This window comes from Arthrobacter sp. ES3-54, assembly GCF_029504395.1.
Taxonomy (GTDB): domain Bacteria; phylum Actinomycetota; class Actinomycetes; order Actinomycetales; family Micrococcaceae; genus Arthrobacter.
In genome coordinates this window covers 227,158-339,902 of sequence record NZ_JAQFIF010000004.1, presented here as the reverse complement: position 1 = coordinate 339,902, position 112,745 = coordinate 227,158, and the positions used below count along the sequence as shown (strand labels likewise).

The 112,745-nt window shown below is 66.1% G+C and carries 109 protein-coding genes and 1 riboswitch (2 of these 110 only partly in view); of the genes, 63 read left to right on the top strand and 46 right to left on the bottom strand.

What is annotated here, in order from left to right; all coding sequences use genetic code 11:
• The 3 genes from arr to M2428_RS10140 form a co-directional block, all read right to left on the bottom strand.
• A protein-coding gene (arr, locus tag M2428_RS10150) for an NAD(+)--rifampin ADP-ribosyltransferase (protein ID WP_277525830.1) crosses the window boundary here: on the bottom strand, positions 1-369 show its 5' portion. It extends 60 nt beyond the left edge of the window; 369 of the gene's 429 nt are visible here — the first part of the coding sequence; it begins with the start codon at positions 367-369; its stop codon lies off the left edge, out of view.
• Between the two features lie 83 nt (positions 370-452).
• The gene (locus M2428_RS10145; protein WP_277525946.1) at positions 453-1,289 is read right to left on the bottom strand and encodes an alpha/beta fold hydrolase; all 837 of its coding nucleotides are present in this window, start codon (positions 1,287-1,289) and stop codon (positions 453-455) included.
• 12 nt (positions 1,290-1,301) lie between these two features.
• Complete coding sequence (locus M2428_RS10140) at positions 1,302-2,153, bottom strand: alpha/beta fold hydrolase (protein WP_277525829.1); 852 nt, start codon at positions 2,151-2,153, stop codon at positions 1,302-1,304.
• A gap of 205 nt (positions 2,154-2,358) precedes the next feature.
• Between M2428_RS10140 and M2428_RS10135 the strand changes: the two genes are divergently transcribed.
• A complete protein-coding gene (locus tag M2428_RS10135) occupies positions 2,359-4,371 on the top strand; it encodes a M3 family metallopeptidase (protein WP_277525828.1) in 2,013 nt (670 codons plus the stop codon).
• 230 nt (positions 4,372-4,601) lie between these two features.
• Here the strand turns inward: M2428_RS10135 and pdxS are convergent, their stop codons facing one another.
• The 6 genes from pdxS to M2428_RS10105 all read right to left on the bottom strand — a co-directional run bounded on the left by pdxS (position 4,602) and on the right by M2428_RS10105 (position 13,045).
• Positions 4,602-5,528, bottom strand: a complete 927-nt coding sequence (gene pdxS / locus M2428_RS10130) for a pyridoxal 5'-phosphate synthase lyase subunit PdxS (RefSeq protein ID WP_277525827.1) — start codon at positions 5,526-5,528, stop codon at positions 4,602-4,604.
• Between the two features lie 207 nt (positions 5,529-5,735).
• Positions 5,736-6,374 carry a phosphatidylinositol phosphate synthase gene (gene pgsA, locus M2428_RS10125; RefSeq protein ID WP_277525826.1) on the bottom strand — a complete coding sequence of 213 codons (639 nt, stop codon included), beginning with the start codon at positions 6,372-6,374 and terminating at the stop codon, positions 5,736-5,738.
• Positions 6,367-7,005, bottom strand: coding sequence for an HIT domain-containing protein (locus M2428_RS10120; protein WP_277525825.1), 639 nt, complete (start codon positions 7,003-7,005; stop codon positions 6,367-6,369). The genes pgsA and M2428_RS10120 overlap by 8 nt, the downstream gene beginning before the upstream one ends.
• A gap of 19 nt (positions 7,006-7,024) precedes the next feature.
• The gene (gene thrS, locus M2428_RS10115; protein ID WP_277525824.1) at positions 7,025-9,034 is read right to left on the bottom strand and encodes a threonine--tRNA ligase; all 2,010 of its coding nucleotides are present in this window, start codon (positions 9,032-9,034) and stop codon (positions 7,025-7,027) included.
• Positions 9,035-9,212: 178 nt separating this feature from the next.
• The gene (dnaE, locus tag M2428_RS10110) at positions 9,213-12,713 is read right to left on the bottom strand and encodes a DNA polymerase III subunit alpha (protein ID WP_277525823.1); all 3,501 of its coding nucleotides are present in this window, start codon (positions 12,711-12,713) and stop codon (positions 9,213-9,215) included.
• A complete protein-coding gene (locus tag M2428_RS10105) occupies positions 12,710-13,045 on the bottom strand; it encodes a DUF6504 family protein (protein WP_277525822.1) in 336 nt (111 codons plus the stop codon). The genes dnaE and M2428_RS10105 overlap by 4 nt, the downstream gene beginning before the upstream one ends.
• Positions 13,046-13,225: 180 nt before the next feature.
• Between M2428_RS10105 and M2428_RS10100 the strand changes: the two genes are divergently transcribed.
• The gene (locus M2428_RS10100; RefSeq protein WP_277525821.1) at positions 13,226-13,612 is read left to right on the top strand and encodes a hypothetical protein; all 387 of its coding nucleotides are present in this window, start codon (positions 13,226-13,228) and stop codon (positions 13,610-13,612) included.
• Between the two features lie 7 nt (positions 13,613-13,619).
• On the opposite strand, the gene M2428_RS10095 is transcribed toward M2428_RS10100, so the two are convergent.
• Positions 13,620-13,946: a chorismate mutase gene (locus M2428_RS10095; RefSeq protein ID WP_277525945.1), complete on the bottom strand. Its 327-nt coding sequence runs from the start codon at positions 13,944-13,946 to the stop codon at positions 13,620-13,622.
• Positions 13,947-13,960: 14 nt separating this feature from the next.
• On the opposite strand from M2428_RS10095, the gene M2428_RS10090 reads away from it, so the two are divergent.
• The gene (locus M2428_RS10090; protein WP_277525820.1) at positions 13,961-14,383 is read left to right on the top strand and encodes a VOC family protein; all 423 of its coding nucleotides are present in this window, start codon (positions 13,961-13,963) and stop codon (positions 14,381-14,383) included.
• Positions 14,384-14,435: 52 nt separating this feature from the next.
• On the opposite strand, the gene M2428_RS10085 is transcribed toward M2428_RS10090, so the two are convergent.
• The gene (locus M2428_RS10085; protein WP_277525819.1) at positions 14,436-15,182 is read right to left on the bottom strand and encodes an SOS response-associated peptidase; all 747 of its coding nucleotides are present in this window, start codon (positions 15,180-15,182) and stop codon (positions 14,436-14,438) included.
• Between the two features lie 263 nt (positions 15,183-15,445).
• Here M2428_RS10085 and M2428_RS10080 point away from each other — a divergent pair, with 263 nt between their 5' ends.
• The 4 genes from M2428_RS10080 to M2428_RS10065 all read left to right on the top strand — a co-directional run bounded on the left by M2428_RS10080 (position 15,446) and on the right by M2428_RS10065 (position 18,171).
• Positions 15,446-15,703 carry a mycoredoxin gene (locus M2428_RS10080; protein ID WP_277525944.1) on the top strand — a complete coding sequence of 86 codons (258 nt, stop codon included), beginning with the start codon at positions 15,446-15,448 and terminating at the stop codon, positions 15,701-15,703.
• 123 nt (positions 15,704-15,826) lie between these two features.
• Positions 15,827-16,912, top strand: coding sequence for an S-(hydroxymethyl)mycothiol dehydrogenase (locus tag M2428_RS10075; RefSeq protein ID WP_277525818.1), 1,086 nt, complete (start codon positions 15,827-15,829; stop codon positions 16,910-16,912).
• On the top strand, positions 16,909-17,571 hold the full coding sequence (locus tag M2428_RS10070; RefSeq protein WP_277525817.1) for an MBL fold metallo-hydrolase: 663 nt from the start codon (positions 16,909-16,911) through the stop codon (positions 17,569-17,571). The genes M2428_RS10075 and M2428_RS10070 overlap by 4 nt, the downstream gene beginning before the upstream one ends.
• Before the next feature lie 99 nt (positions 17,572-17,670).
• Positions 17,671-18,171: a DinB family protein gene (locus tag M2428_RS10065; RefSeq protein ID WP_277525816.1), complete on the top strand. Its 501-nt coding sequence runs from the start codon at positions 17,671-17,673 to the stop codon at positions 18,169-18,171.
• An 18-nt stretch (positions 18,172-18,189) separates the two neighbouring features.
• Here M2428_RS10065 and M2428_RS10060 read toward each other — a convergent pair whose 3' ends face one another.
• Both M2428_RS10060 and M2428_RS10055 read right to left on the bottom strand, forming a co-directional pair.
• Complete coding sequence (locus M2428_RS10060; RefSeq protein ID WP_277525815.1) at positions 18,190-18,933, bottom strand: GAF and ANTAR domain-containing protein; 744 nt, start codon at positions 18,931-18,933, stop codon at positions 18,190-18,192.
• Between the two features lie 995 nt (positions 18,934-19,928).
• Entirely contained in the window at positions 19,929-20,408 is a 480-nt protein-coding gene (locus M2428_RS10055; protein WP_277525814.1) for a hypothetical protein, read from the bottom strand.
• Between the two features lie 99 nt (positions 20,409-20,507).
• Between M2428_RS10055 and M2428_RS10050 the strand changes: the two genes are divergently transcribed.
• Positions 20,508-21,266, top strand: a complete 759-nt coding sequence (locus M2428_RS10050) for a VOC family protein (RefSeq protein ID WP_277525813.1) — start codon at positions 20,508-20,510, stop codon at positions 21,264-21,266.
• Between the two features lie 64 nt (positions 21,267-21,330).
• Positions 21,331-22,773 (top strand): ATP-binding protein, encoded by a 1,443-nt coding sequence (locus tag M2428_RS10045; RefSeq protein ID WP_277525812.1) that lies wholly within the window; start codon positions 21,331-21,333, stop codon positions 22,771-22,773.
• On the opposite strand, the gene M2428_RS10040 is transcribed toward M2428_RS10045, so the two are convergent.
• Complete coding sequence (locus M2428_RS10040) at positions 22,770-23,123, bottom strand: ClpX C4-type zinc finger protein (protein ID WP_277525811.1); 354 nt, start codon at positions 23,121-23,123, stop codon at positions 22,770-22,772. The two genes, M2428_RS10045 and M2428_RS10040, sit on opposite strands and share 4 nt — an antisense overlap.
• Positions 23,124-23,203: 80 nt before the next feature.
• On the opposite strand from M2428_RS10040, the gene M2428_RS10035 reads away from it, so the two are divergent.
• On the top strand, positions 23,204-24,310 hold the full coding sequence (locus M2428_RS10035) for an MFS transporter (protein ID WP_277525810.1): 1,107 nt from the start codon (positions 23,204-23,206) through the stop codon (positions 24,308-24,310).
• On the opposite strand, the gene M2428_RS10030 is transcribed toward M2428_RS10035, so the two are convergent.
• Together M2428_RS10030 and M2428_RS10025 are read right to left on the bottom strand one after the other, a co-directional pair.
• Positions 24,213-25,001 carry a GNAT family N-acetyltransferase gene (locus tag M2428_RS10030; protein ID WP_277525809.1) on the bottom strand — a complete coding sequence of 263 codons (789 nt, stop codon included), beginning with the start codon at positions 24,999-25,001 and terminating at the stop codon, positions 24,213-24,215. The two genes, M2428_RS10035 and M2428_RS10030, sit on opposite strands and share 98 nt — an antisense overlap.
• Before the next feature lie 65 nt (positions 25,002-25,066).
• Complete coding sequence (locus tag M2428_RS10025; protein WP_277525807.1) at positions 25,067-25,555, bottom strand: hypothetical protein; 489 nt, start codon at positions 25,553-25,555, stop codon at positions 25,067-25,069.
• Between the two features lie 148 nt (positions 25,556-25,703).
• Between M2428_RS10025 and M2428_RS10020 the strand changes: the two genes are divergently transcribed.
• Positions 25,704-26,552, top strand: a complete 849-nt coding sequence (locus M2428_RS10020; protein ID WP_277525806.1) for an alpha/beta hydrolase-fold protein — start codon at positions 25,704-25,706, stop codon at positions 26,550-26,552.
• On the opposite strand, the gene M2428_RS10015 is transcribed toward M2428_RS10020, so the two are convergent.
• Entirely contained in the window at positions 26,524-28,962 is a 2,439-nt protein-coding gene (locus M2428_RS10015; RefSeq protein WP_346780740.1) for an AMP-binding protein, read from the bottom strand. The two genes, M2428_RS10020 and M2428_RS10015, sit on opposite strands and share 29 nt — an antisense overlap.
• 341 nt (positions 28,963-29,303) lie before the next feature.
• Between M2428_RS10015 and efeO the strand changes: the two genes are divergently transcribed.
• Genes efeO through M2428_RS09995 form a run of 3 tightly spaced genes read left to right on the top strand, consistent with a single transcriptional unit; the run spans position 29,304 to position 32,268 of the window.
• Positions 29,304-30,227, top strand: a complete 924-nt coding sequence (gene efeO, locus M2428_RS10005; protein WP_277525803.1) for an iron uptake system protein EfeO — start codon at positions 29,304-29,306, stop codon at positions 30,225-30,227.
• Entirely contained in the window at positions 30,224-31,615 is a 1,392-nt protein-coding gene (gene efeB / locus M2428_RS10000) for an iron uptake transporter deferrochelatase/peroxidase subunit (protein ID WP_277525802.1), read from the top strand. Before efeO ends, efeB begins: the two co-directional genes overlap by 4 nt.
• The gene (locus M2428_RS09995) at positions 31,612-32,268 is read left to right on the top strand and encodes a hypothetical protein (protein WP_277525801.1); all 657 of its coding nucleotides are present in this window, start codon (positions 31,612-31,614) and stop codon (positions 32,266-32,268) included. The genes efeB and M2428_RS09995 overlap by 4 nt, the downstream gene beginning before the upstream one ends.
• An 18-nt stretch (positions 32,269-32,286) precedes the next feature.
• On the opposite strand, the gene M2428_RS09990 is transcribed toward M2428_RS09995, so the two are convergent.
• The 3 genes from M2428_RS09990 to M2428_RS09980 form a co-directional block, all read right to left on the bottom strand.
• Entirely contained in the window at positions 32,287-32,820 is a 534-nt protein-coding gene (locus tag M2428_RS09990; RefSeq protein ID WP_277525800.1) for a GNAT family N-acetyltransferase, read from the bottom strand.
• Positions 32,821-32,843: 23 nt separating this feature from the next.
• Positions 32,844-33,104, bottom strand: a complete 261-nt coding sequence (locus tag M2428_RS09985) for a hypothetical protein (protein ID WP_277525799.1) — start codon at positions 33,102-33,104, stop codon at positions 32,844-32,846.
• A 207-nt stretch (positions 33,105-33,311) separates the two neighbouring features.
• Entirely contained in the window at positions 33,312-33,473 is a 162-nt protein-coding gene (locus M2428_RS09980; RefSeq protein ID WP_277525798.1) for a hypothetical protein, read from the bottom strand.
• Positions 33,474-33,659: 186 nt separating this feature from the next.
• Here M2428_RS09980 and M2428_RS09975 point away from each other — a divergent pair, with 186 nt between their 5' ends.
• Positions 33,660-33,830 carry a hypothetical protein gene (locus M2428_RS09975; protein WP_277525797.1) on the top strand — a complete coding sequence of 57 codons (171 nt, stop codon included), beginning with the start codon at positions 33,660-33,662 and terminating at the stop codon, positions 33,828-33,830.
• Positions 33,831-34,167: 337 nt separating this feature from the next.
• On the top strand, positions 34,168-34,341 hold the full coding sequence (locus M2428_RS09970) for a hypothetical protein (RefSeq protein ID WP_277525796.1): 174 nt from the start codon (positions 34,168-34,170) through the stop codon (positions 34,339-34,341).
• On the opposite strand, the gene M2428_RS09965 is transcribed toward M2428_RS09970, so the two are convergent.
• A complete protein-coding gene (locus tag M2428_RS09965; protein WP_277525795.1) occupies positions 34,338-35,663 on the bottom strand; it encodes a carboxylesterase family protein in 1,326 nt (441 codons plus the stop codon). The genes M2428_RS09970 and M2428_RS09965 overlap by 4 nt on opposite strands.
• Positions 35,664-35,669: 6 nt before the next feature.
• Positions 35,670-36,377, bottom strand: a complete 708-nt coding sequence (locus M2428_RS09960) for a FadR/GntR family transcriptional regulator (protein WP_277525794.1) — start codon at positions 36,375-36,377, stop codon at positions 35,670-35,672.
• A gap of 124 nt (positions 36,378-36,501) precedes the next feature.
• Between M2428_RS09960 and M2428_RS09955 the strand changes: the two genes are divergently transcribed.
• From M2428_RS09955 to M2428_RS09945, 3 genes are all read left to right on the top strand, one after another.
• Positions 36,502-37,914, top strand: a complete 1,413-nt coding sequence (locus tag M2428_RS09955; protein ID WP_277525793.1) for an SLC13 family permease — start codon at positions 36,502-36,504, stop codon at positions 37,912-37,914.
• A 106-nt stretch (positions 37,915-38,020) separates the two neighbouring features.
• Complete coding sequence (locus tag M2428_RS09950; RefSeq protein WP_277525792.1) at positions 38,021-39,292, top strand: CoA transferase; 1,272 nt, start codon at positions 38,021-38,023, stop codon at positions 39,290-39,292.
• Positions 39,286-40,854 carry a carboxyl transferase domain-containing protein gene (locus tag M2428_RS09945; RefSeq protein ID WP_277525791.1) on the top strand — a complete coding sequence of 523 codons (1,569 nt, stop codon included), beginning with the start codon at positions 39,286-39,288 and terminating at the stop codon, positions 40,852-40,854. The genes M2428_RS09950 and M2428_RS09945 overlap by 7 nt, the downstream gene beginning before the upstream one ends.
• Positions 40,855-40,869: 15 nt before the next feature.
• Here M2428_RS09945 and M2428_RS09940 read toward each other — a convergent pair whose 3' ends face one another.
• On the bottom strand, positions 40,870-41,616 hold the full coding sequence (locus M2428_RS09940) for a lipoate--protein ligase family protein (RefSeq protein WP_277525790.1): 747 nt from the start codon (positions 41,614-41,616) through the stop codon (positions 40,870-40,872).
• Positions 41,617-41,632: 16 nt separating this feature from the next.
• Here M2428_RS09940 and M2428_RS09935 point away from each other — a divergent pair, with 16 nt between their 5' ends.
• A complete protein-coding gene (locus M2428_RS09935) occupies positions 41,633-42,022 on the top strand; it encodes a DUF2177 family protein (RefSeq protein ID WP_277525789.1) in 390 nt (129 codons plus the stop codon).
• A gap of 32 nt (positions 42,023-42,054) precedes the next feature.
• Here M2428_RS09935 and M2428_RS09930 read toward each other — a convergent pair whose 3' ends face one another.
• Positions 42,055-42,858, bottom strand: a complete 804-nt coding sequence (locus M2428_RS09930) for a thioesterase family protein (RefSeq protein WP_277525788.1) — start codon at positions 42,856-42,858, stop codon at positions 42,055-42,057.
• A 202-nt stretch (positions 42,859-43,060) separates the two neighbouring features.
• Here M2428_RS09930 and M2428_RS09925 point away from each other — a divergent pair, with 202 nt between their 5' ends.
• The gene (locus M2428_RS09925) at positions 43,061-43,780 is read left to right on the top strand and encodes an endonuclease/exonuclease/phosphatase family protein (RefSeq protein WP_277525787.1); all 720 of its coding nucleotides are present in this window, start codon (positions 43,061-43,063) and stop codon (positions 43,778-43,780) included.
• 82 nt (positions 43,781-43,862) lie between these two features.
• On the opposite strand, the gene M2428_RS09920 is transcribed toward M2428_RS09925, so the two are convergent.
• Positions 43,863-44,999: an alkaline phosphatase family protein gene (locus M2428_RS09920; protein ID WP_277525786.1), complete on the bottom strand. Its 1,137-nt coding sequence runs from the start codon at positions 44,997-44,999 to the stop codon at positions 43,863-43,865.
• Between the two features lie 138 nt (positions 45,000-45,137).
• Between M2428_RS09920 and M2428_RS09915 the strand changes: the two genes are divergently transcribed.
• Positions 45,138-46,178, top strand: coding sequence for a 2-oxoglutarate and iron-dependent oxygenase domain-containing protein (locus M2428_RS09915; protein WP_277525785.1), 1,041 nt, complete (start codon positions 45,138-45,140; stop codon positions 46,176-46,178).
• A gap of 67 nt (positions 46,179-46,245) precedes the next feature.
• On the opposite strand, the gene M2428_RS09910 is transcribed toward M2428_RS09915, so the two are convergent.
• A complete protein-coding gene (locus M2428_RS09910) occupies positions 46,246-46,713 on the bottom strand; it encodes an SRPBCC family protein (protein ID WP_277525784.1) in 468 nt (155 codons plus the stop codon).
• A gap of 50 nt (positions 46,714-46,763) precedes the next feature.
• Entirely contained in the window at positions 46,764-47,006 is a 243-nt protein-coding gene (locus tag M2428_RS09905) for a DUF1508 domain-containing protein (protein WP_277525783.1), read from the bottom strand.
• 12 nt (positions 47,007-47,018) lie between these two features.
• Here M2428_RS09905 and M2428_RS09900 point away from each other — a divergent pair, with 12 nt between their 5' ends.
• Positions 47,019-48,473, top strand: coding sequence for a DUF5129 domain-containing protein (locus M2428_RS09900; RefSeq protein WP_277525782.1), 1,455 nt, complete (start codon positions 47,019-47,021; stop codon positions 48,471-48,473).
• 24 nt (positions 48,474-48,497) lie between these two features.
• Here M2428_RS09900 and M2428_RS09895 read toward each other — a convergent pair whose 3' ends face one another.
• Positions 48,498-48,692, bottom strand: a complete 195-nt coding sequence (locus M2428_RS09895) for a DUF1918 domain-containing protein (protein WP_277525781.1) — start codon at positions 48,690-48,692, stop codon at positions 48,498-48,500.
• 299 nt (positions 48,693-48,991) lie between these two features.
• On the opposite strand from M2428_RS09895, the gene M2428_RS09890 reads away from it, so the two are divergent.
• Genes M2428_RS09890 through M2428_RS09880 form a run of 3 tightly spaced genes read left to right on the top strand, consistent with a single transcriptional unit; the run spans position 48,992 to position 55,825 of the window.
• Positions 48,992-52,204: an efflux RND transporter permease subunit gene (locus M2428_RS09890; protein ID WP_277525780.1), complete on the top strand. Its 3,213-nt coding sequence runs from the start codon at positions 48,992-48,994 to the stop codon at positions 52,202-52,204.
• Positions 52,201-52,668, top strand: coding sequence for a hypothetical protein (locus M2428_RS09885; RefSeq protein WP_277525779.1), 468 nt, complete (start codon positions 52,201-52,203; stop codon positions 52,666-52,668). Before M2428_RS09890 ends, M2428_RS09885 begins: the two co-directional genes overlap by 4 nt.
• A 1-nt stretch (position 52,669) precedes the next feature.
• The gene (locus M2428_RS09880) at positions 52,670-55,825 is read left to right on the top strand and encodes an efflux RND transporter permease subunit (RefSeq protein ID WP_277525778.1); all 3,156 of its coding nucleotides are present in this window, start codon (positions 52,670-52,672) and stop codon (positions 55,823-55,825) included.
• A 23-nt stretch (positions 55,826-55,848) separates the two neighbouring features.
• Here M2428_RS09880 and M2428_RS09875 read toward each other — a convergent pair whose 3' ends face one another.
• Entirely contained in the window at positions 55,849-56,871 is a 1,023-nt protein-coding gene (locus tag M2428_RS09875; protein WP_277525777.1) for a serine hydrolase, read from the bottom strand.
• Between the two features lie 196 nt (positions 56,872-57,067).
• On the opposite strand from M2428_RS09875, the gene M2428_RS09870 reads away from it, so the two are divergent.
• The 5 genes from M2428_RS09870 (at position 57,068) to M2428_RS09850 (ending at position 60,992) form a co-directional block, all read left to right on the top strand.
• Entirely contained in the window at positions 57,068-57,625 is a 558-nt protein-coding gene (locus M2428_RS09870; protein ID WP_277525776.1) for a dihydrofolate reductase family protein, read from the top strand.
• Between the two features lie 332 nt (positions 57,626-57,957).
• On the top strand, positions 57,958-58,590 hold the full coding sequence (locus M2428_RS09865; RefSeq protein WP_277525775.1) for a phosphatase PAP2 family protein: 633 nt from the start codon (positions 57,958-57,960) through the stop codon (positions 58,588-58,590).
• A 2-nt stretch (positions 58,591-58,592) separates the two neighbouring features.
• Positions 58,593-59,312, top strand: a complete 720-nt coding sequence (locus M2428_RS09860; protein ID WP_277525774.1) for a VTT domain-containing protein — start codon at positions 58,593-58,595, stop codon at positions 59,310-59,312.
• Between the two features lie 5 nt (positions 59,313-59,317).
• Positions 59,318-59,995, top strand: a complete 678-nt coding sequence (locus tag M2428_RS09855; protein WP_277525773.1) for a response regulator transcription factor — start codon at positions 59,318-59,320, stop codon at positions 59,993-59,995.
• On the top strand, positions 59,988-60,992 hold the full coding sequence (locus M2428_RS09850) for a HAMP domain-containing sensor histidine kinase (protein ID WP_277525772.1): 1,005 nt from the start codon (positions 59,988-59,990) through the stop codon (positions 60,990-60,992). The genes M2428_RS09855 and M2428_RS09850 overlap by 8 nt, the downstream gene beginning before the upstream one ends.
• Positions 60,993-61,089: 97 nt before the next feature.
• Here M2428_RS09850 and M2428_RS09845 read toward each other — a convergent pair whose 3' ends face one another.
• Entirely contained in the window at positions 61,090-61,776 is a 687-nt protein-coding gene (locus tag M2428_RS09845; RefSeq protein ID WP_277525771.1) for a hypothetical protein, read from the bottom strand.
• A 4-nt stretch (positions 61,777-61,780) separates the two neighbouring features.
• Positions 61,781-61,951: riboswitch (cyclic di-AMP (ydaO/yuaA leader) on the bottom strand.
• A gap of 204 nt (positions 61,952-62,155) precedes the next feature.
• Here M2428_RS09845 and M2428_RS09840 point away from each other — a divergent pair.
• The gene (locus tag M2428_RS09840; protein WP_277525770.1) at positions 62,156-62,434 is read left to right on the top strand and encodes a hypothetical protein; all 279 of its coding nucleotides are present in this window, start codon (positions 62,156-62,158) and stop codon (positions 62,432-62,434) included.
• On the top strand, positions 62,431-63,636 hold the full coding sequence (locus M2428_RS09835) for a cation:proton antiporter (protein ID WP_277525769.1): 1,206 nt from the start codon (positions 62,431-62,433) through the stop codon (positions 63,634-63,636). Before M2428_RS09840 ends, M2428_RS09835 begins: the two co-directional genes overlap by 4 nt.
• 57 nt (positions 63,637-63,693) lie before the next feature.
• Here the strand turns inward: M2428_RS09835 and M2428_RS09830 are convergent, their stop codons facing one another.
• Entirely contained in the window at positions 63,694-64,389 is a 696-nt protein-coding gene (locus M2428_RS09830; protein ID WP_277525768.1) for a DNA alkylation repair protein, read from the bottom strand.
• Between the two features lie 357 nt (positions 64,390-64,746).
• Between M2428_RS09830 and M2428_RS09825 the strand changes: the two genes are divergently transcribed.
• A complete protein-coding gene (locus tag M2428_RS09825; protein ID WP_277525767.1) occupies positions 64,747-65,778 on the top strand; it encodes a glycoside hydrolase family 16 protein in 1,032 nt (343 codons plus the stop codon).
• Between the two features lie 91 nt (positions 65,779-65,869).
• On the opposite strand, the gene M2428_RS09820 is transcribed toward M2428_RS09825, so the two are convergent.
• Positions 65,870-66,523: an aspartate/glutamate racemase family protein gene (locus M2428_RS09820; RefSeq protein ID WP_277525766.1), complete on the bottom strand. Its 654-nt coding sequence runs from the start codon at positions 66,521-66,523 to the stop codon at positions 65,870-65,872.
• 323 nt (positions 66,524-66,846) lie between these two features.
• Here M2428_RS09820 and M2428_RS09815 point away from each other — a divergent pair, with 323 nt between their 5' ends.
• A complete protein-coding gene (locus tag M2428_RS09815) occupies positions 66,847-67,167 on the top strand; it encodes a hypothetical protein (RefSeq protein ID WP_277525765.1) in 321 nt (106 codons plus the stop codon).
• A 44-nt stretch (positions 67,168-67,211) separates the two neighbouring features.
• Here M2428_RS09815 and M2428_RS09810 read toward each other — a convergent pair whose 3' ends face one another.
• Positions 67,212-68,210 carry a dienelactone hydrolase family protein gene (locus M2428_RS09810; RefSeq protein ID WP_277525764.1) on the bottom strand — a complete coding sequence of 333 codons (999 nt, stop codon included), beginning with the start codon at positions 68,208-68,210 and terminating at the stop codon, positions 67,212-67,214.
• Between the two features lie 324 nt (positions 68,211-68,534).
• On the opposite strand from M2428_RS09810, the gene M2428_RS09805 reads away from it, so the two are divergent.
• Complete coding sequence (locus M2428_RS09805; protein ID WP_277525763.1) at positions 68,535-70,004, top strand: HNH endonuclease signature motif containing protein; 1,470 nt, start codon at positions 68,535-68,537, stop codon at positions 70,002-70,004.
• A 1-nt stretch (position 70,005) separates the two neighbouring features.
• On the opposite strand, the gene M2428_RS09800 is transcribed toward M2428_RS09805, so the two are convergent.
• The 3 genes from M2428_RS09800 to M2428_RS09790 form a co-directional block, all read right to left on the bottom strand.
• Positions 70,006-70,434, bottom strand: coding sequence for a nuclear transport factor 2 family protein (locus M2428_RS09800; protein WP_277525762.1), 429 nt, complete (start codon positions 70,432-70,434; stop codon positions 70,006-70,008).
• Between the two features lie 204 nt (positions 70,435-70,638).
• Entirely contained in the window at positions 70,639-74,112 is a 3,474-nt protein-coding gene (locus M2428_RS09795; RefSeq protein WP_277525761.1) for a choice-of-anchor D domain-containing protein, read from the bottom strand.
• 487 nt (positions 74,113-74,599) lie between these two features.
• On the bottom strand, positions 74,600-75,421 hold the full coding sequence (locus tag M2428_RS09790) for a nuclease-related domain-containing protein (protein WP_277525760.1): 822 nt from the start codon (positions 75,419-75,421) through the stop codon (positions 74,600-74,602).
• A gap of 114 nt (positions 75,422-75,535) precedes the next feature.
• On the opposite strand from M2428_RS09790, the gene M2428_RS09785 reads away from it, so the two are divergent.
• Entirely contained in the window at positions 75,536-76,231 is a 696-nt protein-coding gene (locus M2428_RS09785; protein WP_277525759.1) for a maleylpyruvate isomerase family mycothiol-dependent enzyme, read from the top strand.
• Between the two features lie 104 nt (positions 76,232-76,335).
• A complete protein-coding gene (locus tag M2428_RS09780; protein ID WP_277525758.1) occupies positions 76,336-77,361 on the top strand; it encodes a Gfo/Idh/MocA family oxidoreductase in 1,026 nt (341 codons plus the stop codon).
• Between the two features lie 51 nt (positions 77,362-77,412).
• Here the strand turns inward: M2428_RS09780 and M2428_RS09775 are convergent, their stop codons facing one another.
• Positions 77,413-78,531 (bottom strand): aminotransferase class V-fold PLP-dependent enzyme, encoded by a 1,119-nt coding sequence (locus M2428_RS09775; protein WP_277525757.1) that lies wholly within the window; start codon positions 78,529-78,531, stop codon positions 77,413-77,415.
• Positions 78,532-78,544: 13 nt separating this feature from the next.
• Entirely contained in the window at positions 78,545-79,060 is a 516-nt protein-coding gene (locus M2428_RS09770; RefSeq protein ID WP_277525756.1) for a DUF664 domain-containing protein, read from the bottom strand.
• A 214-nt stretch (positions 79,061-79,274) separates the two neighbouring features.
• Here M2428_RS09770 and M2428_RS09765 point away from each other — a divergent pair, with 214 nt between their 5' ends.
• The 8 genes from M2428_RS09765 to M2428_RS09730 all read left to right on the top strand — a co-directional run bounded on the left by M2428_RS09765 (position 79,275) and on the right by M2428_RS09730 (position 87,301).
• Positions 79,275-80,384, top strand: a complete 1,110-nt coding sequence (locus M2428_RS09765; RefSeq protein WP_277525755.1) for a HoxN/HupN/NixA family nickel/cobalt transporter — start codon at positions 79,275-79,277, stop codon at positions 80,382-80,384.
• Positions 80,385-80,677: 293 nt separating this feature from the next.
• Positions 80,678-81,658 carry an ATP-binding cassette domain-containing protein gene (locus M2428_RS09760; RefSeq protein WP_277525754.1) on the top strand — a complete coding sequence of 327 codons (981 nt, stop codon included), beginning with the start codon at positions 80,678-80,680 and terminating at the stop codon, positions 81,656-81,658.
• Positions 81,655-82,356: a methionine ABC transporter permease gene (locus M2428_RS09755; RefSeq protein WP_277525753.1), complete on the top strand. Its 702-nt coding sequence runs from the start codon at positions 81,655-81,657 to the stop codon at positions 82,354-82,356. Before M2428_RS09760 ends, M2428_RS09755 begins: the two co-directional genes overlap by 4 nt.
• 81 nt (positions 82,357-82,437) lie before the next feature.
• Positions 82,438-83,247: a MetQ/NlpA family ABC transporter substrate-binding protein gene (locus tag M2428_RS09750; RefSeq protein WP_277525752.1), complete on the top strand. Its 810-nt coding sequence runs from the start codon at positions 82,438-82,440 to the stop codon at positions 83,245-83,247.
• A gap of 85 nt (positions 83,248-83,332) precedes the next feature.
• Complete coding sequence (locus M2428_RS09745) at positions 83,333-83,839, top strand: LURP-one-related family protein (protein WP_277525751.1); 507 nt, start codon at positions 83,333-83,335, stop codon at positions 83,837-83,839.
• Between the two features lie 14 nt (positions 83,840-83,853).
• Positions 83,854-86,055, top strand: coding sequence for a transglycosylase domain-containing protein (locus tag M2428_RS09740; protein WP_277525750.1), 2,202 nt, complete (start codon positions 83,854-83,856; stop codon positions 86,053-86,055).
• A 143-nt stretch (positions 86,056-86,198) separates the two neighbouring features.
• A complete protein-coding gene (locus M2428_RS09735; protein WP_277525749.1) occupies positions 86,199-86,756 on the top strand; it encodes a hypothetical protein in 558 nt (185 codons plus the stop codon).
• 2 nt (positions 86,757-86,758) lie between these two features.
• Positions 86,759-87,301, top strand: a complete 543-nt coding sequence (locus tag M2428_RS09730) for a hypothetical protein (RefSeq protein ID WP_277525748.1) — start codon at positions 86,759-86,761, stop codon at positions 87,299-87,301.
• Here the strand turns inward: M2428_RS09730 and M2428_RS09725 are convergent.
• A complete protein-coding gene (locus tag M2428_RS09725; RefSeq protein WP_277525747.1) occupies positions 87,298-88,179 on the bottom strand; it encodes a LysR family transcriptional regulator in 882 nt (293 codons plus the stop codon). The two genes, M2428_RS09730 and M2428_RS09725, sit on opposite strands and share 4 nt — an antisense overlap.
• An 85-nt stretch (positions 88,180-88,264) precedes the next feature.
• Between M2428_RS09725 and M2428_RS09720 the strand changes: the two genes are divergently transcribed.
• The 13 genes from M2428_RS09720 to M2428_RS09660 all read left to right on the top strand — a co-directional run bounded on the left by M2428_RS09720 (position 88,265) and on the right by M2428_RS09660 (position 102,817).
• Positions 88,265-89,341, top strand: a complete 1,077-nt coding sequence (locus tag M2428_RS09720; protein WP_346780737.1) for a tripartite tricarboxylate transporter substrate binding protein — start codon at positions 88,265-88,267, stop codon at positions 89,339-89,341.
• Positions 89,338-89,925, top strand: coding sequence for a tripartite tricarboxylate transporter TctB family protein (locus M2428_RS09715; protein ID WP_277525746.1), 588 nt, complete (start codon positions 89,338-89,340; stop codon positions 89,923-89,925). Before M2428_RS09720 ends, M2428_RS09715 begins: the two co-directional genes overlap by 4 nt.
• A gap of 8 nt (positions 89,926-89,933) precedes the next feature.
• Entirely contained in the window at positions 89,934-91,472 is a 1,539-nt protein-coding gene (locus M2428_RS09710) for a tripartite tricarboxylate transporter permease (protein WP_277525745.1), read from the top strand.
• Positions 91,469-91,870 (top strand): universal stress protein, encoded by a 402-nt coding sequence (locus M2428_RS09705; protein ID WP_277525744.1) that lies wholly within the window; start codon positions 91,469-91,471, stop codon positions 91,868-91,870. The genes M2428_RS09710 and M2428_RS09705 overlap by 4 nt, the downstream gene beginning before the upstream one ends.
• A gap of 67 nt (positions 91,871-91,937) precedes the next feature.
• On the top strand, positions 91,938-93,230 hold the full coding sequence (locus M2428_RS09700) for a glucarate dehydratase family protein (RefSeq protein ID WP_277525743.1): 1,293 nt from the start codon (positions 91,938-91,940) through the stop codon (positions 93,228-93,230).
• The gene (locus tag M2428_RS09695) at positions 93,224-94,381 is read left to right on the top strand and encodes a mandelate racemase/muconate lactonizing enzyme family protein (protein ID WP_277525742.1); all 1,158 of its coding nucleotides are present in this window, start codon (positions 93,224-93,226) and stop codon (positions 94,379-94,381) included. Before M2428_RS09700 ends, M2428_RS09695 begins: the two co-directional genes overlap by 7 nt.
• A 111-nt stretch (positions 94,382-94,492) precedes the next feature.
• Entirely contained in the window at positions 94,493-95,407 is a 915-nt protein-coding gene (gene kdgD / locus M2428_RS09690; protein ID WP_277525741.1) for a 5-dehydro-4-deoxyglucarate dehydratase, read from the top strand.
• Between the two features lie 11 nt (positions 95,408-95,418).
• Entirely contained in the window at positions 95,419-97,041 is a 1,623-nt protein-coding gene (locus M2428_RS09685) for an aldehyde dehydrogenase (NADP(+)) (protein ID WP_277525740.1), read from the top strand.
• Positions 97,038-98,366 (top strand): enolase C-terminal domain-like protein, encoded by a 1,329-nt coding sequence (locus M2428_RS09680; protein ID WP_277525739.1) that lies wholly within the window; start codon positions 97,038-97,040, stop codon positions 98,364-98,366. The genes M2428_RS09685 and M2428_RS09680 overlap by 4 nt, the downstream gene beginning before the upstream one ends.
• 57 nt (positions 98,367-98,423) lie before the next feature.
• Complete coding sequence (locus tag M2428_RS09675; RefSeq protein WP_277525738.1) at positions 98,424-99,344, top strand: AEC family transporter; 921 nt, start codon at positions 98,424-98,426, stop codon at positions 99,342-99,344.
• Between the two features lie 99 nt (positions 99,345-99,443).
• Positions 99,444-100,571, top strand: a complete 1,128-nt coding sequence (locus tag M2428_RS09670) for a mandelate racemase/muconate lactonizing enzyme family protein (protein ID WP_277525737.1) — start codon at positions 99,444-99,446, stop codon at positions 100,569-100,571.
• Positions 100,572-100,581: 10 nt separating this feature from the next.
• Positions 100,582-101,286, top strand: a complete 705-nt coding sequence (locus tag M2428_RS09665) for a FadR/GntR family transcriptional regulator (RefSeq protein ID WP_277525736.1) — start codon at positions 100,582-100,584, stop codon at positions 101,284-101,286.
• 166 nt (positions 101,287-101,452) lie between these two features.
• Positions 101,453-102,817, top strand: coding sequence for an MFS transporter (locus M2428_RS09660; RefSeq protein WP_277525735.1), 1,365 nt, complete (start codon positions 101,453-101,455; stop codon positions 102,815-102,817).
• A gap of 66 nt (positions 102,818-102,883) precedes the next feature.
• Here M2428_RS09660 and M2428_RS09655 read toward each other — a convergent pair whose 3' ends face one another.
• The gene (locus M2428_RS09655; RefSeq protein ID WP_277525734.1) at positions 102,884-103,111 is read right to left on the bottom strand and encodes a hypothetical protein; all 228 of its coding nucleotides are present in this window, start codon (positions 103,109-103,111) and stop codon (positions 102,884-102,886) included.
• 41 nt (positions 103,112-103,152) lie between these two features.
• Positions 103,153-103,623: a MarR family transcriptional regulator gene (locus tag M2428_RS09650; RefSeq protein WP_277525733.1), complete on the bottom strand. Its 471-nt coding sequence runs from the start codon at positions 103,621-103,623 to the stop codon at positions 103,153-103,155.
• Positions 103,624-103,704: 81 nt separating this feature from the next.
• Here M2428_RS09650 and M2428_RS09645 point away from each other — a divergent pair, with 81 nt between their 5' ends.
• Positions 103,705-104,415: a hypothetical protein gene (locus tag M2428_RS09645; RefSeq protein ID WP_277525732.1), complete on the top strand. Its 711-nt coding sequence runs from the start codon at positions 103,705-103,707 to the stop codon at positions 104,413-104,415.
• 36 nt (positions 104,416-104,451) lie between these two features.
• Here the strand turns inward: M2428_RS09645 and M2428_RS09640 are convergent, their stop codons facing one another.
• Entirely contained in the window at positions 104,452-105,219 is a 768-nt protein-coding gene (locus M2428_RS09640; RefSeq protein ID WP_277525731.1) for an SDR family NAD(P)-dependent oxidoreductase, read from the bottom strand.
• Positions 105,220-105,981: 762 nt separating this feature from the next.
• On the bottom strand, positions 105,982-106,362 hold the full coding sequence (locus M2428_RS09635) for an STAS/SEC14 domain-containing protein (protein WP_277525730.1): 381 nt from the start codon (positions 106,360-106,362) through the stop codon (positions 105,982-105,984).
• Positions 106,363-106,526: 164 nt separating this feature from the next.
• Between M2428_RS09635 and M2428_RS09630 the strand changes: the two genes are divergently transcribed.
• The gene (locus M2428_RS09630) at positions 106,527-106,829 is read left to right on the top strand and encodes a DUF4193 domain-containing protein (RefSeq protein WP_277525942.1); all 303 of its coding nucleotides are present in this window, start codon (positions 106,527-106,529) and stop codon (positions 106,827-106,829) included.
• 31 nt (positions 106,830-106,860) lie between these two features.
• On the opposite strand, the gene M2428_RS09625 is transcribed toward M2428_RS09630, so the two are convergent.
• Genes M2428_RS09625 through M2428_RS09615 form a run of 3 tightly spaced genes read right to left on the bottom strand, consistent with a single transcriptional unit; the run spans position 106,861 to position 110,320 of the window.
• Entirely contained in the window at positions 106,861-109,086 is a 2,226-nt protein-coding gene (locus M2428_RS09625; RefSeq protein ID WP_277525729.1) for an FtsX-like permease family protein, read from the bottom strand.
• Positions 109,083-109,796 carry an ABC transporter ATP-binding protein gene (locus M2428_RS09620; RefSeq protein ID WP_277525728.1) on the bottom strand — a complete coding sequence of 238 codons (714 nt, stop codon included), beginning with the start codon at positions 109,794-109,796 and terminating at the stop codon, positions 109,083-109,085. The genes M2428_RS09625 and M2428_RS09620 overlap by 4 nt, the downstream gene beginning before the upstream one ends.
• The gene (locus tag M2428_RS09615) at positions 109,793-110,320 is read right to left on the bottom strand and encodes a PadR family transcriptional regulator (protein WP_277525727.1); all 528 of its coding nucleotides are present in this window, start codon (positions 110,318-110,320) and stop codon (positions 109,793-109,795) included. The genes M2428_RS09620 and M2428_RS09615 overlap by 4 nt, the downstream gene beginning before the upstream one ends.
• A gap of 192 nt (positions 110,321-110,512) precedes the next feature.
• On the opposite strand from M2428_RS09615, the gene M2428_RS09610 reads away from it, so the two are divergent.
• Together M2428_RS09610 and M2428_RS09605 are read left to right on the top strand one after the other, a co-directional pair.
• Positions 110,513-111,520, top strand: a complete 1,008-nt coding sequence (locus M2428_RS09610; protein ID WP_277525726.1) for a DUF6454 family protein — start codon at positions 110,513-110,515, stop codon at positions 111,518-111,520.
• Positions 111,521-111,747: 227 nt separating this feature from the next.
• A protein-coding gene (locus M2428_RS09605; RefSeq protein WP_277525725.1) for a M1 family metallopeptidase crosses the window boundary here: on the top strand, positions 111,748-112,745 show its 5' portion. Its footprint extends 592 nt past the window's final position; 998 of the gene's 1,590 nt are visible here — the first part of the coding sequence; it begins with the start codon at positions 111,748-111,750; its stop codon lies off the right edge, out of view.

The following is a 112,745-nucleotide window of genomic DNA, read 5'->3' as shown; positions in this document are numbered from 1 at the left end:
CTGCAACTGTTCGGGCGAGTGTCCTATCCAATCCACGAGTTCACCGACGACTTCCACCGGCTCCCGGGTCCGGTAGGACCGGGTCGGATTGCCGGGGAACTTCTTATCCGTCACGTTGGGGTCGTCGTCAAGGGTGCCCGTCGGTGCCACGATGTAGATCCGCCCACGGCCTTCCCCGGTGGCGAGTTCAGCCGCCCACGTTGCGGCATCCAAGGTTGCCGTCACGTACACGTGATTCGCTGTCCTTCCTTCTTCAAAGTTCGAGCCGCATCCGGGCATCAACAGGTCCCCCACCGCCAGGTCCGCCTTCGTCCCGTGAAGCAGGGCCCCCGATTCGTGGACTTCGAATGGTTTGGGCTCCTTCGTCATGCACACCCCTTATGAGTTCGATTCGAAATATTAGGCCGGCTGACCCTATGAGGCAACAATGCTTGCCTGAGCCCAATCTGCCATCAGCGGGCCCGGACAAAGGCCAGGACGTCACGCGGCACCCGCCTGCTCGATCCCACCCGCAAGTGGCCCCACCGCTCATAAACGATCAGGGTGCAGTCTGGAATCAACCGCGCGGTCTCCTCCGCCACCGCCCTCGGGAAGAACGCATCCCGCCCTCCACAGAGCAGCAGCACGGGGGGACGGATGAGCGGCAGCACCGCCCGCGCATCGAACGCCGACTCGGCCCGCGCCTCTGTAAGGACGTCCTCGGCGGGGCACCCGGAGCGGCCCAGCACGCGCCTGCCGACAACGGGTCCCAGCAGTTCGCGCAGCCAGCGGGTCCGTGCGCCTGGGAGGAGGGACTCGGCCAGGACCGTCCCGGCGCGGGCTGGGTCTCCGGCTGCGACGGCGGCGGCCATCCGTTTGTCCACGTCCTTGCCCCACACGCTCACCTCGGCCGCCGTGACCACCATGGCGATGTGCCCGAAGGACTGTGGATGGCGGGCGGCCAGGTATTGCCCAATCGTCCCGCCGAAGGACTCGGCTACCACCAGGTCGACTTGACCGCCGAACTCCTCGGCGATCAGCTCCGCGTAGTCGTCCGCCATGTCTGCACTCGTGTGCGACGCCGGCATGTTCCGCCGGCGGGTGACAATCCAGATGGCGTACCCGGCGTCCTGGTAGGCAGCAAACCCCCGCCGAAAGAGTCCGCGCAGCACCCCTTGGGGCACAATGCTTCCCGGTCCGCCCTGGACAAAGAGCAGGGATTTGGCGCCCCGGCCCCACGTCAGGTATTCCATCCCGTTGCGGAACTCCCCGCTCCGCGGTGCATGATCCCGCCGGTCTGTCTGCGCCATCACGACGCCGGCTTACGGCGTTGTTACGGGCTGCCGCAGCAGTGCCGCGAATTCGGCCGGCCGGGTCACGGGCCACCAATGGCCGCTGTCGACCCGCGTCACGGTGACATCGTCCACCCACGACTCAAGCCCCTCCACGAGGGCCGGCGTGAGGAACGGATCCTTGAGCGGCACCACTACATGGACAGGGACGGTCACCCGCGTTGGGGCGGCCGGGCTCCGCCGGCCGCGGAAGTTGCTGCGGTACAGGGCCAGGCCGCGGACCGGATCATTGCCGACGTCGCGCCTGGCCATCTTTTCGTACCGCCGGGTCAGGAACAGCCGCCAGGCGGCCTCTGGCAGGACCGGGACGAGGAACGCTCCGATATACCAGCTGCGCAGCAGTTGCGCGCCCAGCTGCGGCCAAGCCCCCGGTGTCCGGACGCGTCCACGGATCCAGCCGGAGAAGTGCCCCAGGTCCGGGCCCGAAATACTCGTGTAGCGGATGATCAGGCCGTCCGCCCGGGGGTCCTGGACGGCGGCCCAGCCCTGGATCGAGCCCCAGTCGTGCCCCACCAGATGGACAGCCCGGACGCCCACCCCGGCCAGCACGGCGAAGGCATCGTCCACGAGGGCCTTCAGCGAATAGTCCCCGCCCGGGCCCTGGACGGCGGAGGCGCCCGCGTTTCGCGTGTCGTAGGCCACCACGTGATGCGTCCGTGCGAGTTCGCGGATGGCCGGAAGGAACACCCGGTGGTCATCGGGGTAGCCGTGCACCAGGAGCAGGCTGGGCACGTCCGGGCCAGGTTCCGGGCCAAACTCGAACACGGCCAGCACTGCACCGGGCACGGCGATCGTCCGGCCCCGTTCGTTCAACGTCTCCACATGTTCCCCCTATGGTTCCTACACATCAGCGTTTCCCCCGAATTCAGCAGCCCTGGCCGCCGTTGGCTCCGCGCCCCGGCCGCCGACATCCGGCGTCGGCCTCGCGGACCGGCCAGTCCCACCGGGCCCCATCCTACGGTGGGCGCAATCACAACACACTGAAGTGGTCATTGAGAACCCGCGTGCTGCATGAAAGAGTCGCTTCATGACCAATCCCCTCCTGAGCCCCAGCACCCTGCCGTACGGCCTGCCGCCGTTCTCGGAAATCGAAGACGCGCACTACGCCGAGGCCGTTGAGGCAGGCCTGGCCGAGCATCTTGCCGAAATCCAGGCCATCGTGTCCGACCCGGCGGCGCCGTCCTTCGAGAACACCGCCTTGGCCATGGAACGCTCCGGCCGGCTCCTGGAACGGGCGTCCGCCTCGTTCTTCACCCTGGTTTCCGCAGATGCCTCGGACACCATCCGCGACCTCGAGACCCGTCTGTCCCCACTGTTCTCCGCCCACGAGGACGCCGTCTACCTCAACCGCGGGCTCTACGAGCGCTTCGCGGCGCTGGACACTGACGTCCTGGACGGGGAGTCAGCCCGGCTCGTGGAGGAATACCTCAAGGACTTCCGGGCCTCAGGCATCCAGCTTGACGACGCCGGCCAGGAGCGCCTCAAAGAGGTCAACGCCGAGCTCGCCCGGCTCGGCACCGAGTTCGGGCAGCGCGTCAAGGAAGGCATGAAGTCCGCGGCCCTGCTGCTGGACGACGCCGCCGACCTCACCGGCCTGCCCGCCGACGACATCGCCAGCGCCGCTGAGGCCGCCCGGACGGCAGGGCACGAGGGAAAGTTCCTGCTGACCCTGATCCAGCCAAGCAACCAGCCCGCCATGGCCGCACTGGCCAACCGGGACATCCGCCGGCGTCTCTACGAGGCCTCGATCGGCCGAGGCAGCGGCGGCGGCAGCTTCGATGTGCTCGATCTGGTCAAGCACATGGTCCAGCTCCGCGCCGAGAAGGCCAGCCTTCTGGGGTTCGCGAACTTCGCCGAACTCAGTGTAGACCGGCAGACGGCACCGGACTTCCAAGCTGTCCAGGCCATGATGAGCCGGCTGGCCCCGGCCGCCATCCGCAACGCCGACGCCGAGGCGGAGGCGCTTGCCGAGGCCGCCGGGCACCCCCTTGAGGCCTGGGACTGGGCGTATTACTCGGCCAAGGTCAAGCGGGAGCGGTATGCCGTGGACGAGCAGGCCCTGCGCCCCTACTTTGAGCTGGACCGGGTTTTGAATGACGGCGTTTTCTTCGCGGCGAACGCCTTGTACGGCGTCACCTTCCACGAACGTGCCGACCTCGCCGGCTACCACCCGGATGTGCGCGTCTGGGAGGTGAAGAATTCCGACGGGACGGACCTGGGTCTCTTTCTGGGCGACTACTACACCCGTGACACGAAGCGCGGAGGCGCGTGGATGAATTCCCTTGTGGAGCAGTCCGGGCTGCTGAACACCCGTCCTGTGGTGATCAACAACCTCAACATCTCCAAGCCGCCGGCCGGCGAGCCCACCCTGCTGACGCTGGACGAACTCCGCACCACCTTCCACGAGTTCGGCCATGCCCTGCACGGATTGTTTTCCGCCGTCACGTATCCGCGGTTTTCCGGTACCAACGTGCCGCGGGACTTCGTGGAATACCCGTCGCAGGTCAACGAAATGTGGATCATGTGGCCCGAGGTCCTGGCCAACTATGCCCGGCACCATGCAACAGGCGAGCCCCTGCCGCAGGGAACCGTGGACAAGCTCAACGCCGCGCAGCTCTGGGGCGAAGGCTTCGCCACCACGGAATACCTTGGCGCGGCCCTGCTGGACCTGGCCTGGCATGTCCTGGACGCAGCCGATGTCCCGGACGACGTCGTCGAGTTCGAAGCGAAGGCACTGGCCGCGGCCGGTGTGGCGCACAGCCTGATCCCGCCGCGCTACCGCACGGGCTACTTCCAGCACATCTTCGCCGGCGGCTGGTACGCCGCCGGCTACTACTCCTACATCTGGAGCGAAGTCCTGGACGCCGACACCGTGGAATGGTTCAAGGAACACGGCGGCCTCAGCCGCGCCAACGGCGATTTCTTCCGGGCCGAGCTGCTCTCCCGCGGCAACAGCCGCGACCCGCTGGAGTCGTTCCGGTCCTTCCGCGGCCGGGACGCGGACCTCGGCCCGCTGCTGAAGCGCCGCGGACTGGACTGACCCTTCATCGATTGCTCCGTAGACGCCCTTATGCGCACCGGTAAGGGCAGTTACGGAGCAATCGACGGGGGAAACGACGCCGGCCCGCCACCTGGAGAGGTGACGGGCCGCCGTCGTGGTTAATACTCAGGCGACAATCGCGCCCGACTCTCTTGGCTTAATAAGAGAGACTGCAGAGGCTCCATGGACGAGGCGCCTTGGCGCCGAGTCTGTGGAGAAGCAGTCGAACGCTACCAGCCGCGCTCGGCGAGGCGGTGCGGCTGCGGGATCTCGTCGACGTTGATCCCGACCATGGCCTCGCCCAGGCCGCGGGAGGCCTTGGCGATCTCGTCCGGGTCATCGAAGAAGGTGGTGGCCTTCACGACGGCGGCGGCACGCTGGGCCGGGTTGCCTGACTTGAAGATGCCGGAGCCGACGAACACGCCGTCAGCGCCGAGCTGCATCATCATGGCGGCGTCGGCCGGGGTGGCGATGCCGCCAGCAGTGAACAGCACCACCGGGAGCTTGCCGGTCGCGGCAACTTCCTTGACCAGTTCGTACGGGGCCTGCAGCTCCTTGGCCGCGACGTAGAGCTCGTCCTCGGCCATGCCGGCGAGCTTCTTGATCTCGGCGCGGATCTGGCGCATGTGCGTAGTGGCGTTGGAGACATCGCCGGTGCCGGCCTCGCCCTTGGACCGGATCATCGCCGCGCCCTCGTTGATGCGGCGCAGGGCCTCACCGAGGTTGGTAGCACCGCAGACGAACGGAACGGTGAAGTTCCACTTGTCGATGTGGTTGGTGTAGTCGGCCGGGGTCAGGACCTCGGACTCGTCGATGTAGTCCACGCCGAGGGACTGCAGGACCTGCGCCTCGACGAAGTGGCCGATCCGGGCCTTGGCCATGACGGGCACGGACACGGCCGCAATGATCTGATCGATCATGTCGGGATCGGACATGCGGGACACGCCGCCCTGGGCGCGGATATCGGCCGGAACGCGCTCCAGCGCCATCACGGCCACGGCACCGGCGTCTTCGGCGATGCGGGCCTGCTCGGCGTTGACGACGTCCATGATGACGCCGCCCTTGAGCATCTCAGCCATGCCGCGCTTGACGCGGCTGCTGCCCGTGACGTTCTTCGCGGACGCGCCGGCTTCGCTGCTTACATCAGGTGTAGACACAAAAACCCCTATGGGTAGATAGATGACCTCGCCGGGGCGCGGACGGCACGTAAATGCCGCGTCTCGCACACACCGGATTACCGGATCCATTGGCCGGTAAAACTAATACTATCCCCCGGCCGGGGCACGGCAGAATTCGAGTTACAGCAGTCGAATCTCGCCCGGGCCGGGGATTCGGCGACTCCGCCGCGGGGCCGCGTGGCGCCGTCAGGCGGACCGTTCCGTCGCAGTACCTTCGGGTTCCTCCAGCGACTGGCGGTGCACCGTCACGATGCGCTGGATCACTGTCACCAGGCTCGCCGCCCCGAGGAGACAGAGCGTCACGAACAGCACGACGACGGGCAGGCCCAGGCCCGTAAGTCCCGTGACCACCAGCACGGACACGAGGCGCTCGGCGCGCTCGGCGATGCCGACGTTGGCGTGAAAGCCCAGGGCTTCCGCCTTGGCCCGCGCGTAAGAGACCACCATGCCGAGCACAAGGCAAACGATGGCGGCAACGGCGATCGGCGGGTTGGCGCCGCCGGTGAAGAACCAGACGGCGAGGCCGGCGAAGAGGGCTCCGTCGGCCACACGGTCAAGGGTGGAGTCCAGGAAATTCCCCCACCGGCCGCCGCGGTGCTGCATCCGGGCCATGATGCCGTCAATGACGTCGGAGAAAATGAACGCCGTGATGAACACGGTCCCCCACAGGAGCTGCCCGAGCGGGTAGAACACGAGGGCGCCGATCACCACGCCGAGCGTGCCGACCACCGTCACGGCGTCGGGAGACACACCGATCCGCAGCAGCCAGCGGGCAACCGGCGAAAACAGGGCTGTGAAGAATCCCCGGGCGTGCCTGTTAAGCATCCTTCTCCCCAGTAGTTTGCTGCTGCGTGGGCATTTCCTGCGGCGCTGGCATTTCCTGCGGCCACGCGTCAGCCACCTGCTGGCGAACCTCGCCGAGGGTCTGCGTGATCGCCTTGGTCTGGGCAATGATGGGGAAGAAATTCCCGTCCCCACCCCAGCGCGGCACCACGTGCTGGTGCAGGTGGCCGGCAATGCCTGCCCCGCCAGTGATGCCCTGGTTCATGCCAAGATTGAAACCGGAGGGGTTGGCGACTTTGCGCAGCACCCGCATGGCCGTCTGGGTCAGCTCGGCGAATTCCGCCGTTTCCTCGACCGTGAGATCCGTGTAGTCGGGGATGTGCCGGTAGGGGCAGATCAGCAGGTGGCCCGGGTTGTACGGAAAGAGGTTCAGCACCACGTAGCTGGTCCTTCCCCGGTACACGATCAGGGATTCCTCGTCCCCCCGCTCGGGTGCGACGCAGAACGGGCAGTCGTCCTGGTTCTTGAACTGGTGCTGGCCACCCTTGATGTACGCCATCCGGTGCGGGGTCCACAGGCGCTGGAAGGCGTCCGGGACCCCGGCCAGGCCGAAGTCGTCCGTCACGGCGTGGTCGCCCGGATACTCCGGCCCGGCCCCTGTGGTTTCCTGCACGCGCTGCCCTTCCGTCTGCCTAGCTGGTCCGGTTTCGGACAGCGTCGACGATCCTCTGGACGGCCTCGGCAACGGGTACGCCGTTGTCCTGGCTGCCGTCGCGGAAGCGGAAGGAAACGGCTCCTGCCTCGGCGTCGTCTCCGCCGGCGATCAGCACGAACGGGATCTTGTCCTTGCTTGCCGTGCGGATCTTCTTCGGGAATCGGTCCGAGGAGATGTCCACCTCAGCACGGATGCCGGCCGCCTTGAGCTGGTCCACGACGTCGAACATGTAGTCATTGAACGCCTCCGCCACCGGGATGCCCACCACCTGCACGGGGGCCAGCCAGGCCGGGAAAGCACCGGCGTAGTGCTCGGTCAGGACGCCCATGAAGCGCTCCACCGAGCCGAACAATGCGCGGTGGATCATCACGGGCCGCTGCCGGGTGCCGTCGGCGGCCTGGAACTCGAGCTCGAAGCGTTCGGGCAGGTTGAAGTCCAGCTGGATGGTGGACATCTGCCAGGTGCGGCCAAGCGCGTCCTTGGTCTGGACGGAAATCTTGGGGCCGTAGAACGCGGCTCCGCCCGGATCCGGGATGAGCTCAAGCCCCGAGGCTTCTGCCACCTCGGCAAGGGTGCGGGTGGCTTCCTCCCACGTGGCGTCGTCGCCCACGAACTTGTCTTCGTTCTTGGTGGAGAGCTCGAGGTAGAAGTCGTCCAGGCCGTAGTCCTTGAGCAGGCCGAGGACGAAGTTCAGCGTGGTGGTCAGCTCGTCCTTCATCTGCTCGCGGGTGCAGTAGATGTGGGCGTCATCCTGGGTCATGCCCCGGACGCGGGTCAGGCCGTGCACCACGCCGGACTTCTCGTAGCGGTAGACCGAGCCGAATTCGAAGAGCCGCAGCGGCAGTTCGCGGTACGAGCGTCCGCGGGACCGGAAGATCAGGTTGTGCATGGGGCAGTTCATCGGCTTGAGGTAGTAGTCCTGGCCGGGCTTGCGGACGGTGCCGTCCTCGTTCAGCTCCGCGTCGATGTGCATCGCCGGGAACATGCCCTCCTTGTACCAGTCCAGGTGGCCCGAGACTTCGTAGAGGTGGCCCTTGGTGATGTGCGGGGTGTAGACGAAGTCGTAGCCGGCATCCACGTGGCGCTGGCGGGAGTAGTCCTCCATGGCCTTGCGGATAATACCGCCCTTGGGGTGGAAGACCGGCAGGCCTGAGCCGAGCTCGTCCGGGAAGGAAAACAGGTCCAGTTCCGCGCCGAGTTTGCGGTGGTCTCGGCGCTCGGCCTCGGCGATGCGCTCCTGGTAGGCCTTGAGGGCGTCCTTGGTGGGCCAGGCGGTGCCGTAGATGCGCTGCAGCTGCTGGTTGTTCTGGTTGCCCAGCCAGTAGGCGGCCGAGGACCGGGTCAGTGCGAAGGCGTTGGAGATCAGCTTGGTGTTCGGCAGGTGCGGGCCGCGGCACAGATCGCACCAGATGCTGTCCCCGCTTTTGCGGTCCACGTTGTCGTAGATGGTGATGTCGCCGGCGCCGACCTCGACGTTGACGCCCTCGCCGGCCTCGGCGGCGCCGTTCTTCTTGCCCAGGAGTTCGAGCTTATAGGGCTCGTTCTTCATCGCCTCGCGGGCCTCGTCCTCGGACACCACGCGGCGGACGAACTTCTGGTTCTGGTTGATGATCTTCTGCATCATCTTTTCGAGCTGGCGGAGGTCTTCCGGGGTGAACGGTTCCGCGACGTCGAAGTCGAAGTAGAAGCCGTCCGTGATGTAGGGGCCGATGCCGAGCTTCGCGTCGGGACGCAGCTGCTGGACGGCCTGGGCCATGACGTGGGCCGTGGAGTGGCGCAGGACGTTGAGCCCGTCCGGGGAATCAATGGTGACGGCCTCGACTTCAGCGTCCTCGGGAAGGGCCTGGTCCAGGTCCTTCAACTCGCCGTTAACGCGGGCCACAACGACGTCGCGGCGCTCAAAGAAGAGTTCCGCGCCGGTGGTCCCGGTAGTCACCTTGGTCTCTTCGCCGTCGACGAGAAGGGTGATCTGCTGGGCATCTGACACGGGTGTCTCCTATTCAAAGTTAAGGCTTCGTAGCTTGTGGCGTACGGGGACCACAGCCAGCCTCGTCCATGCTATCGGTTTCTCCAGAGGCCAACCAACGCGCCGGCGCACTGCAGCCAGAGCATTCGCCCGGCCGCAGCCCAGCGGCGGCTCCCACGGCGGACGCCCCGACGGGAGGTCAGCCGCCCAGCCCGGTGATGGCTAGATTCCTGCCGATCCCGTCCAGGGGGCCGGGCAGGTCCGGCGCGTACTCGCCGGTGGCGCCGGCAACGGATTCCGGGAACGGCAGGGTCTCCGGGCGGCTGAGGTCCCAGGCCATGCTGGCGCTGATGCTGATCCCCCGCGGCCCGGTCCGGCGGGTGGTGCCGCGGATCAGCAGCAGGCGGGTGCCGAACAACAAGGATCCGGACTGCTCCTGCGCCTCGTGGAAGAAAACCGAATCCACGCAACCCGTGCCGTCGTCGATGCTGATGAACACCACCCGCCGGCCGCCCCGCATGGGCGGGGTCTGGGTGGCCACCCGGACCCCGGCAACCAGCACCTCCGTGCCGTTGCGCAGTCCCAGCAGCTTGTCCGCGGTGGTGACGCCGAGCCGGTCCAGCAGCGGGCGGTGGCTGGTCATGAGGTGCTCGCTGACGTCCACGGCCATCAGGTCCAGTTCCGCCCGGACGTTGTCCACCATGCTGGGCGCGGGCAGCAACGCCTTCAGGTTCTTCAGTTCCACGTCCCCCAGCGGCAACGCCAGCTGGCCCTCAATGACGTCCACGCCCTTCCGCAAGGGACGGGCCTGGAGTTTCTGCAGGTGCTGGACCAAGTCCGCCCGGTTGGCGGCTCCCCCGGATGCCCGGTGCAGCGAGTCGAAGGCGCCCAGCTGGGCCAGGCGCTGGATGCTGGGCCTGCTCAGCCGCGACCGGGCGCGCAGGTCCGCCAGGGAGTCGTAGGGCTGGCCGGCCACTATCCGTTTCAGCTCGGCGCCGGAGAGCCCGAAGATGCCGTTCAGGCTCAGCCGGATGCCCAGCCTGCCCCGGTCCGGTCCGGATTCCACCCGCTCCACCCGGTACTCGGCCTCGCTCCGGTTGATGTCGAGGGGAAGGATGGGGATCCCCAGCCGCCGGGCCTCGGCCACGAGCAGGCGTTTGGGGTACATGCCGGGGTCGTGTTCCCAGAGTCCGGCGAGGAAGGCCTCCGGGTGGTGCGCCTTGAGCCAGGCCGACTGGTAGGTGGGCACGGCGAAGGCGGCTCCGTGGGCCTTGCAGAACCCGAAGCTGCCAAAGGCCTTCAGCGTGCCCCATACCTTGTCCACTACCTCGGGACTGTAGTTCCGGGCCCGCGCCTCCTTCCGGAAGAACTCCTCCACCTTGGCTTCCAGCACCTCGTTGCCCAGCGCCCGGCGGAACTCGTCGGCGCGCGCCAGCCCGCACCCGGTCATGACATCGAAGGTCTTGAGGATTTGTTCGTGGAAAACCGTGACCCCGTGGGTCTCCTGGAGGACCGGTTTGAGATCGGGATGCGGATAGATCTCGGGGGCAAAACCGTGCCGGTGCTCCAGGAAGGGCCGGACCATGTCGGATTTCATCGGGCCGGGTCGGAACAGTGAGATGTCAATGATGAGATCGTTAAAGTCCTTAGGGGCCATCTTGCCGATCAGTTCGCGCTGGCCCGGGGATTCGATCTGGAAGCAGCCCAGGGTGTGGGTACTGCGGATCAGTTCAAAGGTTGGCTCGTCATCGAGCGGGACCGCGTTGAGGTCGATCTGCCCGTCCTCGGCGATGTAATCCGGACCCGTCCCGTCAACGCCGGCCGGATGCGCGCCGGCGGCCACCACCTCGGCCTTGGAGGGGTGGAGCCGGATCACTTCCCGGACGGCGAATGCCATGGCGCTCTGCATCCGGACGCCCAGGACATCGAGTTTGAGCATGCCCATGGGGTCCATGTCGTGCTTGTCGAACTGGCTCATGGGCAGGCCCAGGCCGCTGGGCTGCACGGGGGTACGGTCCAGCAGGGTGGCATCGCCGAGGATGACGCCGCACGGGTGCATGGAGATGTGGCGCGGCAGCCGGTCCAGCCGCTCCGTGAGGTCCACCAAAAGGTCCAGCTGCTGGTTTCCGGTGAAGTCCCGCTGTTCCACCCGGCCGGCGAATTCCTTCAGCTCCGGCTTCTCCTCGAGGGCTTCGCGGAAGTGCCGGGCCGAGAACCGCCACAGCTGCTTGGCGATATCGCCGATTTCGCCGTCGTCCATGCCCAGCGCCAGGCCAGCGTCCCGGACGGCACCGCGAGCGCGGTAGCCGTTCTGCATGCTCATCAGCGTGACGCGTTCGGCTCCGAAACGCTCAAAGATCTTCCGGTAGACGTTGTGCCGTTCGGCGCTTTCGACGTCGATGTCGATGTCGGGCAGCGTGGCGCGGTCGCGGGAGAGGAAGCGTTCGAAGATGAGGTCGTGTTGGAGCGGGTTCACCTGGCTGACGTCGATCAGGTAGTTGACCAGGCTGGAGGCCCCGGATCCGCGGGCGGCGGCCCTGACCCCCATGTCCAGGATCATCCGGGAGACCTCTGCGACGGTCAGGAAGTAGGAGGCGAAGCCCAGCGAGTCGATGATCCGGAGCTCGTGCAGCAGCCGGTTTCGCATCTGCTGTTCCTGCTGCCCGGAGATTCCCGGGAAACGGCGGCCGATCCCGGCCTCGCAGCGCAGGGTCAGTTCGGCGAGCGCGTTGCCGTCGATCCCGATCACGGATCCTTCAGGGACTACGGGCTGTTTCCAGCCCATGTCGGCCATGGGATCCATTCGGCAGCGGTCCGCGAGCGCCTCGGTCTGGGCCAGCAGCCGTTTGAGGTCCGCCGTGCCGTAGCCGGCGGCGTGGATGATCTCCTTGCCCAGCTGCAGCATCTGGGCCGCCGATTTGAGCCAGCCCTGCCCATTGGGCTGCAGCAGCGGGGCGGCGGAGAGCTCGGGGAGGGGTTTAAGCGTCCGGGCCGAGTCCAGCACATCGGCGGTGGCCGCGCCGTCCTCGGCCACATACCGCACGGCGTTGCTCAGCACGGCGGGTACCTCGTGCTCTGCCGCCAGCTTGAGCATGCGCACCGCGTGCGCGGTGCTCAACGGTTCCCCGGGCGGGCTGAGCTGGGACACGACCTCGGCCGCCAGGGTCCCGGGGGGCATGGCGTCCAGCCAGCGTTTGAACAGGGTGCGGGGCCGCAGGTAGCGCCGGCCGCCCATGGCGCGGCCGACGTCGGAGTCCGGTCCGATCAGCACCGTCAGGACCGGCTGGAGGGTTTCCGGGTGCAGGGTGCGGGAGGCAAGTTCCGCCCGGGTGACGGCCACCGGCACCGCTCCGCCTGCCTTGCCCGTGGTGCGGGCATGGGCGTCGGAGATCAGCCGGCACAACGCCCGGTAGCCGGCGCCGTTGTTGTTTCCGTGCGCCAGCACGACGACGCGTCCCCCTAGCTGGGTGCGGAGGTCGCCGTCGTCGTCAAAGACCGCAAGGTCCACTCCGACGATCGCATCCAGCCCTGCGCCCATGCACGCCTTCAGGTGCTTGACGGTGCCGTACAGCCCATCCCGGTCCGTGCAGGCCAGCGCCGTGGCGCCGTCTGCGGCGGCCGCGGCGGCCAGTTCATCCGGCCAGGAGACGCCATAGTGGGCACTGAAGGCGGTGGAGACGTGCAGATGGGTGAAGTTCATGCTGTTTTGGGCTTCCGGAGGGGCTGCAGGGCGTCATGGATCCTCAGGAGCCGCCACCGGCCGCTGCCGACATGCCGGGTCAGGTCAAGGGTGAGGGTGGAGTCCGCGGCGTGGTTCCCGGCGGCACGCACCTGGACCCGCCAGATCTCGTGGTCTACCAGGCCCGGACCGCTCCCGAGGGGTGCCCTGCTTTCCTCCGCCCACCACTGGCGGCGCTCATACCAGCGGACGGGTTCCGCGCAGACCGTGTAGTGCTGCCCGGCCCAGTCGAGACGCAGGGGCTGGCCAGAGGGCGTGCAGACGACATCCACAGACTCGCTGAAGATGCCCACATTGCCTCCCGACCCAGTCCGGGCTGGAGCCGTTCCAGTCCCTGCTTCTGCCAGCCCTGTAAATCCAAGACTCATAACCCTATTCGAACATATCTTCGAATAAAATCAGTCTACGTCGGAGAGGCGACAAAACCCAGATCGGGGGTGGACGGACGATGGCACAGGTAGCAGGATTGAGCCATGAGCTCCCATATCGCACTCCTGAAGCACGTAAAGATCGCCGCCAAGAATTCAACCTTGGTGGCGACCTTTGATATAGACGGAAATATCCCGGGGCAGGGCGCCTACGTGGTGGGTCTACTGGCAGCCGGGCCAGACTACTCCCATCAGCGCAGACTGGGCATTGAGTTCATGAACGGCGAGGCCGTGTCCTTCTACTACTTCAACCATGAAGGCACGGAAGAGAATTTCGACCTCAAAGGCGTGGAACACTCAGGAAACACCATCACCGGAAACTTCCCCATGACAACTGTGTTGGGCCTGCCCAAGGGCCACCTCATGACCGCTTTCAGCGATTGTGACGGCCGGGAATACCAGGCCAACGTGCCTGTCGAAGAGGCCCTCTAAGCCCCTGCTAGGAAGTGGACTTGTACACTTCCAGCTCGAGGGTGATGAAGGCGTCGATCATCGCCCGGTAGGTCTTCTCGACGAGTTCGACGTCGATGTCCTTCTGTTCGGCCGTGGCGCGGACGTGTTCGATGACCCGCTCCACGCGTCCGGGCGCACGGACTTCGGCACTGTCCGCCTTGAGGGTCCCGGCGATCCGGATCAGCCGTTCGCGGCGCCCGATCAAGGCCACGATCTGCTCGTCCACCTCGTCAACAGCCACCCGTACGGCGGCGAGCTGTTCCCGGTCGGCCTGGGCGGTCTTGTCGTCTGCGTGATTTGTGGGCATGTGCATGACAGTATCGAAAGATGCAGCCACGAGTCGACTTAATTTCGCTGGGTGTCCGCAGTGTTGACGCCTCACGTAGCTTCTACGTCGATGGCCTAGGATGGCCGGTCCACCGGGAGGTCGCCGGCGAGGTGCTCTTCATCCAAGTCAACCACGGCCTGATCCTCTCGCTCTGGGACGCGGGCCAAATGCAATCCGAAGCGGCCACCGATCCCCCTGCCGGCATTGCGTGCATCACGCTCAGCCACAATCTGGCCAGCACGGCGGAAGTCGACTTGGTGATGGCCGAAGCCGAGACGGCGGGAGCCGTCATCGTCGCGGCACCGAAGACACAGCCCTGGGGCGGCTACACCGGCTACTTTGCCGATCCCGACGGCTACCGCTGGGAGGTCGCCTTCAACCCCGGCTGGGCGGTCGACGGCGGCGGAAAAGTGACGCTCTGAGGCGGAAAAGCCTGACCAGGGATCCGGACCTGCGCCAGCCGCCAGCCACTCCCTAGAACAGGCTCCCCACCGGCTGGATGAGTTCCGGTGAGTCATTCTTGACGTTCCCGACGGCGGTGCCGACGGCGTCGATCGTCCAGCCTTCCGCGACATCGTGCGCCCCGGCCCGGACCAGGTCCACCAGTCCGGCCGCATCGTCAACCTCCGGGTCCAGCCACGTCTGCATGGTCTCGCGGTTCATGGGCAGCGGAACCCTGTCGTGCAGCGCGGTCAGCTCGGCCAGCATTCCTCCCGCGTAGCCCTCCGGCGGCGAGTCGGTGGTCATGATCGAGGTCGAGAGCATCCAGCGCTCCGGGTCGCCCTCGGCCTTGGACGGATCCCTCCACCATTCATAGAGTCCCGCGAAGACAATGGGTCGCCCGTCCTTGGGATGGACGTAGTAGGGCTGCTTGTTGCGGCCCTCGCCCTTCCACTCGTAGTAGCCGTCCGCGGGGACGGCACAGCGACGGGAGCGGGTCGCTTTCCTGAAAGCGGGCTTCTCCAGCACCGTCTCGCTGCGGGCATTGATCATCTTGGACCCGATTCCCGGATCCTTGGCCCACGAGGGCACCAGGCCCCAGCGCGCAATGTGCAGTTGGCGGAGCGGCTCCCCGTCCACCAGCCGTTCGAGCAGGATCGGCACATCCGCCGTCGGGGCCACGTTCCACGACGGCGGAATCGCGATCTCATCCTCCAGCCCGGCGTCGAATTCGGCCAGCAGGTCTCCGACGGCCCGGGCCATCACGTAGCGTCCACACATGGCACCAGCATGCCACCGCTCCCATTCCATGTCATCCGCCCCTGGCTCCAGGCTGAGCCCGCCGAGGTCGCCGGAAAGCTGCGAAGTCGCCGGAACTTTCCGGCGACTTCGCAGCTTTCCCGCGAATTCGCGTCCGACGGCGTAGCGCGGCGGCGCACTCTGCGGGAATAGCGGGCTCCGGGGTACGGTTGTTGGCAGTGACGTACGACTTCAGTGGGGCCGGCCTGCACGCCGGCCCCAACCACAAGCTTGAGGAGAACTTCGTGGACTTCACCCCCGAATCCGGCACCATCACCATGTTTTCGACCACGTGGTGCGGCTACTGCAACCGGTTGAAGAAGCAGCTGGATGCGCAGGGCATCGGGTACACCGAGATCAACATCGAGGAAGTCGAGGGCACCGCCGATCTCGTCGAGCAGCTCAACGAGGGCAACCGCACCGTCCCCACGGTGTTGTTCCCGGACGGCACCGCCGCCACCAATCCCTCCGCGGCAGAGGTCAAGAGCCGGCTCGCCGCCTAGTCTCTTCCTGTATCAAGGACAACACCAAACCACGACGGCGCGGCCTCCAAAGGGCCGCGCCGCCGCCCGTTGTGCCAGTAATTTGTGCAAGAAATCCGCGTTCAGAGCAGAGGAGCTTGTTTCATGGTCAATAAAGTCAAGGCAGCAGTAGTCCGTTCCAAGAATGCCGACGTCACCCTGGAAACGATCCTGGTGCCGGACCCGGGCCCCGGGGAGGCCCTCGTGGACATCCTGACCTGCGGCGTCTGCCACACCGATCTGCACTACAAGCAGGGCGCCATCAGCGACGACTTCCCGTTCCTGCTCGGCCACGAGGCCACCGGCGTTGTCAGTGCCGTGGGACCGGACGTGACGGAGGTTGCCCCCGGGGACCGCGTGGTGCTGAACTGGCGGGCTGTCTGCGGCGAGTGCCGTGCCTGCCGGCGGGGTCAGCCCCAGTACTGTTTCAACACCCACAACGCCACCCAGAAGATGACCCTGGAGGACGGCACAGAGCTGACCGCCGCGCTGGGCATTGGCGCCTTCGCTGAAAAGACCCTCGTGGCCGCCGGCCAGTGCACCAAAGTGGACCCCGACGCCGATCCCGCCGCCATCGGCCTGCTCGGCTGCGGCGTCATGGCAGGCATCGGCGCGGCGATCAACACCGGAAACGTCCAGCGCGGCGATTCGGTCGCCGTGATCGGCTGCGGCGGAGTGGGCGTGGCTGCGGTCGCCGGCGCGGCGCTCGCCGGCGCCACCACCGTGATCGCCGTCGACATCGACGCCAAGAAGCTCCAGCGCGCCAAGGAACTCGGCGCCACCCACACAGTGGACTCCTCCGCCGTCGACCCCGTAGAGGCAATCCGCGAACTGACCGGCGGTTTCGGCGCCGATGTGGTGATCGACGCCGTCGGCCGTCCGGAAACGTACAAGCAGGCCTTCTACGCCCGGGACCTCGCCGGCACGGTGGTCCTGGTGGGCGTGCCGAGCCCCGAGATGACGCTGGAACTGCCGCTGCTGGACGTGTTCGGCCGCGGCGGCTCGCTGAAGTCCTCCTGGTACGGCGACTGCCTCCCCTCGCGTGACTTCCCCACCCTGATCAGCCTCTACCAGCAGGGCAAGCTGGACCTGGACGCGTTCGTGACAGAGCGGATCACCATCGACCAGATCGAGGAAGCCTTCGATAAGATGCACGCCGGTGCGGTGCTGCGCTCGGTGGTGGAGCTGTGAGCGTCCGCATCGACCGGCTGGTCACCTCCGGAACGTTTTCGCTCGACGGCGGGACGTGGGACGTTGACAACAACGTCTGGATCATCGGGGATGACGCAGAATGCGTCATCATCGACCCTGCCCACGATCCCGCTGCCGTCGCCGCCGCCGTCGCGGGCAGGAAGGTCACGGCGATCCTGCTTACGCACGGCCACGACGACCACATCCGTGCCGTGGGCGAGGTCGGCACGCTCGTGGACGCGCCCGTGTACCTGAACCGGGAAGATTGGATGCTGTGGGAGCAAGTGTTCCCCGGCACCGAGCCGGACCACGCCATTGCCGACGGCGACACGTTCGAGGTCGCAGGGGCCAGACTGGTGGCACGGCACACCCCCGGCCACTCGCCTGGATCCGTGTGCTTCCTCCTCGAGGGCGAGGGCAATGTGCTTAACGAAGGCACTGGATCTGAAAACACAGTGTTTAGCGGCGACACGCTGTTCAGGGGTGGACCGGGAGCGACCGGTCGTTCCTTCAGCGACTTCTCGACCATCATCGAGTCCATCCGGAACCGGCTCCTGCCGCTCCCCGCGGACACGGTGGTCCGGACCGGCCATGGGGATCCGACGACCATCGGTGACGAGGCGCCGCACCTTGAGGAATGGATCGCGCGCGGGCACTGACCGCGATCCATTCCTCTCGTGTCGGATTCGTGGGGACCTGGACCGCACCGGCGGGGCCGGGTCCCCGAAACGCGGCCGCCGGTACTAGGCTGTGAGGCCATGAGACCAAACCCCAGCATGGATCCGGCAACCTTCACTGCGGACACGCGGACCCAGTTCGATGCCTTCCTCGACGAGCATCGTGCGGATCTCCACGCCTGCCTCGACGGATTGACCGAGCAGGAGGCCCGGGCATCCCTGGTACCGTCAAGGACCACTCTCCTGGGGCTTCTCAAGCACGCCACTGTCGTGGAAAAGGTCTGGTTCGACGAGGCCATCACTGGCAGGAGCCGGGAGGAGATCGGCATCCCGGCCACTCCGGATGAATCGTTCATCCTGGCGGACGACGACACCATCGCGGGCCTCCAGGCCGCCTACAGGCAGGCCTGCGCGGATTCACGCCGCATGGCCGCTCCCCTAGACCTTGAAGACGTCGTCACGGGCAACCGGCGTGGTCCGCTGCCGCTGCGGTGGGTCTACCTGCACATGCTCAGGGAACTCGCCCAGCATTGCGGTCACGCGGACATTCTGCGCGAGCAGATCTTCGCTGCACGCTCCTGACGGCCGCTCGGGTCAGGCTTACAAGTCGAAGCGTGAACGAATATCCGTGGTACCGGCAATTGCAGCAACGATGGATGCCGCAACTTCGCGCAGCTTGATGTTCCGGGCGTTGGAGGCCTTGCGGAGCAACGTGAATGCCTCATCCGGCGGACACCTGTTCTGGGCCATGACCACGCCAATAGCCATGTCGATGACCGTACGCGATTTCATGGCAGACGCGAGGTCGTCGCGTGCGTCCCGGAGGCGGCCGATCCGCAAGCTCAGACGCAGAGGCCGGGAGACCTGCCGGGCAGCGTTTTCTGCCGTGAGGATCTCCCCGTCCGTAAATCCGGAACGGTGCGTAGCGTAGAAGCTCAGGGCGGCCCGGCATTCGTCGTCCAGATCAATGGGGACCACCAGGACGGCAGCGTATCCCCGCTCCGCAGCCGCCTGACCGAATTCAGGCCACCGGCTCTCCCGCGTCACATCCCTGATATATACAGTGCGTGCTCCGCTTATGGCGGTGAGGCAGGGGCCCTCGCCGACCTCGACCTGTTGCTCTTCGAGTTCGAATGCCTTCTGGCTGCCGGCGCCGGTCGCGGCGGGTTTCTTAGGCCTCGCGACAGTTACGGCGCAGATGACTTCCCGATCTGCGTGGGATATCCCAATGGCTAAGTGCTGGGCCAGTTCGCCCAAAAATTCTTCCAGGTCCTCGCTGGACAGCACGAGGTCCTGAAGCTGCTCCGCGGTCCCGTCAACAAAACGCTGCTCTGCAAGTTCCACCCCGGCTCCTTCCGGCCGCACGCCCCCAAGTGATCGTACAGTGCGGGCACCGAGGCAGAACGGGTCATATTGCCCAGAATCAGCGACAGGTCCGTTCGTCCCGCGGAGTCGGGACTTTTCGTCCGTCGTGGCAGACTACCCGCCTGGAGAGTCCAGCGTCCGTGATCTCGCCGGTTCACGCGCGTCCCCGGCCCGTGCCCTCTGGCGCCAGCCGGGGACGCGACCTGCTTTGCACTATGAGTGCGTTTAGCGCGGATGCGGCCACCCCCGATACGTTTCTTAAGGGCCGCATCCGCGCTGGTCTAAGGGAGGCCTGGATCAGGCTTTTGGTCCTGCTTGCCGGACCGTCTGCCCGCGCGCCGGCGGCGTGATCGCGCCCCGACCAGGTTCAGACGCCACTCGCGGCGCCGGCCGCGCCCGCGCAGTTCCGCGTTGATGATTTGCAGGAGCTCGGACGCTGCATCGTCATCTGCCGGTTCCTGGCTAGTGACGAGCGCTTGCCGGAGCTGCAGGAGGTCGCCAGTCGGCACCTGCGGCCAGTGCCGGAACGTGTAAAAGATCCTGCTGCCGGGGCGCCGTTGTGACCCTGTGCCGATCATGCGGAACCGCCCCAACAAGCCTCCGGTGAGGCGGCGGCGCTACGGGCTGCCAGGTATTCGAGTGGCTTCACGGCGACAGCCAGAGAGTCAGCGCCGGCAGTGGTGACAACGAGTCTGGTGGGCATGAGGCAAGAACTCCCGCAACAAAGTGAGCGGCCTCTTCCTGACCAAATTCAGAATACCAATTGCATTTGCCGCACGACAGGAAAAGAGAGTAACAATTCACATGCGACTTTTCGTCAACGCAGGCATTTGGTTCCCCGCATGGCGTAGCCCGAACCCTAAGTAGCCATCCACAGCGGTTAACTTCCGGCTCCGCGGCCCAAGGCTGGTCCCATGGAACCCATCAGTGACGTCCGGAGTCGACGTCAAACCCTTCTCCTAAGGGCGACAGCGTCATTTCGTGGGCGGAGAGTAATCCGGGTAGTAGCGCTGGATCTCTTGAACGGTCTGGCCGGCCTTCACCATTCGCTCAACGGACATCATGCTTCGGACTTCCTCGTCAGAGGACTTGGTGCTATTCCAAGGACCCATGGTCCGGTAGCAGAAGCCATTCGGATCGTTCAGCCTGGCCTCGTTGTAGCATTCTGGATGCTCCGATGCACCAGCTGCAGTGTCAGCAGGACCGGACTGCGACGTTCCGAATGCGGCTGAAAGTCCCAGTGCGAGAAGTGGAGTGAGCGCTACGACTGCAATTCCAGATTTCATTCCCTTATTCACGGTCCCCCCCAATAGCCAGAATATCTTTGCGCGCCTACCGCACGGGGGCCCGGCCTCCTGAGGGACGGTGATTTCCTGACCGGAATGGAGTTCCAGTAGCCTCAGGCCGCCTGCAATGAAGCTAATTTCTTCCTCTTTTGGGATTTGTGAAACCATTCTGGAACCCTGTAGACGCCAATACGGTCTTGCTCGAATGCGCGGGTATAAGAAACAATGTTCCCGCCGAACCTGCCCCTGTCGAAAGGGTTTTCTTCAATGACAGCGCGAGATACGTCCTCAGTCGGTGCGCCGTGCTGGGTCGACACATTGCAGCCGGATCCCCGGGCTGCCCGAGACTTTTACGGTCCGCTCTTCGGCTGGAGTTTTGACGACCCAACGCCGATGCCGTCCGGCCTCGCTGGCGACTATTTCGCCGCGCGCATGGACGGGGAGCTGGTGGCCGGCATCGGACAGACGCCGCCGGAATCGCCTCCTGGGTGGATCACCCACGTGCGTGTCGACGACGTCGGGGAAGCCCTGGCTCGTGCCGAGCAGGCGGGAGGCAAGCGCCTGGAACGGTTTGGGGCCGGCTCCGGTGACCGCGTTGTTGTGCTCGCCGATGCCACAGGCGTTCCGTTCTGCCTGCGGCAGGCCGGAGCGAACGACGGCGCCGAGCTGGTCAATGAGCCCAATTCCTGGGCCATGAGCTCGCTGCACACCACAGATGTCGGGCGGGCCCAGGCGTTCTACGGCGCAATGTTTGGCTGGGAACTCGAATCGGTGCCGGACGCTCCCTTCTCGCGCTGGCTCCGCTCGGGTCGAGTCGTGGCGGTCGTGACGGCCACGGACGGCGTCGTGGTTCCGCCGCATTGGAGCGTCAATTTCTCTGTCCGCGACGCGGACGCCATCGCCCAGCACGCCGTAGCACTGGGTGGCGGCGTCTTGATGGCACCCGTGGACACACCGGGATTTCGCAGCGCCGTGATCAGGGACCCCCAGGGCGGCGCCATCGCAGTCAGCGCAATCGCCGGCTGACACTTCCGTCCGCCCGTCTCCCGTATGCCTCAGCACCCGACTGCGGCGCTGGTAGGGTCAGCCCATGGATGAAAATTTGGGGAAGTTCATCGACAATTTCGCGCGGCTGGTGGAGCTTGCACAGTCCGGGCAGCATCGGGTGCAACCCGGAACCCAGCTGCTGACCACGCTCACTGACCACTTGGCGGTCCAGGCAGAATCAGTTGCCGTGGTGGTTGAGGAGATTCCGCCGCACCGGTTCGTGGACGCGGACATCCTGATGGAAGAACTTGCCGCAGAGGACCCCGAGTTCCGGCACGTCGGCATCGGCGGCGGAGACCAAAGGCACCATAATTCGCTGAGCGACATGTTGCAGCAGTCCCAATTGTTTCCCCAATACCCCCTTTCCCAGCCGGACTACACCAACCTCGCTGTCGGGCCGGACCAACAGCGGCAGGCCGTGGCACTGGGACTGTGGCTATTCAGCCACGACGGCAGTCCAATCGCAGTGCTGCAGCGGGACGCCAACCCCCGGTATGGCCGGCAGTCCGCTTCCCTTGAAGTTTTGGCCGGCGCGACCGATAAGGCCGCACACTTCCTCTCGGAGTTCCGCCGGCGGATGCAGCACCGCAGCGTGCTCAAGGGGCAGGTCATTTCCTTGGTGATGGGCGAGTATGGTCCCAGCGCGGCCGGGGTGACCTTCCACGCCCGGCCGGCCCTTGCCGCGTCCGATGTCATCCTGCCGGATGGCCTGCTGGAGAAAGTGTCGGACCACACCTTAGGCATCGCCGAGCACCGGGAATCCCTCAACAAGTACGGCCAGCACCTCAAACGCGGCGTCCTGCTCTATGGCAGGCCGGGGACCGGCAAGACCCACACGGTGCGGTATTTGTTGAGTCGCAGCGACGGTGTCACAGCAATCCTTCTTTCGGGGGGATCGCTCGCCAGGATCTCAGAAGCCGCTGCCATGGCCAGGGCTCTGCAGCCCTCCATCGTCGTTCTTGAGGACTGCGATCTCATCGCCGAGGACCGCAGCTTCGGGCACGGACCCCAGCCGCTGCTGTTCGAGGTGCTGGACGCCATGGACGGATTGGCCAGCGACGCCGACGTCGCGTTCGTCCTCACCACCAACCGGGTGGACATGCTTGAACGCGCCCTGGCCCAGCGTCCTGGACGTGTGGACCTGGCCGTGGAAATTCCCCTGCCGGCTCAGCCGGAGCGGGTCTCGCTGATCAGGCTGTATGCCCGCGGTATCCCTTTCAGCCCGCACGCGATTGAAGATGCCGCCGCCCGCACCGACGGCACCACGGCCTCATTCGCACGCGAACTCGTCCGCCGGGCGGTCGTCGCCGGCGCATTAGAAGGTGTGCCGGTCGCGGACAATCATTTGGCGAAGGCTGTGGAAGACCTGATGGCCGACAGCGCCGCCCTCACCCGGAGCCTCCTCGGCAGCGGCGCCGGGGGCGACGCTGAGGGCAATGGAGGCCCGTTCCCCGGGCCGCCGGGAACCTTTCATTACGGCGGCTAGGAAAAACGTTCCCACGCTGATTGCCGCGTCATACCCAGCGCCGCGCCAATGCGCGCCCAGCTGATTCGCCTTTGACGCGCGGTCCCCACCCAGGCCCTCAACCGGTCTTCGACTTGTGAGGCGACGGCGGCGATTTCCGGCGGGTGGTCCAGCAGTTCATCATCGGTCATTCTCGCCCAAAGGGCCGCCGCCGGAGAGACCTCCGTGCTGCTGAACAGCATCACGGACGCCTCGGCACAGTCCTTACAGATGGCAACGCCAGGACCTGCCACGAGGCGTCGGGAGGTGTTGGCCGGTCTCGCGCAGAAGCTGCACATCAGCGGGCCGGCCAGCGGCGGTTCCAGTTCCACGGCATTCTCCTTTTAAGACTGATCGCCTAGCAGTGTCAGCATAGTTGATTTGTCAGGCAGTTCCTGACAAGTTGTCAGGTATGTCCTTACAGCGGCGAAATGCGAACACCAACCCCCGGCCGACGGTCAAGACGGTCAAAAAACCGCTGTTGCGGCTGGTTGCGTTCCGGAGGTTATGGATAGCCGCCGCGTTCGAGGGCATCGGGGACGAAGCAAGCCGGGTGGTGATCCCGATCATTGCTGTCTCCCTGCTCGGTGCCGGTGCAATGGAGGTGGGAATCATCAACGCCCTGGGCATGAGTGCCTTCCTTGTCCTGGGCCTGCCGATCGGCGTCTGGGTGGACCGACTCCGCCGGCGCCGGCTGATGATCACAGCGGACGCGGTCCGGGCGTTGGTGGTCCTGAGCGTTCCGGCAGCCTTTGTTGGCGGCGTCATGACGCTGGGGCAGCTGCTGGCCTGCGTGGCGCTGATCAGCGTTGCCGACGTCGTTTTCACCACCGCCCACGGAGCCTTCGTCCCTTCCGTGGTGGGGCGGGAACAGATCAGCGACGCGCATGCCCGGCTGCAGACGGCCGCCAGCGCGGTCGCCGTCGGCTCTCCGTCCCTAACCGGGGCGCTCCTCAGCGCCGTCGCCGCGCCGTTCGTCCTGGTGGCCGCCGGGATCTCCTACGCCCTGTCCGCGCTGCTCCTCACGAGCATTCAGCTCGACGAGGACATCAAGCCACTCCGGAGTCAGGAGGCATTTTGGACTGCGGCCCGGGCAGGATTGTCGTTCACCATTCACCAGCCGGCACTCCGGGCTCTGTTCCTGTCCGGGATGATTCTCAACGCAGCCACCATGTTCGGCAGCGCCGCCACCGCGGTATACGCCCTCGACGTCCTGGGACTGAGCCCCGCCGTCTTCGCGCTACTGAGCACCTTCGCCGCCCTGGGCGGGCTTGCCGCGTCCTTCGCCGCGCCGGCCATCCTGGGCCAACTCGGCATCGGGAAGACCAGGATCCTCGCCGGCCTCGCCTGCGTCCCGGCCGTGGCGCTGACTCCCCTGGCCGCGGCCCTGGACAACAATCCCGGCGGACGTGCTCGGGCCGTTAGCGCCGCCAGCGGTAGGCGGTGGTTGTTGACACCTGGTGCAAGCCGTAGCGTTCCAGAATCGGTCGCGAATATTCTGTCGAGTCGCTGTGAATGAGTTGCTTGCCGAGCGTTAGCGCGGCTCGAGCCCGGGCCGCCGTGAGGGCCCGATAAATACCCAGGCCACGCCATTCTGCACGCGTTGCCCCGCCCCAGATGCCCGCGAAATCGGTGTCCGGTACCGGCTCGAGGCGGCCCGCACTCACAATCGCCCCGTCGTGTTCGGCAACCCACAGTTCCATACCGTCGTCCAGGGCCACACGACGCAGGATTGCGTCGGCATTGCCCTCGGAGACGTCCGTGCCGAAAACCTCGTCCTGCATGGCGCTCATGGCGCGAATGTCCCGTTCTTCGGTCATCCGCCGCAGACTGATGCCGGACGGGAGCTGCACATCCACATTCAACGCGCTGGCCGGCCCGATCATGACCGACTCGGTCTCATCCGGCTCAAACCCGTTGTCGAGCAATGCGTCATGGAGTCCAGGCGCGTGATCGTGGCCGCGGGTTTTCCACTCAACCCGCACGATTGCCGGATTGCTGCGGTAATACGCGAGCGCTTCGACCACCCAATGCGCGATCGTCCGGGCGCTTGCCCCATCGAGGTCCTGATAAGTCACGAAGCCTCGGCCGCCCGCAAAGGTCACCAGACGCAGCGGGCCGAGCCGCTCAACGGCGATGGCACTGGGTGTCTCGGCATCCGTTCGGAGTTGCTGGTCGTAGGCCATAAGAAGTTCTTCAGAAAGAGTCATTGGCCTCCACGGTACATTGTCCGGGTTCGGACGGGCCGTTGGACGGCTACCGGTACATGTGGCCCTTAGCGGGTGATGGTTAGGGGCTTCACAGGCACCGCACACGACACCCGCACGAAAGGGACCTCCCGTGCACCCGCCGCGCGGTTATTCCTGCCGGTGTCATCGCACCAGTCAATGTTGTAAGGCATGGCGGTTACCGCGGCATCCCCTAGGGCTGTCCGGGCGGGCACGACAAACGTGTAGGTGAACCCACCGGCGTCGTTCATGGCGGACGTGGTGTTGACGACTTCCGCACCTGTTGCGTCGATGACGCTCACCTGGATTCTGGCGTTCGTGCCGTAGCGGGGATTGCACCCGGCGTCCGGCGCTGCCACTGTGACGCTTTGCCCCGGTTTGGCTTCGGTCGGGGTCAGCGAATAGGCGGGCGGGAGACACGGCGGCTCCCCGCCCGTGGTGGACGAGCACCCCGATATCGAGGCAACCAGTACCAGAGCGCCGACCGTGGCATAGATCGCGGGACGCCGGTCACGGTCCTTCAGGTGGAAAGCCATGCCGTCAGTGTCGCTGGTACAGCAGTCGATGCCCACTGCTGCCCCGGATTCGTAGCCGAACTGTTGCCGGAGTGTGCCGGGGCCAAATTGAGCCGCCGCCCGCATGGCATCGGCTCCCGCACCGCCACGTCGGGCCTATGATCGGGCCATGGGATCACCCGGATTTTCCCGACGCCGACTCCTGGGGCTCGGAGCCGGCGCCGTGGCGGCGGCGTCGGTCGCGGGGTGCGCCGGCCCGGACACGTCCGGCCAGGCGGCACCACCAGCCCCGCCCATCGCCATGCGCAGCGGCAGCTTCACTTCGCGGTTCCGGCCGCAGGAACCCACGGGCTGGTCACTGGCCGTGCCCGGATCCAGCGGGGGCGGCCCTTCCGGCCCCCTGCCCGTTGCCCTGTTCCTGCATGGCACGGGCGCGGACCACCGCATGGTCTTCGATGAACTGGACGCGGGCGGCGTCCTGGCCGGGCATGTGGCCCGTGGGGGGACGCCATTCGCGATCGCTGCCATCGACGGAGGCGAAACGTGGTGGCATCGCCGGGAATCCGGAACCGACACGCAGTCCATGCTGGTGGAGGAATTCGTCCCCCTGCTGGCCCGCCAGGGACTCGACACCGGCAGGCTCGCCGTGTTCGGCCTGTCGATGGGCGGCTTCGGCGCCCTGCTCCTGGCCTCCCAGCACCGCGTCCCCGGTCTCCGCGCCGTCGCCGCGATGAGTCCCGCAGTCTGGAGCCTGTACGACGCCGGCCGGTCCGACAACTTCGACAGCGCCGCGGACTTTGCGGCAAACGATATCTTTGCCCTGCGCCCGGAGCTGGAGGCGCTGCCGAAGCGAATCGACTGCGGCACGGCGGACAACCTGCTCTTCAGTGTCCAGGACTATGTGAAGGACCTTCCGGGCGCACATGAGGGAGGCTTCCAGGCTGGCGGCCACGACAGCGGCTACTGGCGCTCCATCCTCCCGGATGTCCTCACGTTTCTGGGCAAGAGCCTGGCTTGATGCTGGCTGCGAGCGCGGGAATGCGGCCGACAGTGCGTGCCCGCCGTCGGCTGACTGCGCCCACCACCCGCATGCAGAGCGCCCAGTAGGCTACTCCCACGGCGAGTGAGACTGCGACGGCCAGCACGGTGCTGGTCCCGGCCAGCGGCGGGTAGACCACCCAGTGGACCAGGTACGCGTAGAGGGAGGCGCTGGCCAGCACCATAATGAGGCGGCGAAGGCCCCTGGGCACCGGGACGCTGGGCAGCCAGATGAGCAGCAGGATTCCGACAAGGAGCGTGCACTCCCGGCCCGGGTTCTCGAAGAATCCCGGAACAGTCAGTGCCGCAATGACCGAGACAATGCAACGCTGGGCTACGGTCCGGGACCGCGCAATGGCCCAACCCAAGGCGAAGAGCCAGAGCGCAGGCGCCGTGTGCGGCACTCCAGGATGCACCAGCTCATAGCGGGTCAGGAGCCCCGCGCCGGTCAGCACCAGCGGAAAGAGCAAGGGGAAGCGCCGCTCGGCGCGGTCCGCCCACGGAATGGCCAGCAACGCCGTCGCCCCCACCAGCAGGTAGACAAGAATTTCGATGAACCAGAAGTGCCACTGGGTGGTCACCGCCTCCGGCCCGAGGACGGCGTTGAGCAGCAGGATATTGGCAGGCGCGTAGTTATCGGTGATCAGGTAGGCCACCGCGATGAACGCCATGCTCGGCACCACGATTCTTGCCACGCTGGCCAGCTGGCGCCGCAGCCGCGGCACCCTTGGCCCGGAGAGCTGGAAGCGTGCGAAGTTGTAGCCGGCCACGGCCATGAGCACGTGGGCCGCACCCTGCCAACTGAACAGGCCAACGTGGGTGCTAACGATCAGGACGATCCCCACGGCCCGCAGGACGATGCTCGTTTCCACCGGCGCGAAGAACCGTCGCCGCTTCCGGACCGGCGCGGTGCGGGGCGTTGGCTCCAGGTCCCGAACCGGAGTCACGTGCCAGTCCGGCGGGAGATGGCCCAGGGCTTGTTCCAGCCGGACCGAGGCGGCCACGTAGGACAGGGAGTCCCCGCCCAGGGATACGAAGGTGTCGCCGTCGCCGATCTCGGCGCACTCCAGGGCGTCCTCGAAGATCTTCCGGACGCTGTCCGGCGCGCCGCTTTCGGCCGCGGGCTCAGGTGCTGGCCCTGTTTTCGGCCCGGACAGGGCCAGGATGGCCGGGTAGTCCAGTTTGCCCGTGGCCAGGCGCGGGAGATGCTCGACGGCGTGTACCTCCAGAGCCGCGCGCGGCAGTCCCATACCCTGGGCGAGCACCTTGGCCAGTAGCTGCGCGTCATGGTCGCCTTCAACGGCGACAACGACGCCGTCGTCGGTCCCTGCGCTGGCCGCCTGCACCCCGAGGTCCGCCAGGAGCCGCTCCACCTGTCCCAGGTCAACACGTAGTCCCACGATCTTGACGAACCGACTGCGCCGGCCCACCACCTCGTAGACGCCTGCCGGGTGTCGCCGGGCGAGATCGCCGGTGCGGAGTTCGGTGATGGTCCGGCCCACGGCGAGGTCCGCCGGGCTCTCGGCATAGCCGAGCATGACGTTGGGGCCGGCGTAGACAAGTTCGCCATCCTCCAGCCCGGGCACGGGGTCGATGCGGAACGATCCACCGGGCACCGGAATGCCCACAGCGCCCGGAACTTCGGCCGACAGCTCCGGCGGGAGGTACGCCATCCGGGCCGTCGCCTCGGTCTGGCCATACATCACGAAGAATTCCCAGCCGTTCCGGCGGCCCAGTTCCGCGTATTTCCCCACCGATTCCGGCGCCAGCCTGCCCCCGGCCTGGGTGATGTAGCGCAAGCTGGGCAGGTCCATTTCCGCGAACCCGACCCGCTCCAGCAGTTCAAAGGTGTACGGCACGGCCGCCAGCGACGTGGCCCCGCGGCGTCGGAAAAGGTCCCAAAAGCAGGGATCAACCACGGAAAGGTCGGTGAGAACAAGGCCGGCACCGCGGAGCAGGTAGCTGTTGATCACCGACAAGCCGTAGCAGTAGGACATGGGCAGGGTCGTCGCTGCGCGGTCATCCGGGCCGATCGTCAGGTACTCCGCAATCGACTCGGCGTTGGACTGCAGGCTCGCGTGCGAGAGGCGGACGAGTTTGGGTGAGCCCGTGGATCCGGACGTGCTGAGCAGGAGCGCCAGGTCCGGATGGAGCTCGTGCCGCGTGCCGGGCCGGCGTTCCTCCAGCACGGTCCGCCCGTCCCCGGGCCGCATGACGACGTCGGGGTCGTAGGCCGCAACCAGAGATTCCAAGGCGGCGGGTTTGTCCTCGGGCAACAGGATCAGTGGATGTCCGCCCACCAACGCCGCCAGGTAGGCGACGATCGAGTCGAGATCGTTGGCTGCGGCCAGCGCGACGAGGCGCCGCTCGGTGCCGAGCCGGACGGCCAGGTCATCGACGCGCTCCGCCAGCTCCCGGTAGGTCGGGCAAATGTCTCGGTGAGGATGGCAGGGCTGTCCCCGTAGCTCGCAAGATCGGCGGCGAAGGGCACCCGCATGAAATCAAGCTGCGTGGTCACCCGGACGATGTTATTAGATAAGGCTTACCTAAACCAAATTACGGCACGAAAGGTTTGCGTAATCGTCCGGAGTGGGTATCCTCCTTACTTAGGCGCCCCTAAGTTCGGGTTTCCCCAGCGTCGTCGCTGGGGGGAACCGTACGCCAGTGGCCCCGCACCCTTCAGCACCTCAACCGCCAGTCGTTCCACCCCAACCGACCAAAGGAAACACCCATGCCCAGTATCCCCTTGCCCAAAAACGCCCCACGGGTCCGGAAGATGCTTGCCCTGGTTGCGGTGGCAACCGCCGTCCCGCTGGCTTTGGCCGGCTGCATGGACAGCTCAAAGACCCCGGCCGCAGCCGAGGGATCGAACCCGGTGACCAGCACGCAGGCCGTCGACGCCGGGCTCCAGAAGCTCCTGGACACCGGCACAAGGCAGTACTCCGCGTACGTAAAAGATCAGACCACCCAGCTGGTGAACGGCACGAAGGCGTTTGCGGAGGCCTACGCCGCCGGAGACGCGGCGAAGGCCCGCGGGCTCTATGCCGCCACCCGCATGCACTGGGAACGGATTGAGCCGGTGGCCGAGTCCTTCGGGGACCTTGACCCCAAGCTCGATGCCCGCGAGGCCGACCTTGAACCCGGTCAGGAATGGACAGGCTGGCACCGGGCCGAAAAGGACCTGTTCCCGCCCTCCGGCTACACTCCCCTCACCGTGGCGGAGCGCGCCGATCTGGCCAGGCAGCTCGTTGCCGACACCGAGGACCTGGCCCAGCGGACCCGCACCGTGGAACTCTCCGCGGACAAGATCGGCAACGGCGCCAAGGAACTCCTGGACGAAGTAGCCACCGGCAAAGTCACCGGAGAGGAAGAAATCTGGTCGCACACCGATCTCTGGGACTTCCAGGCCAACGTGGACGGGGCCCGGATCGGGTTCGAAAGCCTGAAGCCTGTGCTGCAGCGGAAGGACCCGGCGCTGGCCGAGGCACTCGAGGCCAAGTTCGCGGCCCTGCAGGCCGGGCTCAAGCAGCACTCCAAGGGCGAAGGCTTCGCCTACTACAACCAGCTCAGCCAAGCCCAGGTCCAGCAGCTCGCCTCTCTGGTTGACGCCCTGGGCGAGCCGCTGGCCAAGCTCACGTCGGCAGTAGTCCTATGAGCGGTTGCCCCTTTGGCGGCAGCACCGGCCAGAGGCCCGACGCCGGCACCCCGGAGCCCGCGGCCGCTGCAGGACCGCCGGCAGAGGCCGCCTCGGGGGAAAGTAGTCTCCCCCGCCGCGGGATGTCCCGCCGCGGACTCTTGTCCCTCGCAGGCGCCGGCGGCGCCGGCGCCGTCGCCGGGCTGGCGGCGGGTTTCCTCAGCCACGACGCCGTCGAGGCTGCGACTGCTCCGCTGGCGCCGCCCGGCGACATCATCCCCTTCCACGGTGACCGCCAGGCCGGCATCGTCACGCCCGCCCAGGACCGCCTTCACATTGCAGCGTTCGACATCGTCACGGAGGACCGCGCAGAGCTCATCCGGCTCCTGAAGGACTGGACTGCAGCTTCCGCGGCGATGACCGCGGGACGGGGCACGGGCAGCAGCGGCGCCGTCGACGGTCCCTACGACGCGCCTCCGGAGGACACAGGCGAGACCCTGGACCTTGGGGCCGGGAAGCTCACCCTCACCTTCGGGTTCGGCGCGGGCCTGTTCGAAAGAGACGGAAAGGCCCGCTTTGGCCTGGATGGACGCCGCCCCGACGCCCTGATCGACCTGCCACACTTCCCCGGCGATGATCTCCAGCCCGGACGCACCGGCGGCGACATCGTGGTGCAGGCCTGCGCCGACGACCCCCAAGTGGCGGTCCATGCCATCCGGAACCTGTCCCGGATCGGATTCGGCCAGACGCGCGTTCGCTGGTCACAACTGGGGTTCGGCCGGACCTCCTCCACCTCACGGGCCCAGACCACCCCGCGGAACCTCTTCGGTTTCAAGGACGGAACCAGCAACCTCAAAGCCGAGGACACCGCCCTGCTGGACGAGCACGTGTGGGCCGGCCCGGGAACCCGCCCGGACGAAGCCTGGATGGCCGGCGGCACGTACCTCGTGGCGCGCCGGATCCGGATGCACATCGAAATCTGGGACCGGACCTCACTGCGCGAACAGGAAGGCCTGATCGGCCGCACCAAGGGCACCGGATCCCCGCTCTCGGGCGGCGAGGAATTCACCGACCCCGACTTCGACACCACGGGGCACGGCGGTGAACCACTGATTCCGCTGGATGCCCACGTGCGGCTAGCGCACTCGAGCCGGAACGACGGCGTCAAGATGCTCCGGCGCGGCTACAACTACACCGACGGATCGGATGGTCTGGGCCATCTCGACGCCGGACTGTTCTTCATCGCCTTCGTTACAGACCCCAGGACGCACTACGTGCCCATGCAGCTGGCCATGGCGAAGGAAGACACGCTGGCCCTGGAATACCTTAAACACACCGGCTCGGGCCTGTTCGCGGTTCCCCCGGGAACCAAGGCGGGGGGCTTCATCGGCGAAGGGCTCTTCGCATGACGGCGGCCGTCACCGATGCCGGACTTCCGCCCGCAAGGGAGGGACCGGGTCAACCCAACGGCACCGAACATCCGGGACCCAGCATCAGCGGGCCCGGCAGGCCCACCGGCAAGCCAACCCTGAAACTCGTGCTGCTGGGATTGGGGTGCTCGGCGGCGTGGCTGGCGTCCGTGCTGATCGGCGGGTTCCTCGACCCCGGGCCGGCGATCCACCGGACCGCCCTCGCGGCCCACATCCTGGCCCTCGTGCTGTCCTTCGGAGCCATCCTGGTGCTGGACTGGGTGGGTCTGCTGTGGCTCCTGGGCCGCCGCGACGTCCACGACACCCATCGGCTCGATTCCGCCGCGCAACCGCTGATCTGGGGTGGGCTGGCCATCCTGCTCATTTCCGGGGCGCTGCTGCACCCCGAACTGTCCAGCCCTCCGACTCAGATCAAACTCGCGAGCATCCTGGTCCTCATGCTCAACGGGCTGGTCCTGACGCAAACCATGAAGCAACTGCACCTGCTGCCGCCGGCAACCTTGTTCACAGCAATGGCAGCCGGGCTGCGGGCCCGCCTGCTCGCGGCTTTGTGCATCTCGCAAACCTGCTGGTGGACGTCCGTGCTGGTCGGATTGCTCAACAGCACGCTGCGGCGCTGGACGGGCGTATGAGGCCGGTGAGTCCTTCGGCTACCGTAAGGGCGGGAAGATCCGGCTGTGGCGGTTCTCGGCCACAGGCGGATCGAATCTGGTGTCTTCCAGGGTCCCGCCGTCGTCGAGCCAGCGGCGGTTGGTGTAAAAGCTAATGGCCCGATTGTTGCTTTTCTCCACCCAGAGAAATGCCCGCCGGTAGCCGAGTTCGACGAGCTTTTGTTCTGCGGCCGCAAACAGGATGGAACCCGCGCCCCGCGCCCAGCAGTCCGGATGCACATTGATCGCGTGGAGCTGGCCGGTTTCCGGGTCCGAGTCGCCGGCAGCAGGACCGAGGATGGCGAAACCCACAACCTCATGGCCGCTCTGGACCACGAGGTGAATAGTTCCTTCCCCGGGCTCCAGGATGTTCCGGCGCCACGCAGACGCTGCCCGGCCGATGTCGAGACCGTCAAGATACTCATCGGTCATGACTCCGCGGTAAGCGGCCCGCCAGGCCGCAATATGGACCTCGGCCAGCCGGGCGGCGTCGTCTTCGGTCGCTGCCCTGACGCGGATATCCGGAGTGGTCATGATCGCGAATCTATCAACCCAGCTCAGCGGTGCCGCGCGGCGCGCACGAGACGGCGGGAAAGGTAGAGGATGACGACGACGCTGATTGCGGCAAGGAACCACGTGCCTGCCGGGCCAAGGACCGGGCCGCTCGTGCAGGTGCTGACGGCGCCCGACTCCGCCGTGTAATCGATGCACTCGCCAGCCCGAAAGCCGATCAGCAAGGCGTCGACGGCGATCACCAGCACAATGGCCCATACCCAGGGCCACGCCGGACGCCGGCGCAGCTGAGGCGCTTCCTCCACGACACCCCCTCAGCAGCTCCACAATGAAGCTAGCCCGTAGAACATCTGGCAGACATCACAGTAGGGCCGATTCCTTCAGCGCGGTACCCTTCACTGACACCCTATTTGCCTCTTTCCCGGCCGCGCAGAGCCGCATGGACCCGCGGCCCCGAAGAGTCCAGCAGAATTCTTTCTTGGAAGGTCCTCGCGATGTCAGATCCTGAACTTTCAGCTCTCCGGGAACGGGCCGCTCACGGTGACAACGACGCTATAGGGGAACTCATCGAGCTTGCCGCGGAGCGGGAAGACTTCGACGAGCTGCGGCGCCTTGCCGACGGCGGCAGTAAAGACGCTGAGGATCAGCTCGTTGAACTCGCAGCTGAGAAGCAAGATTTCGAAGAGCTGCGGCGCCTGGCATCCGCTGGAAATACGGACGCGGCCGAAGTGCTAGCCGAACTCACCGAGTAGACGCTCCCGTGCCGCGGCAGGATCTCCCCAGCCGAAATTGACTACGTCAATGCCCGCTGGAGCATCTATGCTGCGCTAAGTCGTAAACGCGGCATCGATACTGGGGGTTTGAAATTGGATCTTGGCTTGCTCGTTGCGGCCCTTTACTGGGCTTTTCCCGTGGCAGCGTTTTTCGTTCTGGCACGAACCGTGTTCCGGCTGAACACGTACCTGAAGTTGCGGATCGCGCAGCTTCGCGCAGAGGCCCTGGCCGCCGAGGCAGCAGAGCTTCCGCACTAATTTCTGGGCGCGTCCACGACCTCTTTGTCGATCCTGACACACGCCTGGGCGGCACCGGCAAGGCTCTCATGAACTTTATCTTCGACTGGTCGCGGGCCCGGCCACAGCCAATGATTCTGGACTGGCAGGCAAGTCCGTCAGCCATCGGCTTCTACGAGGCCCTTGGGTTCACGGCCGATCGTGTTGGCGACTTTCCCGAGTACCCGGGTTTCACCCTTGACCATCGAGTCGGACAGCCCCTGCGATAGATTGCACTCATCCTGTCGTCAGCGACCTGAAGAGGCGGCCGTACAGCCTCCTGCCGAGCAATGAACGGTTCAGCCACCAACAGCCCGCCGTGACCACCGACCGTGACGAGATCGCCCAGGCGTGGCAGGACGCCCGCGCCTCCGGCCTCCGCACCTCCGACGGCCCAGTAACCCCAACCACCGTCACCACAACCTGGAACCGCCCGATGATCGCCCTCGGCGTCGTGGTGCTCCTCTGGGTGATCGCTGCCCAGCTGTTCTAGACCGAGCGGTACCGGAGCGAGCCGGGAATCTCTCCCCGTGTCCCCAAGCCTTCCCCGTAGGCGAACCGTGCCCACAATGCCCGCATCGCCCGGCCGTGCGCATTGATCTCCTCCCAGGTGGCGCCCGCCAGCAGTCCGGCACCCTCCCAGGTCCGTTGGTGGCCGAACAGCAGAGGCAGGTCGACCGTATGCGCGGCGCCGTAGAGATTCCCCGGTGCGCGCCAGGACAGCACGTAGCGGTGGGCCCGCCCGCCCGCACGCACATGCCGCCTGGCAAACTGCCTGGCCGCTTTGCCGTACACCATTTCCGTGACCACCCACGTGACTGCCTTGAGCACCGCGCTGCCCACCACGGGAATCCTCGCCAAGCGGCCCAGGTGTGGGCTTCGCGGCAGAAACAGCCGGGCCTCCTCCGCGGTGTGGCCGATCAGGATGTCGATCCCTGGGGCAGCCGCATTCCAGGCCCCGTCAAGCGCGGATTCCTCGGGCAGGGGTGCATGCCCGTACTGGATCCCGAATGGCATGGCAGCCATCAGCCCGAACTTCCGCGCCGCCCGCGCAACATCGTCTTCGAAGGCGACGACGTCCATCGCCGGAGTGCCGGCGGTGACCGCTTCCGCGGCGACACCCATTGCGGCGTTCATCTTTTCCCGGCCCCGGGTAATACCCAGCGGGGCACTTTGAATGATGGCCCGCTGGAAGAGCGACGCTGCGCCCGGCGTCGCCATGAGGTGCGCGACGGCGTCGCCTCCTGCGGACTGCCCGAACGCGGTGACCCTGCCCGGATCACCGCCGAACGATGCGATGTTGCGCTGCACCCACTGGAACGCCTCGATCTGGTCCAGCAGGCCCAGATTGGCGGGCCGGCCGATGCTGGTGGACAAATAGCCGAAGAGGCCCAGCCGGTAGGTCACCGAGACGACGATCACCCGGGTTTCGGCAACCAGCGCTGCCGGGTCGAAGATCGCCAGATCCCCCGAGCCGGAGGTGTAGGACCCGCCGTGCAGCCACACCATCACCGGCAGCCGCTCAGCGTCGTCGAGATCGGCAGGCAGGGTGATGGACAGCCGCTGGCAATCCTCGCTGCCGGGCAGTTCGCCGTAGCGGGTGCCGAGCACGTCGTCCAGGAAGGGCACCGGGGCCTGCGGGCACGCCGGCGACAGGGACGTCGCCTCGAGCGTCTCGGACCAGTCGGTGGCCGGCGCGGGCGGCTGAAACCGCTCCGCGGTGGCGTAGGGAATGCCGGTGGCGCGCACGACGGCGCCGTCGCGCCATCCTCTGACCGGGCCACACGGCGGATCGAAGGAAAGGTTCACAGTCATACCGGCTTAGCTGTTCTTCAGCAGGGCAACGTCGGAGACGAGTTCAATGTGCTCGAGCATCGCCGCTGCGGCGGCCGCCGAATCCCGGGACCTGATCGCGTCAGCGATCTTGCGGTGGGAGGCGAGCGACTGCTCCGGCCGGCCGGGCTGTCCGAGGGATTCGAGGCGCGTTTCCAGGACCATTCCGGCTATGAAGGTCATCAACTGGGCCAAGACTGCCGAGTGGGCCGCGGCGGTTACGGCCTGGTGGAACAGCTCGTCGCCCCGCGCACCCCGTTCTCCCGAGGCGACTTCCGCAGCCATGGCTTCGAGGGCGTGATCGATGGCGTCCATGTCCTGCTCGGTGCGCCGGGCCGCGGCCAGTTCGGCCAGCTTGACCTCCAGCGTGCTCCGCGCTTCAACGATCTCGGGCAGCCGGCTGCGGTGCTCGCGGAGGCCCTTGATTACGGACGGAACGTTGGGCCGGTAGACCAGCACCGCTCCGGTGCCGTGCTGGACGTCGATCACGCCAAGCACTTCGAGGGCCACCAGGGCCTGCGCCAGGGTTGCCCGGGAAACCCCCAGCCGCTCGGCAAGTTCCCGTTCAGCCGGCAGCGTGTCGCCGGGACCCAGCTCGGCGGACTCGATGAAGTCCATGATCTGCTCCACCAGCTGTTCGTAGAGCCGGGGCCGCGAAACGCGGGAAATCTGATGCGTTGCCGCCTGCTTTGCCATGCGCGTCCTTCCATCCTGTCCTGACCCCTAAGACTACCGGAGAACTATTGACAAAGACACCTAGAGTCTAGGAGGCTAGGCCACTAAGCCAGTCAGTAAATCACTTCGATCCGGAGGAACAACGATGTCCGCTCCTGTACTGTCCATCATCATCCTGGCGTTGATGTTCCTTCTGGCCACGGTGCTGCCGCTCAACATGGGTGCCTTGGCCTTTGTAGGTGCCTTCCTGCTGGGCTCCGTGGTGCTGGGAATGTCCACCAACGACATCCTGGCCAACTTTCCCGGCGGTCTGTTCCTGACCATCGTCGGGGTCACCTACCTGTTCGCCATCGCGCAGAATAACGGCACCATCGACCTGCTGGTCCGGGGCGCGGTTCGGTTGGTCGGGAGCAAGGTTGCCCTGATCCCGTGGGTCATGTTCGCCATCACCGCGGTGATTACCGCCGTCGGCGCCCTCTCCCCGGCCGCCGTGGCCATCATCGCGCCGATCGCCCTGAGCTTCGCCGCCAAGCACAAAATCAATCCGCTCATGATGGGCATGATGGTGGTCCACGGCGCGCAGGCCGGCGGTTTCTCCCCCATCGCCGTCTATGGCGTCACCGTCAACAGCATCATTGCCAAGACGGAGCTGGATGCCAACCCGATGGCAATCTTCCTGGCGAGTTTCCTCTTCAACCTGGCCATCGCGCTGGTGCTGTTTGTCGTCCTCGGCGGCGGCAAACTGCTGTCCACCCCTGGCGGGCGATTCGTGGAACAGGCCGCCGAAAAGCGCATGTCCGTCAGCGTGGGTGCACGAGCGGCCGGCGTCACACTGCAGGGCTCCGGCTCCGACATCTCCGCCGCCGGAGTCTCGGCCAAGGGCACCTCAGGCGGTTCCGGTGCATCCCCGGCGGCCGGTCCCGCCGGGGCAGGCGCACCTCCGGCCAGCGGCGCCCGTGCTTCCATGCCCCAGCTCATCACCATCCTGGGCCTGATCGCCCTGGCCGTCATCTCGCTCGGATTCAAGGTGGACGTCGGCTTCGTTTCGATCACCATCGCAATCGTCCTCGCCCTCGTGTCCCCCGCAGCGCAGAAGGGTGCCGTGAACAAGATCAGCTGGTCCACCGTCCTGCTCATCTGCGGCATGCTCACGTTCGTGGGCGTCCTCGAAGAAGCCGGCACCATCGCCTTCGTGTCCGGCGGGGTGGCGGAACTTGGCATGCCCCTGCTCGCCGCCCTGCTGATCTGCTACATCGGCGCCATCGTCTCGGCCTTCGCCTCCTCCACCGCCATCCTCGCGGCCCTCATCCCACTGGCGGTCCCGTTCCTGGCCACCGGCGAGGTCGGCGCCGTCGGCGTGATCGCGGCCCTGGCCGTGGCCTCCACGATCGTGGATGTGTCCCCGTTCTCCACCAACGGCGCCCTGGTCCTGGCCAACGCGCCAGAGGACGTGGACAAGGACAGGTTCTACAAGCAGATCCTGGCCTACAGCGGCATCGTCGTCGCCGTCGGGCCGGCCATCGCCTGGCTGGTCATGGTGGTGCCGGGCTGGATGTGACCGCTGGATGTGACCGCTGGATGTAGCCGGCACATCAACCAACCGCGCAGGCACACCGCACACGCCCGCGCGCACCGCAAAGACCGACCAGAGAAGGAACACGCCAATGAGCACCGAACCCATGCCCGACGCCGAAGGCCCCCTGACCGGCTATCTCGTGGTGGACCTGAGCCGTGCCCTGGCCGGCCCGCATGCCGGGATGATGCTGGCTGACCTCGGCGCGCGGGTGATCAAGGTGGAGAACCCCGGCACCGGAGACGACACCCGCGGCTGGGGCCCGCCGTTCGTGGGCCCGGAGGATGATCCGCAGGCCACGTACTTCCTGTCCTGCAACCGCAACAAGGAATCCATTGCCCTGGACTTGAAGAGCGAGGACGGGCGGGCAGTGCTGCATGAGCTGCTGGAGCGCGCCGATGTGGTCATCGAGAACTTCCGCCCCGGCGTCCTGGACCGGCTCGGGTTCTCGGCTGCGGAGATGCATGCCCTGAATCCGGCGCTGGTGGTCCTCTCCATCACCGGGTTCGGACACGACGGCCCGGAATCCCGGCGCAGCGGGTACGACCAGATCCTCCAGGGCGAGGCCGGGCTGATGTCCCTGACCGGGTCCGGGCCGGACGATCCGCAGCGCGTCGGGGTCCCCATCGCCGACCTCCTCTCCGGCATGTACGGGGCGTTCGGCACCCTCGCGGCGCTGCTGCAACGTGAGCGCACAGGCCAGGGCCAGATCGTCCGCACGTCATTGCTCGCTGCGCTGATCGGGGTCCACGCCTTCCAGGGCACCAGGGCCACGGTTGCGGGGGAAACCCCGAAGGCCCAGGGCAACCACCACCCCTCGATTGCCCCCTATGGCCTGTTCCACTGCCGGCAGGGCAGGGTGCAGATCAGCGTGGGAAGCGAGAAGCTCTGGGCCACGTTCGCTTCGACGTTCGGGATCGACGCCGCGCGGCCGGAGTTCGCCACCAACGCGGACCGCGTGCGCAACCGCGAGAAAGTCATCGAGGAAGTGGAGCGGGTGTTCTCCGATTTCGAGGCGGAGCCACTGCTCACCAAACTCAACGACGCCGGCATCCCGGCCGGCAAGGTCAGAACCCTGGACGAAGTCTACGAATGGGAACAGGTCCACTCGCAGGGTCTCGTGATCGACGTCGACCACAAAATCCTCGGTACCGTGAGCCTGCCGGGCCCGCCGCTACGGTTCTTCAGCGCCGCCGACACCGCAGAAACCACGCTGAAGGCCCACACTGCGCCGCCGCTGCTGGACCAGGACGGGGACCAAATCCGCCGCTGGCTCGGGGTGACAACGGCCAACGGCATGGCCACAGAATCCGGCCCGGCAACAGAATCCGGCCCGGCACAGGACGGTGACCGGGCATGCTGACCCAGCAGAAGATCCGGCACCTGGGCGCCACCGAACTCATCGCCGCGGTGCTCGATCCCGGGTCCTACCGGAGCTGGGATGCGCCCGTCACGGACCCTGATCCCCGCCCCGAGTACCGGCAGGAACTGGCCGCCGCCCGGGCCAAGAGCGGCGTGGACGAATCAGTCCTCACCGGCGAAGGCCTCATCCGCGGCCGCCGGGTTGCCGTCATCATCAGCGAGTTCCGGTTCCTCGCCGGCTCCATCGGCCAGGCCGCGGCGGAACGGATCGTCAACGCCGTCGAACGCGCCACCAGCGAAGGACTTCCGCTCCTCGCCGGACCTGCCTCGGGTGGCACCCGAATGCAGGAAGGAACCATCGCGTTCCTGTCCATGGTCAAGATCAGCGCCGCCGTCCGCACCCACCGGAAGGCCGGGCTGCCCTATCTGGTCTACCTGCGCCACCCCACCACTGGAGGGGTGATGGCCTCGTGGGGATCCCTCGGCCACATCACCGCCGCCGAGCCCGGAGCCCTGCTCGGCTTCCTCGGACCCCGGGTCTACGAGGCCCTCCACGGCACCCCGTTCCCGGAGAATGTCCAGACCGCCGAGAACCTCTTCGACAAAGGGCTGATTGACGCGGTGGTCCCGCCCTGGCAACTGTCCGACGTCGTCGACCGTGCCTTGAGCATCCTGGTCACCGGACCCCACGCCCCTATCGCCGCACCCGCGACGCTGTCCGTGAAGCCGTCCGGCGCCGGCGCCTGGGAATCGATCGGCATCTCCCGCGATCCCCGACGGCCGGATGTGCGCCAGTTGCTGGCGCACGGCGCCCGGGACGTGCTCCCGCTCAACGGCACCGGACAGGGTGAAAAGGACCCCGGCCTTCAACTGGCCCTGGCCCGTTTCGGCCAGCAATCCTGCGTGGTCATCGGCCACACCCGGCCCAGGCCGACGCGGCCGACGGGCATGGGACAGCCGGCATTGGGACAGTCGGCGATGGGGCCCGCGTCCCTTCGGGAGGCCCGGCGCGGCATGCGCCTCGCAGAGGAACTCGGGCTCCCGCTGCTCACCACCATCGACACCGCCGGCGCCGCCCTGTCCCGAGAGGCCGAGGAGGGCGGCCTGGCCGGCGAGATCGCCCGCTCCCTGCACGACCTCATCGGGCTCAACGCGCCCACAGTGTCCGTGCTGCTCGGACAGGGGGCCGGCGGCGGGGCACTGGCCCTGCTGCCCGCGGACCGCACCATCGCGGCCCAGCACGCCTGGCTGTCCCCGCTCCCGCCCGAAGGCGCCAGCGCCATCGTCCACCGGAGCACTGATTTCGCCCCGGCCATGTCCGAGGCCCAAGGCGTCAACGTCGCATCCCTGCACGCCAACGGACTCGTGGACCACATCGTGGACGAACGCCCCGATGCGGCCGAGGAGGCCCAGGCCTTCTGCCGGCGCCTGGCCCGGGCCATCGAATACGAACTCGCCACTCTCGCCAGCACCGGGGTCGACGAACTGCTCCCCCGGCGCCTGGCAAAATACCGCAACCTGGGCAGCATCCTCGCCGCCACTGGCGGAACGCCGTCCGGTTAGGGGCCGTCCCTGGAGTCAGAGCAGGCTCGGGAACTCCGCGTCGTTGAGCGGGGCGTAGCGTCCGTAGGCGGCGATCACCGCAGCCTCAACAGCGTCGACGTCCAGGCCCGGCACGAGGTCGTCGGCCGCGCCCGCCGTCGCCGGATCCCACTCGAGGCCGAGGGCGGCGTAACTGGCCTCCAGGACCGCGCGGATCGGGGCGGAGTCCGCCACCACGATCACGGAGCTGAAGAGCCAGCCGCCGGCGACCACCCGCTGGGCGGTGCCGACAAGCTTGATCCGGCGCTCCGGGAATTCCGGGTCGCTGCCGTGCACGCTGAACTCGCCGGGGCAATACTCCCCCGGAATCTCACCGACGCCGGCATCCACGCCGGCGTCGCGCAGCGCCCGGGCGAGCAGTTCGCCAAAGCGCGAAAACCGTCCCTTGGCCCCGGCAATCGCGTCCGTATCGGGCTCCAGGTGATCGATGACGAGCGTCCGCTGGTGGTACGCCGCCGCCCGGCCCCCGGCCTTCCGGACCAGGGGCTCGAAGCCGAACTGCCTGCAGGCCGCGGCGGCTGCCTCGAACCCGGGCAGGTGGGTGTCGCGCTGCCCGAAAGCGACCGTGGGAACCGGCCGGTAAAGCCGCAGGGTGGGGCCCACCGAACCGGATTTGATCTTCTGGAGGAGCCCCAGCGCGAAGTCGAGGTCGGCGGCGGCACCGAGTGACTCCTGCTGCCGCACCACCGTCAGGGTCCGGGGCCCGGCTGGCGCCTGCGGCATGTTGTTATGCTCCCTTATGGTCATTCTGCAATTCCTCGTCGTAGCCGCCGCGTTCGCCATCATCGACGCCATCTGGCTCAAGACGATGAACCCGTTCTACCGCCGCCAGATTGGTGACCTGATGGCCGACAAGCCCAATCTAGGGTACGCGGTGGTGTTCTACGTGATCTACATTGCCGGGATCGTGTTCTTTGCCCTGCGGCCAACGCTCGACGGCGGCAGCTGGCTCAGCGCCGCCGGCTACGGTGCCGCCCTGGGCGCGTTTGCGTACGCCACGTACGACCTCACCAATGCCGCCACACTCAAGACGTGGCCCTGGCAGCTGGTTGTTGTCGACATCCTCTGGGGCGCAGCCCTGACGGCACTGGCCACGCTGGCCGGCTGGCTCGTCTTCCACACCAACTAGGGACTTCCGCGCCGCCTAGGACTTGCGCAGCGTCAGGATCTGCGCAGCGTGAGGATCTGCTCTGCGCGGCCGAACGGGCCCGTGAGGTCATGCAGCACCGTGGAGGTCAGCCCGATCCCGTCCGTGCCGAACGAGACCTCGTTGTCCAGCCCCAGCCACTCGCCCTCCGGCTGCCGGTACATGTGGATCTGCAGGTCCAGGTTGGGGAAGGCATAGCTGCCCTTGCCCGGCGGGACCCGGGCGGCGATTCCATTGGCCGTGTCCACCAGGCCGATCAGCCGGGCGAGATCGCCGCTGTCTCCCTGGTCGGTCAGCGGGTAGTCGGTGCGGAGCCAGACAGTCCCCGAGCCCGCCCGGTGGCCCTCGGCGATCCGCATATGCAGTGAGGAGATGTAGCCGCCGGGCCAAATGCGTGCGGCGTCGTACGGTTCGCAGTCCTCCGGCGCGGGGATCCGGGGATCCTCGAAGGCCGCGATGGCGGACGTGTCCGAGGTGATCATCCGCCAGGCCGTGGCGCGGATGGCCGTGCGGCCGCCGGCTACGAGCTCAGCTTGCACCAGCTCGATGGTCCGGCCAGGGCGGAGGGTGGACGTCACCACCTCGAACTCACCGCCCGGGATCAGCCCGAGGATTTCATAGCTGAGCCGCGCCATGCGCATGTCCTCGCGGGGCTCATGCCTGGCCAGGGCGTCGGCCATGATGCCGGACGCCGGGGCCATGTGCTGCTCGTGTTCGTTCCAGGCACCCTGGGCATGGATCGTGGAGCGGAACCGCCCGCCGCCCAACGTCTCATAGTAGAAATCGCCCTCGGCAAGTTCCGGTTGTGCAGCAGTCAACGTCCGCCCTTTCGCGTGGCTGGTGATTCCAGAACACACTATCCTTTCGGACGGGCGGCACCCTGCCACACCACCCCGCCCGCGGCCTTACCGGCCGCCGTGTTTTGAGGCTCTGATCCGGACGCGCGCGGCGGTTATTCCCCCTCGGTCCGCTCTGACTGGGTAGACTCGGGTCAGGTTTCAACCACTATCCACCGAAGAGGTGCTCCCCCTGCTTAGAGTCATCAGCTACAACCTCCGCAAGCACGCGGCCAGCGGCGAGCTGGTGGATCTGGCCCGCGATTTCGAGATTGATGCTTTGTGCCTCCAGGAGTGCGACACGGACGATCTGCCGGACACCATCGGGGACCTCCACCTTGCCGACTCCACACGGGGCAACCGGCTGGGCCTGGCGATCTACTACCGCAAGGACCGCTTCACCGCCTACGAGACGCAGACGTTTGCTTTGAAGAAGTCCCTCCACGACCGGGTCCTGGCCCCCGCACACGAGCGGCTCATCGGCACGCGCGTGACCGACAACGAGACCGACCACGGCCTCGTCATCGCTTCCTTCCACGCGGCGCCATTGACGGCGTCGAACTCCCTGCGGCGGAACCAGATTCATGCCGCCCATGCGGAGCTGCTCAGCATGGGCGGTGGCCTGATGTCGCTGATGGTGGGTGACTTCAACTATCCGTTCTTCACCAAGTCCCTGACGGCGCAGATGAAGGACGCCGGCTACGACCTCACAATGAGTGACCGCCGGACCTACACCCGGTACAAAGTCTTCAAGGGCCACTTCGACTTTGCCACCTCGCAGGGACTCGAGATCGAAAGCGTGGAAACGCTGCCCCGCGGCGCCTCGGACCACCTTCCCATCCTGATCTCGGCCGAATACGGCCAGGACTCCAACGGCAACGGCGCGGCCCCCGCAGCGAGCTAGCGGCCGCTCCTGCCGGTCGGTTCGGCCCGGTCGGTTCGCCCGGTCGGTTCGGCCCGGTCGATTCGCCGGGTCGGTTCGGCCGTTAGGAGCCCGCGTTGAAGACGTCGCCGCCGAAGCTGTTCAGACCCGGCGCCCCGGCGTACCCGAGGCGCGGGAGGGAGAACGCGTCTTCGACGCTCGCCAGGAGGCTGAAGTGGTTGTAGGCCCGGTCCGACGTCGTGCCGCCCCCGGTAAACGGCGAGAGGACCAGTGCACCAATCCTGCCGCCGGCCGTCCCTCCGGGCAGCAGCCCTGACGGCCCAACCGTCTTGCCCTCCGACTCATCGAAGGTGATGACCAGCATCCCATCCTGCCGGAAGGCCGGCGATGCCAGGATTGCCGGGACCTGCTGGCTCAGCCAACTGTCGGCCGCGGTTAGTCCGCCCGCGCTGCCATCGACGCAGGGGTCGTCGTGGCCGTCATTGCAAAGATTGGGCGAGATGTAGGACAGATTCGGCGTGGTGGACACGGACTGGAGGTCGCCGCGGAGTTCGCTAAAGTCCACCACATTGCTCTGGCACTCCGGTGACGACGTGATGGCCTGAAAGTACACGAACGGGTTGTGCCGCGTTGCATACTGGTCGCCCACCTTGGCTCCCTGGCTGCTGTCCTTCCCGCCAAGTTCAGGATGACGGCACGGCGTGCCCATGTCCTCCATATAGCCCTTCCAGGTCTTGCCGGCGGCGCTGAGCTGCCCGGCTACCGTGGGGACCGAGGCCGGATAGACGCAGCCGGTGCCCTCCGCCTGGCCCAGCGAGTCGGTCCCGGTCAGCTGGAACGCGGCGTAGGTGGGGCAGTCGTCGCGAGTCATGGCGTTGGAGGCCTGACCGGAGATCTGGGCCAGGTAGTTCGGGTTAGAATTGTGGGCGATCCCGTAGTACTCGGAAAGCAGGACACCCTGGCTGCGAAGCGTCTGCGACAGGTAGGGGGCCTCAGAGCCCGCGCCCCACACCTTGTTGTAGCCCTTGTTCTCGAGATTGATCACGAACACGTGCCCGGGCTTCGTCGCCGCCCCAGCGGTGGCTGTGCCCCCGCCAGTGGGAGCCGTGCCCCCGACACTGGGACCCGGGCCGCCGCCCGGCGGCGACGGCTCGCACGCCGCAGCCGACACCACGAGGACGGCTGCGACAAGCAGCCGCACGGCCATTCGTCGATGACTTTGCATGGCATTCCGGCTCATGGATTCCGGCTTTCTGATTGACCGATCAGCGTGGCATTGGCGGCTCCAGCAGTTGCACTCTTTCACACCGCGGTCAACAAAACCCGCGAGGATCCTGAATTGTGGCTGGGAGAGCGTGGCCGGTGGTACTTTGCACTCATGGACGCACCATCGGATTCAATTCCGCTCCTGGACCTGAGTACCGCCAGGGGGCAGGACGGCACGTTTGACCCGGCGTTTATCGATGCCCTGCGCGACGCCACGCATCGGGTGGGCTTCTTCCAGTTGACGGGTTATGGAGCCTCTGCGGCCGAGGTGGACGAACTCTTCGAGGTCACCCGGCGGTTCTTCGAGCTCCCGCTGGAGTCAAGACTCGAACTGGACAACAGGCTCTCGCCCCACTTCCGCGGCTACACGCGGCTGGGCCACGAAATCACCCAGGGACGGCCGGACGCCCGCGAGCAGCTCGACTTCGGGCCCGAGCGCCCCGCCGTCGAGAACTACCCGCCGGATCAGCCGTACTGGCTGGTCCAGGGACCGAACCTGCTGCCGGACCGGGCGCTGCCCGAACTGCGCACCGTGTGCATGGCCTGGGCGGACCGCATGTCCCGCGTCGGCGCAGAATTGCTGGGCGCCATTGCCGTGTCCCTCGAACTGCCGGAAGACTACTTCGACGAACCGTTCCGGGAATCACCGGCCTGGATGGCCAAGCTCGTCCACTACGTCGGCGGCGTCGTCGCCGACGCCGGACCCCAGGGAGTGGGCGCCCATGCGGACTACGGCTTCGTCACCTTGCTGCTCCAGGATCAGGTCGGCGGCCTGCAGGTGCTCCCGCCGGGCAGCGACAGCTGGATTCCCGTGCAGCCGACTCCAGGGGCCCTGGTGGTCAACCTCGGGGAAATGCTCGAAGTCGCCACCCAGGGCTACCTGGCGGCCACCATCCACCGCGTCGAGGCGCCCCCACCCGGAGTCGACCGCTACACGATCCCCTTCTTCTTCTCGCCCCGGCTCGACGCCGTCATTGAGCCGGTGCCGCTTCCGCCCGCGCTCGCGGCCCGGTCCCGGGGAGTCACGGATGATCCGGACAATCCAATGCTCGCGTCCTACGGCTCCAACGTACTCAAGGGCTGGCTGCGGGCCCACCCGGAAGTCGCCCGGATTCATCACCCCGAACTCGTTCGGACCGCCGGGCAGCCCTGACGGCCCCAATCACCAGCACCAACCGGCATTGCGGGCCCGTCACCGGGCGGTCCGGCGGAGTCCCTTCTCAGGCTTGTCGCTGTGCGACGGCGCCGGCGAGCGAGGCCAGACCCTTTTCGAATTCCGCGCCGACCATCTTGTCCATATTCATGAACAGCGCAAAGACCTTGCCGATGCCCTTGTTCTCCCCGGTCATGGTCCAGGTGACCTGGGTGCCGTTGCCTGAGGGCGTGAACGTGAATGAGGTGGGGTTGACCGCCTTGAAGGGCTTGGTGAACTCCAGGCGGATCTTGATGTCGCGCGGCTCGGCGGTCTCGACAATCTCCATGGTGCCGGAGCCGGCTTTGCGGTTCCCCCTCCAGGCGTACTTGGCGCCGACGCCGGATTCGCTGCCGGAGTAGCTCCGTTCCATGGCCGGATCTACGGCCTCCCAGGGGGACCACTTGGTCCATTCGTGGAAGCTGTTGACCAACGGAAAGATGTCCTGGGCCGGTGCGGGAATGACTGCGCTGCGGGTAACTTCATAGGTGGGCATGCCGTAATCCTAGGCGGTGGCCGGCCCAACGGGACACCTGACCTGCGGTTTCATCCCGTCTCGGCAGCAGCTTCCGTCATATCGACCACCGGCGAGGCCGCATTCTTCTTAACGGACTCGACGCCGCCCATGGCGCTCGCCTTGGTCTTGTAGCTCTGCGAGGAGGCGATCACCTCGCCGTTGGAGGCCTTGACACGGAACCGGAATCCTCCGGATTTATCCTTGTAGACCTCATACTTGCGGCGAGCTCCCCTTTCGGCGGCGTCAGCGTCGACGCCGCCGGAGCCAGCCACTAGGCTCGGAAAATGGGAATCACGTGCAAAGCCCTCGCCGCTCTGGTTGTGCTGATGGCCGGCCTTCTCGGCGGAGCCTCCGTGGCACTCGCCGTGACGCCGACCGCCGTCGTGGTTGAAGACCGCGCCGGGGTGTTGGACCAAAGGACGCTGCTGCCGGCGGTGCGGTCCACCGACTTTTACGAGCCCACCCAAGTTGCGATCTACACGTACAACGGCACGGCCGCGGACAACCTGAACGCGGAAGTCCTGCGGTTCGCCCGTACCGAACACCCCGAATGGATCAGCGCCGACGGGCAGAAGTGGGCGGACGGGCTGTTCATCTTCGCCCTCGATCCGGTGGGCCGGCATGTGGGGACGTACATGGGTGAGGACCGGAAGGTCTCGCCCGAACAGCGCGAGGACATCCAGAACGCCTCCAAGGAGCTGCTCCGCGATGCGCAGTGGACCGACGGCACCATTGCCGGGATCCGCCGCGGCGCCGAACTCATCAATCAGCCGTGGTACCGTTCCACAGCTTTCCTCGTCACGGCCTGGACGGCAGTGGCCGCCGCGGTCTGCGGGCCTGCGGCGTGGCTGATCGTGCGGTGGCGAACCCGGGTGTCCAGCCGGAAGGAACTGGCCCGGGGCGATGCCAGCTACGCCAACGTCAGCATGGACCTGCAGGTCACCGAGCTCAACGCCAGCACCATTCCCGAGTCGTCCCGGTACGGTAGCACCGTCCTGGAGAAACACCGCACATTCGTGAACCGCTACAACACAGCCACCGAACTTTCCAACCAAGTACATGCCCTCAGCAGCCGGGACCTGAGCCGCCGGCCCAACCTCAAACTGGTCCGGAGCTACGCCGAAGCCGCGGCCGAACTCGACGCACTGGACGACGTGATCGCCGATACCAATGCCTTGCTCAACCGCGGCTCAGCGTGGCCCGCCGCCTGGGACCGCCAGCTCGAGCCGTTCCGCAGTGACCTGGACGATCTGGAAAACCTGCTCAGCCAGCGCCGTGCCGAGGGAACCTCGGCGACGGCGGCGGCACTGCGGTCCTTCCGTGATGAAAGCCAGCGTGATGTGGAGCGCTGGTCGGCGGAACTTGCGGAAGGCTCAATCACACCCGAGACGGCGTTGGACCGGCTGCGTGACGCCCGGACCCATCTCTCGGAGCTCCTGAAGAACCACGCCGGCACCTTGATCGACGCCTATGCCCGCAATGACAAGGAAGCCGGACTCATGCGCCAGGAAATGGACAGTGCGCAGTCGGGGACCAAGGCCGGATACGGCCGCGCGTACGAGCCAAGCATTCTCGGAACGGTGTACCCGTCCTACTACTTCTTCTCGGTCCCGAGTTTCAACAGCGGCTTCACCAGCGGCGTCAGCAGCGTCAGCAGCGCGCGCGGCGGTGGCACCACCACCGGGTACGGGTCCAGCGGCGGCAGCTTCTCCGGGTCCGGGAGCTCGTCGAGTTTCTAGGGCCGAGTTTCCAGTGCGGAGTTTCTAGGGCCCGCTCCCGGGCCGTTCGACGACGAAATCACCGCCGGGAAACATGATCGTCTCGTGGCCGTCGTCGAACTTGACGAGGTACGGCGGCGCACCATCGACCCCTCTCACTTCAAGGATCTGGCCGTGCCGGTCTGTGGACTCGACCGTGTGCCCCCGAATGATGATCCGGTCCCCTGCGACTGCTTTCATGGCGATCACCTGTATCTCTATTGACGCCTATGTGCCCGAAGATCATTATTGCTCTTGACGGCTGGGGGGCGCCATGGCTTTAGGTTGAGGAGCCGCGCCGTGAATGGAATATTGGCAGTTCGCCGCACAGGAAAAGCAGTCAGCACCGTTTTCACAGAAACCGCTTCCGCGGCAGGGCAGCTGCACGGCCCGCCCACTCCCCAGGCCCACCGTGGCGGCCCAGGCTACCGACGACGCCGAACCATCGACTGTAATTCCCCCGGTCCAGGCAACACTGCGGGATATGCGGGGTAACGGCCATGATGAGTGCAATCGTGCGCTGGACTTTGCAGTTCAGGCTCTTGGTCCTGGCCTCTGCGGCAGGAATCCTTGCCCTCGGGCTCACCAACCTGCCGAGCATGTCCGTGGACGCCTTTCCTGAGTTCGCCCCGCCGCAGGTAGAGATTCAGACTGAAGCCCTGGGACTCTCGGCCGCCGAGGTGGAGCAACTCGTCACCTCCCCCATGGAGGCCGACCTGCTGAACGGGGTGGCCTGGGTGGAGGCGATCCGGTCCAAGTCCGTGCCGGGCCTTTCCTCCATCCAAATGGTCTTCAAGCCGGGGACCGACCTCTTCCGCGCACGCCAGCTAGTCTCGGAGCGGCTGACCCAGGCGCGGGCACTGCCCAATGTTTCGGCGGCGCCGGTGCTGATGCAGCCGCTGTCCTCGACAAGCCGGGTCATGATGATTCGGCTGACCTCCAAAGACATGTCGGCCATCGACATTTCCGTCCTGGCCCGCTGGACCATGAAGCCCGGGCTCTTGGCGGTGCCCGGCGTTGCGAACGTGGCGATCTGGGGCCTGCGCGACCAGCAACTGCAAGTCCTGGTGGATCCGGCGCAGCTGGAAGCCAAGGGGGTCACCCTCGACGAAGTCATCAAGACGACCGGTAACTCCGTCTGGGTTTCGCCTTTGAGCTACCTGGAAGCATCCACACCGGGCACCGGTGGCTTCTTCGAGACGAGCCACCAACGGATCGGCGTTCAGCATGTCCTGCCGATCACTACCCCGGAGGACCTGGGCCAGGTTCCCGTCCAGGGTGCGCCAGGCAAGCTCCTGCTCAAGGACGTGGCCACGGTGGCAACCGACCACCAGCCGCTGATCGGCGACGCCTTGCTGAGCAAGGACGCCGAGTTGTTGCTGGTCATCGAGAAGTTCCCGGAAACGAACACGATCGACGTGACCCGGGGCGTTGACGAGGCCCTCCGCGAGCTCCAGCCCGGTTTGCCCGGAGTCACGGTCGATACCAGCGTCTACCGGCAGGCCTCCTTTATCGACGAAGAAGTCGGGACGATCGGAACCGCTGCGCTGATAGCGCTGCTGCTGATCGTTGCCCTGTTTGGCGCATTCTTCCGTTCCTGGCGCACGGCCCTGATCAGCCTGATCACGATTCCCGTTTCGCTGACCTCGGCAGCGTTGGTGCTCGATCTGCGCGGCACCGGGATGAACACCATGGTCCTTGCCGGCATGGTGCTTGCCCTGGCCGTCATCGTGGGAGACGTTGCGGAGGACCTGAACGGCATCGCGCGGGCACGCAGCACCGCCGCCAGGGCAGACCCCAGGCCAGAATCAGCATCCGGCGACGGCGGGACGGACGCGGCCGGGGCAAAGGACCAGGACCAGGACCGACGCGATTCAGTTATCCCGGGCGCCCTGCGGGCAGCCCGCACACCCATCCTCTATTCGCTGCTGATCATGGCGCTGGCGCTCACGCCTGCTTTCTTTATTTCCGGCGAGAACGGCGCCCTGTTCGGCCCCCTGGTGCAGAGCTATCTGCTCGCGCTGGTGGTCTCGATGATTGTCGCGCTGACCGTCACGGCGGCACTGGCGTTCGTCCTTCCTGGTGGTTCCAAGGCTCCGGAACGCCGCTCGCTGGCGCGGCTGCAAGCCGCATACGGCCGCACGGTGACGCGCCTAACGCAAAAGACGCGGTGGGTGTTCGCGGCCGCCGCGGTAGTGGGGCTGGCCGGACTGGCGCTCGCACCTCAGTTGGCCGGGACCCATCCCGTGGTGCCGGTGCTGGCGGACAAGACCCTTGTGGTTCACTGGAGCGCGATAGCAGGCACCTCGGACCAGGAAATGAGCCGGATCACCGAGGCGGCCGCCGACGAACTGCGCACCCTGCCAGGCGTGGCTAACGTCGGAGGACACATCGGGCGCGCGATCACCTCGGATCAGGTCGGCGATGTCAGCTCCGGCGAACTGTGGGTGACCGTGGCCCCGGACGCGTCCTACGCCGACACGGCCACCGCCGTCGACCGCGTGATCGCCGGCTATGCGGGCCTGACCAGCAAAATCTCCACGTACCCGCAGGAACGCATCGACCAGATCCGGGCGGAAGCCGACAGCGGCTTTGCCGTCAGGGTCTATGGGCTGGACCCGACGATTCTTCGGCAGAAGGCGGCGGAGGTGCAACAACTCCTGGAGCACACGGCCGGAGTTGCTAATCCCCACGTCGACCTGCCCGCCGAGCAGCCGATCGCCGAAGTCAAGGTGGACCTCGCCGCGGCCCAAAAGGCCGGCGTCGTCCCCGGTGACGTGCGGCGCGCCGCCGCCGCCCTTCTGCAGGGCATTGAAGTCGGCAACCTCTACGAACACCAGAAAGTCTTCTCGGTCATCGTGAAGGGGGACGCTGCCACCCACAACAGCCTGGACAGCGTCCGCAACCTGATCATTGACACCCCCAACGGCGGGCATGCCCGCCTCGGCGATGTCGCACAAGTGACCATGGTCGGGAACGAGTCCGTGATCCTGCACGACGACACCTCGCGGCGCATCGATGTGAAGGCCGATATCCAGGGCCGTCCACTGGCCGACATCCAGCGCGACATTGACACGGCCCTGCAGCAAATGCATTTCCCGATTTCGTACCATGCCGAGATCCTCACCCAGTACGCCCAGCAACAAAGCAATTACCAGTGGCTCTGGTTGCTCGCGGCCGTTGCCGCCGCCGGCATCCTGGTGCTGCTGCAGACGGCGACGGGGAGCTGGCGGCTCGCCGCCCCGCTCTTCCTTGGCCTGATCCTGGCACTGTCCGGCGGGGTGCTGGCTGCCCAGGCCACGGGCGGCGTCAACTCGCTGGTGGCCCTTGTCGCCTTCGCCGCAGTGCTGGGCATAGCCGTCCGCGGCGCTCTCCTGCTGACCGGCCACGTCCGGAACCTGCGGGCAACAGATGCTTCGGCGCCCTGGCCTGCCCTGGTGGTCCGCGGAACCAAGGAGAGACTGGGACCTGTCCTGATGTCGACCGTGATAACGGCCCTGGCGCTGTTGCCCCTGGTCCTCCTGGGCGGCGTCGTCGGAACGGAAATTATCCTGCCGCTTGCCGTGATCATCTGGGGCGGCCTGCTGACAACAACCTTCTTCACCCTGTTTGTTGTGCCCGCCACGCTGCTTCGGTTCGAGCCGAAGCAAGTACCCAGCGTGCGGACCGGACAAGGCACCGCTGCATCGACTGAAAGCCAGGATGCGTCATGAACTCCGCACTTTCGCCGCGGGGCAACAAGGTCGCGGTGTTCATCGTTGCGGTGTTCGTGACGGTCCTTACGGCGCTCTCCGCCACAGGGTGCGCGCAGGCGCCGGAGGCCGCGGTGTCCGAAGGCGAACCGGCGGAGATCGCTGAAGTCCCCGGCACGGATCTTCACCGGCTCACCCTCACCGAGCACGCCGTCGAACGGGTCGGGATCGCGACAGCTGTGATTGCCCTGGATCACCAGACCGGGAAGCTCACCGTCCCCTACGGGGCCATACTGTACGACAGCTCCGGCAAGGCGTGGGTCTACACCAACCCTGAGCCTAGGGTCTACGTCCGCCAATCCATCACGGTCCAGCGCATCAACGGCGAAGTTGCCGTCCTGACGGACGGGCCGCCGGCGGGGACCGTGGTGGTCACGACAGGTGCGGCGGAACTTCTCGGCACCGAATTCGATACGGCCGAGTGACATGCGCTGGCTTATCGGAATCAGTCTCCGTTTCAAGACGGTTGTTGTCGCCCTCGCGTGTGCCGTGATGCTGCTCGGTTCCCTGCAGTTGGGTTCCGCGTCGGTGGATGTCTTCCCGGAATTCGCCCCGCCACGTGTGGAAATCCAGACCGCCTGCCTCGGGTTGACCGCCCAGGAAGTCGAAGAGCTCGTCAGTGTGCCGATCGAGGCCGCCGTGAGCGGCATGCCGGGCCTGGACGAGATCCGGTCCAAGTCCGTACCCCAGCTGTCCTCGATCGTGCTGCTCTTCCACCAGGGCACCGACCTGCTCAACGCCCGTCAGCTCGTGTCCGAACGGATGGCTGCGGTGACCGCGGCGCTGCCCACCTGGGCGGCCCCGCCGGTGATGCTCCAGCCGCTGTCCGCGACCAGCCGCGTGATGAAGATCGGCATGACGTCCTCGGAACATTCGCTCATCGAAATGTCCATGCTGTCCTACTGGACCATCCGGGCCCGGCTGCTGCGGGTCCCCGGGGTGGCAAATGTGGCCATCTGGGGCGAGCGGCTCCAGATGCTTCAGGTCCAGGTGGAACCTGACAAGCTCAAAGCCCAGAACGTCTCCCTCAACCAGGTCATGGAAGTCACCGCCGGCGCCCTCGACGCCGGGCTGCTGAAATACTCGCCCGGACGGTTCATCGGAACGGGCGGATTCATTGACAGCCCGACCCAGAGAATGGGGATCCGCCACGTCCAGCCGATCCAGACTCCCGCTGATCTGGCCCAAGTGACCATTCGGGAAAAGGATGGGGTGGCGCTGCATCTGGGCGATGTGGCCCAGGTGGTGGAGGACCATCAGCCGCTGATTGGTGATGCGGTGATCAACAACGGGCACGGGCTCATGCTGATCGTCGAGAAGCTGCCGTGGGGCAACACACTTGAAGTGACCAAAGGCGTGGAGGAGGCCCTCCACGAGCTGCAGCCGGGCCTGAGTGGTATCAACTTCGACACCACGATCTTCCGGCCCGCCAGCTTCGTTGAGGAGGCGATCTCCAACCTCAGTATTGCGCTGCTGCTCGGCTGCCTGCTCGTCGTCATGATCCTCGTCGCGTTCCTCTTCCAGTGGCGCACGGCCCTGATCAGCATCGTCGCCATTCCGTTGTCCCTGCTCACAGCCGCACTGGTGCTCTATTTCACCTCCAGTGCAATCAACACGATGGTGCTCGCGGGTCTGGTCATCGCTGTGGGAGTCGTGGTGGATGACGCGATCATCGACGTCGAGAACATCATGCGCCGGCTCCGGCAGCGACGCGCCGGGGGCATTAGGGGCTCTGGCAGTGACGAATCTGCGGCATCGGTGGTTTTGAAAGCCTCCCTGGAGATGCGGAGCCCGATCGTTTACGCGACCCTGATCATTGTGGTCGCCGCGGTACCGATCTTCTTCCTGGAGGGGCTGACCGGGGTCTTCTTCCGGCCGCTTGCCGTCTCCTACACCCTGGCTGTCCTTGCCTCCATGCTCGTGGCGCTGACAGTGACGCCGGCCCTTGCCCTCATTTTGCTGGGCAACGCCAAACTGGAAGAACGCGACGCACCGCTGGTCCGTGTGCTCAAACGCGGCTATCACGCTGCCCTCTCCAAGACCATGAACCGGCCCCGGTTCGGCTACGCAGGCTTTGGCGTGCTGGCCGTAGTGGGCCTGGTCCTAGCTCCCCTGATGGGCTCGTCCCTGTTCCCCACGTTCAAGGAACGGGACTTCCTAATGCACTGGATCTCGGAACCGGGAACCTCTGCCGCGGAAGAGTTCAGGATCTCCCAGCGCGGCTGTGAGGAATTTCTCAAGGTCCCCGGCGTCCTGAACTGCGGCACGCACATCGGGCAGGCATTCGCTGCGGACGAGATCGTCGGTGTCAACGCCGGCGAACACTGGATCAGCATCGACCGCCACGCCGACTACGACAAGACGGTGGCCGCTGTGGAGGAAGTCGTCAACGGCTACCCGGGCCTGCATCGTGACGTCCAGACCTATCTGAAGGAACGAATTGAAGAGGTCATCACCGGCGCCAGCGAGCCCATCCTGGTCCGGGTTTACGGAGACGATCTCAACGTGCTCCGGGAACAGGCGCAACGGGTCAAGGCAATCATGGACTCGATCGAGGGCACGGAGGACCCGCATGTCTCCCTGGAGGTGGAAGTCCCCCAGATCGCCGTCACGGTTAACCTGGCCGCGGCGCAGAAGTACGGCCTCAAACCGGGCGACGTCCGGCGCGCGGCCGCGACACTCGTGGCAGGCGAGGAAGTCGGCGACGTCTTCCGGGACGGCCGGGCCTACGACGTCCAGGTATGGAGCACGCCGGCCACCCGCTCGTCCGTCACCAGCATCGAGGATCTGCCCATCGATACCCCAAGTGGAACGCGGGTTCGCCTTGCCGACGTCGCCGACGTGAGCCTGCAGGCGACGCCGAACCAGATCGACCGCACTAACGGATCCCGCCGCGTGGAGGTGGGATCCTTCCTGGCCCAGGGAGCGGACTTGGGAAAGGTGGCCAGCGAACTGAAGTCGCGCCTCGCGACCCTGGATCTCCCGACCGGTTACAGCGTGCAGCTGCTCGGCGAATACACCGAACGCGAGGCGGCAACGAACCGCTTGATGATCTACTCTGCGGCGGCACTTGTCCTGATCCTTCTGCTGCTTCAGGCGTCCTTCCGGAGCTGGCGGCTGGCAGTCCTGTCGCTGCTCACGCTGCCGGTGGCCCTAGTGGGCGGGGTCATTGCCGCCTTCATGACCGGCGGAGTCCTGTCCCTTGGGTCCCTCGTTGGCTTCCTCACGGTGATGGGGATCGCTGCGCGCAACGGCATCCTACTGATCAACCACTGCCAGCACCTGGAAACCTATGAAGGCCAAACCTTCGGCCGCGCCCTGGTGCTGCGCGGGGCGGCCGAGCGGCTTTCGCCGATTCTCATGACCACCCTGGCCACCGGGCTGGCCCTGGTGCCCCTGGTGGTCATGGGCAACATCCCTGGCCATGAAATCGAACACCCCATGGCCGTCGTGATTCTGGGCGGCCTGATCACCTCGACGCTGCTCAACCTGTTCATCGTGCCCTCGCTCTACCTCCGGTTCGCGAAATCCAAGAAGACACGCGAGCGGGAACGGGATGCCGCCGGGCCGGTCACCGTCTGATCGCCGTCAGACGTCTGATCGCGTCAGAACAGGGCGGCGGTCACGGTCCGGGTGAGCTGTTGAATGATCCGGGTCCGGGGACCCATGTCCGAATAGTTCAGGCCGCGGGTGTACACAACGAACACGAAGGCCCGGCCGTCCTTGACCAGGACACTGGCATCATGCAGGTTTCCAAACAGCAGCCCGTACTTGTGATAAATTCCGACGCCCGGCGGGACCGCGGGAGGGATCAGCGTCTCGAAGTTGGTGTTCTGCATGTAGGACAAGAGCTGAACGGTGTTGCGCGGATTGAGCAGCTTCCCCGTGTAGAGCAACTGGAGGGTCCGGGCCATTTCTGCGGTAGTCAGCAGGTTCACCGTTCGGTCGTACGTGATCCCGATCGAGGCGGCGTAGTCCGTAATGCCCCGCTGACCGACCGCCCGCAGGATCAGCGCCCAAGAATCGTTGTTGCTTTGCTGGACCATCTGGCGGATCTGGGCCCCGGCCGTCGAGGCCCCAAGCGGGGCTGTCAGCGATGCGCGTCCCGTCTCCACTAGGTGGTAATACGCGGACGCGGCGAGGATCTTGGCCGTACTGGCGGCAACAAACTTGTCCTGGGCTCCGTAGCTGTGGACCACACCGTCGGAAAGATCTATCAGCGACACCCCTAGCGCGTAAGCGCTGTTAGCATCGATGATCGCGCTGATCTGGCCGTCCAGTTTGGGGCCGATGGCCCGGACCGGGGCAGCGGGCACGGCGGGGGCTTTAGCTGGCGGGGCAGATGCGGGAGCTGTCCGGCTGGCGGCGGTGACTGGCGTGGGCGCGGCGGCGGTCCCCGTCGAGGGAGCCGCAGCGGTCGCCGCAGCGGCCGGCGGATCCGGTATCCCTGCCTGGACGCCTGCGTAGACGCCACCGGCGGTTACAAGGGCGAGTGCGACGGCGCCCGCGGTCAGGTGCTGCGGCCGGATCCATCCCGCACGCCTGGTGAGGGGCCGCGCCCCGGAGTGGGATCCGCCGCCGGCCCGGTGCGCGCCGGAGCGGTAGTGGCGCGGCGTGGGCTCAGTCATCCAAACCGGCCCCGGGCATTTGTTCGAAATGGTTCGCAGGCATTGTTCTTCCCCCGAAGGTAACTGACCGTGGTGGGGCCATGGACTCCCAGCATTCTTCCCGCTGGCGGCTCCCCGCGCAAGGGCAGGGCCCCCGGGGCCGGCCCAGTCAGCAACGCAACGCCGGGGCGTACTCTGGGGAAAAAGAGGAGCGGCGATGCGAAAAATCATCCTGTTCATGCAGGTGTCCCTCGACGGGTTCTTCGAGGGCCCGGACCGTGACATCAGCTGGCACATGGTCGACGACGAACTGCACCGCTACGTCAACGCACGGCTCGCCACCATGAGTGCCTTCCTGGAGGGCAGGGTCTCATACGAGCTGATGGAAGGGTTTTGGCCGACGGCGGACCAGGACCCCGAGATCAGCGCGCCGATGGCCGAGTTCGCCCAAATTTGGCGGGACATGCCCAAAGTCGTCTACTCCAGGACGCTGACGACGGCCGGGCCGAACGCCACCGTGGTCCGGGATGTGGTGCCGGAAGAGGTTCAGGCCCTGAAATCGCAACCGGGCGGGGACATGGCCGTTGGCGGGGCGGATCTCGCCGACACTTTCCGGCGGCTCGGGCTGATCGACGAGTACTGGGTGTACGTCCAGCCTGTACTGATCGGGCGGGGCAGATCCCTGTTCAAGGTTGCGGACAACAAAGCCCAGCTCCGGCTGCTGGAGACGCGAGTCTTTGGCAACGGGGTGGCGCTGCTCCGCTACGCCGCGTAGCCGGCGCTGCGGCACTCCCCTGCGGCACGTCCCCGCGGCACTTCTTAAGCATTTCTTAAACGCCGGGCGGGAGAGTGGGAGGTGGCGCCTCTCCGGGCGCCCCTTGCCCCGAGCCGGAGGATCCCATGACTGGACCCGTCCCTGTTAAACGCGAAGCAGTCTATCGCGATGCAGCACCATGCCGCGATGGAGCCCCAAGCCGCGATATAGCACAGCGCCGTCCCGACACCGGCCGTCCCGACGCCGGCCGCACTGTCGCCGGGCCGCGTCTGTGGGCCCTCCCCCAAGTCCGCCACTGGTTGTTGCTGGGCTTGCTGCTCTCCGCTGCCGTCGTGGCACTGGGACTGACGGCACAGCTGACGCCGGGCTTTAGCGCCGCGGAGTTCGGCGTCGACCGGGACCTCAGCCAGCATCACGCCGCCGCCTTGACCGCCGTCGCGATGGCGCTCAATCTCGTGTTTGGACCGGTGGCGGGTCTAGCTCTGATCGGCGCCGCGGCGCTCTACATCTGGCTCTTCCGGGGCGGACTGGTCAAGGCCCTGGCCTTTGGCCTGGTGGCATCGTCCGGCTGGGTGGCGAGTGAATTCTTCAAGATCATCGTGGCCCGCCAGCGGCCCAGCCCCGCACTGCTGTTCGATCCCCTGGCTCCGGAAACCGGTTCCAACAGCTTTCCCAGTGGCCACGTGTCTTTTGCGGTGGCACTCGGATTCGCGTTGTACTTCCTGGCCCGCGGAACCCGCTGGGCCAAGGTCACCGCCGTCGGGGCGGCGGCGATGGCGCTCGTCGTGGCCTGGTCCCGGCTGTATATCGGCGTCCACTATCCCACGGATGTCGCGGCGTCGTTCCTGGCCGCGAGCGCAGCGGTGGTCATGGTTGCAGGGTTGTGGAATGTGGCCGCGCCGCGTATCGCCGGATGGCTTCGTACCCCGTCCGCCATCCGCTCCCCGGGCCCTGAGAGGAAATGAGAATGCACGCCTTGGACGTCTATTCCTTACTACCGGCCGCCGACGCCGCCGGTACACCGTCACTGCTGGACCCGGCAAGCCTGCTCGCCGGGCTGGGTCCGGCCGCTCTGGGCGTCATCGCGCTCATGGTCTTCATCGAATCGGGCGTGCTCTTTCCCTTCCTGCCCGGTGACTCGCTGCTGTTCACCGCAGGCCTTCTGCACCAGCAGCTACAACTGACGCTGCCGGTGCTGATCGGCGTCGTCACCGCGGCTGCCGTCGCCGGGGACCAGGTCGGCTACATGCTGGGACGGAAATTTGGCCGTCGATGGTTCAAGGACGATGCCCGGATCCTGAAGACAGCGCACCTAACCACCACGGAGGATTTCTTCCGCCGCCACGGAGGGGCCGCCGTCGTACTGGCCCGCTTCGTCCCCATGGTCAGGACGTTTGCCCCGCTTACCGCCGGGATCGCCCGCTATGAATACAAGTCCTTCACCCTCTGGAACATCGCCGGCGCAGTTTCGTGGGCCGTCTCCGTGACGCTGCTTGGCACCTGGTTGGGACACTTTGACATCGTCGCCAAGAATATTGACGTCATTGCCGTGGCCATGGTCCTCATCTCGGTGGTGCCGTGGGTGGTGCAACTCCTCAAGCGCCGCCGCAACAGCCGGCGCTCCGGCGACACGGCCGTGGGAACCGAGGACGGACTGCGGACTGAGGAAATGGCCGCGGAAGAATAGCTGACATGACTACCGCCGACCGTCCGTCCCTGCTGCTCGTGGAGGACGACGCCGTCCTGGGACCGCTCATCGCCGAGCTCCTGGACCCGGATTACCGGGTCCAATTGGTCACTAACGGCCGTGATGGGCTCCACCACGGGCTCACCGGGACCTGGGCCGTCATCGTGATCGACCGCGGGCTGCCGGTGATGGACGGCATCGCCCTGATCGCGGCGCTGCGGTCGAAGGGCATTGCCACGCCCATCCTGATCCTGACCGCACTGGGCGATGCCGACGAAAAGGTCAGGGGCCTGGACGCCGGCGCCAACGATTACGTGACCAAGCCGTTCGACGCCGGCGAACTGGCAGCACGCCTGCGCGCACTGACGCGCACCTTCACTTCTCCGGCCCCGGCACGGGTGATGATCGGGGACTGGGAACTAAATCCGACGCAGCGCACTGTCCGGTCCGTCTACGGGCAGACGGTGTCGCTGACGGCGAAAGAAGGCCAACTGCTCGCCGCACTGGCCGCGGAACCCGCCCGCGTCTTCACCCGGGACGAACTCCTTACGGCGTACTTCCACGCCTCGGATCAGCCCGGAGTGATCGATACGTATGTTCATCACCTGCGCCGGAAGATCTCCAAGGCCGTCATCCGCACAGTGCACGGCCTCGGCTACCAGATCGGCGATGCTCATGAGTAACGGCGGAACCGGCGGAAATCCGGACTACTCCATCCTGCGCAAGGCCTCGCTCAAGGTCGCGCTGCGGATCAGCGCCGCGTGCGCGGTCATGGTCATCGGGCTGCTTGCCGCCACGGCGCTTTACCTCCTGAATCAACTGGCCCATCCCGAAGTGCCAGGCTCCGCGGCGGCCGGGACGGCCTACGCATACTTGGATTCCAAAGATGTACTCGAAGCCATGGTCATCGCCGGGGTGGCGGGAATCTTGCTGGCCGGCATCGTCGGGTGGCTCAGCGCGCGCAGCGCCATCCGCCCCCTCGGTGATGCCTTGGCCAGGCAACGGCGCTTCGTCCAGGATGCGAGCCACGAATTGCGCACACCCTTGACCATCTTGGACACCAGGATCCAGCTTGCCCAGCGCAACACCGTGCCCGGCTCCAGGCAAGGCCAAGACCTCGCCAGGATCCGGGAGGACGCAGCAACGCTGACCGGGATTGTCAACGAACTACTCCTCGCAGCAACCGCGGAAGCCCCGGACCGCTCCGCACCGCCTGCCGACCTTGCCGACGCCGCCGCCAGTGTCGCAGGGAGCCTCCAGCAGGTCGCGGGCCAGCGTAAGGTGCGCCTGGATTTCGTGGCCGATGCCCGGCCGCTGGCACGGATCGAGAAGAATGCACTGCGCCGTGCCGTACTGGCCCTGGCGGACAACGCCCTTGCCCACACACCTGAGGGCGGCCACGTGTCCATCACGACGTCGATCGAGCAGAGCCGCGCCGTCGTTACGGTGGCGGACACGGGGACCGGCATCACCGGCGTCGATCAGGCCCGGATCTTTGACCGCTTCGTGCGGACCGCCAGCACTGACGGTGCACCGGGACAGCGGAGCTTTGGGATCGGCCTGGCTTTGGTCCGGGAGATCGCCGTCGCTGCCGGGGGCACCGTCGAGGTGGCCGCGACGGGTGCCGGGGGCACGGTCATGAAATTGACGCTTCCGCTGGCCGGGAGCGGGGATCCCTGAGGACCATATGCACAGGAAAGACCGGCGATCGATTGCCCCCAAGGGAATCGATCGCCGGTCTTTCCGGACTGTCTAGCCCCGGAAGGGGCCGTGCGGCTTAGGCGCGGACGAAGGTCACGCCGCCGGTCGCGGTCAGCCAGGACAGCGGGTGGACCATCGTCTGGTTGGAGCCGTTCATCCCGCCACTGACCACCTGGCCGTTGCCGGCGTAGATGCCAACGTGACCGGACTGGACCACCATGTCGCCAGGCTTCGGGGAGGCAACGACGGTTCCGAGGCCAAGGAAGGCCCGGGGACCGATGTCACCGACAGGCTTGCCCGCGGCGCCAAGGGCCTTTTCCACCATGGCGGTGCAGTCCTGGGTGATGCCCACCTGGCTGTAGGCGGCCGAGAGCATGATGGCGTTGCGTCCGCCGGCAGCTGGCGCTGCGGCAGGCTCTGCTGGAGCGGACTGCACCTTGATGGTTGCCTTGGGTGCTGCGGCCGGTGCTGCTGCCGGCGCTGCAGCGGGGGCCGGGGCGGGAGCCGGCGCCGCGGCAACGGGCTTTTCGATCACCGGTGCTGCGACGGTAGCTACCGCCGGGCGGTCAAAGCTGATCTTGACGCTTGAATCGGCGTTAACGGGAGCGCTGACCAGTGACTTGACGTCCACTTTGGCCGCCGGAGCGGAGTCGCGCTGCGCAGGTGCTGGGGCTGCGTTGGCTGCCATTCCGCTGGTGAGGACCAGGCCGGATGCGGCGGCGAGGACGGCGGCATGGCGCGCAAAAGTATTGATTGAAGACATGAGTGTAGCCTCTCCCAGTGCCTGCGAGGTGAGCTGTCGGATTCGGATGGGAGTCACCCGGCCGCACTCCCGGGCCCGTCGCTGCGGGCACTGTGCGGCTTCACCCCAAGACCTGCGTAATCAGCAGGCCAAATGTGGTTTCCCCGTCTCTGCCGGTAGTTGATGCGAGTTATCCCCGGGCCGCGGCAGAGTTAGGCAATCGGCTGGGGAGCGCCCGTATCGGAGACAACAGGCGCCTTTCCACCGTAACGCGAACCGCATGCAAATGTCACATTCAGGTAACGGCAGCCACAGTGCGGTCTCGCAATTGCCCATGGGGCGGCGCCGCATCCGAACGTAGGATGATGCCATCAGCACCACGCCGGAGCGGAGGCCCGAAATGAACAGCCACTGTGTCGCCATCTGCCAGCTGAGCAATCAGCCCCAAGAGGATTTCGACGTCAACACAGAGCTGCTGATCCTGGACGGCCGGGACGTCCACGTGACCACATGGGACGCGGAACCGCGCGATGGCGGCTTCGACGAGCACGTCCTCAATGATCGGGTGGACTCGCTGGGGTACATGGTTGTCAATGACTGGGCCTTCCTGGACGGGAAGGCCTACGCGGTGGTGGAGCGGCGGTCAGGCCCGGTACCGGCCCGCAGCGGCGAGCCGTGACATTCCTGTCCCTGGCGCTGATCGCCGTCGTCGCTCTCGCTGGCCCCCTGCTGGCGCTGCCGGTGCGCTGGCGGTTGCCGGTGGTGCTAGGCGAACTGCTGGCCGGCATCGCGATTGGACGCTCGGGCCTGGCCCTGGTGGACCCTGCGGACCCGACGTTTATCCTGCTGGCCAACATCGGGTTCGCGCTCATGATGTTTGTGGCCGGAACCCATGTTCCCGTGAGGGATCCGCAGATCCGCTCGGCTCTCGGCCGTGGCTCCCGCCGGGCCATTGCGGCCGCAGTGGCAGCGGTGGCGGTCGGCACCGGCATCGGCCTGCTTTTCGGGACTGGACATGCCCCCCTCTACGCAGTGCTGCTGGCGTCCTCGTCGGCCGCCTTGGTCCTTCCGATCATCGATTCCCTGCGCCTCGGCGGGCCCGATGTCATCGCCATGACCGCGCAGGTGGCCATCGCCGACATTGCCTGCATTGTGGCGTTGCCGCTGCTCGTGGATCCGCCCCACGCAGGCCGCGCGGCGCTGGGCGTGCTCACGGTGACCGGCTGCGCGGTGGTGCTCTACTTCCTTTTGCGCTGGCTCGACCGCAGGGGATTGAGCGGACGCATGCACCGGCTCTCGGAAAGCCGCAAGTTTGCCCTGGAACTGAGGATCCAGCTGGCCATTCTCTTCGCCTTGGCCAGTATCGCGACGTGGAGCAATGTTTCGGTGATGATGGCAGGCTTTTCATTCGGCTTGGTGGTGGCTGCCGTCGGCGAACCGAGGCGGCTGGCCCGGCAACTGTTCGCCCTCAGCGACGGCTTCCTTAGTCCGTTGTTCTTCGTCTGGCTGGGCGCATCACTGACGCTCAAGGACCTGGCGGGGCATCCGGACATGATTGCCCTCGGCGTGGCCCTCGGAGTCGGGGCCCTGCTGACGCACGCCGGCCTGGCGTTCCTGGGGCTTCCGATACCCCTCGGGGTCTTGTCGGCGGCCCAACTCGGCATACCGGTGGCGGCGGCGAGCATCGGCACACAGCTTCAGGTCTTGCTCCCGGGCGAGGCTGCGGCCCTGCTGGTCGGCGCGCTGGTCACCATAGCCGCGAGCGCCGTCGCCGGCTCGCGGGCGGCGAGGGCTTTCGCGCTGCCCGCAAATACCGGCGGCAGGTCCGGTGATGCCGGCAGCGCCGTCGGACCAGGCGATCCGGGCGGACCGAAAGTCTGAAAGTCCGGACGACCGGAAGCCCGAACGAGGTCCAGGCAAGTGCCGCCGCCCGGGTCGTCACTCTCCAGCCGAAGTGAATGGCAGCTCCGGCCTCCTCTTTGCCATCTCGGCCAAGACCCGGGAAACCGCGTCCCGGACCACAGCGCCGTCGGCGTCGGCGTCGAACGGCCCTTGAGGCTCGCCGAGCACCGCATTGGCGTGCCGAACAAATCTGTTCCAGTCCCCCGCACCTGCGCGCAGCGCCTGCAGCGGCGAGAGCAGCGCGGCCCGGCGCAGCCAGGCGTCGGGCTCGCGCATCCACCGGTCCAGCACGCTGTCAGCCCGCACCCTGGCCAGAACATCGAGCCCGCCCACCAATGGGCCAACGACGTCGACGGCGAGCGGATCCACGAGGTCCCGCACCTGCGCCTCCCGGATGAAGCCCTCCAGCCGGGTGAGGTCGGAATTGGTCAGCAGGTTCACATTGGCCTGTAGCAGGACCACTACAGCCTGCCTGCGCTCGAAAACCGGCGCTGTCCCCTGTTTCGAGCCCCACAGTTCGGAACTCAGCGCAGTGATTTCATCGTGTGACAGCCCGGGATAGCGGCGGCCCGCGTCCCGGACGGTCCCGCGCACGGCACCCATGGAGGTTCCGTAGAACCGGAGGCCCTTGCCTCCTGGCTCCATCTCCAGCCGCGACGCCAGCCCGTCCGCACGGCGCCAGGAACTTTCCCGCTGCAGCGAGAGGTCGATGAATTCGCCAGCATCACTCACCCGTCCATTCTTTCGCGTGGGCGCCGGAAAATGCGGCGAACCCGTCCCGAGAGGTTTGCGGGTCAAGGTAACGGTCCGGTAACGTAGGCCACTGGCCGCGAAGGCTTGGCCCGAATGCAGGGCCCCGGACCGCCCCTTCTCAGGGCCCGGTTGCGCCGTTCGGCGTCTGCTCGCCCATGCTCTGGCAGCAGGGGCCGGATGAAGCTTCCCGCACTCGCCGCCGCCCTGGCAGCGACGGTTGTGTGCGCCCGTCACAAAGCCCGGAGGGGTCCGTTGTTCCAAAAAACACCGTTCAATCACGCACAGCCGAAGCCACCACGCTTCAAGACACCGCAGCTCCATAAAATAGCGATTGCGTTGAGCTTGGGCGCACTGTCCCTGACCGGGTGCAGCGTCGCTCCCACGGCCGGTGCCGCAGCCCCCTCTCCTGCCACCCAGGCCTCGCGTCCTGCCGCGGACTCCACGTCAGCGGCGGCCACCAAGGCCTCGCGTCCTGCCGCGGCTTCCGCGTCCTCGGCGGCCGCAGCGCCTAGGACGGCGAAGCCGTCGGCCCCCAAACCCGTCGGCGGCACCGCCGCAACGGCGGATCCCGGGGTCGAAGCGGCACCGGCAGCCGCCGTCGCACCCGCCGCCGCGCCGGCCGGCCCGGCTGCAGCGGGCGCCGCACGAGCGGCAGCCACTACGGGTTCGACGCCGCCCGCCGCGATCGTTGCGGCTCAGGCCGCCGTCGCCGCGACCGGCGGGTCGCAAGCCGCCACCGTCCGGGGCTGGGGTGCGGTCGTTGCAGGCGACGAATTCTCCAAGGCCGGTGCCCCCGACTCCACCAAGTGGAGCGTCTTCAAGGGCACCGGACATGCCGGCAAGGGCGTGCGGAGCCCGCAGGCCTGGTCGGTCGCCAATGGCGTGGCCACGGTCAGCGGCAACTCGGCCGGCACCACGGGCGGCATGTCGGCAAAATTTGCACAGCAGAAATACGGCAAATGGGAGACGCGCATGCGGACCAGCGCCCGGGACCCGAAGTACCACCCCGTGCTGATCCTGTGGCCCAACAACAACACCTCCCCCAACTGCGCCGAGATCGACTACGCCGAGGGCAGCACCAACACCACGCAGATCAAATTCTTCCTGCACTACGCCTGCGGCGGCTCGAATTTCCAGACCACGGCGGCCAAGACGATTGACACCACCCAGTGGCACAACTACGCCGTGGAATGGACTCCGGCAGGCATCACCGGATACATCGACGGCGTGAAGACCTTCTCCGACACGAACCGCGCGCACCTGCCCTCCATGGGCATGCATCAGACGTTGCAGCTGGATTGGTTCCCTGACGGGTCGGCCACCAAGCCTTCGCAGATGCAGGTCGACTGGGTCCGCGTCTACAAGTAGGACCGGCTCAGCACCCGACAGCCCCGCGCCCCAACAGGGTGCGGGGCTGTCTTGTCGTTGACCGATGGCGCGCCGCCACCGGCGGCGGGACTCAAACCTCCTGAAGTTCCCGGGCCACCACCGCAGAGACGAGCATAGAGCCGGCTGCCGTCACGGCGTCGATGACCGGAACCCCGAGCCGACGGCGGAGCACGTCCGCCATGCCGATGCTGCTCAGGCCGGTGCTGGCCTGGACGATCACGTCGGCGCCGGCGTCAACCAGCATGTGGGCCGCGGCGAGGGCGTCGAAGATCCCGGCGGGCATGAGGAACGCGTCCGGCGTTTCGACCCGCCCCTCCCCATCAATGAGCAGCATGCGCTCCCCCAGTGCTTCCGAGATCGGACCCGGTACATGGGCGCCGAGTCCCAGGACCCCAATCCGTCCGCCAAAGGTCAGTGCGGCGGCCGCGGCCGCGGAGCCTGCCCCGATGACCGGGATGTCCACGGCGGCCCGGGCGGTGGCCAGCCCGGGGTCCGACGCGCAGCTGATAATCAGGGCGTCGGCGTCACCGGCCATTTCCTGGGCCAGCTGGACTACCTTGGGTGCCGCAGAATCGAGCGACGCCTGGTTGTAGACGCCGGAAGGCTGGTTCGGAATACAGCGGGAGGTGACGGTAAATCCGAATGCTTCCTGCAGAAGTTTCCCGTGGGCGTGGAGCAGGCGTCGGTCCGACGTTGTCATCACCCGGATCAGTCCAACACGCATGGCGTACTACCTTTCGAACGGATTCCTTGGTGCGAAGCTACACGGCCAGTATTTCCACGTCTTTTCGGGCAGGTGACCAACACAAGTACATGCCGTGGATTCATGCCGTGGCGCCGGCGGCCATCCGCATTGTGAGGGACGCGACACCGCAACCTGTGCATCACCTTGGCGAAAACTTCGCACTAATTAACGTTGGCGGCCCGGCGCCGTTGTATGGTTTTGTCACGGTGGCCCGCCTTCGGGTCCGGGTACCATGCCCGGGATGGGGGGAAGGCGGCAGGCCGGTTCCGGACTCAGCCGGGACGATGATCGAAGGAATAGCCATGTCGGTGGAGCCCTCGTCCACTTCAGAACGCCCCGAAGAAGGGGATCCCCATGACCTGGTATCCGGTGCGGAACAAGCCGCATCTGCCGATGCCATCCGGCATCAGGCCAGCAGCATCATTGACTTTGTCCTCGCCGACACCGATCCGGACCACCACCGGGCCCGGGAGTTGCTTCGCCAGCAGATTGCTGCGCATCCCGGAAACCCAGAACGTGCCCTGATGGAACACCTCCTGGCGCTAAAGGCGTTGAGCGGGCCCTATGAAGGGACGCAGGACGCTGGCGGCCCGATTCAGCCGGAGTTTGCCTCGGGCGAGTAGGCTGCCCCACGCTGGTCGGGACGTGTTCCGGGCGACCACGCCACTCACACGTACTTGCCGAACCAAGCGAGGGTATCGTTCCACGCGGCGGTGGCCTGCTCCTGGTTGTAGCGCGGCCCCGTGTCATTGTGGAAGGCGTGGTCCACGCCGGGATAGATCTTGAGCTCGTGCCGAACGTCGGTCTTGTCCAAGGCATCCCGGAGTGCCGGCATGGCTCCGGTGATCCGCTGGTCCTTTTCGGCGTAGACGCCAAAGACAGCCGCCTTGATGGCCGTTAGCTTGTCCAGATCAGGCGCGGGTCCATAAAACGCTGAGGTCGCCTTCAGGCCCGGGATCGCCGTCGCCGACTGCCAGGTGATGCCGCCGCCGAAGCAGAAGCCGTTCATGGAGATCCGCCCCTTGTCAACGAACTTTTGGGTGTTCAGGTAGTCGAATCCGGCGGCGAAATCGGAGACGTGACGCTGGGCCCCCGCCTGAGTCAGTGCTCCCGGGACCGCATCGGGGTCCATGCCCGCGGTGCCGCCTTCCCGGCTCAGCAGATCCAGGGCCAGTGCCGCGTACCCGGCCTTGGCGAAGCGGCGTGCCACATCCTGGATGTGGGGTGTCAGCCCGCGGTTCTCGTGGCAGATCAGCACGGCCGGCCCGGCGGTCCCATTTTCAGGCCGGGCGAGATAGCCGCTGATGTCGGTGCCGCCTGCTGCGAATTGCACGGTCGCCGTCGTGAGTCCGGCCGCCCCCTCTGGGACGGACAGCGGGCTCTTGGCCCCTGGCACCGCGCCCGCGGACGCGCTACCGCTCCCGGGAGAGGACTCTGCCGGCGTCGGCATGGGGTCCGTGCTGCGGGGAACCTCGTCGGGCGTGCAGCCAACCAGAAGCATCGCTGCCGAGGCAGCGGCCATGCTGCCCATGATGAACGCCACTCGGCGCGTGAACGTACGCTGGCTCATGGCGCCGGAGCGGTAATCGTCGAAAAATTCCTCAATCAGGTACTTCTCAAACTTGCCAAGCTGCGTCATGACGGCCTCCTCCAGTGTGCCGATCATCCTCCTCCGAAGTCAGATTTCGGGCAAGGGTCTTGCAGGGAGAACCGCCAGGCGGTTCAATCTGGACGCCGTGAAGGAATTCGATCAGCCAACTCTGCCTCTGTGGTCCAACCATGCACGCGCAGATCCAAATTGTCGTAGGTCGCGAGGCAATCAGGTGCCCGAAGTGGTTCCGGCAGGAGGCGGCGAGGCTGGCCTCCGTCGCGCCGGGCGCGGTCGCCACAAGAGCCAACCGCAGACCGTCGCGCGGGCCAGTCACTGCCGCCGCCTGTCCGCCCTTCTGGCTCTTCGTTAAATGTCAGACCCCCACGGGAGACTTGAACTATGGACGGCAATCAGGGGCCCGAAGTGGTTCCGGCAGGAGGCGGCGAGACCGGCCTCCGTCGTGCCGGGGGCGGTGCGGCGTCCGGGCCGGTCACTGTGGCGGCGGCCGTCGAGGACCTGGTCCGTTTGGTGTCCGCGATCCGTCCGGCCACGGACAGCGCGGGGATGATCGACCAGCTCCGGGTACTCGAGGACGTGAAGTCGGCATCGGCGGCCCTGCAGGCCCGGATCGCGGTCTCTTTTGATGCCTCCCAGCGCCGCGACCAGCGTGCGGCCGGGATCCCCGCGGAGCAGCGCGGTGCCGGGGTCGGTGCGCAGCTCGCCCTGGCCCGGCACGAATCCCCTGCCAAGGGCGGCCGGCTCCTGGGCCTGGCCAAGGCCCTGGTGACGGAGATGCCGCACACCCTCGCTGCGCTCGAGTCCGGGCAGCTGAACGAATGGCGCGCCACCCTGCTGGTGCGCGAGACCGCGTGCCTGACCGCCGCGGACCGGGCCGCCGTCGACGCGGACCTCGCGCCCGACACGGGGGCCCTCGCGGGGGCCGGGGACCGGCGGCTGGTGGCCACCGCCCGGGCCGCCGCGTACCGGCTGGACCCGCGCACCGTCACCGACCGCGCCGCGCACGCCGCCGGTGAGCGGCATGTCAGCCTCCGCCCGGCCCCGGACACCATGTGCTACCTCACCGCCCTGCTCCCGGTCACCGCCGGCGTCGGCATCTACACCGCCCTGGGCCGGCACGCCGACACCCTGCGGGCCGCCGGGGACCCCAGGGGCCGCGGCCAGGCCATGGCCGACACCCTCGTGGACCGCTGCACCGGCACCCCGGGCGGGATCACCGGGGTGGAGATCCAGCTCGTCATGACCGACCGTACCCTCTTCCAGGGCGACAGTGAGCCGGCCCGGATCCCCGGCTACGGCACCGTCCCCGCCGGCTGGGCCCGCGCCCTCATCACCGGCACCAAGGCCAAAGACAGCACATTCGGCGTCTTTCTCCGCCGGCTCTACACCCACCCGGGCACCGGCGAGCTCGTCGCGATGGACTCCCGGGCCAGGATCTTCCAGGCAGGGCTCCGCCGCTTCATTCAGGCCAGGGACGACACCTGCCGCACCCCCTACTGCGACGCCCCGATCCGGCATCTGGACCACATCATCCCCTGGCACCACGGCGGACCCACCACCCAGGCCAACGGCGCCGGCCTCTGCGAAGCCTGCAACCACACCAAAGAAGCCCCCGGCTGGCGAGCACGCGCCATACCAAGATCCGCCTCAAGCAGCGGCGACCGGCACACCATCGAACTCAACACCCCCACCGGCCACACCTACCGCTCCACCGCGCCACCCCTCCCGGGGACGCCGCCCGGCTCAACAGCCACAGACCAGCCGGTATCCCGCCACGGCGCCAGCTCCGGAACCAGGCCAAAACGCGTCGACGCGCGCGCAGCCTTCCTCCGGCCGCCTGAGTCCAACTAACTCAGTCCGCTGCGCCCGTGGACTGCTCCGGCAGGCGGCCCGTCAGTGTCTGGACGGTCTCTGCGATGCCCACGGCCTCTCGTTCAAGCTCTTCCATGTACAGCGTTCCGCCCGTTATGAAGCCGTCCTCCATCTCGAAGATCGTCACGCCGCGCATGTCGAAGGGTTGCCCGTCGGTGCGGGTGCCGGCCCAGGACCATTCGCTCCACGTGGTGTTACCGTCATCCACGGAGCGGAGCACTTCTGCGTGAAAATCGGGAATGCCAGCGAATATCGCCGCCCAGTTCGCGTGCATCTGCGCCCGTCCCACAAATGCCCTGGCCGGGTGGGCCGGTTGCACGCTGTTGTACGACTCATGAAACAACGCGGCGGCTGCCTCAAGGTCGTGGTCATTGAACGCAGCAAGCAGGCGTTGGATATCTTGGTTCATCAGATCACTCCTCGACGCGGCAGAGCTTGTGCGCGGTCTCATGCACCGGCGCGATGATGAACCGCAATGCTGCCGGAAATCCGCCTGCCTCCATCATCAGCCCTCGCCGTTCTCGCCCGCTACCAGGCCGATCAGGTCCAGCGCAATCGAGTCCACACGCCAATAGGGTCCGGAAGCTCCGGACCCTATTGGCGTCGGAAACCGCTATCCAGTGACCTGCCTGGTGGTCGAGTTCCAGGTCAGGCGGCCGCGCTGAAAGTCCGATGCCCGGCCGCCGGAAACCGAGTACTCGTCCCTAGTCGGATAGCCCAGTCGGCTTCTCTCCCAGCCAAGCGATGCCCACCTGGATCGGATCGCACCGGCGATCCAGTGCGCCCCCGTCTTCGGCGACCAGTAGATCGAGTGCCCAACCGCACCCGAGAAGTGGTTGTACCGCCCCACCCCGTCCGGCGTGGCCATCTCGTCGGTAGTCGGATAGCCCAGCGGTCCGGTTTCCCAGCCCTGGGACCCCCAATCGGTGCGGATCGCACCGGCGATCCAGTGCGCCCCCGTCTTCGGTGACCAGTAGATGGAGTGCCCGACCGTACCCGAGAAATGGTTGAACTTCCCTATCTTGTCCGGCGAGGCCTTCTCGTCGGTGGTCGGATAGCCCAGCGGCCCTGTCTCCCAGCCCAGGGACCCCCACTTGGTCCGGATCGCACCGCTGATCCAGTGCGCCCCTGTCTTCGGCGACCAGTAAATCGAGTGCCCAACCACACCCGAGAAATGGTTGTACTTCCCTATCTTGTCCGGCGAGCTCTTCGTGTCGGTGGTCGGATAGCCCAGCGGTCCTGCCTCCCAGCCTAGCGATGCCCATTTAGCGCGAATTTCACCCTGGATATCGTGTGCCCCGGTCGTCGGCGTCCAATAAATTGAGGACCCACCCGAACCGGAGAAGTGGACGTACCGCCCCACCCCGTCCGGGGTAGCTTTCTCGTCGGTGGTCGGGAAGCCGAGCGCACCGGCGGCACCGCCGGCGGCCTTAAAGCGCCCGTAAATCCCACCCAGGAGCGCATGCGTCCCGGTAGACGGTGACCAGCAGATCACGCCTCTCACATAGTCCTGGCATTTCCCGCCTGCCACGTCATACTCCAAGGCCAGCGACCGGCCAAGGTCCGACCGCGGGTCGCCGGCGCCAACCTTCCACGCGTAGGCAGCTATCGGGTCGTCCGTGCCCTTCCCTGTGAGCATCGTCTTGAGCGCGCCTTGGCCGTCGTCCGCAGTGAGCAGGTAGAAAGTGTCCAGTGTTCCGGCCTGACCCACTTTCGTCGGAGTAAACGTCACGGACTGATAAGCAGACTCACCTGCGGGTATCTTCAACCCCTCGGCGATGGGACTGTCTGTGGAGAAGGCCCCCTGCGGCGCCTTCGCCTTGGTGATGGTCATGGGGACGTTGCCGGTGTTCGTGATCTGGAAAGCCCGGGTGACTGAGGTCCCGACGGGGACATCACCAAAGTCCATTGCGCCAGGCATTTGCAGGTGCGCCGCGCCGGAGACGGCGGTCGCGGCCACCTTTACGGTCACGTTCCCGCGGTCACTGGCGACGACGAGAGAATCGGTCACCGGACCCGCCGACGTGGGACTGAACAATATGGACACGGCAAGCGACGCGAGTGGCTGGACTGTCCGCCCCACGACCGGCACCGTGGCGGGGTCGACGCTGAGCTGTGCGTTAGCCGGCAATGTAACTCCGGTGATCTTGGCGACGGTCGTGCCGGTGTTGACGATATTTACCGTCCCCCGGCTGACCGTTTTTGTTGGGACATCAGTGAACTGCACCGCCGCCGGCGTCGCGCCCAGCCCGTCCTTGGTACCGACACCGTGGACGCCGAGAAGGTTGGTCTCGCCGTCGGCCGTCTTGACCGTGAGTGTGCCGTCTGCCTGGCCCGGAACCGCCGGCGAGAACGTCACGGGGACCGTCATGCTGCCGCCTTTCGCCAGCGTCCGAGGCAACGTCAGCGTCGCTCCAAGATCGAACGGGGCACTGGCTGTAATGGTGTTGACCGTCACCGCCCGCGACGCCGTGATCGTCACGGTCCCCGTGCGGGTAGAGCCCACTGGGGCTGTGCCCAGATCGGTGTTCGTTGCCCCAACCGCTGACGTTGTCGGAGCACCGAAGCCTATGACCTGCCCGTCCCTGGTGCCGACGTATACCCGGCCCCGGTCGGTGGCCACCGAGGAGAACTTGGCCCCGGTACCCAATGGGGCGCTAAACACCTCCTTCAGGTTCCCGGTGTTGTCCGGGAGTGCACGGTAGGCGCGCAGTTCCGCACCGGCCCCCGTGCCTCCGCTGACGTAGACCACCCAAACCAAGGCCGAGGACCCGTCCGTACCGGAGGACGTCACCACCGGCGTACCCGAGCTGAATCCGAACGTGCCGGTGGACGTCCCAACGGCGGCGAGGCTGACCCCGCCCGCAGCGCTCGGCACTAGCTTGAACGCGCGAAGGTACCCGTTGCTCTCGACGACGTAGACGTATCCACCGGTGCTGGTCCCGAGAAACGCCGGCTTTCCCCACACTCCGTTGTATGGACCGGCTTTGTCCAGGACGGCGTCGGTTCCGCCCGGCCCCTGCGCCATGCCGCCCAGGTTGTCCCGGTCCAGCAGGTACATGGTGCCGTCCTTGCCGATTTGGGCCAGCAGGTGCGGATGTGCAGCGGTGCCGTAGCCGTCCGGGATCGCGACGGGCGCGCCGGCTCCCAGATCGGCGTCGTTGAGGTTCAGCTTCGCGTTGTTGGCTGGGCTGAAGAAATCGGTGGGGTCCAGGTTGCCGTCACTGCCGACCCGGAGCCGGACCACCGCCTCTGCCAGAGTAGAGGGCGGGTTTGTTCCCGGACCTGGTTTGGGGGAAATGCCGTTCCCCGTGGTGAGCAGGATCTGACCGGGACCGTCGGACACCAGTCCTCCGCCGGATTGCCAGATACCTCCCTCCGCGTTGGCGTTGCCCGATTCGGTCGCCCACATCGTCGTCTGCCGGCCGGCAGTCGATACGCCGACGACATAGCCGACGAAAGGCGCGTAGTCGCAGTGGCTGGCAAATCCCGCATACACGACCCCGTTCAAGAGCAGCAGCCCGGGACGCTGCATCGCTGTCATCGGGTTGAATGGGCGGGTGGGGTCGTTTGTCGGCGCGCCCTCGATGACGACGGGGAACCCGGGTTTTTCCGCTCCGGTCACCACATCCAGGGCGTGCATGTACCAGTGCGGGAGCTTGGCATTTGCGCCGTCATTCGTCTTCGCAAGCAGGTAGACGCTCTTCGTCACCGGGTCGTAGACGGGAGTGGAAGTGATTCCGATATTGGGTGTGAGGTCACCACAGCCCACCGTCGAGGCCGGCCACGCTGGCCCGAGTTTGCGAGTCCACTTTGCAGCGCCCGTGGCGCTGTCCAGCCCGTAGACCGCGTTGTTTTCCGTCGCGGCAATCACGGTACTGCCGACTACGAGTGGTTGGGCGTACACCTGTCCATCCACTTTCGCGGAGAATAGCCTGCCGAAGTTCGAGGAGGCGACCGCCGACGGCGAGAGCCCGGGCTCGTCCTTGTCCCAGCCAGACCGCAGTGAATCGTAGGCGATGGTCCCCACGTCCGCGACGGCGGGCCCGGTCAGTGACAGCCCGGCAAGTGCGAGCGATGCTGACAACAGGGACGCCCAGGCACCTCGGGACCACGGGCGTTGCCGGGACCAAGTTGCGCGGATTGGGGCCGCTCGATGCTTCCGGCGATGCGGCGGCCCTCCCATCCGTCCACCGCGTTGACGGCCACTTAAATGGCCGGACGACACCCAAGTTTCTGTTTGATCACCCATGGTTGAGACCCGTTTCTGACCACTACATTGACTTTATTAACCCAGTACTTCGGAGCCTAAAAGCGGGGCTTGGGGAACGCGCGAGTGGATGCTACTCGACTTCTCGGGGGTGATTCGCGTTTTTTTCCGGTGGCTACTTGGCGGCTACTTGGGCGAACGCAAGTGCCTACTTGCTTCGCCGGAAATGCCGGGCAGAGACGTCCCTCGCTCTGGCGCGGCAGCGCATCAATTTCAGGCGCGGGGCAGCGGCCGCACATAGCGCAGCCAAGGGAAGCGCGCAGCCAAGGGAAGCGCGCAGCCTTTCGCCGGAGGGGTCTCTCCCCTACCGGTTCATCAATGCGGGCAGGATTGCCGCACTCAGCGGACTTGCCGTGGCCAACAGCAAAAAGCCCGCGGCAGGAACACCAAGCACCCACGCAACCCGGCGCCGTCGTGCCTGATCAACCAACCGCCGGAGGGCAGCGAAGTTCGTCTTGAGTTCATCCGGTTTGCCTGACAAGGCGGGCTTCGTGTGCCAGGTCCGGGCATTCACGGCAGCGGCAGCGACGCGTTGGACCTGTTCCGCGTCCAGCACAGCTATGCGCCGTTGCAGAAAACCCAGGAGCTGCCGGTCGCTCAGCACAATCACCTCGCGCGGCTTCTCCTTGATGGTCAGCCGCTTGGGTTCCACGATCACCACGACCGCTGTGACGTCGACGGCGGCGCCCACTGCAGTGCTGAGCAGTTTCGAGGCCCGGGCGCCCTCGTGCGCGGAGTTGTAGAGGTGGCGGAGTTTCTTTCCTGAGACCATCAGGGTTTGCCCTGCTACCCAGATATTTTGGCCCGCATGGTTCTTTGTGTTGAGGGTGAAGACGCCGGCGGGACCGACCAACACATGATCGATGTCCGCCCAGCCCGAGCCCACGGGGACGGCATGCAGCACCAGCCATTCGGGCCCGAGCCTTGCCAGAACCCTGCCCACGGCGATCTCGCCCAGCGCACCCCGGTACCAGGGCCAGCTGGCGTCGCTCAACGGACTGGCACCGAACACCCGCCGGAGCAGCGAACGCGGCGGAACGAGCCCCTGGACTGCCAGCAGCTCCTCGATCACGGACTGGGCCGCAAACCGCTCAGTCAGCGGCGCCGACGCCGGATATCCGCTCATTGCCGCGACGCTCGGGTGGGACGCATGCGAGGCAGTTTAGGCGCACAAGCCCGGCCCGCAAGGAGGCGGTCGCGGCGCGCCGGAATCTTTGCTTCGTCGCGCTAGGCTCAACGCATGTCGCCCGATCGATACCTGGCCGAGCTGGCCGGCTTTCTGGACCATCTCGGCACGCTCGCCCGGCAGCCGGAGGACCGGCTTGCCCTCACCGTTCCGGCATGCCCTGGCTGGACGCTCGAGCAACTATTAGGGCATCTCGGATCAATCGAGCGCTGGGCCGCCGCCGTGGTTCGCGGGGGCGCCTTCGTCAAAGAACCGGCACCGCCGGCCGAGGGCGCCGCGGTCTGGTTCCTCGAGGGCACGGAACCCTTCCTCGAGACCATGACGGCACTTGACCCCGAGAACCCGTGTTGGGATTTCGGCCCGCCGCCGCACACGGCCGGATTCTGGCTTCGGCGCCAGGCCCACGAACACTCCATCCACTTCATCGACGCCTGCCAGGCGCTTGGCCTGGAGATCCCCGTTATGGGGGACGACTTCATGCTCGACGGCGTCGACGAGGTCCTGGCCATGTTCGCGCCGCGCCAGCTGCGACTGGGCCGGATGCGGCACCCGGCCAAGGCCGTGACCTTCCAGGTGCCCGGGGCCGCCGGCTGGACACTGGGCCCGGGTCCGGCCGTGGCATCGATCTCCGCCCCAATGCCCGCCATGTACCTGGGCCTGTGGGGCCGAACCGACCTGGAAGATGTCGCCCTCATTGAAGGTGATGCCGATGCTGCCCTGCGCGTGCTTCTGGGCCCGCTCACACCGTGAGCCACGGATTTCGGGCTTAGGATACGAACACGTCCTGGGAAGCTGCCGACGCAACTAGAGGCGCCCGACGCTTTCGTGACCACAGCCCGAAGGGAACCCACCGCATGTCAGCCCACGCCACCCCCGATACCGCAGATCTCGCCCAGCCCGTTCCGAGGTGGGGCATCCTCGGCACAGGGTTCATCGCCGGGCTGCAAACGCCGGACCTGATTGGCAACGGCTCATTGGTCCAGGCCGTGGGCTCCCGAAACCTGGCGTCGGCTAGGGAGTTCGCGGCCCGGTTTCAGATCCCCTCTTCCCATGGAAGCTACGAGGACCTCGTGGCCGACCCGGACGTCGATATTGTCTACATTTCGACACCGCACCCGTTCCACCACGAAAATGCGCTGTTGGCCCTGGGCGCCGGCAAACACGTGCTGATTGAAAAGCCCTTCGCCATGAACGCCTGGCAGGCCCGGGAGATTTTGGAGCTCGCCGAGTCGAAGGGACTGATCGCGCTTGAGGCCATGTGGACCCGCTATCTTCCGCACATGGTCCGTATCCGTGAACTGATTCGATCCGGCGCGCTGGGCGACATCCGGACAGTAATTGCGGACCACAACCAAAATCTGCCCAAGGATCCGACGCACCGCCTCAACGACCCTGCACTGGGCGGCGGGGCGCTCCTGGACCTGGGCATTTACCCCGTGTCCTTCGCCTTCGACGTCTTCGGAGCCCCGGCCAGCATCCGGGCAGCAGCCAGCATGACTGAAACCGGTGTTGACCGGCAGACCGCCATGATTTTCGAGTATGGGGACGGGCAGCAGGCCGTGCTGCACTGCGCCCTGGACACAGCGGGTCCGAACCAGGCCTCGATCATCGGCACCGAAGGCCGAATCGAGATCCCGTCAGTCTGGTACGAGCACACGGCCTTCACCCGGTACGACGCCGACGGCAACCTCGCCGAGCGCTTCGAAGAGCCCGTCACCGGCCGCGGAATGCAATACCAGGCGCGGGAAATGGAGCGGCTCATTGCGGCGCGCGCCACTGCCAACGACATCCTGCCGCCCCGGCAGAGCGTTCAGGTCATGGAGGCCTTGGACGAAGTCAGGCGCCAGATCGGCCTCACCTACAGCAGCGACAAGAAGTAGGACAGGCGCGCCTCACCGACCCAGCGCCATGAGAGGCATGTCCGGCTCCGTTCAGCCGCGTCCGATCAACTCGGCCACGCGGTCGAGCTCTTCTTCCACGTTGTAGAAATGTACGGCCAGCCGGATCCTGCCCTCCCGGACCGACGCCACCACGTTGGCCTGGCGGAACCGCGCCACGACCGCCTCGGTGTCTCTCACGGCAACGGAGACCATGGTCGAGCGGTGCTGCTCGGTGAAGGGCCGGAAGTCGGAGCCCTCCGCCGCCAGGGCGTCCTGCAGGCGAAGCGCGAGCCGGGCGTTGCGTTCGAGCAAGGCGTTGACGCCGAACCGGCGGAAGATGCCGAGGGCCGCCTGCTCGGCCAGGGCGGGAAACCACGCCAACGAGGCATCGAGCTTCGATGCCGTGGGTGAGAGGTCCATGGCCGGTCCGTAGAAGCTCTCGGCCGGGTTGCGGGCGGCCTTCCAGCCCGGGCCGATGGGCTGGAGGCGGTCCAGCAGCCCGCTGCGGACATAGAGGTAGCCCATGCCCCGGGAGCCGAGCAGGAACTTGTGGCTGGCTGCGGCCAGGAAATCCACGCCGTCTCGCACGACGTCCAGCGGCACCGCGCCCGCCGCCTGGCAGGCGTCGACGAAAAACCATGCGCCGGAGCGGGCAGCGACCCGGCTGAGCGCGGCCAGGTCGGCCCGGTAACCGTTGGCCGAATGAACGGCGCTTACCGCGATCAGGCGCGTGCCGCCGTCGGCCGCCTGCCCAAACGCCTCGGCCGTCACGCCGTCGCCGCCCGGTGCCACGGTGCGGACCTCGTGGCCGCGCTCCCGCAGCAGGAGCCAGGGATAGTAGTTCGAGACGAATTCGTTCTCGGCGACCACCACGTTCTCGCCGTGCTTCGCGGGCGGCAGGTTGGCGGCCACGATCCCGGCGGCTGAGCTCACAGCCGGAACGATTGCGATCTCCCCGGCCGTGGCGCCGACGATCTCCGCGAACATGGCACGGGCGTCCTCCCCTGCCCGTTCGGCTTCCAACCAGTCGAACCGGCCGGCAGACCAGCGCTCGACCGCCAGTTCGTAGGCCTCCCGGGCGGGGGCGGAGCCGACATTCATGGTCGCGGTGTTGAGATAGATCGTGTCCTTGAGCCCGGGGAAGAGCTGGCGGATGTCGGCGGCGTCCATGGCAGGGACCGTCCTAACCGTGCCCGTGTGCGGGGTTCAGGCCCCTCGCGTAGGCCGCCTGCCCCACGTGCTGGAGGCAATCGGCAATCGTGCTGACCAGCCGTACCCCGAGCGTGACGGGCGGGTTCCAGCGGGTATCGACGATGCGGTCGAAGTCGTCGTCGCCGAGCGTCTTCAGGAATTCCACTGTCTGCCGGTGAACAGCGTCGTAGTACTCGAGCAACAGCTCCGGCGGTGCCTGCACCGCGTCGACCTGTCCGCTCGTATGGCCGTAGCCGGTGTCCCGCTTGGAAAGGGGCAGGTCGAAGCGGGCGGCAAACCCCTGCGAGGTCCAGACCTGGTCAAGGCCAGCGGCCGAAGCCAGCTGCGCGTCCTCGACCCGGCCGAGGTGCCAGATGAGCCAGGCCATCGAGTTCCCGGTGCCTGCGGGCCGTCGGAGCAAAGTGGCATCGTCGATCCCTGCCACGGCGTCGGCCACCGTCTCATGGATCCTGCCGAAGGCGTCCAGCAGCAGTTCATTGGATTTCATCGAGTCCCCTCGCTGTTCATGATCGAAGTGCTGTTCATCATCGAGTGCTGTGCATGATCGGTGAGCCCCATGCTTGCATGGCGGCCGCAGCCGCGGATAGGGCCGAGCATCTCCGTCTCTCCGGCGCACGCGAAGGTAAAGCCTGCGGCAACCCGGCCGGGCACAGTCCGCGAGGCCTTGGCAGCGGCCACCCCCGCGCCTACCCTTACGAACTATGAGCAACTTGTTGCCTGTAGCGCAGCCGGAGCGACCGACAAGCAGTCGCTGGGAACGCCGGGACAAGTTCCATCTCGCGGGCATCACCGGCTTCGTCATCCTGCTCAATCTGGTCGGCTGGAGTGTGCTGACGCTGGCCGTGGCTCCGCAGAACTTCGCCTTGGGCCGCTCCGGCGTGTACGGGGTGGGGCTGGGCGTTACCGCCTTTCTGTTGGGAGTGCGGCACGCGTTCGACGCCGACCACATCGCCGTCATCGACAACACCACCCGCAAGCTGGTCGGCGAGGGACAGGCCGCGCTGGGGGTGGGCTTCTGGTTCTCGCTGGGCCACTCGACCGTCGTGTTCGGCGCGGCGCTGCTCCTGGCCCTCGGCGTGAGATCGATGGCCGGCAGCGTGCAAAACGAGGACTCGGCTCTCATACAGACACTAGGGCTGGTGGGAAGCGCCGTCGCTGGGACATTCCTGATCCTGATCGGGCTGGTGAACCTTGTCTCGGTGATTGGCATCGTCCGGGTCTTCCGCGGGATGCGCACCGGCGAACTGAACGAGGCCGAGCTTGAGCAGCAGCTCAACAACCGGGGCTTCCTGGCTCGACTGCTTGGTGGAACAATCCGCCGGATCGCCAAGCCATGGCACGTCTATCCGGTCGGCCTGCTGATGGGCCTGGGCTTCGACACCGCGTCCCAGATTGCCCTGCTCCTACTCGCAGCGGGTTCCGCGGCCTTCTCCTTGCCCTGGTACGCCATCCTGGTCCTACCCGTGCTGTTCGCCGCCGGAATGAGCATCTTCGACACCGCCGACGGCGTGTTCATGTCCAGGGCGTACGGGTGGGCATTCCTCAAGCCGGTCCGCAAGGTGTTCTACAACCTCACAGTCACGGTGCTCTCGGTGGTGGTGGCCCTGGTGGTGGGCGTCATCGTGCTGCTCGGGCTCGTGGCAGACAAGCTGGGAATCGCATCAGGGCCGGCGGCCACCATCGGCTCGCTGGAGCTGGAAAACGTCGGGTACATCATTGTCGGACTCTTCGTGGTCATCTGGCTGATCGCGCTCGCCGTCTGGAAATTTGGCCGGATCGAGCAGCGCTGGAGCCAATCCGGCGCCAGTTGAGGCCCCCGCGGTGCAGAGTGGCCAGCAATGTGATGAGTCTCTCAGTATGCGATGGATGCCGGTGGAGTTCCCGGTTCTCCGGCACTTCCGGACGCACGGGCTGCTTCCGAGCTGATCTTCGCGGTTCGGATGAATTATCTTGGCGCAGGAGCCCTTTTCAAGAGCGGAAATTCGGATTTTGTGCCGCCAGCGCCTTATTGGCAGAATTTAAGGCATGGGTGCGGACGTTGTCCGCACCCAATTTTGCGGAAGCGCTTCCGTGACGATTCCAGCCACCACAGGGAGCAACATCCATGATTTCCGTCAGCCAGGTCTCGAAGAGCTACGGCTCCGGGCCGACTGCGGTCCGGGCCCTCGACGACGTCACGCTGTCCGTCGCCCGCGGCGAGATCTTCGGCGTCGTTGGCCAGAGCGGCGCCGGTAAGAGCACGCTGATCCGCACCATCAATTCCCTGGAGCTTCCGGATTCTGGGAGCGTCAAGGTCGATGGCCGCGAGATGACCACACTGTCCGGCGCAGCCCTGCGAGAAGCACGTCACAACATTGGCATGATCTTCCAACACTTCAACCTGCTCAGCAGCAGGACAGTGCAGGCGAATGTGGAACTGTCGTTGGAGATCACTGGCGCCGGGCGCGCAGCCAGGCGCACCCGGGCTCTCGAGATCCTCGAACTCGTGGGCCTGCACGGCAAGGCCTCCGCCTACCCCGCACAGTTGTCCGGCGGACAGAAACAGCGCGTCGGCATTGCCCGTGCGCTGGCCTCCAACCCCTCAGTACTGGTCAGCGACGAGGCGACCTCAGCACTGGATCCGGAGACCACCCGGCAGATTCTTGATCTCATCCGGAAACTGAGCAAGGACCTTGGGCTGACAGTGCTGCTCATCACGCACGAAATGGATGTCGTGAAGCGGATTTGCGACTCCGCCGCCGTCATGAGCGGGGGACGGATCCTTGAGCAGGGGCCCGTGGAACAGTTGCTGACGACAGAAAAATCCTTGTTGGGCCAGGCGCTGTTCCCCATGGGAGAGATCCCGGAGACGCCCAGCGCCATCGTTGACATCACCTTTAGCGGAGTCAAAACCGACCGGCCCGTCCTCGCCCAGCTGGCGCGCAAACATGGCATCGACGTCGGGATCCTGGGTGCCGCAGTTGAAACCGTCCGAGGACTCCAGACAGGCCGCACCCGGCTGGAGCTGCCCGGTGATGAGCGGACCGTGGCCGCCGCCGTGGCCGATCTCCGTTCCCAGGGACTCTTCGTGGAGGTAGTCAAGTGATCGACCGTAACGACCCGTACTTTTGGTCGGACCTGCTGGACACGATCCTCAAGGGCGCGGGTGAGACGTTTTATACCGTGGGCCTGAGCCTGCTGTTCACGGTTCTCTTCGGCCTGGCCGCCGGCGTCCTGCTCGTGACCACCGAATCCGGTGGCCTGCTGGCGAAGCTCTTCGGCAGTCGCGCGCTCGGGCTCACTGTCAACCGCGTGCTCGACGTCGTGGTGAACATTGGCAGGTCCGTCCCTTTCATCATCCTCATGATCCTGCTCATCCCGTTTACCCGCCTGCTGGTTGGATCCTTCATCGGACCGACCGCCGCGATTGTCCCGTTGACCATCGCCGGCATTCCCTTCTTCGCCCGGCTGGTGGAGATAGGCATCCGCGAAGTGCCAGTGGGACTCGTCGAAGCCGCCCAGTCGCTGGGCGCCAGCCGGTGGACCATCCTGACCAAGGTCATGGTTGCCGAGGCAGTCCCGGCCCTGGCGCTCGGGCTGTCCACCACGGTGGTCGGACTCATCGGCTACTCGGCCATGGTGGGCGCAGTGGGCGGCGGCGGCCTCGGGGACGTCGCATTCCGTTACGGCTACCAGCGTTACAGCCCGGAATACATGTTCGGCGTTGTCATCCTTCTGGTCCTGCTGGTGCAGGTCTTCCAGTCCCTGGGCAACTTCGCGGCACGGCGCCTGTCCCACCGGTAGCCACCGCCCGCACCGCAACCCCCACCCAAAACCGCAAAACCTCCTCCCAAAACCCCATCCCATTCTGCGAAAGAGTCCCAAATGTTCCGTGCACAAATCCTGAAGGCCGCCGCCACCGGCGCGGCCGCCATCCTCGCGCTGTCCGCCTGCGGCGCGACTTCCGCCAGCCAAAGCGGGGCAACCGAGACCATCAAGGTCGGTGCCCTCGCGGTGCCCGCCGGGGACATGCTCAAGCAAGTCCAGCGGGAGCTCGCCCCCAAACAGGGCCTCACCGTGGAGTACAAGGAGTTCAGCGACTACAACACGCCCAACGCGGCTGTGAGCGACGGCGACATCGACGCCAACCTGTTCCAGAACACCACCTTCATGGAGACCTACAACAAGGCTTCCGGCAAGAGCCTCGTCAGCGTGGGCAAGGTGTATCTGCCGCCCATGGCCCTGTACTCCAATGACGTGGCCAACCTTGCGGCCCTTCCCGACGGCGCCTCGGTCGCCATCCCCAACGACCCCACCAACGAGGCCCGGGCCCTGAAGCTGCTGGCGTCCAAGGGACTGATCGACGTCAGTGAAAACCCGATCACGCTCAAGGACATCAAGGCCAACCCGAAAAACCTCCAGTTCACGGAGATCGAAAACGCCAGCCTGCCGCAGGCCCTCAATGACAAGGACGCGGCAATCGTGACTCTGGCATTTGCCCTTCCGGCCGGCCTGAGCGCCGACAAGCAGCTGCTGGTCGAGGGCAAGGACAGCGCCTACTACAACGTCCTGGCCGTGAAGGCCGAGATGAAGAATGACCCGCGTGTGCAGAAGCTGTACAAGATCCTGACCTCGCAGGACATGAAGGATTTCATCCAGACCAAGTTCAAGGGCCTGGTGATCCCGGCCAGCTAACCGCTTGGCGCTTCCCCGGCGCCTCACCCGGGACCATCCGGTTCGGATGAGGCGCCGGCCTGCGGGGCGGGCCTATGGTCAGGGCATGGGACTATTTCGCCGCCGCCATGACGAACCCGCAGCTCAGCGGTTTCAGATGCGCGAGAAATTGCTGTCGATTGGCGATGACTTCTGGATTGAAGACGACCACGGCCAACGCGCCTACAAGGTCGATGGCAAGGCCGTCCGAATCCGGAACACGTTCGTTTTGGAGGACGCCTCGGGAAACGAGGTGGCGAGCATCCAGGAGCGCAAGCTCTCGATCCGGGACAAGGTCGCCATCGAGCGCGGCGGCGACACCGCCGCGACGGTCCACAAGGCGCTGGTCGGAATCCGGGACCGCTTCGCCATTGATGTGAAGGACGGCGCCGATATGAAGGCGCACGGGAACATGGTCGACCACGAGTACGAGATCGAGCGCGACGGCCACACGGTCGCCACGATCTCGAAGAAGTGGTTCCGCGTGCGGGAGTCCTACGGCGTCGAAGTGGCGGAAGGCCAGGACGTCCCGCTCATCCTGGCAATCACCGTCGCCATCGACTCCTTGACCTAGCCCGTTCAGCGAACATGGCGCCGAGGAACCGACCCCGCTCCCTTCTAGCCCCGACCCTTTGGAGGCTATTCGGGTTCTTGACAGCGAGCGCGGTCTGCGGCGTACTGGCGGCCAGCCTCTTTGTGCCCACCGTGGCCGCGACGGGCGTCGCCGTCAGCGATTCGATCAAATTGTTCAACGGCCTCCCGTCGGAACTGACCGTTGATCCGCCGTCGGAGTCGACCAAGGTGCTCAGCGCCGACGGGAAAACGATCGCCACCTTCTTCGCGGAAAACCGCGTGAAGGTCAAGCTGGACCAGATGTCCCCGTACGTCAAGGACGCGATCGTCGCGATCGAGGACCGCCGCTTCTACGAGCACGCCGGCATCGACCCCCAGGGGATTCTCCGGGCGCTGGTGTCCAACCTGACCAGCGGCGGAAGGCAGGGCGCCTCCACACTGACGCAGCAGTACGTCACCAACGTGCTCAATGAATCCCTCGTCTCTGCGGACAGGGGCGATCAGATTGTCCTCAACGGGCAAAAGAGCATGGCCGACAAGATTCGCGAGATGAAGCTCGCCGTCGAATTGGAGAAGAGGTTCACCAAGGACCAGATCCTTGAGGGGTACTTGAACATCGTGTTCTTCGCCCGGGATGCCTACGGCATTGAAGCCGCGGCCCGCTACTTCTTCAACACCACGGCCAAGGACCTCACGCTGCCGCAAGCTGCCCTGCTGGCAGGCCTCGTGAACAGCCCCAGCTTCTACAATCCTGCCCTCCATCCGGAAAACGCCGTCCAGCGACGCAACCAGGTGCTCGGCAGAATGCTCAGCGACGGCGCTATCTCCAAGGCGCAACATGATGCCGCCGTCGCCGCCCCGGTGGACCTTAAGATCACCCCCGGGATGCAGGGATGCGCCGGCGCCGAAATGGCACCGTACTTCTGCGACTACGTTTCCCACCTCATCCTCAACAATCCGGCCTACGGCGCGGATGTTGCCGAGCGCGAAAGGAAGCTGTTCCGCGGCGGCCTGACCATCAGAACCACCCTGGACAGCCGGCTGCAGGGTCCGGCGCAGGCGCAGGTCGATGCCACGGCCGGCGCCAATCCGGACAAATGGGGGGCTGCGATGGTCTCGATCGCGCCCGGAACGGGCAAAATCCTGGCGATGGCGCAAAACACCGTCTTTCTCCCGGCGCCCGGAAAATTCGATACCCAGCTGAACTTCAACGTCGATTCCAAGGATGCCAACGGCAACGACCTCAACGGCGCCGGCGGCTTCCAGCCAGGTTCCACCATGAAACCGTTCACATTCGCCGAATGGCTCAACGAGGGAAGACCCCTGACCGCCATAGTGGACGCCTCACGGCGGTCCTATCCCCTCGGATTTCGGTGGAGGTCTAGCTGCGGCAGGGTGCTCGGCGCCTACAATACGGCGCAGAGAGCCCTCGGCGCCGCGGATGACCTCCAGAACAACGATGAGGGTTACTACCGCAAGATGCCCGTCAACTACGGCCTCTACAACTCCATCAACACGGCAACTTTCGCCGAGGCCGCCCAACTCGACTTCTGCGGCATCCAGAAGATGGTGGACGCCGTGGGGATCCACAGCGGTGTGGACAACGCCCGGGTCAACATGCACCAGCTGGGCAACCTGCTCGGCGCCATCGGCGTGGCCCCGCTCCATCTCGCCAACGCGTTTGCCACCTTCGCCAACGACGGCAAATACTGCACACCCATTGCGATCACGGCAGTAACCGACGCAGCGGGACAGAAGCTGCCAGCCGAGACCAGCGCCTGTCATGGTGCGATCAAGCCCGAGGTCGCCCGCGGTGTGAACGCCGTGCTGCAGGACGTGCTCAAGCGCGGGTCAGGCGTTTACATCAAACCCAAGGTCCAAGACAAGTTTCCGACCGCGGCCAAGACAGGCACCTCCAATACCAACGGCGCCACCTGGGTAGTGGGCTACACGTCCGGCCTCGCCACGGCCTCCTTCTTCGGCGACACCCTCCAGGGCCAGAAGCGGCCCGGCCAGAACATCACCGTCAAAGGCAAGTTCTACAAGGCCATTGACGGGTACATGCTCGCCGGCCCGCAGTGGGCGAACTACATGCTGCAGGTCGCCGGATACTACCCCGCTGCTGCCTTCCCGAAGCCACCGGAATCCATGACCCGGAAGCAGTCCACGCCCCGTACCCCGTGCTTCCCCCGGTTTGATCGCGCCCGGTGTCGTTGACCTTGGCCCGGGATGCTGTGGCTCCGGATCTGCCCCTTATGCCATTGGGCTATACCATCGGGCCCGGAGCCTCTATCCTCTTGCCATGAGAGACGGGGGCAAATTCCGGCGAGGGGATTCGCGACACCGCACGCGAGTGGCTCGTGACTACCGATAGCGCCCAGCCGCAGGACAACTACGACGCTTTCCTGTCGCGGCTGGACGCCGCCACAACCAGCCTGAGCACGCGGGCCGGCTCGCTGGACAAGGCGATGGCAGCGGTCTCGTTGCTGTTGGGACCATATGAATCCGCCGTCCGGAAATGGGAACGACGGCGCCATTACGTCAGTGAGCAGCTCGCCGCGCACTCCGGGTCCCCGCAGTCCTACACCGCGCTGTGCGAGCTCCACATCGTGGCAGGAAAGATGGAATCGATGCTGCGCGGCCGTGTCGAGCGCGTCACCGAAAAGCTGGCCGTCATGCAAGGCCGGCGCGAGGCCATCGACAAGGCACTGCTGGAGCTTGAGCTGGGCAGAATCAAATTGACGTCGTCCCGGATGCTCTCACAGGACCGCCAAGAGTTGAGCAGCATCTTTTCTGAACTCGCCGGCACCACCGTTGCCACCGGAGCCATTCCCGATACGGGGCTGCTCACCGATCTGAAGGAAGCACGCGAGGCAATCATCCTGGCCGAAGCGCTCATGGAAGTGAAGGGGTACTAATCATGGAAATTTCACGGCGCGATCAGCCCCGCAAGGACACCGTCGCTGTTGTTCGCTGGTCAAAGAAACCTGGCGAAAACCCCGTGTTCAAGTTCATCTTGTCGAGTATTTTCGGATTGATCCTGTGCCTGTTCCTGATGATCTTCCTGCCCTTTCTCAGGAGTTTCGGTGCCATGGTTTTGTTTACCTTCCTCTTCGCCGCTCTCCTCACGGTGCGCACAGTCTCGGCCCAGAGGCGCTTCATGAAGGGGCTGACCAAGAGGGTGAATGACACCCTCGCCGAGGTCACGAGCAGCCCTGGCGACCAACTGTCGGTCAAGCAATTCCGGCACATGACCAAGAGCGGCGAGCAGCTTCCGCTCCTTGTCAGCGGCTTGCCCGGATTGAACCTGCATGTGGCTCGGGCTTCAACGCTGGAGAGGAATGCGCCGGAGAAATGGGTTGCGGTCTTCACGGTGGTCCCTCCGGAGAACGGGACCGCCAGCTTCGACCGCTTAGTGGCAGCGGCCGTCGATGCCCGGCACCGGTACCAGCAACCTGGTTAGTCGGCCGCCCCGCTGATCAGATCCAGCACGCGGTGCAGCGCCGGATTACGGGCTTCCCGCCTCCAGATGGCATGCAGTTCGACCGGATCGGTCTCGAATCCGCCCAGTTCAATGTATTCCACACCCTCAATGCCGAGGGCCATTGAGGATTGTGGGACCAGGGCTATTCCTCGCCCGGCCGCAACCAGGAAGATCATGGTCAAAATCTGGCTGACCGTGTGGACAAACGTGGGGTGGGATGAGACCAGGCTGATCACCAGGTCATAGAAGTAGCGCGCCTGGGTGGGCGAGTGCATGATCAGGTCTTCGCCGTGCAGGTCCTCGACGCTCACGAGCCGGTCCAGGCGCGTGAATCGGTGCCCCACAGGGACCGCCACCATGATCGGCTCCCGATAGAGCAGGCGCGAATCGAAAAGATCCTCATCAAAGGGCGGGCGGGCAAGCCCGAGGTCAATTTCGCCGTTGATCAAGGCGGCTGTCTGATCCTTGGTCACCATCTCCCGCAAGTCGATATCGACGTCCGGAAGCGCGCTCGAGATTTCATTGAGCAGGGCGCCGAGCAGCCCGAACGTCGACGCCGCCGTAAAGCCGATGCGGACGAAGCCGGCCGAGCCCTGGGAAATCCTCCGGGCCATGCTTGGAGCGGCTTCGGCGAGTTCGAGCAGCTTGACCGCATCCGTGAGGAAAGCCGAGCCGGCGGCTGTCAGCGCGACGCCCCGGTTGTCGCGCTCAAACAGCTGTACGCCGATTGACTTTTCGAGCTTTTGAATCTGCCGGCTCAGGGGTGGCTGGGTCATGTTGAGCCGCACGGCAGCGCGGCCAAAGTGGAGTTCCTCAGCGACGGCGACGAAGCCACGTAGTTGGTCCAGGGAATACATAATGCCGAAACAGTATCACGCCATGCCTTAATCGTCTTGGACACGCATCATTGGCCACCTCTAATGTTCAGTGGGAGCCGCCGACGTGACGGAACTCACCGAGAACGGCTCCGTCCTCGCAGCGAACATTCAAAGGAGAATCTTCATGATCAAGTCCACCTTCAGCCGACGGTCTGTACTCGGCGCGGGAACCGGCCTCGCCCTCGCCCTGGCCCTGACCGCCTGTGGCGGCAACGTTGCAAGCAACAGCGCGCCGTCAGATGGCAGCAAGTTCCCGTCGGGTCCGGTCACACTGACCATCGGGGCGGCCCCCGGAGGCAGCACGGACCTGATCGGCCGTGCCTTGGCCGAGAACGCCAGCTCGGGCCTGGGCGCACCGATCCCGGTCGTCAACAAGCCGGGCGCCAACGGCGCACTCGCCACCAAAGAAGTCGGCGGCGCCAAGGCGGATGGCCAGACGCTCGTCATCCTCAATGCCTCCCTCTTCGCCATCACCCCGCTGGCCGTGTCGGCCGATGAAGCTGTCAAGATCGAGGACTACGAGGTCATCACCGGGATTTCCCAGGACGACTACGTTCTGGTCACAAATGCCAGCTCCGGGATGAAGACGATGGAGCAGCTCACCAAGGCGGGCAAGAAGTTCAACTTCGCCACCACCGGCGTCGGCACGGGCAGCCAGCTCGCCCAGGCCCTGCTGTTCAAGCAGGCCGGAATCGAAGGCACCGATGTGCCGTTCGACGGCGGCGCTCCCGCCATGACTGCTCTCTTGGGCAACCAGGTCGATGTGGCGACCATCCAGCTGGCCGAAGCGATGCCGCAGATCAAGGCGGGCAAGCTCAACCCGGTGGTTGTCTTCTCGAAGGAACGGAACCAGTACCTGGCCGACACTCCGACGGCCATCGAAGCGGGCTACGACGTTCCGGTTTCGCAGTTCAGGGCCGTCGCGGCGCCGAAGGGCACCCCGGAGCCGGTGCTCGAGAAGCTGCGGGCAGCCTTTAAGGCCGCCTTTGCCTCCGACGCATACAAGGCGTTCAACAAGCAGAACCTGTTTACTGCAGCGGAAAACGATGGAGCGCAGGTCGCCAAGGACTGGGCAGCGGATGCGGCGAAGTTCAAGGAACTTGCACAGAAGTACGACGTGAACCTGGGCGGCGGGAAGTGACGTCAAGCTCCCAGCAGGAGGCTCCCCTGGGCACCTCCACCCCGCACGCAGCATCCGGCACCGGGTACTCAGCCACCGAAGCCGATCCTATCGAGCCGCTGACGGCCGAACAGCTGGCCGCTGAATGGGACGAGGAACGACCCCCGCCTGCCGGGCCCCTCGCCAATGTGGCGGCCGGTGTGGTGACGGCATTGCTCGGTGTTGCCGGCGTTGCACTGTCGCTGTCCATGGGCATCGGCACCCCCGAACGGCCGGAAGCCGGCATGTGGCCCCTCATCATCAGCCTGGTCATGGCGGTTCTGTCCGTGGCACTGCTGCTGTTCGGGCGCAAGACCCTGGATGCCGAGGCGTTTTCTTCTTCCAGCTGGCAGGTCGCCGCCGGTGTGGGGACCCTGATCGGGTTCGTCCTCGTCATCGGCCTGACCGGTTTTGAGATCCCCACGCTGCTCCTCACGTTCTTCTGGCTCAGGTTCCTTGGCAAGGAGACGTGGCGGATGTCGACCCTCCTGAGCGCAATCGTCACCGCCGCCTTCTACCTGATCTTCGTCGTGGCACTCAGCGTGCCCATCCCCCACCTTTTCTAGGGAAAATCATGGACATTTTCGGACCAGTCCTCAACGGATTCGGCGTCGTGCTGGAACCCACGAATCTGCTGTATTGCCTCATCGGCGTCGTCATCGGGATGCTCATCGGCGTTCTCCCCGGCCTCGGCCCGGCGGCCACCATCGCCATCCTCCTGCCGTTGACCTACGGCGTCGAACCGGTAACTGCCATCATCATGCTGTCCGGTATCTTTTACGGCGCGCAGTACGGCGGCACCATCACTTCGGTCCTGCTCAGGCTGCCAGGCGAAGCGTCCTCTGTGGTCACCGTCTTTGACGGCTACGCGCTGGCCCGGCAGGGCCGGGCGGGCACGGCGCTCGGGATAGCGGCCATCGGGTCCTTCTTCGGCGGAACCGTGTCCATCATCGGACTGACGCTCCTGGCACCGATCGTCGCCGGCTTCGCCCTCAGCTTCGGGCCGCCGGAGTACACCGCCCTTGCCATGCTGGGCATCCTGCTGGTCGCCACCGTGAGCAACGGCAGCAAAATCAAATCGATCATCGCCGCTTCCCTTGGACTGCTGCTAGCAACCGTGGGCCGGGACGGCTTCACGGGGGAATCGCGGTTCACCTTCGGCAGCCTCTCCCTCTCGGACGGCCTGGACTTCGTTCCAATCGCCATGGGCATCTTTGGGCTCGGCGAAATCCTGTACAACCTGGAGGAACGCCACAACAAGGTGCAGGCGCCCGCCAAAGTCGCCAACGTTTGGCCCTCGCGAAAGGACCTCAAGGAATCGTCGGGGGCTATCGGCCGGGGTTCGCTTCTGGGATTCTTCCTGGGAATCCTGCCCGGCGGCGGTGCCACCATCGCCTCCCTGGCGGCCTACGCCATGGAGAAGAAACGCGCCAAGAACCCCGAGCGGTTCGGACGCGGGGCAGTGGAGGGTGTCGCGGCACCGGAAAGTGCGAACAACGCCGCGGCTACATCGTCCTTCATCCCGCTCCTGACCCTGGGCATTCCCGCCAATGCCACCATGGCGATCATCTTTGGTGCGCTGCTGATCCAGGGCGTCACCCCCGGACCGCAGCTCGTGCAGGACAACCCGGAGCTCTTCTGGGGTGTCGTCAACTCGATGTACATCGGAAACATCCTGCTGCTGATCATGAGCATTCCGCTGGTCGGCGTCTTCGTGAAAATCCTCCGGATCCGGGCCGCAATCCTGGCACCGATCACGGTGCTCATCACCTTGATCGGTGTGTACACCATCAACAACAGCATTTTCGATATCTGGCTGGTCATCGCCTTCGGCGTCCTCGGCTACCTCATGAAGAAGTTCGGCTTTGAGCCGGGCCCGCTGGTGTTGGCCTTTGTTCTCGGATCATTGCTCGAAGAGAACCTGCGGCGCTCCCTGCTCCTGTTCGGCGGCGATCCGGCAGGTTTCGTCACGCGTCCCATCTCGGGTGTTCTCCTGCTCCTGTTCCTGCTGGTGATACTTCTGCCCCTGCTGCAGAAAGCAGTCAAGAAATCACGCGCCAACCGGGCACAGACCACGGCACCGCACACGGAAAAGGAAAAGGAAACGGTATGACTATCTTGATCGGCTACGTGCCCACCCCGGAAGGCGAGGCAGCCCTCGATACGGGAATCGCCGAGGGCAAGCTGCGAAGCGAAAGCATCGTCATTCTCAATTCGCCGCGCAAGGGTGCGCCGGTAGACGCCACCCTCGCGTCCGCTGACCAGGTTGCCGCACTGCTGAAGCGGGCCCACGACGCCGGGGTAACGGCGTCGATCCGCCAGCCGGGCCACACAGACGACCTGACTGATGAGTTCATCGACATCGCCGACGAGATCGATGCTTCCCTGATCGTCATCGGACTCCGCCGGAGGTCGCAGGTGGGGAAGTTCATCCTCGGGAGCCACTCCCAGCGGATCCTCCTGCAGGCCGACCGGCCGGTGCTGGCCGTGAAAGCCGGCGAAAAGTCCTAAAGCCCTCAGTCCCCCGTCCAGCAGCCCACGCCGGGCCCCGGACCACTATGCCAGGAGTATCAGAGCCGTGAACCACCTAGTCAGCCCAGCCGGACCCCACCGGATCAAGGACATCACCATCACTCCGGTGGCATTCAAGGATCCTCCCCTTCTCAACGCAGTCGGCGTGCATGAGCCGTTTGCGCTGAGGGCCATCGTGGAAGTCACCACCGACACCGGAATCTCGGGCCTCGGCGAAACCTACGGGGACGCCCCGCACCTGGAACGCCTGCGGCTGGCTGCGGGGGCCTTGGCCGGGGCGGACGTCTTCAACATCAACGACATGCGGCGCCGGGTCATCACCGCCTTGAGCGCCGATACCACGGTGGGCGGGCACGGGATGTCCGGCATGGTCACCGGCTCCAGCACACCGGACCGGGTGCTTTCCCCGTTCGATGTGGCATCGCTGGACATCCAGGGAAAAATCCTCGGGCGTCCCGTGAGCGACCTGCTGGGCGGCGCGGTGCGGGACGAAATCCCCTTCAGCGGCTACCTTTTCTACAAATGGGCCGGGCACCCCGGCCATTTGGAAGATTCCTGGGGAGCGGCGCTGGATCCGGAAGGCATCGTCCGGCAGGCCCGCCGGATGGTGGACGACTACGGCTTCACAGCCCTCAAGCTCAAGGCGGGTGTATTTCCGCCGGAGGAAGAAGTGGCCGCCATCAAGGCACTCCGGGACGCGTTCCCGGACCTCCCGCTGCGGATCGATCCCAATGCCGCCTGGACCGTGGAGACCTCCATCCGTGTGGGCAAGGACCTCGACGGGGTGCTCGAGTATCTTGAAGACCCCACGCCGGGTCTCGACGGCATGGCTGAAGTGCGCCGCAACGTCTCCATGCCGCTCGCGACGAACATGTGTGTGGTCAGTTTTGGCGACGTGCCGGGGTCCGTCGACGTCGGGGCCGTGGACGTGATCCTTTCGGACCACCACTTCTGGGGCGGCCTCCGGCGGTCCCAGGCCCTGGCGGGCATCACCGAGACCTTCGGTTTGGGGCTGTCCATGCACTCCAACTCGCACCTGGGCATCAGCCTGGCCGCCATGGTCCACCTCGCGGCGGCCACCCCCAACCTTGACTATGCGTGCGACACGCACTGGCCGTGGAAGGAGCCCGACGAGGACGTCATCGTGCCGGGACCCCTGGCGTTCCGCAACGGGGCCGTCGGTGTTCCCACCGCGCCGGGACTCGGCGTCGAGCTGGACCGCGAGGCCCTGGCACGGCTCCATGAGCAGTACTTGCAGTCCGGCATGGTCAACCGTGACGACACCGGCTACATGCAGAGCCTTCATCCCGACTACGAATTGGAATCCCCGCGATGGTGAATGACCGCATTACTGCGGTCAAGGTTTCCCTGGTGATCCTGCCCCTGCAGAAGCCGGCCAGTGACGCCAAGGTGCTGACCGGGAAGCAGAAGCCGCTCGCCGAAGTGGCGTTCCTGTTCGCGGAGATCACCTCCGAGGAGGGCCACGAAGGCGTCGGCTACAGCTACGCCCTGCGGGCGGGCGCGCCGGCGCTGTATGCACACGCACGGGAACTCGCTCCCGAACTGATCGGCGAGAACCCCAACGACATCCAGCGGATCTGGAGCAAGCTGGCTTGGTTGGGCCAGTCCGTGGGCCGCAGCGGGGTCACCGCCCAGGCTCTCGCCGCCTTCGATGTTGCCCTGTGGGATCTGAAGGCCAAGCGTGCCCGGCTGCCCCTGGCGCAACTCCTTGGCGCGCACCGGGACTCCGTTCCCTGTTACAACACCTCGGGCGGTTACCTTTCGACGCCCATCGATGAGTTGGTCGCCAATGCCCAGGCGTCCCTCGCCGCCGGCATTGGCGGAATCAAGATCAAGGTCGGCCAGCCCGACCGGCGGCTGGACCTCAGCCGCGTTGCTGCCGTCCGGTCGGCGCTGGGTGAAGACGTCCCGCTGATGGTCGATGCCAATCAGCAGTGGAACCGCACCACGGCAATCCGCATGGGGCTCGCCCTTGAGGAACACGGACTGACCTGGATCGAGGAGCCCCTGGATGCCTACGATGCCGACGGCCACGCCGAACTCGCCCGCCAGCTCGCAACGCCCATAGCTACCGGCGAAATGCTCACGAGTACCTCTGACCACTACGAGCTCATCCGGCGGGCCGCCGTGGACTTTATCCAGCCCGACGCTCCACGGGTCGGGGGCATTACGCCGTTCCTAAGGATCATGGCGCTGGGAGAACAGGCGAAAATGGCCATGGCGCCGCATTTTGCCATGGAAATCCACATCCACTTGTCGGCCGCCTATGAGCTGGACGCCTGGGTGGAGCATTTCGACTGGCTGGAGCCGCTCTTCGACGAGCGGCTGGAGATCCGCGCCGGACACATGCATGTGCCTTCGCGCCCCGGGCTGGGATTCAGCATCAGCGAACAGGCCCGGGCCTGGACGGTCACGGCGGACACGTTTACGGATACCCGCCTGCTGACCCCGCATCACAGCAATGCATAAAGGGTATCAACCCATACACAAATAGGCTTAGACAGACATAGATCCACTGCCTAGGCTGAAGAGGAACCAACACCACCCGCCCATCACGGCGCTCACCCGGAGGACCACATCGTGGCAAAGTACACACCCCAGGAACTGGCGAACGTCCTCAAGGACGGCCTGCTCTCCTTCCCCGTCACCTCGTTCGATGCCCAGCTGCAGTTCGATGAGGAAAACTACCGCAAGCACCTCGCCTGGCAGGCCAGCTTCCCGGTGGCCGGACTCTTCGCTGCAGGCGGAACCGGAGAAGGCTTTTCGCTGACCCCCGCCGAATCCGAGCGCGTGGTCCGTGCCGCCGTCGAGGAAGTCGGCGGCGTCGTCCCGGTCCTCGCCTCCGCCGGCGGATCGACTGCCCAGGCCGTCGAGAACGCCCGAGCCGCGGAAGCCGCCGGCGCCGAAGGCATCCTGCTGCTCCCGCCCTACCTGACCGAAGCGGACCAGGGCGGCCTGATCGAACACGTCAGCGCCATCTGCCGGTCCACCGCCCTGGGCGTCATCATCTACAACCGTGCCAACGCGATCTACAAGGACACCACCGTCGCCACGCTGGCCGACCGCCACGAGAACCTGATCGGCTTCAAGGACGGCGTGGGCGACCTCGAGCACGATGCCCGCGTTTACGCCAAGCTCGGCGACCGCCTGTTCTACCTCGGCGGCCTCCCGACGGCGGAGACCTTCGCCCTCCCGCTGCTGCAGCTGGGCATGAGCACCTACTCCAGCGCCATGTACAACTTCGTGCCCCAGTTTGCCCTGGACTTCTACCAGGACGTCCGCAACCAGGACCGGATCGCCGTCAACAAGAAGCTCAACGAGTTCGTGATCCCGTACCTGGACATCCGGGACCGGGTGAAGGGCTACTCCGTCTCCATCGTTAAGGGCGGCCTCGACGCGATCGGCCGCTCCGCCGGCGGAGTCCGTCCGCCGCTGCAGAACCTGGCGCCCCAGGACCTCGCAGACCTCAAGTCCCTCATCGCCACCGTTTCCTAGGAGGACGCACCGTGACACTCACCGGACGCTCACTCATTGCAGGCCAGGCCGTCGCCGGGGACGGCAAGACGGCGTACGCCTTCAATCCCGCCACCAACCTCCAGCTAGAGCCCGGCTACACGCTGCTCACCGAGGAGCAGCTGAAGGACGCCACCGCAGCAGCAGCGGCGGCCTACCCCTCCTTCAGCACTCTCGGCCCGGAAACGCACGCCCGGTTCCTCGAGGCCATTGCCGAGAACATTGAGGCGATCGGTGAGGAACTTGTCACCCGCGCGGGCCTCGAGACCGGGCTGCCGGCCGCAAGGCTCCAGGGCGAGCGGGCGCGCACCACCGGCCAGCTCCGGCTCTTCGCCGGCGTCGTTCGCCAGGGCGATTTCCGCGGCGTCCGGATCGACCCGGCGCTCCCGGAGCGCGCTCCCCTGCCGCGCGCCGACATCCGCCAGCGCCAGATCCCGCTGGGCCCGGTGGCCGTCTTCGGTGCCAGCAACTTCCCGCTGGCGTTCTCGACGGCGGGCGGCGACACCGCCTCTGCCCTCGCCGCCGGCTGCCCCGTGGTCTTCAAGGCCCACAACGCCCACCCGGGCACCGGCGAGCTCGTCGGCCAGGCCATCGTCAAGGCCGTCAAGGACCTGGGCCTGCACCCCGGCGTCTTCTCGCTGATTTACGGCCCCGGGGCCAGCATCGGCCAGGCCCTTGTGGCGGACCCCGCCATCAAGGCCGTCGGCTTCACCGGCTCGCAGAGCGCCGGCATCGCCCTGATGCGCACCGCCGCCGCCCGGCCGGAACCCATCCCGGTCTATGCGGAAATGTCCTCGCTCAACCCGGTCTTCGTCTTCCCCGGCGCCCTCAAAGGCGACGTGGATGCCCTGGCGCGGCAGTACGTGACCGCCGTCACCGGCAGCTCCGGCCAGCTGTGCACCTCCCCCGGCCTGCTGTTCGCCCCGGCCGGTGAGGCGGGCGACAGACTGGCTGCCGCCGTCGGCCGGGCCGTGTCCTCCTGCGCCGGGCAGACCATGCTGACGGCGGGCATCGCCGGGTTCTGGAATGCCGGCGCCGAGGCCCTGGGCTCAGCCGGGAACGTCGACGTCGTCGGCCGCGGCACTGAGGGGGCAACGAAGAACGCCCCGGCCCCGGCCATCTTCGGCACCCGCGTCTCCGAGTTCGTGTCCAACCCCGTGCTGCATCAGGAAATCTTCGGCGCCGCCAGCCTGGTGATCCGCTACTCAACCACCGAGGAACTCGTGGACGCCGCCACCCGGCTCGAAGGCCAGCTCACGGCCTCCCTGCAGCTGACCGAGTCGGACTACCGGGCGGCGGCACCGTTGATCCCGGTACTGGAGCAGAAGGTCGGCCGGATTATTGTCAACGGCTGGCCGACCGGCGTGGAAGTAGGCCACGCCATGGTGCACGGCGGCCCCTTCCCCGCCACATCGGACACACGGACCACCTCCGTGGGCACGTTGGCCATCAACCGGTTCCTGCGGCCCGTCGCCTACCAGAACCTGCCCCAGGAGCTGCTCCCGGTGCCGCTGCAGGACCCCAACCCCTGGCGGCTGAACCGCCGGATCGACGGCGTCGTCGAAGCCGCCGCAGCAGAAGAGGCAGCAACAGAGAAAGCGGAGGCCAACGCGTGAGCACGCAGCCCACCATTGCCCACGTTGAAGTGGTTCCGGTCGCCGGGCACGACAGCATGCTGATGAACCTCAGCGGCGCGCACGGCCCGTTCTTTACCCGCAACATCGTGATCATCACCGATTCGGACGGCCGCACCGGCCTCGGCGAAGTGCCGGGCGGGGAGAAGATCCGCGCCACCATCGAGGAGGCCGGCGCCTTCCTGGCCGGCCAGCCGGTGGCCCGCTACCGCTCCCTGCTGCGGGACGTCACGGCGAAGTTCGCCGACCGCGACGCCGGCGGCCGCGGCCTGCAGACCTTTGACCTGCGCACCACCGTCCATGCCGTCACCGCCGTCGAATCCGCACTCCTTGACCTGCACGGACAGTTCCTCGAAGTTCCGGTCGCGGAATTGCTCGGCGACGGCCAGCAGCGCAGCTCGGTGCCCATGCTCGGCTATCTGTTCTTCATCGGCGACCCCGGCCGGACGGATTTGCCATACCTGATGGAGGACGCGCCGGCAGACCGGTGGGAAAAGCTCCGCCGGCAGGAAGCCATGACGCCCGAGGCCGTGGTGGCCCTGGCCGAAGCAGCCCAAGAACGGTACGGCTTCAGCGACTTCAAGCTCAAGGGCGGCGTGCTCTCCGGCGACGCCGAGGTGGATGTGGTGACCGCCCTGGCCAAGCGCTTCCCGGAGGCCCGGATCACCCTTGATCCCAACGGCGCCTGGCTCCTGGAGGAGGCCATCCGCCTGGGCAAACGCATGCAGGGCGTGGTGGCGTACGCCGAAGACCCCTGCGGCGCGGAAGGCCGCTTCTCCGGACGGGAGGTCATGGCCGAATTCCGCCGTGCCACCGGGCTGAAGACTGCCACGAACATGATCGCCACGGACTGGCGCGAAATGTCCCACGCCATCCGCAGCAACGCCGTCGACATTCCCTTGGCGGACCCGCATTTCTGGACCATGCACGGATCCGTCCGGGTGGCGCAGATGTGCGCCGAATTCGGCCTGACCTGGGGATCGCACTCGAACAACCACTTCGACATCTCGCTAGCCATGTTCACCCACACCGGGGCGGCGGCCCCGGGCGAGATCACGGCGCTGGACACGCACTGGATCTGGCAGGACGGCCAGGGGCTCACCAAGGACCCGCTGCAGATCAAGGACGGTGCGATCAAGGTTCCGGACGCTCCCGGCCTCGGCATCGAGCTGGACCGCGACGCTCTGGACAAGGCACACCAGCTTTATCTGGAACACGGCCTGGACGCACGCGATGACAGCATCGGCATGCAGTACTACGTCGACGGCTGGTCTTTTGACCCCAAGCGGCCGTGCCTCGTTCGCTGAAGCAATCCCGGGCCGGGACCGGCAAATCAAATTGAAGAGCTAAGGTAAGGGCGAATTTTGGGCGGCGTTCTCACCGGCATACTGATTGTCGGCTCCGTCATCGCCGTCGGATATCTCGCGGCCCGGTTCCGGGTCCTCGGACCGGAGGTCCAGGGTGCCCTGACCCGTACCGCCTTTTACGTCACCAACCCGGCACTGCTGTTCACGGTGGTGGCCGGAAGTGATATCCGGGCCGCGCTGGGAACTGATGCCCCGCTGGCGCTGCTCTCCGCAGCGGCAGTGGGGCTGCTCTATTCCCTGCTGAGTTTCCTGTTCTTCCGCCGGCCGGTGGCGGAGACAGCCGTCGGGGCGATGGCCAGCAGCTACGGTAATGCCAATAACATCGGGATCCCCGTCTCCCTCTACGCCGTGGGAACGGCCCAGCACGTGGCTCCCGTCCTGTTGGCGCAGATCCTCGTCCTGGCACCGATCTATTTGACCGTGCTGGGCCTCGCGTCGGGATCGAAGATCCCCTGGCAGAAACTGCTGCTCCAGCCGTTCGCCAACCCCATGATCATCGCCTCCGGCCTGGGTGCAGCCGTCGCACTGACCGGCTGGACCCTTCCAGAACTGCTGCTGAAACCGATCGATATGCTCGCCGGCGGCGCCGTCCCCATGGTGCTGCTGGCCTTCGGTCTGTCCCTGGCCGGCAAGGCCCCGCTGCAAAAGGGCGACGGGCGCACCGAATCGCTCGTCGCCACCTTTCTGAAGATTGCCGGCATGCCCGTGATCGTCTGGGTCCTGGGCCGCTTCGTCTTCGGCCTCGAGGGGCAGCATCTGCTGGCCATCGTGATCATGGGGGCGCTGCCCACAGCCCAGAATGTCTTTCTCTTCGCCTCCCCGTACCGCCGCGGCGTGATCGTGGCCCGGGACGTCATCCTGTGCACCACCCTGCTCTGTTCCGGTTCCTTGCTGGTGATCGCCTGGTTGCTTAGCTGATGGTGGCGACCCAGGAAGCAACACTTGTTATACAAGTAACTAACTTGTAGCATAAGTTGAGCGGGGCGGAGTTGCCTCGCAGGAACTCCAGGGAGAACCATGACCAGCGTTGATCTCATCCGCCACGTAAAGCTGTCCACGGCCAGGCTTCCGCTCGCCGTTCCGATCAGCGACGCGAAAGTGTTCACCGGACGCCAGAAGCCGATGACCGAAGTCGTGTTCCTTTTCGCCGAAATCACCACCGAACAAGGACACAGCGGAATCGGCTTCAGCTACTCCAAGCGCGCCGGCGGGCCGGCCCAGTACGCGCACGCCAAGGAAGTTGCCGGAGGCATCATCGGTGAGGACCCCAACGACATCGGCAAGCTCTATACCAAGCTGCTGTGGGCCGGGGCCTCCGTCGGCCGCTCCGGAGTGGCCACCCAGGCGTTGGCCGCAATCGACATCGCGCTTTATGACCTCAAGGCCAAGCGCGCCGGCCTGCCGCTGGCCAAGTTCCTGGGCTCCTACCGCGACTCCGTCCAGACCTACAACACCTCGGGCGGCTTCCTGAACGCCTCCCTGGATGAGGTCAAGGCCCGCGCCACCGTCCTGCTGGACGAAGGCATTGGCGGCATCAAGATCAAGGTGGGCCTGCCGGACACCGCCGAGGACCTGCGCCGCGTCGCCGGCGTCCGCGAGCACATCGGCTGGGACGTGCCCCTCATGGTGGACGCCAACCAGCAGTGGGACCGCGCCACCGCCCTGCGGATGGGCCGGCGGCTGGAGGAATTCAACCTCGTCTGGATCGAGGAACCGCTCGACGCCTATGACTTCGAGGGCCATGCGGAGCTCGCCCGCGCCCTGGACACGCCCATCGCCACCGGCGAGATGCTGGCCTCGGTCGCGGAGCACAAGGGACTGATCAACGCCAACGGCTGTGACATCATCCAGCCCGATGCACCGCGCGTCGGAGGCATCACCCAGTTCCTGCGGCTCGCCGCCCTGGCCGACGAGCGCGGTCTCGGCCTCGCCCCGCACTTCGCCATGGAAATCCACCTCCACCTCGCCGCCGCTTACCCGCGCGAACCGTGGGTGGAGCACTTCGACTGGCTCGATCCGCTGTTCAACGAGCGCCTCGAAACCAAGAACGGCCGCATGCTGGTCCCGGACCGCCCCGGGCTCGGCATCTCCCTCAGCGAGCAGGCACGCGCCTGGACGACAGAGTCAGTGGAATTCGGCAAGTAACCTTGAAGCCATGAGCCGGAACCTGACTGCGGACCTCGCCAGCGATCTTCGCCGCCGCATCGTCGACGGCGTCATCGCGCCGGGCGCGAAGCTGCCCAGCGAACACACCCTGATCAGCGAATTTGGCGTCAGCCGGACCGTGGTCCGCTCTGCCCTGACCAGGCTGCAGGCAGAGGGACTGGTGGAAACCGAACGTGGGCGGGGCAGCTTTGCGCTGACCCCGCCCCCGGACGGGCCGCAGCAGTCCGCCGGGAGCCGCCCCGTGGCCACCCTGGAGGACCGCCTGTGGCAGCTGGAATTCCGCATCGCGGTGGAGTCCGAGGCCGCAGCCCTCGCCGCCAAGAATCACACAGACCGGCAGCTGGCGGCCGTGCGGAAGGCATTTGAAGACTTCACGGACAGCGCGGCGCACCCGGCACACGCCATGAAGGCTGACTACGAGTTCCACCGGGCCATTGCCGCAGCCTCCGGTAACCCCTTCTACTCCGACTGCCTCGCATCCCTGGGGCAGACCATGATCGCGATGCCCCGTCCCCGGCTCGTGGGCGGCGGCGAGCACGATGCGCGCGAGCACTTCGATCAGGTGGTGCAGGAGCACCAATCAATCGTCGCCGCCATCGCGGAGGGCGACGGGCCGTCGTCGTCAGCGGCAATGCGGAACCATCTGGCGAACTCACGACGCCGGTTGCGCGCCGCCGCTCCCGGCAACGTCTGAGGTCAGACCGCCGGAGACGGGCCTGAATCCCTAAAGGTATCGAGTGATGCAAATAATGTGTTGGACGGGCATTACCGCCGCCGAATAAAGTGGTGAATCGCTGTGGCGAGGGCCACAATCACCCCCGCCCCGGCTGACCAGCTTCGCCAATTCAAAGGAAATCTCCATGCAGTCTGTAGACAACGCTGTCACGGACGTGGCTTTTGCCACGAAAAAGTTCTTCAAGCGGGTGCTGCCCATCATGCTCGTCATGTTGGTGTGCAACCAGCTCAACCGGTCCAACATCGGCTACGCCCAGGAGCATTTGCAGGCGGATGTCGGGATCGGCGCTGCCGCCTACGGATTTGGAGCCGGGCTGTTCTTCGTCGCCTACGCAATCTTCGAACTGCCCAGCAACGTGATGATGGAGAAGTACGGCGCCAAGGTCTGGCTGGCCCGGATCATGGTGAGCTGGGGCATCGTCTCGTTCCTGATGGTGTTCGTGCAGAACGAGACCATGTTTTACGCCCTGAGGTTCCTCCTCGGCGCCGCGGAAGCCGGGTTCTTCCCCGCCGTCATCTTCTACTTCGCCCGCTGGGTGCCCGCCGGGCAGCGGGGCAAGGCAACGGCGATCTTCATCGCCGGATCCTCGGTCGCCGCCGCGATATCCGGCCCGATCGCCGGAATGCTGCTGAGCCTCCACGACGTCCTGGGGCTCCGCGGGTGGCAGTGGCTCTTCGGCTTCGAAGGATTGCTTTCCGTGGCGGTCGGCATCGCCGTATTCTTCGTCCTTGACGCCAAGATCCAAGATGCCAAATGGCTGACGGCGGGCGAAAAATTTGCCCTCACCGCGGCGATTGCGGACGAGGACGCCCAACACGCCCGCGCCTCAGGCGGGAATCCCAGCGGAAGGATCAACCGCTGGAAGATGCTGCTCAACCCGCAGATTCTCCTGCTCTGCGGCATCTACTTCTCCGTGCAGCTCTCCATCTACGCCAACACGTTCTGGCTGCCCAGCATCGTCAAGCAGATCCCCGGGACCACGGACCTGAGCGTCGGCTTCCTCTCCGCCATCCCCTGGGTCTGCGCCGTGATCGCCATGTACTTCGCCGCCAAGTGGCAGGACAAGGCCAAATCCAAGCGGCCCCTCCTCGTGGCTGCGCTCCTGGTCGCCGCCGTCGGCACCCTCGCAGCCGCCGTCGCCACCCCCGTACTGGCCCTCGTATTCCTGGCCATCGCCGCCATGGGATTCAAGAGCGCGTCACCGCTGTTCTGGACCATCCCCCAATCAGGCCTGCACCCCGTCATCCTGGCGCCGGCCATCGCCATCATCAACTCGCTGGGCAACCTCGGTGGCTTCGTGGCCCCCTTCGGATTCGGCATCATCAAGGAACAGACCGGCAGCGTCATACCGGGGCTCTTCGCCCTCGCCGCGGCATCAACAATCGCTGCCGCGCTCGTCTTCTTCCTCAAGGAGCGCAAGACCGAAGCCGCGGCCGTGCCCGCGGCCAGGTCCGAGGAGGCTTCGCCCTACGCCGTAGCCGCCAAATAGTTCCGGACGCGAAAAAGGAAGGCAGGCGCCCTATGGGCGCCTGCCTTTCGTCGCCCGCTGCCGCCCTCAGTCTCTCTTGCGTGCTTCCTGCAGGTGCCGGTCGAGTTTTTCTTCAGCTTCGCGGCGCCGCTGACCGACAATGCGAAGCTGCTGAGTGATCGGACTTCCGTAGCCATCAACGTCGCGGTGATGCGTGCCCTTCAGACGCTCGGGGCCGGAGGGCAAGGCCACCCGCGGTTCAGTATTTTCGCCCATATCGGGATGATCCCACAGTGCTCGCTGGCTGAAAAGCACTGCTTTTCCCCGACAATAAATCCGTGCAGACAATTGCGGCTTCACCCCAGGCTCGTGTCCCGATGAAGGTCCGTGTCGAGGGCGTGGGCGCTGGCCAACGTGGCCAGCAGGCTCCCCAGTTGCGCAGACTGTTCGCTGGTGAGCGGGGCCAGGAGCTCGGCTTCATGCCGTTCGGCGATCCCGCGCAGTTGTCCCAGCATTTTCGTGCCTTCGGCCGTCAGCCGAAGCTCGTAGTTCCGCCGGTCGGTGCTGCTGCGGACGCGGGCCACCAAGCCTCGCGCTTCCAGCGAATCGATGAGTGGAACAACCCGGCTCGGCACCGCTCCCAGGCGGTCGGCCAGGGACCGCTGGCTCAGCCCGGGAGCGCGGCCCAGCAGGCGGAGGACACCGGCGTCGCTCGGGGTCAGCCCGAGCTCGCGTGTGCGCTCTGCGAAACGTGCCGATGCCAGCGCCCCGAGCTGGGACAGCAGGAAAGCGGTTCGCTTCGACCGCGACAGGTCCAGTGAGTCCATGTCCCAATATTACGCCATTGACAGAATCATTCAACTGGTGAATCATTTTAGTTGTGACGTAATTATCGGAAAGAAGCGATCATGACTGATCTATCCCCCCACCACACCTTTCCAAGGACACGATCCGGCGGTCCCAACCCGGGCATCCTGGCGGCAGTGAGTCTGGGACTCACGGTTGGCGGCCTGCTCAGCACCGCGATCCTCACGGGCGGCCAGACGTTTGTCTCACCGTTCTCTCCCGCCGGTCAGGTCGCGGCATATTTCCAGGGGAACCCCGATGCCGTGCGGCTCGCCAGCTTGTTCCAATTCGGCTCAGCGGTGCCGCTGGGTATCTTCGCGGCCACCGTTTACGCCCGGCAGCTCCGGCTCGGCGTGCGCGTCCCCGGGCCCGCGATCGGATTCTTTGGCGGCATCACCGCCTCGGTCTTCCTCATGCTCTCGGCCGCCGTGGGCTGGGTCCTGAGCCGTCCGGAAATCACCACCGACATGACACTGACCCACGCGCTGTCGTTTCTCGCGTTCATCACTGGCGGCGTCGCCTACGTCGTTGGTCTCGGGCTCCTCGTAGCCGGGATCGCCGTCCCGGCCCTCATCCTGCGCTTCGTGCCGCGATGGTTGGCCTGGGCCGGCCTCGTCATCGCCGCCTTGGCCGAGCTGAGCTTCTTGTCCATGGTGATCGAACCGCTCCAGTTCCTGTTGCCCATCGGGCGGTTCGGCGGGCTCCTGTGGCTTGTCGCGGTCGGATTCCTGTTGCCACGGAGCCGGGCCGCTGCGAATCGACAGGAGACCTAAGCGGCCGCCTGATCCATGGCTTGCTCCTTCTGTAGTTCAGAAAAGCGCTATGCCCGTAAGTTCGGCGAGTTTGTCGGTGAGCCTGTCCTGGAAGGCCGCGTCGGTGACCTCCGGGGCAGGCTTCCGCGGCCGGCGGTGGTACCAGTAGTTGCCGGAGACCAGGGCGGCCGGGTCATTGCTGACGGCGAGCCAGCTCTGGGTGTCGTGGCCCATGGCCAAGTCGTCAGGAGCGCCGGGGCCGCCCATCTTGGTGGGGACCCATCCGGGATCAACGGCGTTGCTGAGCACGGTGGGCCAGCGCCGGGCGATGGAGGCGGAGAGCGCAGTCACGTGGAGCTTGCTTTCGGAGTAGGCGGCGCTGGCATTCCAGCGCCGTTCGGTCCAATCGATGTCCTGGAGACTGCCGCTGGCCGCGTGGTGCATGCCGCTGCTGACGTAGATCAGGCGGCCGGGCCGTTCAATCCGTGCAGTGAGCAGGTAGGGGGCGAGAACATTGACGGCCAGAGTGCGGGAATGACCCTCCGGCGTCGCGACGCGGCCCGGCGAGAGGAAGACGCCGGCATTATGGATGATGGCGTCCATCCGCCCGTGCGCATTGACCTGTTCGGCGAGGGCCCGGGTTTCGGCGGCGCTGCTGAGGTCACCCACGACGACGCCGGCCGCTTGCGGAGCGAGGTCATCGACGGCGGCCGCGCGCGCCCGGCTGCGGGCGTGCAGCAGGACCTCGTGGCCATAGTTCAACAGTGTCCGGGCGGTGGCGAGGCCGAGTCCGTCGGTCGAGCCGGTAATGAAAATGCGAGCCATGGGGTTGGTCCCCTTCGTGGTCTGGGTACGTCCCGGCCACTTTAAGCCCTTGGCTCCAGAAACGGATCACCGCAAGGCGAAATCGTCACGCGCCTTCTGATTCGTTGCGTCTAGGTTGCATCCCCGGACAAGCCGTCGACCTCGGCCCGATCGGGGCGACCATAGTGCACCCGCTCAGTGGGACGATGATGCAAGAGGGGTTGGCGGGCAGCCGGGCGGGGCCCGGGCGACCGCCCAGCGCCTGGCCTCGAGGGCTGCGTTGGCGTTTCGGCATCCGCCGCTTGCCCCTGGACGAGTGTCAGATCGGGGCGGCCCCGGGAAGGTTCCTCCCGGAGGGCGATCAGGTGTGCCGCCAGCGCAACTTCCGGTCGGTCCGGGTTGGCCTGCAGCAGGCGACACAGCTGGTCCCGGGCGCGGGCCTGTCCCGGCGCGGAATCGGACAGCACCGCGGCGATAATCTCGGCGGCCTGCAGGCGTATCCCCCGTACCCTGCTGTCTTCCGGTTCCTTTTTCCACGGATCCGCGGGCGGATCCTCCTGTGGGTGTTTCGGGCGGGACGACAACTCAATGGACTCAATGGACATTTGCCTAATCCTTTGCTTCCCGTTCCGGCAGAGCCCGGAACCGGCCACGATCCCTGAAGCCCTTGATACAACCGTGGAGCGAACGGGGCGGAAGACCGTGAAGCAACTTTACGTCGGGAAAGACCGGTCTGTCTTGAATCGTGCGTGAATCCTTCCCAAACCCTGCACCGCCGTTTTCCTAATCGCGGCTGCTGATGACTTCCTTCAGCCACGTGATTGCTGCGGTCCTTGAGGTAAAGAACTCGTGCGGGTATTTGGTCTCCCGGCTGGTGGCGGAAGCGATGACCCTGTCGACTGCGCTGGATCCGAGGACCGCGATGGCCACCACGCCCGTACTTTGCGCGAACTGGTAGCGGGCCGCGGCGCTGAACACGACGTCGGTCATCTCAGAGAGCATCGGCATCGGCGTCCCGCCACTGATGCGTTCCACAGCAAGCATGGCGTCCCTGGCGTCGTCGGCGTCGACAAAAGAACCGGGGCGCCAGACACTTTCGAGTATCCCCGCGTCAACGCTGAGAGCGTTCTTCCCGTCAGCGGCGTCGATTCGTCCCAGCATCATTTGGTTGATCCTAGGCCTGATCTGCGGCGATGACCTGCACCACACTCATGGCGTGGCCCGCCAACGCCGTCCGGCGTCGATTCTGGCCGCGGCTGCGGAACAACCGCGGGTTGCTGTACGTTGCACTGAGCCTAGTCAACCCTCGAGAAATGAGAACAAGCCACGTGGCAACCGACTACGACGAAGTCCGCTCGGACGTCAAGGAAACCCAGGAAAACTCCCTGGAAGCACTGCAGTCCGCCAACGCACCGGACGCCCGCAGCGTCGTTCAGGAACTCGACGAGGCCGACGGGCTGGACGGGGCCGGAGTCCCGGGCGGCGAGTTCATCGCCGAAGAGCTGATAGTTCAGGTCGTCCCGCAGGCCACCGACGAATTCACCTGCTACTCCTGCTTCCTGGTCCGGCACCGCTCCCAGATCGCCCGGCAGACTGGCGCCGAGGTCTACTGCACGGACTGCGAAAGCTGAACCTGGGCGGCCTCCAAGGCAGGTTGTGATCTCACTCGAAGCGGGTGGCCGTGATGGCGGTGTTAGAGCGGACGAGTCCGAAGGTAGCTGCCACTGCGGCCAGTGCGAGCAGAAGACTGAAGGACAGGGCGGCGTAGTACTCCGTGCTGGGCCAACTGATAGTCCTGCCGCCACCGAATGAAGAGATCATGAGCCAGGCGACCAGGAACCCGAGCCCGACGGACAGCAGCAGAACTGCAAGGAGCGGGACAGCGGCCTCCTGGACGATGACCTTGCGCAGGACGGACACGGGCATACCCATCAGGCGCATCAGTCCGAGCACACGTTTGCGGTCCAGGATAGCGGCCGCGGTGGACACAGCCAGGGAGATTCCCGCGACTACTACGGCCACGAACACGCCGATGTAGGCATGTGCGGCCAACCCCTGGATCAGTCGCGTGTTGCTCATGATTGCGAGATCCGCAGGGGACGTGCCAGGCGTGGCAGTCACGCCGGATGCGTCCAGGGCCGTACGTGCCCGGTCAATGGCAGCGGGCGTCCCGTCGGTCCTGACCACCATCACGACCGGAACCAGGCCCTCCAAGCTAACGAGCGGTGCGGCCGCGAGTGAGACCGGCGTGGAGGTCCAGGCATTCAGGAAAGACGCGTCGAAGGACACTATCTTGTCCGACCCTGGATCCCCGAAGCCGAGCGATGGCGCGTCGTTAGCCGCAATATAGATGTCCATGGTGTCCCCCTGTCCGAGCGGGGTCTTGGCATAGCCGATGGTGGTGTCGCGAATTCCGGCAAGTTCCTTGGTGCTACGGGCGACGGAGGCAACCTGGCCGGGAGTATAAGCCGGCGCCACTAACGCGTAGACGCTGGTGGGAAGGAGCAGCCCGGGACGCGCCTCGGGTGTCTCCACCGTTCCTATAGCGCTGATGCCCCCGGCGAAAACGGAGACCATGAACACCGCTATGACCAACCCGGACACCGACCGGAAGGTCGCAACGGGGGTTTGGCGGATTCGGCTGGCGGCGATGACCGTTGAAGCGCGGCGGGCCCGGTGCAACCCAATGGTGCTCACCATGCGTGTCAGCCATGGACCAATGGTCACAATGCCGACCGAGGTCAGTGCGAAACCGCCGATCAGTAGCGCAGAAGTCCACGGGATCCCATCGGTATCGACCTTGGTCAGTACGGCCCCGGTCGCCATGCCCGCCAGTCCGGCCAGCAAAGGCACGGCCCGCCACACGGTGGGGGTTTTCTCGGTCATGGCCCGTGTGGCTCCGAGCGGGCCAATTCCGGTCCTGGCGGTACGCCTGGCGGCAACCAGCGCGCAGGCCGCCGACACAAGCACGACTGCGGTCACCGCGAAACCCGCGCCAAAGGTGAAATCGGCCAGGAACACCCTAGTGCCGTTGACGGGAATCTGGGCTGCGGCCGGCCTGAAAGCGACCGCCATGACGACGCCGAGCAGAGCACCGGCCAGGCTCGGGATGGCCGTCTCCACGGCTGCCATGCCTGCGACCAACCGGGGCGAAGCACCGATAAGGCGCAGGGTGGCAAAGCGCTCCCGGCGCTGGGCCGCGCCCAGCCCGGTCGCAATGCTGACAAGCAGCAACACCGGGAAGAGCACCGCGATTCCACCGACCAGCAAGGCCGTGCGGTACAAGCCTGCGCTCTCACCGTAGGGATTGGTGGTGAACTCCGTGACGAGCATTGCCGCCGGACCTTGGCGGAGCTGGGCCTCCGTGGCGCCGCTGATGACCACCAGGGCGTCGGGCCCCGGCAGCGCGGAGTCGTCAATGACGCCCGCGAACTTGCCGTACCGGTCCCCCAACTCGCCGGCCGGAGTGGATTCGATCAGACGCTGCAGGGCGGGCGAGGCGTAGTACTGTCCCGGTGCCGGCGGGGCCGCGATACCCGGAATTTTCACCGTGGCTCCGGGCAGCGCCGCGATGTCGCGGTGGCTGATGACCTGGTCGCGGAAGACGTCCTGCAGGGATCCCAGCAGAATCGTTTCCGGTGTCAGCGGTATCGGTTCCGGAGGTCCGTTGACGGTGCGTCCATCGGCTGCGAGCGGCACATTGACGGAGGTTTGACCCATCTCCCTCAGCCAGGCACCCCGCGCGTCGCGCTGGGCCAGACCGTTCGCTGCACTCCACAGCAGCAGCACCAGGCACACGCCGATTGCTACTCCGCCACCGATGCCGGCCATCCGCCCCCACGAGGACCTACTGCCAAGCAGTGCCATTTTCAGGACAGCCGGATTCATGCCGGAACCCGGTAGCCGGCAGAGATGATGCCGTCACGCACGATCACTTCCCGGTCGGCATAAGCGGCGGTCCGGGCGTCGTGGGTAATCATCACCACAGTCGTGCCCGCTTCCCGGACAAGGTCCAGCATCAAAGTCAGGACGTTCTCGGCCGCCAGGGAATCCAGGGAACCAGTAGGTTCATCGGCGAACAACACCGCAGGAGAGGTCACCAGGGCGCGGGCGATGGCCGCACGCTGGGCCTGGCCTCCGGAGAGCTCCCCCGGGAGCTTGGCGGCGAATCCGTTCAAGCCGAGTCGTTCGAGCAATTCCTCGGAGCGTTGGCGGGCCTCAGCCCGTTTGGTACCGCCCAGCAGCAAGGGAAGGCTCACGTTGTCCAGCGCCGTGAGTTCGGGCAGCAGCTGGCCAAACTGGAAAACGAAGCCGAAGTCGGTCAGCCGCAGCCGGGACCGTTCAGTTTCACCCAATCCGCTGATATTGACTGGGTTCAGGCCGGGGGGTGCATAGGCCACGGTGCCGCGGACCGGGGCAAGGATTCCGGCCAGGCAGTGCAGCAAGGTGGACTTGCCCGATCCCGACGGTCCCATGACGGCGAGCACTTCGCCGGCGTGGACGTCGACGTCGATACCCCGCAGCGCCTCGGTCTGCCCGAACGCGTGGTGGACGCCGCGGGCGCTGAGGATGGGCGTAGTGGTGTCGATCAGGCTCATGCGCTCTGGAGCTCCTTTTTGAGTTGGGTCAGCCGGGCGCTGGTCAGCTCGATCCAGCGCAGGTCTGCCTCGATGTGGAAGAGGCCGTGGTCGCACATCAGCACCTGCAGCAGATCGGCGTCGCGCTTGAGGCGGGTCAGCTCGCGCATCCGGGCCATGTGCTCCGCGCGCTGCGCATCCAACAACCCGTCGGCGTCGTCGTCGAGCAGCAAGGCGATCACGGTCTTGGCGAACAGTTCGCTCTGCAGGGTCTCGGAGGGCACGTCGGGTGTGAAGAGCCACTGCCGCACCTTGTCCCTGCCGGTAAGGGTGATCTCATACTTCTTGCGGTCCGGACCGCCGCCGCTCTCCTCCCCCAAAGCCATGATCAGGTCGTCGCGGAACATCCGGGCCAGCGTGGAATACACCTGCCCGAAGGCCAGTGGTTTCTGGACGCCGAAATAGCGGTCATAGGAATGCTTCAGGTCATAGCCATAGCTGGGCTCCCGGCCCAGCAGCCCCAGAAGGGCAAGCGTGTTGTTCACACTCTCATCTATACACTCAGTACATAGTGGTGGTCCAGTTCCTGCACCGAAGCGGCCGGCCGTGTCGCAATCTGCTGTTCATCAGCCCGCACCCTGGGTTCATTGCCGGGAAGTAGTGTCGCGAGTCCTGGTTCAGATCCAACCCTTGTTCAGATCCAACCCTGTTCAGACCAAACCTTGAGAGGCTACCCAATGAGCACCACGCGCACCCGAGTCATCCTCACCGCCGCCGCAGCAATCGTCCTGGCCGCGTCCGCAATCAGCGCCACCGCGGCTGCCCAGGCAGCCGGTGACAACGCCGCTGCCGGCAACCATGGTGACAGGAACACGGCGCTGGCCGACGCCTTCAACGGCGTTGACCGGAACACGAACTGGCAGCAGACATCCAAGCTGAAGCTCAACTTCCCTACGTTCCACACCGAGGGAATCGCCTACAGCCAGGACCACATCTTCCTCTCGGCCGTTCAGATCATCGAACCGACCGTGAAGTTCCCGACGCCGCAGAACGGGTTCGACCGCACCCCCGGCAAGGGCGTAGGCCACCTGTTCGTCATGGACAAGGCCGGCAACCTGCAAAAGGACATCTTCCTGGGCGAGGGCGACATGTACCACCCGGGCGGCATCGACTTCGACGGGACCAACGTCTGGATCCCGGTGGCCCAGTACCGGCCCGACAGCAGCGCCATCATCTACCGCGTGGACGCGAACACCCTGGACGTCCACAAGCAGTTCGAGGTGAAGGACCACTTCGGCGGCATTGTGTTGGACAAGCAGACCGGCCACCTGGTCGGCAACACCTGGGGTTCACGCCGCTTCGCGGAATGGGACCTTCAGGGCAAGCAGCTCTCGACCTGGGAGAACCCGAACTACTTCATCGATTACCAGGACTGCCAGTACGTGCCCAGCTCCAGAATGCTCTGCAGCGGGATCACCAACCTCACGCAGACCGCGGCGGCTGGCGGCACGGGTACCACCTACGAACTCGGTGGCATGGCGATGATCGACCTCAAGTCCCGCAGCGTGATCCGCGACGTCCCGTTCCAGCAGTGGTCCACCGCAGGGCACGTGGCCACGCGCAACCCGTTCAAGATGACGGCCGACGGCGGACACCTCACCATGAAGGTCGCCCCCGACAACGGCGAGGAAGGCAACGGCACCGAAATCCTCACCTACGAAGCCACCGTCACCCCAGCCACATGATTTCGGATATGGCGGTGGAGTACTCGTGTGAGCCGTAGGGCTGGAAGGCCCGGCCTGCCCTGTCGCCCCCCCCCTTACCGCCGGGGAAAATCGGCCATTGGCACCTTGAGAGTCGACACTAATGACCAAGAAAGGCCCATGATGATTGGATACCAAATCTCGGCCGACGGAACAAAGATCGGCTTAGAACGGACGGCGGGAGGAAGCCGATGATTGGGCAGCGGTTCATGCGTCGCACAACGATCGCCGTCGTGCTGGTGGTGGCCGGTGCTGGCGCAATCAGCGGGACGGCGCAAGCCGCCCCCGCCCACGACGGGCCCCGCTACTCAGCGGGTGCTCCCGGCAGCGGCGACGAGTACTTCCCGTTCGCCGGCAACGGCGGGTACGACGTACTGCACTACGACCTCGCCCTCCGCTACACGCCGCCGACCAATCCCACGGTGCTCACGGGCCGCCTCAGCGGCGTCGCCACAATCACCCTCCGTGCGAAGCAGAACCTGGAGTCGCTCAACTTCGACCTGCGCGGCCTCGGCGTCACGTCGGTCCAGGTCGACGGCGAGCTTGCCAAGCACCAGAAGTCGCAGGGCAACGGCGCCACCGGGTGGCTACGCGGGCAGGTCGACGGCGAGGACGCCGAGTGGTCCCAAGTGGAAGACGACGCGAACCGCATCTGGGAACTCACGATCGGACTGCGGCCAAAGCTCAAGACGGGACAGACGACGACGATCGTGGTCGAGTACGGCGGGATCACCGGCCGGGCGCTCGACACCACCGGGGCCCTCTACGGGTGGGTCACCACCGCAGACGGCGCGATGGTGGTCAACGAACCCGAAGGCGCTGCGACCTGGTACCCGGTGAACGACGACCCCGAAGACAAGGCAACCTACACGTTCCGCATCACGGTGCCGGCCGGCAAAACGGCGGTGGCGAACGGGCTGCCCGCCGGCCGCCCGGCGACCAAGGCCGGGTGGACCACATGGAGGTGGAAGGCCTCGGACCCGATGGCCAGCTACCTGTCGACGGCGACCGTCGGCGACTTTGCCTTGTCCCACGACCTGGGTCCGCACGGTCTGCCGATCATCAATGCGATCGATTCGGGCGTGACGGGCGCGGCCCTGGCGCAGACGAAGGCATCACTCGCGCTGCAGCCGAAGATGATCGCGTTCCTGGAGGGCCTCTTCCGGCGGTACCCCTTCGGGGCGTTCGGCGCGATTGTCGACGACGA

Bases quoted from the DNA above. Each gene is read 5' to 3' on its own strand.
- M2428_RS09785 (WP_277525759.1), top strand. From the start codon at position 75,536: ATGTCGCCCGATCGATACCTGGCCGAGCTGGCCGGCTTTCTGGACCAT.
- M2428_RS09800 (WP_277525762.1), bottom strand. From the start codon at position 70,434: ATGAACCAAGATATCCAACGCCTGCTTGCTGCGTTCAATGACCACGAC.
- M2428_RS09875 (WP_277525777.1), bottom strand. From the start codon at position 56,871: ATGACTGAGCCCACGCCGCGCCACTACCGCTCCGGCGCGCACCGGGCC.
- M2428_RS09765 (WP_277525755.1), top strand. From the start codon at position 79,275: ATGAGCAACTTGTTGCCTGTAGCGCAGCCGGAGCGACCGACAAGCAGT.
- M2428_RS09965 (WP_277525795.1), bottom strand. From the start codon at position 35,663: ATGACTGTGAACCTTTCCTTCGATCCGCCGTGTGGCCCGGTCAGAGGA.
- M2428_RS09695 (WP_277525742.1), top strand. From the start codon at position 93,224: ATGGTGAATGACCGCATTACTGCGGTCAAGGTTTCCCTGGTGATCCTG.
- M2428_RS09750 (WP_277525752.1), top strand. From the start codon at position 82,438: ATGTTCCGTGCACAAATCCTGAAGGCCGCCGCCACCGGCGCGGCCGCC.
- M2428_RS09990 (WP_277525800.1), bottom strand. From the start codon at position 32,820: ATGACCACTCCGGATATCCGCGTCAGGGCAGCGACCGAAGACGACGCC.
- M2428_RS10055 (WP_277525814.1), bottom strand. From the start codon at position 20,408: ATGGTTTCACAAATCCCAAAAGAGGAAGAAATTAGCTTCATTGCAGGC.
- M2428_RS09885 (WP_277525779.1), top strand. From the start codon at position 52,201: ATGAACTCCGCACTTTCGCCGCGGGGCAACAAGGTCGCGGTGTTCATC.
- M2428_RS09860 (WP_277525774.1), top strand. From the start codon at position 58,593: ATGCACGCCTTGGACGTCTATTCCTTACTACCGGCCGCCGACGCCGCC.
- M2428_RS10050 (WP_277525813.1), top strand. From the start codon at position 20,508: ATGACAGCGCGAGATACGTCCTCAGTCGGTGCGCCGTGCTGGGTCGAC.
- M2428_RS09760 (WP_277525754.1), top strand. From the start codon at position 80,678: ATGATTTCCGTCAGCCAGGTCTCGAAGAGCTACGGCTCCGGGCCGACT.
- efeO (WP_277525803.1), top strand. From the start codon at position 29,304: ATGCCCAGTATCCCCTTGCCCAAAAACGCCCCACGGGTCCGGAAGATG.
- M2428_RS09790 (WP_277525760.1), bottom strand. From the start codon at position 75,421: ATGAGCGGATATCCGGCGTCGGCGCCGCTGACTGAGCGGTTTGCGGCC.
- M2428_RS09900 (WP_277525782.1), top strand. From the start codon at position 47,019: ATGGGAATCACGTGCAAAGCCCTCGCCGCTCTGGTTGTGCTGATGGCC.
- M2428_RS09740 (WP_277525750.1), top strand. From the start codon at position 83,854: ATGGCGCCGAGGAACCGACCCCGCTCCCTTCTAGCCCCGACCCTTTGG.
- M2428_RS09745 (WP_277525751.1), top strand. From the start codon at position 83,333: ATGGGACTATTTCGCCGCCGCCATGACGAACCCGCAGCTCAGCGGTTT.
- M2428_RS10145 (WP_277525946.1), bottom strand. From the start codon at position 1,289: ATGGCGCAGACAGACCGGCGGGATCATGCACCGCGGAGCGGGGAGTTC.
- M2428_RS09640 (WP_277525731.1), bottom strand. From the start codon at position 105,219: ATGGCTCGCATTTTCATTACCGGCTCGACCGACGGACTCGGCCTCGCC.
- M2428_RS09730 (WP_277525748.1), top strand. From the start codon at position 86,759: ATGGAAATTTCACGGCGCGATCAGCCCCGCAAGGACACCGTCGCTGTT.
- M2428_RS09955 (WP_277525793.1), top strand. From the start codon at position 36,502: ATGTCCGCTCCTGTACTGTCCATCATCATCCTGGCGTTGATGTTCCTT.
- M2428_RS09635 (WP_277525730.1), bottom strand. From the start codon at position 106,362: ATGATGCTGGGACGAATCGACGCCGCTGACGGGAAGAACGCTCTCAGC.
- M2428_RS09815 (WP_277525765.1), top strand. From the start codon at position 66,847: ATGTCGGTGGAGCCCTCGTCCACTTCAGAACGCCCCGAAGAAGGGGAT.
- M2428_RS09620 (WP_277525728.1), bottom strand. From the start codon at position 109,796: ATGAGCCTGATCGACACCACTACGCCCATCCTCAGCGCCCGCGGCGTC.
- M2428_RS09880 (WP_277525778.1), top strand. From the start codon at position 52,670: ATGCGCTGGCTTATCGGAATCAGTCTCCGTTTCAAGACGGTTGTTGTC.
- M2428_RS10100 (WP_277525821.1), top strand. From the start codon at position 13,226: ATGAGCTCCCATATCGCACTCCTGAAGCACGTAAAGATCGCCGCCAAG.
- M2428_RS09820 (WP_277525766.1), bottom strand. From the start codon at position 66,523: ATGCGTGTTGGACTGATCCGGGTGATGACAACGTCGGACCGACGCCTG.
- M2428_RS09920 (WP_277525786.1), bottom strand. From the start codon at position 44,999: ATGAGCCGGAATGCCATGCAAAGTCATCGACGAATGGCCGTGCGGCTG.
- M2428_RS09915 (WP_277525785.1), top strand. From the start codon at position 45,138: ATGGACGCACCATCGGATTCAATTCCGCTCCTGGACCTGAGTACCGCC.
- M2428_RS10025 (WP_277525807.1), bottom strand. From the start codon at position 25,555: ATGGCTTTCCACCTGAAGGACCGTGACCGGCGTCCCGCGATCTATGCC.
- efeB (WP_277525802.1), top strand. From the start codon at position 30,224: ATGAGCGGTTGCCCCTTTGGCGGCAGCACCGGCCAGAGGCCCGACGCC.
- M2428_RS09840 (WP_277525770.1), top strand. From the start codon at position 62,156: ATGAACAGCCACTGTGTCGCCATCTGCCAGCTGAGCAATCAGCCCCAA.
- M2428_RS09650 (WP_277525733.1), bottom strand. From the start codon at position 103,623: ATGGACTCACTGGACCTGTCGCGGTCGAAGCGAACCGCTTTCCTGCTG.
- M2428_RS10095 (WP_277525945.1), bottom strand. From the start codon at position 13,946: ATGCACATGCCCACAAATCACGCAGACGACAAGACCGCCCAGGCCGAC.
- M2428_RS09725 (WP_277525747.1), bottom strand. From the start codon at position 88,179: ATGTATTCCCTGGACCAACTACGTGGCTTCGTCGCCGTCGCTGAGGAA.
- M2428_RS09625 (WP_277525729.1), bottom strand. From the start codon at position 109,086: ATGAATCCGGCTGTCCTGAAAATGGCACTGCTTGGCAGTAGGTCCTCG.
- M2428_RS09945 (WP_277525791.1), top strand. From the start codon at position 39,286: ATGCTGACCCAGCAGAAGATCCGGCACCTGGGCGCCACCGAACTCATC.
- M2428_RS09845 (WP_277525771.1), bottom strand. From the start codon at position 61,776: ATGTCTTCAATCAATACTTTTGCGCGCCATGCCGCCGTCCTCGCCGCC.
- M2428_RS09775 (WP_277525757.1), bottom strand. From the start codon at position 78,531: ATGGACGCCGCCGACATCCGCCAGCTCTTCCCCGGGCTCAAGGACACG.
- M2428_RS09710 (WP_277525745.1), top strand. From the start codon at position 89,934: ATGGACATTTTCGGACCAGTCCTCAACGGATTCGGCGTCGTGCTGGAA.
- M2428_RS10085 (WP_277525819.1), bottom strand. From the start codon at position 15,182: ATGTGTGGACGCTACGTGATGGCCCGGGCCGTCGGAGACCTGCTGGCC.
- M2428_RS09950 (WP_277525792.1), top strand. From the start codon at position 38,021: ATGAGCACCGAACCCATGCCCGACGCCGAAGGCCCCCTGACCGGCTAT.
- M2428_RS09810 (WP_277525764.1), bottom strand. From the start codon at position 68,210: ATGATCGGCACACTGGAGGAGGCCGTCATGACGCAGCTTGGCAAGTTT.
- M2428_RS10135 (WP_277525828.1), top strand. From the start codon at position 2,359: ATGACCAATCCCCTCCTGAGCCCCAGCACCCTGCCGTACGGCCTGCCG.
- M2428_RS10075 (WP_277525818.1), top strand. From the start codon at position 15,827: ATGGTCAATAAAGTCAAGGCAGCAGTAGTCCGTTCCAAGAATGCCGAC.
- M2428_RS10090 (WP_277525820.1), top strand. From the start codon at position 13,961: ATGCAGCCACGAGTCGACTTAATTTCGCTGGGTGTCCGCAGTGTTGAC.
- M2428_RS09670 (WP_277525737.1), top strand. From the start codon at position 99,444: ATGACCAGCGTTGATCTCATCCGCCACGTAAAGCTGTCCACGGCCAGG.
- M2428_RS09910 (WP_277525784.1), bottom strand. From the start codon at position 46,713: ATGCCCACCTATGAAGTTACCCGCAGCGCAGTCATTCCCGCACCGGCC.
- M2428_RS09850 (WP_277525772.1), top strand. From the start codon at position 59,988: ATGAGTAACGGCGGAACCGGCGGAAATCCGGACTACTCCATCCTGCGC.
- M2428_RS10020 (WP_277525806.1), top strand. From the start codon at position 25,704: ATGGGATCACCCGGATTTTCCCGACGCCGACTCCTGGGGCTCGGAGCC.
- pgsA (WP_277525826.1), bottom strand. From the start codon at position 6,374: ATGCTTAACAGGCACGCCCGGGGATTCTTCACAGCCCTGTTTTCGCCG.
- M2428_RS09665 (WP_277525736.1), top strand. From the start codon at position 100,582: ATGAGCCGGAACCTGACTGCGGACCTCGCCAGCGATCTTCGCCGCCGC.
- M2428_RS09960 (WP_277525794.1), bottom strand. From the start codon at position 36,377: ATGGCAAAGCAGGCGGCAACGCATCAGATTTCCCGCGTTTCGCGGCCC.
- M2428_RS10035 (WP_277525810.1), top strand. From the start codon at position 23,204: ATGTCCTTACAGCGGCGAAATGCGAACACCAACCCCCGGCCGACGGTC.
- M2428_RS09855 (WP_277525773.1), top strand. From the start codon at position 59,318: ATGACTACCGCCGACCGTCCGTCCCTGCTGCTCGTGGAGGACGACGCC.
- M2428_RS09890 (WP_277525780.1), top strand. From the start codon at position 48,992: ATGATGAGTGCAATCGTGCGCTGGACTTTGCAGTTCAGGCTCTTGGTC.
- dnaE (WP_277525823.1), bottom strand. From the start codon at position 12,713: ATGAACTTCACCCATCTGCACGTCTCCACCGCCTTCAGTGCCCACTAT.
- M2428_RS10030 (WP_277525809.1), bottom strand. From the start codon at position 25,001: ATGACTCTTTCTGAAGAACTTCTTATGGCCTACGACCAGCAACTCCGA.
- M2428_RS09805 (WP_277525763.1), top strand. From the start codon at position 68,535: ATGGACGGCAATCAGGGGCCCGAAGTGGTTCCGGCAGGAGGCGGCGAG.
- M2428_RS09705 (WP_277525744.1), top strand. From the start codon at position 91,469: ATGACTATCTTGATCGGCTACGTGCCCACCCCGGAAGGCGAGGCAGCC.
- M2428_RS10065 (WP_277525816.1), top strand. From the start codon at position 17,671: ATGAGACCAAACCCCAGCATGGATCCGGCAACCTTCACTGCGGACACG.
- M2428_RS09995 (WP_277525801.1), top strand. From the start codon at position 31,612: ATGACGGCGGCCGTCACCGATGCCGGACTTCCGCCCGCAAGGGAGGGA.
- M2428_RS09770 (WP_277525756.1), bottom strand. From the start codon at position 79,060: ATGAAATCCAATGAACTGCTGCTGGACGCCTTCGGCAGGATCCATGAG.
- M2428_RS09780 (WP_277525758.1), top strand. From the start codon at position 76,336: ATGTCAGCCCACGCCACCCCCGATACCGCAGATCTCGCCCAGCCCGTT.
- M2428_RS09610 (WP_277525726.1), top strand. From the start codon at position 110,513: ATGAGCACCACGCGCACCCGAGTCATCCTCACCGCCGCCGCAGCAATC.
- M2428_RS09660 (WP_277525735.1), top strand. From the start codon at position 101,453: ATGCAGTCTGTAGACAACGCTGTCACGGACGTGGCTTTTGCCACGAAA.
- M2428_RS09870 (WP_277525776.1), top strand. From the start codon at position 57,068: ATGCGAAAAATCATCCTGTTCATGCAGGTGTCCCTCGACGGGTTCTTC.
- M2428_RS09935 (WP_277525789.1), top strand. From the start codon at position 41,633: ATGGTCATTCTGCAATTCCTCGTCGTAGCCGCCGCGTTCGCCATCATC.
- M2428_RS09895 (WP_277525781.1), bottom strand. From the start codon at position 48,692: ATGAAAGCAGTCGCAGGGGACCGGATCATCATTCGGGGGCACACGGTC.
- M2428_RS10045 (WP_277525812.1), top strand. From the start codon at position 21,331: ATGGATGAAAATTTGGGGAAGTTCATCGACAATTTCGCGCGGCTGGTG.
- M2428_RS09645 (WP_277525732.1), top strand. From the start codon at position 103,705: ATGACTGATCTATCCCCCCACCACACCTTTCCAAGGACACGATCCGGC.
- M2428_RS09940 (WP_277525790.1), bottom strand. From the start codon at position 41,616: ATGCCGCAGGCGCCAGCCGGGCCCCGGACCCTGACGGTGGTGCGGCAG.